Source organism: Solidesulfovibrio aerotolerans (assembly GCF_009856865.1).
GTDB classification, from domain to species: Bacteria; Desulfobacterota; Desulfovibrionia; order Desulfovibrionales; family Desulfovibrionaceae; genus Solidesulfovibrio; species Solidesulfovibrio aerotolerans.
The window spans coordinates 55,965-141,980 of record NZ_WVUD01000007.1 but is presented as its reverse complement, the minus strand read 5'-3'; the positions used below and the strand labels follow the sequence as shown (position 1 = coordinate 141,980).

Below are 86,016 nucleotides of genomic sequence, written 5' to 3'. Positions count from 1 at the left end.
TGCGGAAGCGAACCTCGGACTTGACCAAATCGGCCACCTGAAGCAGGAGAGAAATACCAGCGCGCTCAACTCATCCTGGGTGGCCGAATATTCCGAATTGGGTGGCCGATTTCACCGAAATCCGCACGTGTCCCCAGGTTGAAGCAAGCCTCCATGGCCCAGCGGATATGCGGCTCAGCATGATCCATAATCCGGCGGATGTCATCCACGGACACCTGGACATCCCGGGGCTGCTCCTTCGCCTTCTTTCGGCCCTTCATGGGGCTCTTGGAAATGAGTTCCATTTCCATCCCGAAGTTGAAGATCGCGTCGATGTAGTCGCAGTAGCGATTCACCGAGGCCTGGGACCGTGGCTTGCCGGTTTGCTCGCTGACCCCTTGCATCTGACGGATGAACGGGACAATGTCCTTCAGGTACGTCATCCCAGCCACAGGGGTATCTTTGCCGAGAATGTCGAAGAACATGCGTTTCAGCAAGTTTTCCAAACTGGCAATGTGCTTCTCGGTCCGCCCTGACACTCGTAAGTGGTCCAGATACATCATCGAAAGCTGGCCAAAGGTAATTCCAGCCACAGGGCTGGGCATGACCTGGGCCACTGCCGGAGCCGCCGCTGGTGCCGCCGCCACGGGGACGACAGAATCAATAGCTGGCGCGGCGTTGTGAGCATCGAGGACCGGGCCAGCCACCGTCTCGATGACCGGAGCCACCTGAACAGGCGCTATGCCATCAGCTTTCGCTTGCTGAATGACAAGATCAAACCCCTCAGCCCGAAGTCGAGCATCATCGCCCCGGCCAAATGACTTGTCGTGCCGTTTGCCGTTTTCTTGCCAATAGACCATATAACGTCCATCACGTTGATAAACGCCCATAGAGAACTCCTTTTCCAAGGTTAATGTCTTTGAAAATAGTCTTAGAAGAAATGTTAGCTGAGATGGATACAAATAAAGGGGATGTGACTCCCCTTGCTAAATTGTTAGATCGACTTCATTAAAATTTCTTCGACTTCTTCTTCCTTGACGCCAATATAACGCCGAGTAATGCTCGGGCTGCTGTGATTAAGCCTTTTAGCTATGACTTCCCATGAAGTGCCGTGGGTCTTCCTCTGGTGATAACACCAGGTTTTTCTTAGGGTATGTGCTCCCGCGTTAATGTGTAAATTTATTGCATTGCACCAATCCTGGACATACATTGTCACAGCGTAGGTTGTTAACGGCGCATTCGAGCCTTTTCTACTTTTAAATAGATAATGCTCGTCCTTAGCGTCGACAGTTTTCAAATAGTCTTCAAGAGCATCTTTAATGTCCTTGTTAACCATGAAAACATTCTCTTTGCCTGTCTTTTTCTCCTTGATTACAATTCGATCGCCAACATTGGCATATCGTATTTCACCAATTTTCAAGGCTAAGAGGTCCTGTACACGCAATCCACTATTGCATCCGAGAATGAACAACAGCCTGTTACGAGGGTGATCTGCCAAGAGCTTCTTTATACTCTTGATGTCCCTAGCGTTAACTATTGGTTCGACCTTCATAAAATCCTCCAATCGGGTTTTTACTTTTCTGAAGACCAGAAACGAACATTGAAAACTGCTGGTCCAATGGTTTGGGCTTGGGGCTTGCCTTTAACGCCTTGTGATTCTTTGGAATCTTCAACTTTTGAAGTCGAATGTACGTTAATAGGTAAAACCGTTCTTTGGCGATGTTAAATATCTCGCCATTCTAAATACTTATATCTGTTATTTTCTGTTCAAAAACGCAAATTCATCGCGAAGTGCAAGCAAGAAATGTCTATGCTATTCGAAGTGAAGTTCTCTTTTGCAAAGGCGAAGTATTTTCGGTGGCTTATAATAAGAAGTATATTTTTCGATCTAAGAATAAGAAATGTCACACAGACGAATCTGCATGACATTTCAGTTAGAGTGTTATGGGAGAATCTTGGTCAAGATGACCTTGCCTTCAATGACTTCGACGGAAAACTCGTCACCTTCGTTGGCTTCGAGTTCTCCGAGATCATGGGCCTTAAGATTTACCTTCAGGATGCCCTGTTGGTTCACCTTCGGCCGCTTTGAGTCTTTAAGATAAAGACCTTTGACCTCATAGAGGACACGATCAGTGCTTATCAGCTTTAAAATGTACTGCTTAAGAGTTTGACGATGCTTGATCTGCATTCGCTCCATTATCGTAGCAGCATCCAGACCTTCCTTGATAAGGCTGCGAAGAGTCTTCGGATCATACTTCGATTCGAGTTTCTTCTTCGCCGTCCCGTCTTGAACGTCAGTTGAATTACCATTCTTGGCTCCCATAACGCCTCCTTGTATAGAAATGTTACTTTACATAGTATATCTCTATGAATTGCAGAAAAAAGCATGAAAATGCGCATTTCTAGTGTAAAATTACACCAAATTTCTTGTGTTTGGGCCGGTGGAATACGTAAATTGGCAGGAGGAGCCCCACCTTGGGGTTTTCGCCCGGCGGGGAGCCCAAACCATAGGCCCAGCCCCGAAAACCCAGGAGAAGGGATTTTACAGGGGGTGTCAGAGGTACAGTCAACGTACCGAATCATGGGAAGGACGCCGGGTGGCCCAAGAGGCTCGCTGATCCGGCCGTTAGAACAAAAAAAAGGCCTTCACGAATGAAAGCCTTTGTAAAGAATCTACCTTGCAGCTTACGGAATCATGCGACCATCTAAATTTCTTCAGGTGGATGCATGGCTCCTAAGAGTAGAAAGGAGCTGTCCCCAGTCCTAGCCCTCTGTTGCACGATATAAAATTAATTATATCTACCGTACAAGCGGTTTTCTCGCATACGGCTACGTCAATTGGTATTCGATGTATCATAAATGTCTAATGTTTTTAAGTAGTTTTGAATTACGCTGTACTACTAAGAAACAGCGGCTTCGAGTTTATACCCAAAGCAATGGTTTTGTTGTTAAATTTAAGTGACATCTCAGGATACATCGAATACCGTTCGATAGTTTCTTACAAACTTCAGCCACCCTTATGAAAATCAAGCTTTTCATCTCCGTGAAAATCTTTTCACAAGGGCTTCCTTTGGTCTATTGCAATCCATTAAAACCATCCCGCGTCTAATCGCATCCATATGTCCAAACGTGATTTAACTTGAGCTATCACGCTTTTAGAAGATTCTTATGAATCAACGGATTTCAGTCTGCCATGAACTTCATCCGACATATGGGCCACCTTGACTTCTGTAGTATAATACATACGGGCTGGTTTTCGTCTCAACTTCTCCCCCGTCTGGAATTGCTCCATAAACGGGTAAGTCATTCTTAAGTAGATACGGTTCGAGGAGATTACGACCAATCTAGTATTTCTTAAGTAATGTTTTATTTTTCGACTTGATGTCTTTTCAAGAGTAGACATCTCCTGGTCAGGGCCAGGACAGGATTTGGAATATACAAAGCACCCATGGCGTTTATAAATTGCAAGGTAAAGTTCTAAACAAATTTCAAGTATTAATATCTATTTAAACTTTCTAATACTCATACTCGTCTTCTTCGACCCAACCGTCGAGACTGGCGAGAGAGTCACTTTCTTTTTCAGAAATATCGCTAAACTTATCTGGTTGAACTACTAGTAACTCTGGTAATGGTAATTTAAATTCTTTTAACTCGGACTGCTGAGTAAAAGTATCTGTCAATGTTGCATATGAAAATACTTCGACAGATAATCCATAAATATTAAGTACTTTATTGTAGTACATAAGTGACTCCTAAATGGTTTTAGTATAGTTTAGCAAAAAAGATGTTGAAAATGAAGCCGTTACAGTTACTGAAAAACTAAAAGAATTTTCCCCCCTGCCCCTCATATTACAGGGGGAATAATTCACCTGGAGAGAAAAAATCTCTTATTATTATATTATATAATAAAAATTTAGTATATTTAGTAAATAGATAATATTATATTAAAATCTTTGAAGATTTTGAAACTAAATCAGAGAAATCAGATTCGGTAAGTTTAGTATCTGGTTAAGTTGCTTATCCTTTAAGTTTGGCGATTTCATCAGTTGCATTACATTCAAGTTTATAGCCAAGTGCTTCTTCAAATGCAGTTCTTTTTATACAGTAAAGATTCACCTTCCTATCTCCAATCCAAACTTGCTTCTGATATCCTTCGCCACTTCCATTTAAATCGAACCAGTTATTTTTCCATGCAACATCTCTAAAGGTCAATTTGTAACTTCCAGTAATACTATTAAATACATTCTTCGAGTATCCTATAAATGACCAGTCCTGTTTGGTGTGCCAATGTCCTTCGTATCCACCTTGGGGTGCAGTTTGCACTTGACTAGTTTCTCCATGGTAGAACTGTGCAGTGTTCAAGACTGCATAAGTATAAAGGTTTTTCAAGATTTCAATGTTCTTGTCGGGCAAGTTTCTATTGCCTGTTATTTTACTCCAAATATGATCAACCATTTCTGACACCGAAAATACCTGAGTTAATTCAGGCAAAGCCGCATGTACTATTGGTATAATAGATACAACGGCAGCAATATCTTTTGACAAGCGCATCGCAAGCGATGATGATCCTGATTTGGATATCAGATAGTCACGCACTTCAGCATAAGATTCCCTCCATAATTCATGTTCTGCACTGTGTTCCATAATAAACTTTACAACTCTTGGCCCGGCGTGCCCGTAGTTGCTTTTAAATCCATCTTCAATATTCGAGACAAAGCGACTCATGTCCATATCATCCTTACCAAATGGATTGCCCAACAAGCTTACTGTTCTGCCTTTTGCACCTTCATTGTCTGTAAGCGATGTAGCTGGACCCTCTCCCGTTGAAAACAAGATCGTCTTAAAAGAACTCGTGTGATCGATGCCAACCAATTTACCTCTAGACTTACCTCTTCCAGAGGCGATAGCATAAAGTACATTACTTATTAAAGCCGATGCCGTTTGTTTATTGTCTTTGACATTACCAGCAAGCTTTGTGTCATCGAGAAATATCGGCATACTATTCATAATCTCTGCCGTTCTTTCTACACTCGTGACCGTAGTCGCCCAGGTGTTAACAATTGAGTCTGCTGTCGCGTCTGGATTCCCCCAAACAGAAGCAGCAAGTTTAAGCGTTGTCGTTTTCCCTTTAGAAGAGTTGCCAGCCAAATCAATGGTAAAGTTATTAATATTGAGAATTTCCAGAAATGGAGGCAGGAAACTTGTATACATTGCAAATCTAACATCATGATATTGAAAAATAGAGTTAGCGATTTCAATCCAGTCTGAGTACTGTCCTTTATTAGTGAGCCCACGGACAACTTCTTCATCGTAAACATCTCGTCCTTTAAAAATAATTTCTTGCGCAGAGTGATCTCCAGTATTAACGTCATCGGCATAAATTACTTTATCAAAGTCAGTGTGTTGTGTTATAACTTTATTGCCCCAGAGAAAACAGCTCTTGTTATTATGCCACCCCATTTTATGTGTAACAGGTATTTCTGGGATAACCGATGAATTTACAGTTTCAAACGCTGACAGATAGCCAACGAGAAGACTTGCGTTGATGCTGGTGACTGGGAAATCATACCCAGCGAGTTTACTAATATCTTGTGTCCGCGCAATAAGCTCTTTATTGACTGTAATATATTGCCAATTGCCGTTATGCTTCCAGCCTATTTTCAAGTGAACGCTCTTGTCATTGATATTTTTCATTTTGGATGCGATTACGATTGGACACTGAGATACAATATGCGGATTATTGCCCACAGTCAGCACTTGACCGTAAGAATCAACTTGATATGCTGTCGGCAACACGAACGAAGAAGGTATTGAATTGTCATTCAGCAAACTGGACAAGCAAATTAACTGTCTGCTATTAGAGTCTTTAGAAGTCTTTTTTCTTTTGCTAGCATCTTTTAAGAGCTTTTCAATTGACTTAATATCCTTAGCCGATACGCCGGCGTTCTTAAGTGCAATTTTAAATCTTTCGAATTCGAAACTATCTTTCTGGTAAATTTCCATTGCAGTTGTGTTAAAATCAATATTGTTTACAAATATACTGTAAAACAACGTATTATTTGCTACAGCAGTGTCAATGATTTCTTTAACGGCATCGCCAGTTGTGTCATTTGAGTCTACCTGTGCAATATTCTCAGAATAATTAGGTGTCATATTTTTACCTTTTTGATTAGAGGGAAGCCGCCTCACGACTTCCCTCTTTTTAAAATTAACGTTTAAGCCAAATCACAGACGAATCATCGATATCGAAACCGTCGCCATCCGAGTTAACAGCTATTTTAACTACATCTTGATAGTTGCAATCAAAAGCAGCAGCTTTAGTTCCAGATATAAGATTCTTAATGAAGTTATCATAAACCTTCTTCTCGCGTACCGCTGAAAGCTGTCTACTAATTTCTGTATGCCCATTTGTTGCCAACACCTCCGAACACTTTAAAATGTTATTCCATTTAAGACTCACCGGCTCGACCAGAATAAATTCAGGATTAAGTACTGACAGAGTTTCAAATATTAATTTCATATCGTCTTTGCCGTTAATGATACCAGGCATGCACGGCTTTACCATTCCAAATGTTTTGATGCCGTTATCACTAAGCCGTTTATAAACAAACAGCCTGTCATTAATATTGCAAGCTCCAGGTTCTAAGCACTTCACTATTTCAGACTTATAAACAGGCGACATGATAGAATATCCAATGGAAACTCTTTCTTTAAATTCGGATAACAAATCTAAATCATCTATTATTGCAGTGCTTTTAGTAAGTATTTTAACTTTAGCTTCTGTGTTTCTCAACACGGCTTCAATGCATCTACGGCCTATAGTCAATTTAGATGCAGTTTTGTCATAGGGATCGGTCTGAGCAGAAATCAAAACAATATCATCTTTTGTTAACTTATATGACTTCTTTGCAATACGAATCGGCGTCCAGGGATCAACAATAGGTATTCCTTGGTCGAAAAGATCAAAAGCTGTTACTCCAAGTTCTTTGAAAACCGAGTGCCGAAATATTCTTGAAGGAGAAGAACAGTATACGCATTGCTGGCCGCATAAAAGTCCAACATTTACAGTATGTGTGGCTATTCCTCTTTTCAGACATTCCGAACATTTCATTATTCCAACATCACGTTTAACAATATATCCGTCTTTCATCGAGCCTCCTTTGGCATGTGTTAGGGTTACGAGTAAAAATTATTGCATTGACGAAACATTTATATCTTTAGTTTTGTGTTCAAATGCAAAAGAATAATATAAAATTACTATTTATTTACACTATCTATTTAAACTATATTTTGAGATTTGAAATTTGATTTTCCCAATAGCAGCAACTTTGAAAACAAACATTTATTAGGCGCTAAATATGCTGCTTTTAACTTTTGCAAGTTAAGTTAGACAGTTTATAGATCCATTACCGTGCAAGTTTAAAATATACGTTTTGTATAGATAATATCTTTTACGAGATTAAGAAACTTTTCACTTCAGGATGGCGGCGACCGAGCTCTTTTGGAGAATAATAGCATTGCTTTGGCGGTGATTTTGTCTTAGCAGGCAGGAAATAATTGGCTAGTACTCGTTTGAAGTTTTATATTAATTGGTTATAAATTTTATAACCTCTCATGAGATGGCATATAATGGCTCTGTTAAGTATCACCAGAACCAATCTGGGGGCATATAATCCCCTCGACAGCGTCTTCATGATTCTATTTGTATTTATTTACGAGACAATTTATCGAGCTTTTCAGAGACAGATACAAATTATCCCTCGTTTCCCACTCCGGCCCTGATTTTCAAGATAGGGTGCTCCGAAACGCGGGTTTTGACTTTTCAATTTGCCACTTATTGGTTCAATTTTACGGATTTTTTGCTTAGGCTCACCACTTTTATTCAAAGCGCCTCGCGGCAAATTACATCGTGTTTACGTATGAAATAGCTTCGTTATAATCCTAATGACTATGGGTAGTTTCATAAATTAATCGTCTTCAGGCATCATAATTGTCAAAACCGGGGCCGGCGTGTCACCAGGGCCGATATGGGCGATGATGTCGACCGTCTCAGATTTTCCTGGAGCCATAAGAAAGTCGACCTTGAAGTAGACCCGCTCGGTTCCTTTGCTCGCTCTGGCGGCGAACAAAGCCAACGTGAGTACGTCATGAAGTCTGCCAGTGACGCTCTGTCCAAAGCTACCATCCAGGCCAGCAGGAGGGACGACATAGCCGTGGTAAAGAGTGCCGGTAACGACCGTATGGACCTTGAAACCGGTAGCTTTCGCCTGCTCGGTGACATTGATCAAAACCCCGTCGGCGATGGCTTGTGCCCTTGAATATTCAAACACGACGTTCCAATCTTCATCGCTGGCCATTTTTCTCTCCTTGTGGTTGGCAGTTTAATATTGCATCAACTTTAAGACGAAAATTTTGGCTCTATTCTCGTTAATCATTGACGAGCCGGTTTCGCGGCGGCTTGCAGCCAGGCGACCGGAGTCAGGACAGGTTTTGGCTTCTCAAGCATGCGTCGCCATCCAAGATAATTTGGGAGATATTTCGTGGCGACCCCGTTAAATGGCGACATCCAATTCTTAAGACGGCTATGATAGCCGTTCACATTCTGAATGTGAAAAATAGGATTGCGTTCATGGACATGCTTGCTCGCGGGAATAACTCTACACGGAATATTTCCTTCGCACGCGAATCCCCAAAGTGCATTTCCACCATCGATACAAAGAATATTTTCCTTGCTGATCTTTCCGCCGAGTACGACCTTGATCGACTTCTTGGACTGATCAGGAAGGACAGCATCCACGATGCCTCCAGTCCTATCTCGCGCAATCAAAACAGGAATTTGCTCACTGGACAGGCCGCGTTTTGTTGCTTTTCCGCCTCGCTTTCTTGATTTTCGAGGAATATTGCGAGAACCCTTATGCGATTCAAGAAAATAGGTCTCGTCGGCTTCAGTTATTCCTTCAAGATGCTCGGCAACATCCCCTTTCATGGCTTTGAGAAAACGATGCCGCCATCTAAACGCAGTCGAGATACTGGAATTGCACTTCTCCGCTGTGTCTTTCACCGTCAGGCCGTCCTTCAGGGCTGCGGCCATTTTAATCCACTCTTCCTTTTTGCGGAGGTGGGCAAGAGGTGTTCCAGTCAAAGCATTGAAGGATTTTCCGCAATCAAAACAACGCATTCGTTGAAGTCCGCTTTGTCTTCCCCATTTTTTCACATTGCTAGATTTGCAGTACAGACATTCTCTCTTCGCAAGAATCCGATTATCGAGGAGCGTGGCAACCTTATCGAAGTCTTTATTCTCATCGAGAACCTTTATGAACGTTGCTCGCTGTTCGTCTGTTAAGTCGTCAATCAGTGCAAGTAATGCCTCAAATGCTATGTTTTCCATACTGCCTCCGTACAGAAGCAGTATTATAAATAACTACTGTATTGTCAACTGCTAACGTGAATAGAGCCAAAATTTTGGCATAATGAAATGCCAACTTCGGCTGACGATCGTGTCAGATCGCCATAGATTTCGATTGAGCTTGCATCCATTATTTTAAAAAGTAGCTCGATTGGGCGAAACGCTAAAATTAACTCGTTATGGATGTAGTGCATATCTGGCTTTTTATCGTCCACAATGCCTCCTTTTGCTTTGGACAAAAAGGATACCCTGGACCAGGGGGGCGGTCACGGCTGAAAGGCTCAGGATAGTAGAGCCGACGGGTACGCAGTTTTGGCCGGGGCGGCGACAGGGCTCGAGTTAGGCCTATGCCGGCCCATATGGAGCTTGTGACCCACAACCGACCCGAGGCCGGCGGCGCAGGGGAAAGGATCCGGGAGAGGCTCTGGAGCGGGAATTCGGATGGTGGTGAGCAACGGCAGGTGACGGAGGGTGTGGATGGAGCCAGCCCGGTGCGCAGCTTTGGCCGGGCGCGGCGACAGGGCTCGAGTTAGGCCTATGCCGGCCCATATGGAGCTTGTGGGCCAGAACCGACCCGATACCGGCGGCGCAGGGGAAAGGATTCAGGAGAGGCTCTGTGGGGGGAATTTGGATGGTGGCGTCCAGGGACGGAGGAGGATGGCTGTCGCCACATACCACCGGTCAGTGAAAAAAAGGCTCCCCCAGCGATTTCTCACCAGGGGAGCCCCAAAAGAACCGCATGGCGGCTTTGATTAGCACTTCAACCAGATCACGGAGCTTGCATCCCCGCTGAATCGGCCCCCGTCATCGTAGACGAGGATTTTCAAAAGGGATTTGAGTCCGGCACCAGCCGCCGCCACGTTCAGATTTCCGATCAATCTGGCGGTATAATCACGGTGCTCCCTTTCTCCGCGAATGAACCGCACCTCATTCGCGATGCGGATAAAACCAGCCGAGACAAGAGCCTCCTGGCACAGGGCAAGACCGGGGCCGCGAGCGTTCACGGGCTCAGCCCATACTGCGACAGGCTCAAACGGTCTTATCATCGACATCATCTCGTCCAGGTCCTCCTGTCGATCCGCCACGCCCGGCAGACACGGGCAAAGCATTCCGAAGATAGGCACTTTGGCTTCGTGGGCGGCCTGGAGAGCGTCTAAACGCTCCTGGATGGTGGATGCTCTCGGTTCCAACACCTCGGCCACCTTCGCCTTGGACAGCGGGGTTGTGATGCTCAAGCCCAGTATGACACGGTCCCGATACTCGGCCAGCAGGTTCAACTCGTTTGCCACGGCGGCATTTTTCGTCAGGATACGCACCCGGGCCTTCGACTCGCGCAGGAGCTTCTCCAGGCACTTCCGGCCAAGGTTGAACTCCTGAGCCTCCGGGCTCCAGGCGTCGGTCAGCGTGCTCAACATAACGGTATCGGTCGGTTTCAAAGCGGCCAGTTCTCGACCAAGCCGATCCGGCGTCGTGGGATCAACGATAGCCTCACCGGCAGCGAAAGCTTTGAAAGCTGACCCCTCATACTCGGGGAACAGGCTCGTCTTCATACGCAGGGTTGCCGGGGTTGAGCAGTACAGACAGCCATGCCCGCACAGGACGCCGACATTGAGGGCGTGGGTCGCCAGCGTTTTTTTCTCGAACTCCGGCGACCTCGTGATCGTACATTTTCTTTCGACGATTTTGACCACGATATCCTCCTGGGGGTTGACGTTTATCAGGTACACCGGGTTGCCCCGGCGGCCGGGCCTAAGCCAAGCTACCGGGGAAGCCGATTTTGCGGATGTTCGCCCGTATCAGTGTGTCAAGCCCAACCCGGGAACGGTCATCTACAAACCAGCGATGGAACTCGTAGGTGATGGCCACGTTCCGCATGATCGAGTCGCAGATGTGCTTCGTGAACAGTGCCGGGTAGGCCTTCGAGAGCGTCCCAAGCACGCCGGCAAAATGCCCGTTGATCTTGGTCAGGCTCCATTCCTGGAAGAAAACCTCGGCAAGGCCGTGCGTAGCGACCAAGTATTCGAAGAAGTGGTTAACCTGCCGGTGGCTGTAGATGTTGAGCGGCCCAAGCGAGCTAGCCTGTTGGAGGCGTGCCCCAGAACGGCGACGTGCGATTTCTTCCTGGACCGAGCCGAAGAGGCCAGCATTCCCGTACACGTGATTCAGGGTGGCCGCCGGCGCGTCGATGAGGTTATCATAGACATACAGCCCGTCCCCGGTGAATTCGAACAGTGGGATATTCTTTCCCTCCCGAGTGGACTGGAGGGGGTTGATGGAGTCGTAGGTGGTCACGACTTGGGCTTCTCCTTCCAGGTACCGGGCAAAAAGCTCGTCCAGGATCGTCATTTCGAACCGGTCATATGGCAAGTACAGGCCCAGGAAATGGAGGGTGAAAGCTCGATCAAACCGCCGGGCATCCAGGTAGTCCAGCAGACAGCGGTAGGCCATGCCGATGAACGGACTAAACCGGATGCCGGTTATGCCACGAAGGGCGACCATGCCGCCGATGGCGCGGTGACGGATGATCCGGTTGAGGTCGTACTTCGCGTAGAGTTGCGCCCAGATTTCGTACTGGGCCTCCATTTTGAAATGCCAGACGAAGCTGAAACGCTCCAGCGCTGCGGGATCGTTGAGCAGGATGTCACGGGCCGTGGACAGAGCGTAGTCATTGAGCTCCATGATTTTCTGCTTGGTGTTCATCTCAGGAAACTCCATATTCCAAGGGATATCCAGCGAGAAAATCTTGTCGAAAGCCCCCGCCTTAAGGCGCAGCATCGCGTTATAGCATTGGATAAATCTTGGGACAGCAGTCGGATGCACAGCCCCCTGGATGATGGAGTACCCGCCCGAGTCCACGAACAACTCACCATCGACGGGCCGGACATAGCGTTCAGCGTAATCCTTTATCGACATTAACACGTCGTGGAGCGAGTGGGTGTTGAAGTTGTACTGTTGCATCCCACCGATGATCGAGTACAGGCAGAGGTTGTTCTGGGGCATTATTGCCCGGTCATAGTCGAAACCGCTATTTTTCTGCGGTTTGCTTGCTACGTGTACATATTTAGGCATGAACTTATCCTCACAAGGGGCCACGGCACACGCCGCAGCCCCGGTTTTAATTTCGATGGCCTAGCAGCCGGGCACGATTTCCAAGTGCTCGGTGACGACCAAGTCGACGCCCATATCGATGGGGTTGGTCACACGAAGAACATACTGGCCGTCCAGTTTCCCGAGACGAAGGCTCTGTTTGGAACCCATGCAACGGAACGCTACCTGGGACTTGAGCACCAGATTCGGTCGGCGGTCGACGAGACGCGCAGCCATGCCGGCCGTGAAGGTGTACGGTGCGTCCTGTCCCTCGACCCCGATCTGCTCCAACTGGTCGCCATAAACGGCCAGTTGAACGGAGCTATGGTTGCCGATGAACTCCTTCAGGTTCTTTGGATCGTAGCCGGCCACTTCAGACCCGATCCACGTGATAATCGGCTCGGTGAAATAGACAGCGTCGGCTACCGGCATTGCTTTTAAGCAACTGCCACTGTGATCGCCGTGGAGGTGGTATTGGCCACCCTTCAGGCTCACGTGTACATCGCCCCCGCCACGAATTGCCTTCGCCTTTTTGATGGCGGCTTTGTCTGGAGCGATGCCCAGGGTAATCTTCTGGCCGATGAGAGGGTTATAATCCGCCTGGATGACCGCCAGGATACGAGTATCAAGTTTGCTCGTGCCCGGGGCAGAGGCGAGCAGCACGGAATCTTTCATGACCAGCTGCAAAGGGTTGAATTTCAGAGCCATATCGAAACCGTGGATCAGTGCATGATAGGCGGCCTGGGACAGTGAGTATTCTTGCGCCAGCGCCGGGCTGGCCGTAGTGATATTCGTAGACATTCGATATCTCCTTGGATGCGGCGAGGGCCGAAGCCCCCGCCGGTGGTGTGTAGTTGGCCTGGTGGTTGGATTAGGAGCCGGCGACAGGCCCGAAGAGGCTGGGCAGCGTGGCCGTGGGTGACGCCTTCAGCGCGACACCTTTCCAGCGCCACGTCCCCGACTTGAACTTCTTGAAACCCTTTTGCCCCATGAGCGTGCCGAAGAGGTGCAGGTTGGCGGGTTCGACGAGCGAGCCTTTGGCCCAGTGGCGGTAGGCTTCGTAGAGCACGCCCACTGGTGTCGAAGCGGTCGGGTCTGTAGTGACGCAGCAGTCCTCAAGAAAGGACTGTACCGTGTCCATTTCGGCACGATAGGCCTTGCAGGCTTCGATCACGCAGTCGGGCTGCACAAGATGTCCGCGCTTATTCCAGCGCTTGAAGCCCTCAACGGCCCAGCTAAGGATGCCGTCCATCTCGGCCTTAAGCTTTTCCGGCAGTTCTTTATCAGGGGCAGCCGAAAAGTCTGCATCGAATGGAATCACGGTCAGGCGGCGGTACAAGCCGTTGTCCGCGCCAGAAACTTTGGGTAACGTGTTGACGGAGAAGAAAAACTTCGCAACGAGGTGGAAGTCAAAAAACTCTTTACCGATGAAACGGGCGGTCATAACGTCGCCGCCGGTCGCGCGTTTGACCATGGATTCATCCAGAGCTTTTCCCGTATTGATCTCCGCGCACGGAGCGAAACGGACACCAAGCAGGCGCGCGATGTCGTTCCGGATGGCCCGGGACTCTGATTTGATAAAAGCATGCGACGGCATGCCCATAGAGTAATCGCCCAACAGGTGAAAAAGCGTCTCAACGAGTGTCGACTTCCCGTTGGCACCAGTACCAAGCAGGATGTAAAACTTCTGCTCCTTGGTAAGCCCAGATAAAGCGATCCCAACAACCTCCTGGAGGAAGTCCACGAGGTCCGGGCGGTCCAAACATACCGCAGCGATAAATTTCAGGAACTCTTCGGCTTTGGCTTTCGGATCGCAGGCCGCTCGACAGTAACGGGTGATGAAGAGGCTGGGCGAGTTTTCAATCAATTTTCCCGTCCGCAGGTCCAAAACGCCGTTGGCTACTCCAAGCAAACAAGGCTCAGTATCCAGGTCGGCTTGCGAGACGCACACCCCTGGCATGTTCTTGATCAAGTCGAGAGTCGCCTGAATGCGGCCTTTCGCTGATGAAGCTTTGGCCCATTTGAGTGCGTCATCGTTAGAAATGGGTTCCTGGTTGATGGTATAGAGGGCCTGCTTGGATTTTGCCTCCGCGTAGCGTTCGTAGATGAAGCGCTTCACCAAGCGCCCAAGCTGCTTGCGTCCACCATGCTCTTCCCGAAGCCACCGCTTTGCGTTATTGGACCATATAATAAACTGGCCAATCTGCGGGACGTAGATGATCAGGTTGCGGTGAAGGTGCGCGAACATCTGGGCGTTACCGAAGTCCGTAAGCGGACGGACAAACTTACGGCCATGCTCCTGGTCTGGAATGCCACGGTCGTGGTTGAGGAAGTTGTCGAAAAGGTTCACCACCGCCGCGCCCTTGTGGGCACATGCCTTAGGAGTGGGGTTCCCCTTTTTCTTGCCTGTGCGTTTGGTCGCGTCTTGCGATTTGATGCCTGCGTTCTCGATCTTGCTGGTTTCCGCCGCATGGCCTGGAACTACCCCGGCAAGATCGGTGTCGGCTTGAGCCTCAGGGGCTTCAACGGGGCTGGCAGCATCGTCAGTGATGTTTACTGTTCCGCCGGTCAGACTGCTGGGCTTCGCTTCCGTACTGGTTGCTGCCTCCCCAATCGGGCAAGTGCGGCCGGGATCGGCCTGGGGCGCGGGTTCTTGTTGCGGCCAGGGGGGGAGAGTATCCGCCTCGCCTGGGCGGTAGAGAACCTTAGCTGAATCGAAATTTAACTTTTCCATGATGTTTTACCTCTGTAGGAGGTGCCCTTGGCGAACATCGCTTCTGGGGAGGGAAGCGCCCCTCACCTCCATAGGGCGACAACGCGAGTCGAAAAATCGACAAATGCTGTCGAAAGATAAGCAAAATACATATTTACATGAATAATTACGGATGGTTGGACGAAATCACCGAAATGATCGAAAAAGGGAGAGGGCACGTGACTCAACGTTTATTGAATCGCGGAAGACGCAGGCGGACTATTGTATAAAATTGCGGTGGAACAAGTGAAGGGATTCAGCGAGATGCAAGGCCATCCGGCGTGCACCCAAAGTGCTCATGGGTGGGTGACAGAGCATTCAGACAAAAAAACTATAAATTCGAATTGTCTAAATGTTCGCATTGGTAAAGCGGTTAACAAAAAAAATGCCGTTCTAGGCAGGCATTAGATGGGTAGAGGCGACATCTCCATGACAAAAAAGAGTCACCACAAGACTACAATAAAAAACTAGACAGGACATGCCCCAAATAAATTAAAATGGCGAAAACTTTACTGGGACAGTTTCCACTTTACGCCTTCTGCTATGCCCGTATAGCAATACTCGCTATCGCTAAATTTGCAATAACGTTTTAAATGATCAAACAATTCAGCATTATTTTTTTCAATAGATTTAAGGGCTCTCTGTATAGATTTTGTCACCTTATCATAATCCTTCTTTCTGTCCAAATCCGAAACACCCCTATTGGTGTTGTGCAAAATGCTTATCTGTTCATTTTTATCTTTCATTTTTTTATTATAATCATCAATTTCAATTCTCCCATCTTCTAGTTTTTCTTTAAGTTTCAACTTATCATCTTTAAGTTTTTCGAGCACTTTATCAAAGTCTTTCTTGCTTATTGATTTTATTCTTCTTTTGATATATGCTACATGTGGTTCTGATACATTTTGAGGCGAATCAAAATAATTATTGTCTTCTGAAACTAATTGGTTGTCATTTGCCGCTGCCAAATTATACACAGAAACCCCTTTTATTCCAGCGCAAATGATCTGGCAAATGTAATTTAGTCCAACACTATCATTGAGAAGACTTCTTTTGCCGTTAAAAATTATTTCCCATTGTTGACCACACTTATAAAAAGCATTATTAGTTTGATCGTTGGTCGAAATTATTTCAGCAACTATTGGTGTTGGTTTTTTAACGACTTCCTGCGTTGAGTAAGTTTTTGGCTCGCTTTCGACTTTACTATGTGAAAGTGCTTCGTTTCTATTGCGCGATTGTTCAGAATAGAATTGCTTAAAGTCGCTCCGCGCACCATTATCATCCCACTTGCTGATTTTATATTTTTTTCCGAACAAATCTGTATTAAAAGAAGAGCTTGGATACAGCGACACTGGCAGTGGGAGAAGATTTTCACTAAAATATTTAGATATAAAGTCGCTTGTTAAAACAAAGCTATTCAAAGCATCAATAAGACACCCGTTGAAGTCACAATTAATTAGCCCTTCAAGCTGGGTTGCGCCAAGCTTCTGAGTGTTGTCACCAATTACAAATTCAAGATTACATGACAAAATCGTTGTAACAAATTGAACCTGGAAGCTGTTGTTTCGAATTACGCGTTGTCTCATTTTGTCAAGTTCAAAAACGTAATCACCTTCGTCAGGAAATTTTTCTTCAAGAGATTCAATTTCAGATTTTAAATACTTATCGTACGGCCTAAAAACAGAAGGCTGTTTGTATTCGACTTTACTTACGGCTCCTTCTTCTATCGGCCGGGCGTAGGATATGTATTCTATAGTTGTGTGTAGTCTTTGGATAGGATTTTTTTTAGAACCGTAAAGATACCCACAAAAATAAAGTTGAATTGAGTTTTCAATAGCGAGCGAATTGATCAAGAATTTCAACATATCGCCATTGCAATAAAGCGGATCATTTGCTAGCAAGTCTGCGAATCTAAGTGCACCGATTGAATCCATTTATAACCTCATGCTTGCTGTTGGAGAATAAAGTCGAACGTATAGATTGGAAAACCGTCAGCCGGCAAGTCTTTGTTAACCATTTAACATAGTGGGTGAAGGTCTATTGCCAGGTGTCCCTCACCAGGAGTGGTCTTACATCCGAAGAATGCACTTGAAAGGTCTAATTGTCCAACCCTTGCAAAGAGTGACGGCGAGAAAGGCTGAAATCTGGGTGACAAGGGCTGTCGTCTGTGGCAGAAATTAATCGCACTTTATAACCACAGGGGCAGCTATGGTTACCACATCATATTATGCGCAAGAGAAAAAAATCAAAAATCCTGTAAGAATTTCGCAACAAAAGTACCGATGGGGTACAAACTCCAGAGAATACAAAAAACTTGCCCCGCCCATGTATCTCGTTGATTATTGGAAGAAAGGATCGATCACAGTCGAACAATATACCGAAGAATATTATCGTGTCGTCTTGTCAAAGCTTAACCCCCAAGAAGTTCTAGATGAAATTATAAGAATCTTCGGTGATGACGCGACACTGCTATGCTTTGAAAAGGCCGGCGAATTCTGCCATCGACGTCTCGTAGCAGAATGGATCGAAAAGGGTACTGGAGTCGAAGTTCCAGAGCTTCAATTCTGAGCGGTAGAGCCGTCCAGGTTACGCAGGGCGGCTGCTATGTTCGCTGACGACGATTTTTTTCTGGAGATGCATTTCAAATGTCCAAATGTCCAAACTGGCCGTGGCAAAGCCAAAGGACAGGACCAGGAAACCAGCGGGGCCGGGCAATTTCCCCTCGCCGTAGTGCTCACTCGGTCTGTTCCTATGGCAAAGCCTCCGCCACCGCTCAGTCTGGAGGTCCAGGGCAAGCGGCCCAAGGAGCATTTGGCCCTCGGACTCAGATTTTTTTTAGGATGCATTTCAAATGTCCAAATGTCCAAATGCCGGTTTTCACCTGGAATATCAGAAAGTTATATGAAGTCGATGTTTCTCGCCTCGCCAAGCAGCAAAAATCGCACTTAGCCAGCCATATCGATGCAAAAAAGAAAGGCCCCGACTGTAAAAGCCGGGGCCAGTAAAGTTGCGATGTAATAAATGACTAATGGGTTGTTGTGACGGCCTCGACTAAGAACGTAGAGCTAGTGTTTACCACACGTGGAGTTTGCCAGTTTATATTAATTGCTGGCCTTCAAGTGCTCTACTGCGAGGGAAACTCTCCGACAGTTAATTCACCCAATGGCATTACCTCCGTTAAGATTGCAAACAACCTTCACAAAGGACACGCCTAAGATATAGGGCCGGGCTGCAACTCTGTCTAGTGCTATTTTCGAGGGCGACTAGAAATAACTGCAGTTAATTCAGGTAGGCGGAAAAAAGCTCAGTAAGTTCGATGAGATTTATTTGTGCGCATTTCCTGACGATGGCCCAAGCCCAAAGGAAATCGGGCTTTCAGCCTAGGAGGGCCACCCTGGAGCGGGGAAGGCCCAGGGGGACAAAGGCCCCAGCACCAGGGGAACGGCCCAGGAAGGGGGCGTAGGGCGCGAATCCAGGGGGTGTCCGGGGCGGCGGCCGGGGACGAGGACGGGACTGGCCCAGGAAAACCAACCAGCCCCGGTAAAATCCCAGCCCCTATGCCTCATTCGGCCAGTATCCGCGCCAAACACTGCATCAGGGTCAGTCTTCGATGCCGCCGGTGAGGTGCTGGGCAATGGTTTTAACCGAGGATTTTTGCAGCGACCATATTTGAAATCTCACATTTGTCACCAGCAGATAAATTTCATTAATTCAGTGCATTAACGCGATCATTCCGGCGCATAGGGTGACATTTGGTCCAGTGGGCGACACGGGACAAGCCCAGGAAGACCAAGGGGGACGGGTAGAAATCGTGGCCCCTGTGCCTTATTCAGCCAGTTCCTACGACTTTTCCTGCATCAGGGTCAGCCTTCCGATGCCGACGGCGAGGTGCCGAACCAGAGTTTCTGCATCTGATTTTTGCAGCGGCCATATTTGAAATGTCACATTTGTCACCAGCAGATAAGGTTCATTAATTCAGAAACTTATCTGCAAATCGCCGGCGCATAGGGTGACATTTGGACCAGTGGGTGACACGGGACAGAACCAGGAAGGCCAACCGGCCCCGGTTATTTCCCACCCCCTGTGCCTTATTCAGCCAGTTCCTGGGGCTTTTCCTGGACCAGGCTCAGCCAAGATTTCCATCAGCAGGAAACGGAACCAAATTTTTTCAAGGGATGCACCCGAAATGTCCAAATGTCCAAAGTGGGGGGGATCGCTTGAAAATCCCACAAGCGACCGTGGTTTCTTTTCTTGTGCAACTATCAGTAAAATCAGGAAATTATTTTTGACAGGAGCGAAAGAGGCGGAGGGGGGGCGACCTCTTGAAAAAAATTCAAGCGACCGGGGAATAGTTTCTTGGTCTAACAGGTGGGCTGGCAAATGGTTATGCCCTGGTACATACCCGCCACACCCTAGTGTTGGCGCGCGTTGGCGGCCCCGTAAAGAAAAAGGGGTCACTTATTTCTAGGTAACCCCTTGGCATGCTTCGTGGTGGAGCTGGAGGGAATCGAACCCACGACCTCTTGAATGCCATTCAAGCGCTCTCCCAACTGAGCTACAGCCCCGCAGCGAGGTCCGTTTCTACGCTTGGCCCGGAAAAAGTCAATCGGAAATTTCGGCCCGCGCAACTTTTTTTAACGGCCCTTTCCTTCCAGCCCCAATTCCCGTACATAACGCCCCTGTGATCGCGCGCCCTGCGCCACCCTGCAAGGAGTGCCCAAACCGTGCTCGCCCTGGTCAAACGTGTGCTGCTCAAAACCCTCTGGGTCGCCGTCGTCTTTTTCGGCATCACCTGCGTGAGCTTTGCCGTCATCCATCTCGCGCCCGGCTCGCCCACCGACATGCAGACCACGCTCAATCCCCTGGCCACCGCCGAAACACGCGCCCGCCTCCAAGCCCTTTACGGCCTCGACCGACCCTTGCATGTCCAATACCTCGACTGGCTCGGCAAACTCGTGCGCTGCGATTTCGGCAACTCCCTTTCCGGCGACCATCGGCCGGTCTGGGACAAAATCACCGAACGCCTGCCCCTGACTTTTTCCATGAACGTCGTCTCGCTGCTGCTCACCCTGGCCATTGCCATACCCATTGGCGTGGCCTCGGCCAGACGCCAGGGCGGGCTTTTTGACCGCTGCGCCACAATCTTCGTCTTCGTCGGCTTTGCCATGCCCGGCTTCTGGCTGGCCCTGCTGCTCATGCTCTTTTTCGGCATATACCTCGGCTGGCTGCCCATCTCGGGCCTGACCTCCATGGATTTTGCCCGGCTTGACCTGTGGGGCAAAGCCGTTGATCTGGCCCGGCATCTGACGCTGCCCATTTTCATCTACACCTTCGGCTCCCTGGCCGGCATGTCGCGGTTTATGCGCTCGGCCATGCTGGAGGTGTTGCGCCAGGACTATATCCTGACGGCCCGTTCCAAGGGGCTGCCCGAATACGTGGTCATCTACAAGCACGCCCTGCGAAACGCCCTGCTCCCGGTCATCACCATCCTGGGGCTGTCCGTGCCGGGCCTCATTGGCGGTTCGGTCATCATCGAATCCATTTTCGCCCTGCCGGGCCTGGGGCAGCTCTTTTACCAGTCGGTCATGTCCCGGGATTATCCGCTGATTATGGGCAATCTGGTCCTTGGCGCGGTGCTGACCCTGGCCGGCAATCTGCTGGCCGATGCCGGCTACGCCCTGGCCGATCCCCGCATCCGTCTCGGGGGGCGCGATGATGCTTAATCCGGCCCGCTATCTGCGCCGCTTCCTGCCCGGGGGCGGCATGCTGGCCGCCGGGCTTTTTATCGTCGGCTCGGTGTCTGTGGCCGCCTTGCTGGCGCCTTTTCTTGCGCCCTTTGACCCCCTGGCCCTGGATGTCAACGCGATACTGACCCCGCCCGGAAGCGCCCATCTGCTCGGCACGGACGCCCTGGGCCGCGACGTGCTCGCGCGCCTGCTCTACGGCGGCCGGGTGTCGCTGTGGGTCGGGTTCGTGGCGGTGGGCATATCGGTGGCCATCGGTCTGTTCCTGGGGCTGTGCTCCGGCTATTTTGGCGGATTGATCGATGAGGCCATCATGCGCGGCGTGGATGTCATGCTGTGTTTTCCCTCGTTTTTCCTGATCCTGGCCGTCATTGCCTTTCTCACCCCGTCGCTGACCAACATCATGGCCGTTATCGGGCTGACCTCCTGGATGGGCGTGGCCCGGCTGGTGCGGGCCGAGACGCTGGCTCTTCGCTCGCGCGATTTCGTTCTGGCCGCCCGGGTGTCGGGCATGGGCGCGCCCGGGATTTTGCTGTACCATATCCTGCCCAACGCCGCCGCGCCGGTGCTGGTTTCCGCGACGTTGGGCGTGGCCGGGGCCATCCTCACCGAATCGTCGCTCAGTTTTCTGGGCCTGGGGGTGCAGCCCCCTACCCCAAGCTGGGGCAACATGCTCATGGAAGGCAAGGAAGTGCTGGAAGTGGCCCCGTGGCTGTCGATCTTTCCCGGGCTGGCCATCCTGTTCACCGTGCTCGGCTACAACCTCATCGGCGAAAGCCTGCGCGACATCCTGGACCCGAGGCTGCGGCAATAGGCGATACGACCATGATCGAAATGCTCCGCATCAAAAATCTGGCCCTCATTGACGACCTGGAGCTGGAATTCGGCCCCGGGCTCAACGTGCTCACCGGCGAGACCGGGGCTGGTAAAAGCTTCATTATTTCCGCAGTCAATTTCCTTACCGGCGAAAAGATGCACACCGATCTGGTGCGCACGGGGTGCGAGAAGGCCGTGGTCGAGGCGCTGTTCGTTCTGGACGGCCAAGACCTGATCCTGCGCCGGGAGCTGACTGCCGACACCGGCCGCAGCCGCATCTACGTGGGCGACGCTCTGGCCTCGCGCGAAACCCTGGCCGCATTGCGGCCCAGATTGCTCCTGCACGTCTCCCAGCACGGCCAGGGGCGACTGCTGCAACCTGCCTTTCAGGCCGCGCTCCTGGACGGATTTCTGCCCGATCCGGCCCTTTTGGCCGAGAAAAACCGGCTGGCCAAAGAGCTGGCCGACATTGCCGCCGCCATCCGCGCCCTGGATGCCAAGGCCGCCGGACTGGAAGAAAAACGCCAATTCCTGGAATTCCAGCACGCTGAAATCGCCAAGGTCAATCCGACACCGGGCGAGGAGGACGAACTCATCGGCCGCCGCGCGGCGCTTAACGAGTCGCGAAAGGCCGCCGAGTCCCTGGACCGATCCCTGGAGTGCCTGGAACGCCAGCCCAAAGTCCTCGACACCCTGGCCGATCTGCACCGGGAGCTGCTCCATGCCGGCGCGATTTTTCCCGATTTTTTAGCCGACGCCGAGGCTGTGGCCTCGTTTCGCCATCAGCTCAAAGATCTGAGCGTGCGCCTGCGCCGCAAACCGGCCCAGGCCACGGGCGACGACGGCGAAGGCATTGAAAAGCGGCTTTTTGAGCTGGCGACCCTTCGCCGCAAGCTCAAAAAGACCCTGGCCGAGATTGTGGACCTGGGCCGCGACATTAAGGAAAATCTCGATTTTCTGGACGATTGCGGTTTGCGTCGCAAGCAGTTGGCCCGGGAGGAAGCGGCCGGTGTTGCGGCCCTGGCCGAGAGCCTGGCCCGGCTCGGGGCGGCCCGGCGCATTGCAGCCGCCAGCCTGTCCGCCGCCCTGGAAGCGATCCTGCGCGGCCTGGGCTTTTCCGAGGACGTCCGGGTCATTTTTGAATTCGTCGCCACCACCGCCTACACCCCGGTGGCCTGCGATCTGACCCCGCTGGTGGAGGAAAAGGCCCGCATCCTGTGGCGGCCCAACCCCGGCCAGCCACCCCAGCCTCTGGACAAGATTGCGTCCGGCGGCGAACTGTCGCGTTTCCTGCTGGCGCTCATGTCGCTGTCGGCCGAGCCCGGCGGCCCCACGCTCATTTTTGACGAGATCGACGCCGGCATCGGCGGCCTGACCCTGGCCAGCGTGGGCAGCTACGTGAAAAAGCTGTCCGAGACCGCCCAGATTCTGCTGATCAGCCACTGGCCCCAACTGGCCAGTCTGGCCGACCGCCATTTCCAGGTCGTTAAAACCGTGGAAGACGGCCAGACCAGCACCCGCTGCCTGCGTCTGGCCGGCGACGCCATCGCTGCCGAACTGGCCCGCATGGCCGGCGGCGGCGAGGCCGGGACCGAGATGGCCAGACGGCTGCTCGTCGCCGGAGACTGACGGCCGCATTAAACCGCTCGCCGCCCGGACCGGGCGCGTCGGCCCCGACGGCTCCGCCGGCCCCCGCCGGACTGGCGGCAGGCCGGGCCAGCCTGTTCCCAACCGGCCCGTCCTGGTGTAGAAGGGTTGGGTGATGCGTATTTTCTGCCCTGGCGCGGCTGCGCCCCCGCCATGCTGCGCGTAGATGGCCTGTCCCACCGCTTCGGCAACCGTGCGGTGCTCTCCGATCTGTCCTTTGCCCTCGACAAGGGCGGTTTTGCCTTTCTGACCGGCCCGTCCGGCTCGGGCAAGACTACGCTTTTGCGCATCCTCCACGGCAGCCTGCCGCTGCAGACCGGCCGGGCCTTGGTGGCCGGGCATGATCTGGCCGCCCTGCGCCCGTCCAAGCTCTACCAGTTGCGCCGGGATGTTTCCGTGGTCTTTCAGGATTTTAAAATCCTGCCGGAACGCACCGTGGTCGAGAACGTGGCCCTGCCGCTGACCGTTCGCGGCACGCCCAAAGCCCGCATCGAGCGTCGGGTGGCTTCGATTTTGACCGCACTGCGCTTAACCGAGCTGGCCCACCGGCCGTGCGCCGAGCTGGCCGGCGGCGAACAGCAGCGCGTGGCCATTGCCCGGGCCGTGGTGGCCGGTCCCAGGCTCATGCTGGCCGACGAGCCCACCGGCAACCTGGACTGGGAACTATCCCTGCGCCTGCTCGACATCCTGCGGCAATTTAGCGCCCACGGCACCGCCATCCTCATGGCCACCCACAACCGCGCCCTGGTGGCCGCCGCCCCCGACGCCATGGTCATTACCCTTGGCGGCGGCGAGGCAGACCCGGGCGGGTTCGATGTGGGCCAAGCCGCCGCCCCGGACGCCGCAGCCGAGGCGACCCCGTGACCATGCGCCTGATTTTTTCCGGCATCGCGGCCGTATTGCTGCGGCCCTGGGCCCACCTGGGCACCATCCTGGGCGTGAGCGCCACGGTATTGCTGTGCGGCCTGCTCGCCCTGGCCGGCATCGGCCTGGACGGGGCCTTTGCCCGCAGCCAGGGCGTGGTGCGTTTTCAGGTCTACTGGCAAAAAGGGTCTGATCCGGCCCTGGTCGCCCGGCAGATGGACTGGATGCGCGCCCTGCCCGGGGTGGTCGAGGCCAAGGCGTTTAGCCCTGAAACGGCCCTGGCCGTCATGCGCGGCAGCCTCGGCGCCAACGCCGAACCCGCGCTGCCCGGCGGGGAAAACCCCCTGCCCTATACCATGCTGCTGGGCTTTGCCCTGCCCGGCGAGGACGAAGGGTTCGCCCGGGAAACGTATGCCCGTTTGGCCGGCGTCGACGGCGTGGCCGAGGTGCGCTACAATCCGGTAGCCATCGACGCCATGCGCACCCTTGGGCTGCTCGGTTCCCGGGCCGCCCTGCCGTTGGCCGCTTTGCTGGCCTTGCTTGTGGGGCTGGTGGTCGGCAACACCGTGCGCCTGACCTTGCTGCGCCGGCGTGAGGAACTTGAGATCCTGCGCCTGGTCGGGGCCACGCCATGGTTTATCGGCCTGCCGCTGGTCTGCGGCGCAGCCGTCATCGGCTTTCTCGGCTCGGGGCTGGCGGTGACGCTGCTCGCCTTTGTCTGGTCGGAAGTGGCCGGCAATTTGGGCGCTGCCCCGCTGTGGCTGGACATGGCCTCGCCGCCGCTCTGGCTGTGGCTGGCGCTCATTGGCGGCCCGACCCTGGTCGCCGCCCTGGCCGGGTTGGCCGCCGCCATGGAGTCCAACGCTTGAACCACGCCTGCGGCATCATCCTGGCTGCCCACGGTTCCCGCTATCCCGGGGCCATGAAGGCTTTGGCCGTTTTTCGCGACACGGTGGCCGCGCGCTATCCCGGGGCCGACGTGGCCATTGCCCGCACCGTGGGCCGCAAGCATGGCAGCGCCGCCGCCTATGGCGGCGCGCGGCAGGTGTCCGACGTTTTGGCGGCCTTTTTGGAGGCCGGAATCACCCGGGTGGCCGTACAGTCCTTGCATGTGGTGCCGGGTGAGGAATACCATGAGCTGTTGGCGGGGCTGGGCCGTTGGCTGCAAACCGGCGGCGGCGGAACGGCCTTGTCGGTGGGCGCGCCGCTATTGGCCGATCTGGCCGACGTGGACCAGGTGGCCGGGGCGGTCCTGGACAGCCTGCCGGCCGGGCGGACACCGGACGAGGCCGTGGTGCTCATGGGGCATGGCGCGCCCCCGCCCGGAGCCGGATTTTACGAGGCCCTGCGGGAACGGCTGCGGCGGCGCGACCCGCTGGTTGCCTTGGGGGCCATGCCCCGGGAGCGCGGTACCCCGTGCCTGGATATTGGCCATATCCGCGACCGGCTGACCGCGTGCGGCGTCGAAAAAGCCTGGCTCATGCCCTTTCTGACCGTGGCCGGAGCCCATGCCTGCTCCGATCTGGCCGGCGAGCGGCCCGACTCCTGGCGCGGGCAGTTGGAAGCGGCCGGTGTTGCCTGCCAAAGCCAACCGGCCGGGCTGATCGAAATGGAGCCTTTTGCCGCTGTCTGGGCAAAGCATCTGGACCGGGCCATGGCCCGCTTGGGCTAAGGCTGCACGCTGCCGTTGCGGCAGCCAAATTTCGAGACGCTCACTGGTCTCGCAACAATCAGGGGGCTGGGGAAACGCATCCCTCGTCTCGGCGCAATCGGACGATTGAGGCCAGAGAAACAGGGGAGGACACTGTGACTGCTACGATTATTAAAAACGGCGACTACGTAACCCATATAAAGCTCCCCCAGTGGGGCCTCGGGAAAGTGATAGAATTATTGGAAAGCGGCGCTGTGCGCGTTTTTTTCGAGTTTGAAGGCGAAAAAAAGATGCAGCGCCACTTTCTTACTCCGGCCCAAGCCCCGGAAAGCCATCCGGTGCTTGAAAAGATCGACCTGGACCGGGCCCTTGACGGGACGGTCTCCTTCCCCAACCTTGAAGCAGCTTTTTTAAAGATGTTCCCCGAAGGCTTCGACGACCAGCGCTACCTCGCCGAGGAACGCTCCTACCGGCTCGAAGCGTCACGAAGCCTGCATGCCGAGTTGGGCTGCGAAACCCTGGAAGCCCTGCTGCGGGCCGGCGACTATGAGGCCGTGTGCCTGTTGGCCAAAAAGCTGCTCGCCAAGACCACCCTTGTGTTCCCAAACGAGAAGACGGCTTTGACGGATGGGTTCAAAAAAGGGGATGACCAGAAAGAGCATTTTGCCAAGGCCCTGGACATCCTGCTCTACGGCGAAGGCGAGCTTGGCCCCCGCTTTACCGGGTTTGTGGAAGTGCTTGACGAGCTTGGCGTCTGCAAATGGACCATTGCCACCTATTTTCTGTATCTGCTCGACCCCAGCCGGCATATCTTTATCAAGCCGACCTACATCCAAAAAGCCGCCCAGGCCTATGGGTTTGATATCGGCTACACGACCCGTCCCAACTGGGCCTGCTACCAACGCATGCTGCGGCTTGTCGATTACGTCGCCAGCCAGCTGGCCAAACGGGAATTGCTCAACCCCCATGATCTGGTCGATGTCCAGGGGTTTATCTGGTGCTCGATCTTTGACGGAAAAGCTGCCCGCGCCCCCAAAAAGGCGGCCAAGGCCAAGGCCTGAGCGCCGCGACAGGACGAAGGCGAGTAAGGAAACGAGGTTGTGGCGGCACAACCTCGACCTGTCGCGTCTACGGGTCGCGGGGTCATGCGCCGCTCGCACCGAACGCCGGCCCCGTCGAACGTTGCGTCCGCAAGGGCGCGGGGGACGTGCGCTCCCCCAAAACCGTTGCCGCCCACGCAGCGGCGCGCCAGCCAGGGCGCGGGGGACGCAAAGAACCGGCCAGCCCTGCATTGACGCCGCCCGGAGGTTATGAAAATATCGTTCGGCTTACGCGCCTGGAAGCGCGGCAAAAACGCTCCTCCGAGGATGCCTCATGAACTGGCCCCACAAGGATCTTCTCGACGTGTCGCAGCTTTCCCGGGAAGACGTGGACGTGGTCATGCGTACCGCCGCCTCCTTCCGGGAAATCAACTCCCGGCCCGTCAAGAAGGTGCCGACCCTCAAAGGCAAAAGCGTCGTGCTGTTTTTCGCCGAACCCAGCACCCGCACCAAAACCTCCTTTGACATCGCCGGCAAGCGCCTGTCTGCCGATACCTTCGGTCTGGCCAAGACCGGCAGCTCCCTGCAAAAAGGCGAGACGCTCAAAGACACGGTGCTGACCCTTCAAGCCATGAACCCCGATGCCATCGTCATGCGCCACTCGGCTTCCGGTGCGGCCGATTTCGTAGCCCGGCGGGTGTCCTGCGCCGTTATAAACGCCGGCGACGGCTGGCACGCCCACCCCACCCAGGCCCTGCTCGATCTTTTCACCCTGCGCGGCGTCTGGGGCGACGACATTGTTGGCAAAACGGTCGTCATCCTTGGCGATGTGGCCCATTCCCGGGTGGCCCGCTCCAATGTCCGGCTGCTGACCATGCTCGGGGCCACGGTGCGCCTGTGCGCGCCCCGGACCCTTTTGCCCAAAGACGCCAAGGCCCTGGGTGCCCGGGTCTATCACGAACTGGAACCGGCCCTTGACGGGGCCGATGCCGTCATGTGCCTGCGCCTGCAACTCGAACGCCAGGAAGCGGGCCTTTTGCCGGAACTGCGCGAATACGCCCGGCGTTTTTGCCTGACCAAGGACCGGCTGGCCCTGGCCTCCCCCGACGTCAAGGTCATGCACCCCGGCCCCATCAACCGGGGCGTGGAAATCGCCTCGGATCTGGCCGATGCCGGCAATTCGCTCATTCTCGACCAGGTGGCCTCGGGCGTGGCCGTGCGCATGGCGCTGCTCTATCTCCACATTACCCGCAAGGAAGAAGGGGGGGCGGCATGACGTCACCGGATCTCGTCGTTGCCAACGTCGCCGTTCCCGGCCGCGACGGCCTGTGGACGCTTCTCTGCGCCGCTGGCTGCGTCCTGGAGCTTTTGCCCCACGACCCCGCCGCTGCCTTTCCCGACGCCCGGGTGATCGATGGCCGGGGCCAGCTCCTCATGCCGGCCATGACCGACGCCCATACCCATCTGCGCGAACCGGGCCAGGAATGGAAGGAAGACATCGCTTCGGGTCTGGCTGCTGCGGCCGGGGGCGGGTTTTCCAATATCATGTGCATGGCCAACACCGAGCCGGTCAATGACAACGCGGCCGTGACCCGGCTTATGCTGCGCCGGGCCGCCGAGGCCTGGCCCCATGGGCCGCGCCTTTTCCCGGTGGGCGCGCTGACCCTGGGACTGGCCGGCAAACAGCTCGCGCCCATGGAAGAGCTGCTCGCCGCCGGCTGCGTGGCCTTTTCCAACGACGGCGAACCGGTGGCCGACACCGACCTCTTTCGCCACGCCCTGGAATACGCCGCGGATCTGGCCCCGGTCATCGACCACTGCGAAGACCCGTACATGGGCAAGGGAACCGGTGCCAACGAAGGAGCCATGAGCGCGCGCCTGGGCCTTCGCGGCCAGCCCGACGTGGCCGAAGCCTTGCAAGTGGCCCGCGATATCCTTTTGGCCGAATATTTAAACGCCCCGGTGCATCTGGCCCACGTCAGCTGCCGCCGGGCCGTGGAACTCATTGCCGACGCCAAACGCCGGGGTGCGCCGGTCACGGCCGAGACCTGCCCGCATTATCTGCTCATGACCGATGCCGCCCTGTTCGGCTACGACACCATGGCCAAGGTCAACCCGCCGCTGCGCACCGACGACGACCGTCTGGCGCTGGCCCAGGCCCTGCGCGAAGGGGTCATCGACATCCTGGCCACAGACCATGCCCCCCATGCCGCCCACGAAAAGGAAACCCCCTTCGAGGAAGCCAAAAACGGCATCACCGGCCTGGATACCGCCCTGGCCAGCCTGTGGGAGCTGGTGCGTATGGGCCAACTCACGCCCCAAGACATTGCCCTGCGCTTTGCCTGGCGGCCGGCCGAAATTTTCAAGCTGCCCCATTGCCGCTTCGCCCCGGGCGACCCGGCCGATTTCTGTCTCTTCGACCCGGAGGAATCCTGGGTCGTTACCACCGAAACCCTGCGCTCCAAGGGCAAGAACACCCCGCTTTTGGGCCAGTCCCTGACCGGCCGGGTGCTGCTCACCGTCGTTGGCGGACACATCGTCCACGAACTGGCCCGGCCCGCAGCTTTCTAACCACACCCCCGACACCAAACGCCGCATCCGGAGGTTTCCCCCCATGGCGCAACCCTTCAAGGACGCCACTGCCATTTGCAAGACGATCATGCGCAACGGCTACGACGCCTACGTCATCAATGCCGTGCTCCAGGAAAAAGCCCTGGACCCGGCTGCGCCCGAACTCGATCTGGCCACCGACGCGCCGCTTCTGGAATTGCAAAAGCTGTTTCCCGAATCCGAGGTCAGTGCCGCCGATGGTGCCTTTGCGCGGCTTCGCCACGGCGATACCCTGCTCAATTTCTACCCGGCCGACACCGCCGATGCCTCGCATCCCGAGGAATCCGTCGCCCGGCTCACCACGCGGCTCATCCGCTGCCTGGACCGCAAGGGCCTGCTCCCGGCCCATCAGGCCAGCCCCTATCTGCCGCACCAGGCCGACGACCACGACGGTTTTGCCGATCTGTCCAGCGGTGAAGTGCGCCTGATCGGCATTCCCGACGAGGCCATCCGCCAAAACTATCTGCGGGCCGTGCGGGCGCTGCGGTTTTCCGCCAACTACAATATCCCCGTGGAAGCCAACACGCTCATGGCCATCCTGCGGGCTTCGCGGCGCATCCTCGACTACGTGTCGGTTAAGGACGTCATGGACGAATGGCGCAAGGTCGAAGCCGAAAACATGGCCGATTTCGTGGAGCGCCTCTACGACACCATGATCCTGCACTGGTTTCTGCCCGAAGTCGCCACCCTGGCCCGCATCAAGATCAAGACCGACGACGGCGTGGAATACACCCTCTTCGAGCAGACCCTGGCCGTCATGCGCCACTACCCCGAAGAACTGCCGTATGACTGGTACGGTACCCTGGCCTGCCTGTTCCACGACGTGGGCAAGCTCCACACCGCCCAGTACGCCGCCGGTGAACTCCATTTCTTCCAGCACCATCAGGTCGGCTCGAAAGTCACCCGCAAGATACTGGCCCGCCTGGGCTTCCCGCCCGACGAAGTCGATCTCATGTGCAACCTCGTGCGCGGCCACATGCGCTTCCATTTCATGCTCACCGACCGGGGCATCCGCCGCTTCAAGGCGCTGGATCAATACCCCCGCCTGATCGAAATGGCCCGGGCCGATATCAAATCGGTCAACGGCACCTACAAAGAATTCAACCACAACATGAAAATGCTCGAGCGCACCGATACGCCCGAAGAAATGCTCGAGCCACTTTTAAACGGTGCCCAGATCATGCAACTGCTGGTGCTCAAACCCGGCCCGGCCGTGGGACTTATCCGCGACGCACTGCTCAAGGCCCAAATCGCCGGCGACGTCACCAACCGCACCGACGCCGAACACTTCGTACGCCAATACTGGGCCAAGCAAGGGTTACATTAGGGCAAGAAGAATAAGAGGAATCGGGGCTTTGCCCCGAACCCCACCGGGGGGCTAAGCCCCCCGGACCCCTTTCCTGTTTGGTGGGCGATGGGGGCGGCTGCAAAGCCAGCCGCCCCCATCGCCCACCAAACAATAAAGTTTCCGGCCCCTTGGTTAACGATTTTTTGCACGGCTGTTTGGTTTTCAATGCGGCGCTTCGCCGCTGGCGCCCCTTGGGTCGGCAATTTGGCCCGGCGGTGGAAGCCGCGCAGCGGATTACGCCGCCGGGCCAAATTGCCGACCCAACGTCGGAACCCCGCCACCGCCGCAGCACTGCCGCCCGCCTCCCCCGTCGGGGGGTCCGGGGGGATCATCCCCCCGGTGGGGTTCGGGGCAAAGCCCCGATTCGTCTTCGCTCCTTCCCATACAGGTACGCACGACCATGACCAATCTGCTCGATCTGACCTTCCACGAACTTGAGTCGCTTATCGTTTCGCTGGGCGAGCCGCCCTACCGGGCCAGGCAGGTCTGGCAGTGGCTGTGGCAGAAGAGTTGCCGCGACGTAGCGACCATGACGGACGTATCCAAGGCGTTGCGCACGCGGCTGGCCGAGGTGGCGGTGATTGCCTGGCCTGCGGTTGCCGAGGTGCGGGAAAGCCGCGACGGCACGGTGAAATTTTTGCTGGAGCTGACTGACGGCGAACGGGTGGAGTGTGTGATCATTCCGGAGAAGGATCATTTCACCGCGTGCTTGTCGACCCAGGTGGGCTGCGCCATGGGGTGCGGCTTTTGCGCCACGGGCATGCTCGGGTTTCGCCGCAACATGACCTCCGGCGAGATGCTCGGGCAGGTGCTTGTGGCCCGGCAGTATCTGCTGGACAAGGGCGCTGTGCTGGCGTTGCGCAATCTGGTTTTCATGGGCATGGGCGAGCCGCTTTTAAATTACGACAATCTGGTCAAGACCTTGGAGGCGCTGCATCACCCGCAGGGGCTGGACATGTCCGGCCGGCGCATCACGGTGTCCACGGCCGGGGTGGCGCGCCATCTGCTGGATTTGGGGCGTATGGGGTTGTGCGCGCTGGCTATTTCCTTGCATGCGCCGACCCAGGCGTTGCGCGAGAAGATCATGCCGGGCGCGGCCAAGCTGGAGCTTTCCAAACTCATAGACATCTTGGCACAATATCCCTTGAAGCCTCGGGAAAAGCTGACGTTTGAGTATCTGCTGTTGGCCGGGGTCAATGATGCGGACGCTAACGCCCGGGAGTTGGTGCGGTTGCTGTCCCGGGTCAAGGCCAAGGTGAATCTGATTGTGTACAATGCCACGCCGGGCTTGCCGTACGGGCCGCCGGCCATGGAGCGGGTGCTGGCCTTCCAGGAGATTTTGAAAAGCAAAGGGCTGACGACGACGATCCGCAAGAGCAAGGGCGGCGACATCGCCGCGGCCTGCGGCCAGTTGCGGGCAGAATGCGCCGGCGGGGAATGATCACTCCTGACGGAAAATATATGTACGCCGCCGATACCGATGGTTTTTTTGATTGCAAGGTTGCCAACAAAGCTACACTTGAAATCGTTTACCGTCATGTGCAGGCAACAGACAGTGTTGTCGCTTTTTCGCTAGCCAAACGACAGAAGTAGTCCTCGTGGCATGATTTTCCGAGGTTTCCTGGCTGTGAAGGGGCTCCCCAGGCACTGGGCAGCCCCTTTTGTATGAACCAACCCGTCCTCCACCACCCTGGCCGCCCCCCGGACACCCCCTGGATGCGCCCCCAACACGCCCCGCTGCCTGGGCCGTTCCCCTGGCCCAGGGGCAAACGCACACGTGTTGCGACCTGCACAATCAGATCAAACGCCGTTCTCCTGGTCCTGGGGCAAGCGCCCTGACGCAGCGCCAGGGCGCTTGCCCGACCACGCCTGACCACGCCCCGCCCCAACCTCACCCTGCTCAGCCGATGCCGCCAGCCCGAAAAAGGGGATGCACTCCTCTTGAAAACGTGTTACGTATGTTGCGATTCTCGGACAATATGCCTGCGACTGGCGGCGGGCTTCCTTCTGGTGCAAACGGGGTAACATTTTGACCCAATTTTTGCCGGCAGCTAGCGCACTTTGTCTTTTCCGCTCCAACCCCTTTAAATACGGTCATTTTTCAACACCCCTACGATTTTTGACCCACTTCCGTCCTCCCGCCGTTCCCCAGCCCGTCCCACCGGACAGGCCTGATTCCGCTGCACTAAAAGACAACCACTTGCAATTACTCACTATCACTGACTGGCCCGGTTATTGCTCAAGAGGAGCCGACTGTGCGTAGGACCAGCTTGTCTCTGAGAAAAGAGCTGGCAATTAAATGATCGGCAGTAATCCCCTCGATTTTGTGAAATTAATCACAAACTTGAGGGATGGAAACTTCAGCGGGCCACGAGCCCTGGCCGTCGCAAGAGGCTGCGCCTGCTCACGGCGGCTGGGACAACACAGGCTCCAGGTATTGGACCCTCAAAACCCACAAGGAGAGGTGCTTCCGCATGCAAACTTCAACTTGTCAAATGGTCGGCGAATGCCGGATGCCGGAACACGCCGTGCTGCCGCAGCCGCTGTACCGGGAAGTCGTGCAGTTCATCGAGGCCCTGCCCCAGAAAGAAGGGCATCTGGTCACGGTGCTGCACAAAGCCCAAAGCGTTTTCGGCTATCTGCCCATCGAAGTGCAGCAGTTTGTTGCCGACCACATGGAAGTGCCGCTGGCGCAAGTCTACGGCGTGGTCAGCTTTTACACCTTTTTCACCATGGTGCCCAAGGGCAAGCATCCCATCTCCATCTGCATGGGAACGGCCTGCTTCGTCAAAGGCGCGGACAAGGTGGTCCACGCCTTTAAAGAGCAGCTCAAAATCGACATCGGTGATGTCACCCCGGACGGCAAGTTCTCCATCGACACTTTGCGTTGCGTCGGCGGCTGCGCCCTGGCCCCCATCGTCATGGTTGGCGACAAGGTCTACGGCAATGTCACCCCCGGCCAGGTCAAAAAGATCCTGGCCGACTTCTAGCACCGCACACCGTTTCGACAGCCAAGGAGCGCCCATGAGCACCATCGCCAGCCTCGACGCCCTGCGGGCCAAGCGTGAAGAAATTCTCGCCCGCCAAAAGGCGCGCGCCAACAAAGTCCTGATCAACGTGTCCCTGGCCACCTGCTCCATCGCCGCCGGCGGCAAGGTCGCCCTGGAGGCCATGCAGGACGAAGTGGCCGTAAACGGCCTGACCAACGTTGATTTCATGCAGTCCGGCTGCATGACCTTCTGCTTCGCCGAACCTACCGTGGAGATCACCCTGCCCGGCAAGGAACCCGTGGTCTTCGGCGGCGTGGACGAAGCCAAGGCCCGTGAGCTTGTGACCGAGTACGTCATGAATGGCGAACCGGTCGAAGGCATCATCCCCGTCACCTACCAACGCGTGATTCTGTAACGCCCATCGGGAGACGACACATGGCAGCGACGACGCAAATAAAGCAGCTTCGGATCGCCACCCGCAATTGCGGTTTCATCGATCCTGAAAGCCTCGACGACTATATCGCCCTGCGGGGCTACGAGGCCCTGGCCAAAGTCCTCACCATGACCCCGGCCGAGGTCGTGGAAGTCATCAAAACATCCGGCCTGCGCGGGCGGGGCGGCGGTGGCTTCCCCACCGGCGTCAAATGGGGCATCGCCCTGTCCAACAAGGCCGACCAGAAATACATGGTCTGCAACGCCGACGAAGGCGATCCGGGCGCATTCATGGACCGTGCCGTCCTTGAAGGCGACCCCCATTCCGTGGTCGAAGCCATGGCCATCGGCGGCTACGCCATCGGCGCAACCCTTGGCGCGGTCTATATCCGGGCCGAATATCCCCTGGCGATTAAGCGCCTGCGCCTGGCCATCGACGACGCCCGGGCCATGGGCCTTCTCGGCAAGAACATTTTCGGCTCGGGTTTTGATTTCGACATCGAGATCAAATACGGTGCCGGCGCGTTCGTGTGCGGCGAAGAAACCGCCCTTATCCGTTCCATGGAAGGCCACCGCGGCGAACCCGTCAGCAAGCCGCCCTTCCCGGCCCAGTCCGGCTATTGGAACAAGCCCACCATCGTTAATAACGTCGAAACCTTTGCCAACATCCCGGCCATCATTTTAAAGGGCGCGGACTGGTTTTCCTCCATCGGCACCGCCACTTCCAAGGGCACCAAGGTGTTCGCCCTGGCCGGCAAGATCGTTAACGTCGGTCTGGTTGAAGTGCCCATGGGCACGCCGCTGCGCGAAGTCATCTTCGACATCGGCGGCGGCTGCCCCGACGGCAAGGAATTCAAGGCCGTCCAGACCGGCGGTCCCTCCGGCGGCGCCCTGGCCCACAAAGACCTCGACGTGGCCATTGACTACGAGTCGCTCATTGCCCGCAAGTCCATGATGGGCTCCGGCGGCATGGTGGTCATGGACGAGGACGACTGCATGGTCTCGGTGGCCAAGTTCTTCCTCGACTTCACCATGGACGAGACCTGCGGCAAGTGCACCCCGTGCCGCATCGGTTCCAAGCGCCTTTACGAAATCCTCGACAAGATCACCAAGGGCCACGGCACCCACGCCGATCTGGCCCGGCTCAAGTCCCTGTGCGAGGCCATCAAGGACACGGCCCTGTGCGGCCTGGGCCAGACCATGCCCAACCCGATCCTCTCCACCATGGACACCTTCGCGGGCGAGTACGAAGCGCACGTCACCCAGAAAAAGTGCCCGGCCCATGTCTGCACGGCCATGTTGACCTACACCATCGATGCGGCCAAGTGCACCGGCTGTACGCTGTGCACCAAGGTCTGCCCGGTGGATTGCATCACCGGCACCAAGAAGCAACCGCATGTCATTGACGCCTCCAAGTGCATCAAGTGCGGCGCTTGCTACGACAAGTGCAAATTCGACTCCGTCATCAAGCTGTAAGGCCGAAGGAGGTCTGCAATGTCCATGCTGACAGTAACTATAGACGGCAAGATAACCACCGTCCCAGCCGGCAGCACCATCCTGGATGCCGCCAAAAAGCTGGATGTCGATATTCCGACGCTGTGCTACTTAAACCTCGAAGATCTGCGGATCAACAATAAGGGCGCGTCCTGCCGCATCTGTGTGGTCGAAGTCGAAGGCCGGCGGAATCTGGCCCCGGCCTGCGCCACGCCGGCTTCCGACAACATGGTGGTCAAGACCAACACCCTGCGCGTCTTAAACGCCCGCAAAACCGTCCTCGAACTGCTGCTGTCCGACCACCCCAAGGACTGCCTCGTGTGCGCCAAATCCGGCGAATGCGAGTTGCAGAATCTGGCCGAGAAGTTCGGCATCCGCGAGTCCCCCTATGACGGCGGCGAAATGTCCCACTACCGCAAGGACATCTCCACCTCCATCATCCGCGATATGGACAAGTGCATCATGTGCCGCCGCTGTGAGACCATGTGCAACGACGTCCAAACCTGCGGCGTGCTCTCCGGCGTCAACCGCGGCTTCAGCGCCGTGGTCGCCCCGGCCTTTGAGATGAATCTGGCCGACACCGTCTGCACCAACTGCGGCCAGTGCGTGGCCGTGTGCCCGGTCGGCGCGCTGGTGGAGCATGACCACACCTGGGAAGTCGTGGACGCCCTGGCCAACCCGGACAAGGTGGTCATCGTGCAGACCGCCCCGGCCGTGCGCTCCGCCCTGGGCGAAGACCTCGGCATCGCTCCCGGCACGTCGGTCACCGGCAAAATGGCCGCCGCCCTTCGCCGCCTCGGCTTTGACCACGTCTTTGACACCGACTTCGCCGCCGACCTGACCATCATGGAAGAAGGCTCGGAATTCCTTGACCGCCTGACCCGTCATTTGAACGGCGACCAGACAGCCAAGCTTCCCATCCTGACCTCCTGCTGCCCCGGCTGGGTCAAGTTCTTCGAGCACAACTTCCCCGACATGCTCGACGTGCCTTCGACCGCCAAATCGCCGCAGCAGATGTTCGGTGCCATCGCCAAGAGCTACTACGCCGAAATACTGGGCATTCCCCGCGAAAAACTGGTGGTCGTCTCGGTCATGCCGTGTCTGGCCAAGAAGTACGAATGCGCCCGGCCGGAATTCGCCGTGGACGGCAACCCCGATGTGGATATCGTTATCTCCACCCGGGAGCTGGCCCGCCTGATTAAACGCATGAACATCGACTTCGCCGGCCTGCCCGACGAAGACTTTGACAATCCCCTTGGCGAATCCACCGGCGCGGCCCCGATCTTCGGCGTCACCGGCGGCGTCATCGAGGCTGCCCTTCGCACCGCCTACGAACTGGCCACCGGCGAAACGTTGCAGAAGCTGGAATTCGAAGATCTGCGCGGCATGGACGGCGTCAAAGTCGCCACCGTCCAGGTCGGCCCCCATGCCCTGCGCATCGGCGTCGCCCATGGGCTGGGCAATGCCCGCAAACTGCTCGAGCGCGTGCGCGCCGGCGAAGCGTTCCACGCCATTGAAGTCATGGCCTGCCCCGGCGGCTGCATCGGCGGCGGCGGACAGCCCTACCACCACGGCGATATCGAACTGCTCAAACTGCGCACCAAGGTGCTCTACGACGAAGATGCCGGCAAGCCGCTGCGCAAGTCGCACCAGAACCCGTACATCATCGAACTGTACGAAAAGTTCCTGGGCAAGCCGCTGTCCGAAAAGTCGCACCACCTGCTGCATACCCACTACTTCAAGCGCCAGCGCCTGTAGGAGTAGAAAGAATTGGAGAGGCGCTGCCTCTCCAAACCTCTCCGCCGGGGGGGATGATCCCCCCCGGACCCCCCTCGATGGGGGGTGTAACGTACGAAGTGACATCTGATCTTTGACTACGGATCATCAACCAGGCGTCCTGCTGCCACGGGACGCTCCCGCCTCTCGCCTTCCGGCCGGGGTTGCTTGCCAAAGCTCCCCGGCCCGAAGGCCCTTTCGCGACAGAAGCTGCGTGCTCCCCTGCCCGCAGACCTTTCGCGCAGGGACCGGGTTGGACCAAGGGTGCGGCGTTGTCCCCCGCCGTCACCCTCCAGCCGGGGGCCGGGCATTCGCCCTCGGCAGACGCCAGCCTGACCCTTTTATGCCAGGCTGGACAAGAGCCACGGCAGCATGCCCCACCCCCACCTGCCAGCCAGGGGGTCCGGGGGGATTATCCCCCCGGCGGGTGCAGGGCTCTGCCCTGCCGGGTCCAGGGCAGAGCCCTGGCGGGGTCCGGGGCAGCGCCCCGGCGGGTGCAGGGTGGAACCCTGGTGATCTTTTTTATAGTTCGTGTTACCATAGCCGCCGCAGCGACAGTCGGGGACCGGATGGTCCGGGAGCCGATTGCCGCACTGGGTTGCCTATCGGGGAGCGTGCTCTGTGCGACAGGAATCAGATGCCCTGGGAGCAAGATCGCTCCCCGAGGGCACCCTTTACGGCATACATACCGCACGCGCTGCGGACAATTTTCCGGTTTCCGGGCAGCGGGTCATGCCCGAGCTCATTGCCGCCTATGCCTGGGTCAAGGCGGCCTGCGCCCTGGCCAATCAGGACACCGGCCATCTCGACGCCAAGCGGGCCTCGGCCATCGTGGCCGCCTGCCGCGAAGTGGCGCAAGGGCAGCATAGCGAGCAATTCGTTGTGGACGCCTACCAAGGCGGGGCCGGCACCTCCACCAACATGAACGTCAACGAGGTGGTGGCCAACCGCGCCTTGCAACTGCTCGGGCACACCCCGGGCGCGTATGACATCCTCTCGCCTCTGGCCCACGTCAATCTGCACCAGTCCACCAACGACACCTATCCAACGGCATTGCGCGTGGCCGCCTTGGGGCTTTTAAAAGAGCTGGAAGGGACGACTGCCCGGTTGCAGGAGGCGCTCCAAGCCAAGGAGGCCGCCTTCGCCCAGGTGGTCAAGGTCGGGCGCACCGAGCTGATGGACGCCGTGCCCATGACGCTCGGCATGACGTTTGGGGCCTATGCCGAGGCCGTCTCGCGCGACCGCTGGCGCATTTTCAAATGCCGCGAGCGCATCAAACAGGTGCCGCTGGGTGGCACGGCCGTGGGCACGGGCCTGGGCGCGCCACGGGCCTACATCTTCAAGGCCGCCGAGCATCTGCGCCATCTGACCGGGCTGCCGGTGTCCCGGGCGGAAAATCTCGTGGACGCCACGGCCAACGCCGACGCCTTTGTGGAAGTCTCGGGCATCCTGTCGGCCTACGCCGCCAATCTGCTCAAAATCGCTTCCGATCTGCGCCTTTTGGCCAGCGGCCCTTTTACCGGCCTTGGCGAGATTGTGCTGCCGGCCTTGCAGGCCGGGTCGTCCATCATGCCCGGCAAGGTCAATCCGGTCATCCCGGAGTGCGTGGGGCAGGCGGCGTTGCGGGTTATGGGCAACCACCAGACCGTGACGCTGACGGCCGGCCTGGGGCAGCTCGAAATCAATCAGTACATGCCGCTCTTAGCCCACAGTCTGCTCGAATCGCTGCGCCTTTTGCGCGACGCTTCGGCCGTTTTCGCCGATAAATGCATCATCGGCATCACCGCCGACGAGGAGCGCTGCCAAGAGCTGGTGGCCAAAAGCCAGGCCCTGGCCACGGTGCTGGTGCCGGCGCTGGGCTACGAGACCGTCGCCCGGCTGCTGGCCGCCTCGCGCAAAGCCGGCCGCACCCTGGCCGCCCACATGGCCGCCACCGGCGTCCTGGCCGAAGCCGACGCCGCCGGGCTGCTCGCCCCCAAACGCATGCGTAAGCTTGGGTTTGAAGAAGAGGACTATGAATGCCTCCGGCGACAGGGAGAGGCGCGGGAAGAGGAAGAGGCCTCCGGCGGCCGGGGGGATGATCCCCCCGGCCCCCCCGACGGGGAGAAGTTTTAAAGGGGTGTACGCGCTGATTGGTTGACTGGGGTTCTGGACAGGCGAAGCATACGCCTGACTGGAACCACAGCTTGGTCCGGCGGCCGATGGAAACCCCGGCCCCCGAAAGGGGTCTCTAGGTGCAGTGGATGGAAAGGAGAAGGCGTGATGGAAATGGAGCAGGAAAAACCCTGGGTGGCGGCGGGCTTGGAAGAAGTCGGATTGCCCGAGCGCGTGGCCCGGTCGGATCGGCTCTTTTTCCATGCCGCGCTCTATTCCAATTTCGCCCGGGACCGGGCCATGGCCGACGCTCTGGATGCGGCGCTGAGCCGGCCGGAATTCGAGCGCTTAGACGTCGTGTCCCTTGATCCCGTGGCCAGGCCGCCGTACTGGGACGAATTTCGCCAAGTGCTGCGCCCGGACATGACCGCCTCGGCCATGCAGCGGGAATTTTCCGTGTCCGCATCGTTTCTTGACGCCCTGGCCTCGCGCCATCCCCACAAGGTGCGGCTGTATGTCACTGTCGCCCTGCCGCTGGCTCCGGTACTGCTGACCGGCGATGCCGTCCTGGCCGGCCATTACGCCCATTCGACGATTGCGGCACCGCTGGGGTTGTGGCTGGTGATTCCGGCCGATGTCGCCGGCCTGCTCGATCTGGCCGAGGAAGGCGGCCGGCCCGATACCCTGGATGCGGTGGCGCTCGGGGCCTACCGCTACGTCAGCGACTGCCTGGCCGCCCGGGCCGTAGCCCGGCGGCTGGCCTGAGCCTGGAGCGGGAAGAGGAAAGAGGGAAGAATGCCTCCGGCGGCCGGGGGGATGATCCCCCCGGACCCCTGCAATGAAAGAAGTTTTTGAAGGGGTCGAGGCTCGTGACGCCCTGGCCCCATAACCCCTTGCCTTCCAAGAGGGATTCCAAAGGGGTCACCCCTTTGGCCGCCGGAGGCACTCTTAGAATGCAAGGGAGAAGTCATTTTATGGACGAATGCCATGCGTCAGGATGAAGTAGCGCAATTGCTGGCCGGGGCCGACGATCCCGGGTTATTTTCCGCGGCCGCCGCACTCACCCGGGAAAATTTCGGCACCGACGTCTATCTGCGCGGCGTGGTGGAATTTTCCAACCATTGCCGCAACAACTGCCGCTACTGCGGCCTGCGCGCGGCCAATGGCCATGTCCACCGCTACCGCATGTCCGTGGACGACGTTCTGGCCTGCGCGCATCTTGCCCGGGAACTGTCCATCGGCACCATCGTGGTCCAGTCCGGCGACGATTTCAGCTATTCCCGGGATGACATCGGCCGGATCGTGGCCGGGGCCAAGGCCGACTCGGACGTGGCTGTCACCCTGTCCCTGGGCGACCGGCCCGAAGACGAATTGGCCTACTGGCGCGACTGCGGCGCAGACCGCTATCTGCTTAAAATCGAGACCTTTGACGAAGCCCTTTACGCCCGCTGCCGCCCGGGGCTGACCGTGGCCGACCGCTTAAACCGCCTGGAGGCCCTGCGCCGGGCCGGCTATGAGGTGGGTTCGGGCGTCATCACCGATCTGCCCGGCATGACGCCGGAGATCCTGGCCAAGGATCTGCTGCGGCTGGCCGATCTGGATCTGGACATGCTCGCCGTCGGCCCCTTCGTGCCCCATCCCGACACACCTTTTGGCCATGAGGCCCCGGGCTCGATTCTCACTGCTTTTCGGGCCATGGCTATTCTGCGCCTGCTCGCGCCCCTGGCCAATATCCCGTCCACCTCGGCCCTAAACGCCCTGCGCGACGGGGCCAGGGAACAGGGCCTGACCGTCGGGGCCAATGTGCTCATGCCCTCGCTCACCCCGGAAAACGTCAGCGCGGACTATGCCATCTATCCCGGCAAAAACGCTTTTCGCGCCGATGCCCGGGCGCGCGTCGAAGCGGCCCGGGAAGCCGTGCGCCGCCTGGGACTGACACCGTCCACGGCTGTGGGCGGTTCCAAAAGGAGACACCATGTCGGATAACGACGCCGGCCAAAAGGCCCCGCGCGGCGTGCGCCTGGTCATCACCTTTGTCGGGCGGCGCAACGCCGGCAAATCCTCGCTCATTAATGCCGTCACCGGCCAGGAAGTGGCTATCGTGTCCGATTTCGCCGGCACCACCACCGATCCCGTGGCCAAGGCCTACGAGTTGCTGCCGCTGGGACCGGTGACGCTCTACGACACGGCCGGCCTGGACGATACCGGCGAACTGGGGGCCTTGCGCATGGCCGCCACCAAAAAGGTGCTCTGGCGCACGGACATCGCCGTGTTGGTGGTGGACGCGGCTTCGGGCCTGGGCGAGCCGGAACGGGGAATGATCGCCGACATCCGCCGGCTCGACATCCCGTTCCTGATCGTTTTCAACAAGACCGATCTGGCCGCCCCGGCCACGGCCGACTGCGACTGGTGCCGTGAGCAGGGCATCCCCACGGTTGCGGCCTGCGCCGCCAGCGGCGAGGGAGCGGCCCTGGTCAAGGAAGCGGTCATGGGGCTGGCCCCGGCCGAAAATCTGCGCGAACCGGTCCTTTGCGGCGATCTTTTCACCGAAGGCGACACGGTGGTGTGCGTCGTGCCCATCGATCTGGCCGCGCCCAAGGGCCGGCTGATCCTGCCGCAAGTCCAGGTGTTGCGCGAGATTCTCGACGGCGACGGCATTGCAGTGACGGTTAAGGACCGCGAACTGGAAGCGGCTTTGGGCAACATGAAGCGGCCGCCGGCCCTGGTGGTCACCGATTCCCAGGTGATCCTCAAAGTCTCGGGCGACGTGCCCGACGAAGTGCCGCTGACCACTTTTTCAACGCTCTTTGCCCGCTACAAGGGCGATCTGGCGACGCTGGCCGCCGGCGCTGCGGCCATCGACCGGCTGCGCGACGGCGATATCGTACTTATGGCCGAGGCCTGCTCCCACCATGCCCAGGCCGACGACATCGGGCGGATCAAGATTCCGCGCTGGATTTCCCAGTACACGGGCCGCGACGTGCAGTTTGAAATGTACACCGGCCATGATTTCCCGGACGATCTGGAGCGGTTTGCCCTGGTGGTGCACTGCGGTTCGTGCATGCTGGGACGCCTGGAGATGCTGCGACGCATCCGCGAATGCGTGCGCCGGGGCGTGCCGGTGACCAACTACGGCGTGGCCATCTCCAAGGTGCAGGGGGTGCTCGACCGGGTGCTGGCCCCGGTGCTGCGGTAGACGGCTCTCGAGGCGGCAACTCCCCTCACACCGGAAACGTCAACGTGAACACGGCTCCGCCCTGGTTTTCCGCCCGGATGCTGCCGCGCAACTGGCGGGTCAGGTTGGCAATCAGTTGCATGCCCAGGCTCTGGGTGCCCTCGATGGAAAAGTCGTCCGGCAGGCCCCGGCCCATATCGCGCACCGTGATGGTCATGGTCCCGTCCGTAAGGCCCACGCCCACATGCACTTCGCCGCCTTCACCAGGGGCGTAGGCGTGCTTGATGGCGTTGGTGATCAGCTCGTTAAGGGCCAACCCCAGCGGCGCGGCTTGTTCGATGGACAAATGCACCGGCGCAAGTCCCAGCCGGCAGCGCACCCCGCCGCGACGTCCCAGGGACGCCTCCAGTTGCGAGGCCAGCCGCGACACATAATCGGCCACGTCAATGCGGCCGAAATCACCGGTGCGGTACAACCCCTCGTGGACAAGCGCCATGGAGGCGACTCGCGCCCGGCTTTCCAGAAGCACGGTACGGGCCTCGGCGTTGTCGGTCACTTCGGCCTGGAGAAAAAACAGGCTGGAGATGACTTGCAGGTTGTTTTTCACCCGGTGGTGCACCTCCCGCAGCAGCAATTCCTTATCCTCCAGCGACTGGCGCAGCGCCTCCTCGGCCCGACGGCGTTCGGTGACGTCCTCGACCACAAAAACGAAATAGTCCGGCTCGCCCGTTTCGTCGCGCACCAGGGAGACCGTCAGATTGACCTGGATCGAAGCCCCATCCGGGCGCACGCAGCGTCCCTCCCGGGTAAATGTCTCCAGCCGGCCGGCCAGGGTTTCGTGAATGCGGGCCGTCACCGCTGCCAGATCAGCGGGAACAAGGACATCGATGAGGGAATGCCCGAGCAGTTCCCGGCGGGAACAGCCGGTCAGTTCGCACAAACGGTCATTGACCAGCAGCCATTCCCCCTGCGGCGAGACATGGGCCATGCCCACGGCGGCCTGCTCAAAGGAAACCCGGAAAAGCCGCTCGTTTTTGACCAGTTCCCGGGTCATCTCATCAAAAGCACCCTCAAAGACGGACAGTTCGGCAAAGGCCGACGACCCGCCGGCCTCATCGCGGCCGTGGGGCAGACTGGCTGCAAACCGGGCCAGCGGCTCTTCGACCCGCCGGCGCAGTTCCCGACGCAACTGCACCGACGCCAGGACAAAGGCACCGGCCATGAAAACAAAGAGCACCAAGGCCGCGTACAGGACCGGGGCCACCAGCACCGAGACGGGCACCGTCGGCAGCACCAGCCAGCCGCTTTCGCCCACCTGCCCGACGGTGCCAAGCCAGAATCGCCCCCCGGACCAATACACCACATGGTGTTTGCCGGCCTTGGCTGCGGCGAAAAGCGGCGTATCGCCAATATTGCCCTGCTCGGCCACCAGCCGGGCCTCGGGATGGACGATGAGATTGCCGTAGGCGTCGCAGGCCAGAAGCCGGCCTTCGGCCAGGGGGGCCACCTGGACCAGATGCCTGGCCAGCCCGGCCAGATCGAGTTCCCCGGCCAAAATAGCCCCGTTCCCGGCCGGCACACCGATGGTGACCGAGAGCCGGCCGTCGATGGGCGACGGGTGCGGACGCGATAACATGAGCCGGCTGCGGGTCGTGTGGCGGCTGTCGAACTCCAGGGGGAAGATGCTGCCCTGCAGTCCCGACGGCACGCACAGGGCTACCTTGCCGTCGGCTTCGATCCACACCAGCCGGCGCATGGCCGGCGACACGGCCAGCAGATCGGCCAGAGTCTCCGGCCGGACCGGCCGGCCGTCCGTCCCTGTTCGCTGGACAAAGGTTTCCAGGGATTGAAAGGCATTGTCGAGATAGGATGAAACATAGCCGGCCAGGGTGATGGCCAGCCGTGCGTTGTCCCGCTCCATGGTCAGCCACTGCATGGAAATCATGGCCGCTGCCATCAATGACAGCAACACAACGCCCGGAACCACCAGCCGCAACAAGAGACTGCGGCTGACGATGCGACTTAAAGGCGAGGGACGCATGCCGATCAATCCTTCACTGCGGCGAACCGGCCGTCAGCGATGGTCACCAGGAAGGTATCACGCAGCACATCGCCGTAGGCGTTCAGGGCAAACGGGCTGCTCAGGCCAGGTTGTTCGCCGACAGCGATAAGGGCCTCGGCCAGGCCCTCGGCCCGCCCGCCGGTGCGCAAAAGGGCGGCAGCCAGCACGGACACGGCCTCATAGGCATAGACAGCGGCGAAATTGGCCGGCGCGCCGAAGCGTTCCCGGTAACGCTGCAAAAATTCCTGGAACCGGGGCCGGTCGTTTGCCTCGGTATAGCTGGCGGCAAAAACGATGCCGTCCACGCTGCGCCCGCCAATGGACAGGATTTCCCGGGTGTAGGGCCAGGTGGGGCACAACAGCGGCAGGCGCTCGTTGCGCGCGGTCATGGTCTGGGCCAGGGCGGCCACATCCCGGGCGGCGGCCGTGGCCACAATCCCTTGCGCCCGGCTGGTCGCGGCCTGGTCAAGCAGCGCCCCCCAGTCAGGCCCCTGTTTCGAGGAGAAGGGGAAACGACAGACGATCTCGCCGCCGGCATGGCCAAAGGCCTGCTCGAAGGCGGCGTTGAAGCTGTCCACATAGGAGGCGTTGTCCAGGTCTGCGATGACGCAGACTCTGGTCAACCCCCGGCGGGCGACATAGGCCCCCAGAGTCAAACCCCAGGCTTCGTTGGAGGGGATCACCCGGAAAAAAAGATCTTTCTTGCCGGAAAGCGCCGGGGTGGCCGTGGTCGGCGAGATCATGACCCGGCCGGCGGCAGCCACGGTCGGCAGGGCGGCCAAGGTTTGGGAGCTGGTCATATGGCCGACGATGGCCACGACGCCGGCTTTGAGAAGAGCCGTGTCGGCGTCCACGGCGGTTTGCGGCGTATCGCCGTCGTCCCGGGAAAGCAGTTTGAGCGGTCGGCCGGCCACGCCGCCCCGGGCATTGCTATCTTCCACGGCCAGACTGGCTCCGTTGCGGCCCTGGACCCCGAGATCGGCGTGATCGCCGGTCAATTGCCCCGAGAACCCGAGCAGCACGGCGTCTTCGCCGACGCAGCCCTGGAGCAGCACAGCCCAACACAGCAGGAGCAACATCGTTTTCACGGGATTCCCGGGTTGCGGCCGCGAACACCACTGGCCGCCGCGCTTTCGCTTGACAAGTTTGTTATCATTATGACAGCCGGCGGCCGGCTGCAACGCCTTTCCCACCCGTTGTCTGCACAGCGGCTTGACGCCGGCACGATATCCCTTCTACACGGCCTTGACACACCCGGCAGCGCTTCGCACCCGGCTGGCGTTTTCCGCCCCGGACCGGGGCCAAGCCCCCTGCGTAGGCCGGGCAAACAGCGGCCAGCCCCGGACGGGACTGTCGCCAAAGGACTGTCGGATGAACAAAAAACTCCTCGCCGCAGCCGTCGCCGTGGTGGTCCTCGCCGGTGCCTATTTTGGGCTCACCCGCTACGCCTCCAATGCGGCGCGCAGCCATGTCGATGCCGTCATCGCCAAGGCCGGACCGGCCGCCAATGTGGTCTATAAAGACGTGTCCTACAATCTCTTCACCCGCCAGACCGTCATCGCCGACGTCTCCATCCTGCCGCCGGGGGGGCTGGCCCCCACCCGCATCAAAGAAGTGGTGGTGCGCAGCATCGACGAGACCTCGCCCACCCCCGCCTTTTTGGCCATGGATATCCGGGGCATCCAGCTCGATCCGGCCACCTTTGGCCCCGCCGACGCAGCCCGGTTCGCCGCCCTGGGCTACACCGGCCCGCTCACCTGTGACCTCGGCATCGACTACGCCTACGCCAGGGACAAGCGGGAATTGACGCTCAACGCCATCTCCCTGGCCATAAAAGACGTCGCCACCCTGCGCCTGAGTCTGGCTCTGGGCAACCTGGATTTCGACCCCAAACAGGCCGCGACCCTTCTTTTCACCTATCCCAGCCTCCTGCTCCTGCGCTCCGAGCTGGTCTACACCGACGCCTCGCTTATGGAGCGCGTGCTCAAACAGGAAGCAGCCAAAAAGGGCGTGGACGTGGCTACCCTGAAAAAGACCATGGCCGCCGACGCCGACGAAGCCCTGCAAAAGGAACAAAGTCCGCTCCTGGCCGGCGTTGTCACTGCGCTCAAACAATTTATTGAAAACCCGCGCCAGCTTTCCATTTCCCTGACTCCGGCCACACCCGTCCCCCTGGGGCAAATCGGCCGGGCCGGTTCGCCCGAGGCGGTGGCCGGGCTGCTCAATCTGCAAGTCAAATCCTGACCGGAACCGCTGCGGCGGCCCGGCCCCGGCAGACTCGACGCCGGGCCGCCTTGATGCTAGGGATTTTTCATGCTTTGCGGAATCGACGTTGGCGGCACCCATACGGACGCGGTCCTCATCGGGCCGGACGGCGTCGTGGCCTGCGCCAAGCTGCCCACCAACCACGACGACCTGCTTGCCTCCATCCGCGAGGCTTTGGCCAGTATTGCCGCCGTGGCCGGCCCGGCCGCCGTGACGCGCCTGACGCTCTCCACCACGCTGACCACCAACGCCATCATCGAAGGCACGGCCGATCCCGTCGGCGTCCTGGTTTCCGGCGGCCCCGGCATCGATCCGGCGGCCTATGCCATGGGGGCGTATTACCACGTCCTTGCCGGGGCCATCGACCACCGGGGACGCCAGACCGGAGCGCTTGACCTCGACGCCGCCCGCGCGGTCATTAACGCCTGGGAAGCGGCCGGAGTGCGCGCCTTTGCCGCTGTGACCAAATTTTCCACCCGCTGCCCGGACCAGGAACTGGCCCTTGAAGCCCTGCTTGCCGGCCGCTGCGATTGCGTGTCCCTGGGCCATGCCTTTTCCGGCCGCCTGGGCTTTGGCCGGCGCATCGCCACCGCCTGCCTCAACAGCGCCGTGTGGCGCGTCTACAACCGCTTTTGCGACGCCGTGGAACGTTCGGCCGCCGAACTGGGCATGGCCGGGGCCAGCATCAACGTGCTCAAGGCCGATGGCGGCACCATGCCGCTGTCCGTGTCGCGCACCCTGCCGGTCCAGTCCATCCTGTCCGGCCCGGCCGCCTCGGTCATGGGCATCATCGCCGTGTGCGACATTGCCGAGGATTCGATCATTTTAGACATTGGCGGCACCACCACCGACATCGCCGTCTTTGCCGCCGGCGCGCCGCTGATCGAAAACGAAGGCATCGCCATCGCCGGCCGCCCGACCCTCGTGCGCGCGCTGCGCACCCGCTCCATCGGCGTTGGCGGCGACTCAGCTATTACCGTTAGCCGGGAAGCCATCCAGGTCGGCCCCCGGCGCTTAGGGCCGCCCATGGCCCTGGGCGGCCCGGTCCCCACCCTGGTCGATGCCTTAAACATCCAAAACGTCATCGCCGTGGGCGATCCCCGGGCCTCCTACCAAGGCATTCTGGCCGTGGCCACGGCCAACGGCTTTGAACCCGAAGAGGTGGCGGAAGCGGCGATTCTAAACGCCGTCAACCAGATCCGCTCGGAAGTGGCGGCCTTTGTACGCGAAATAAACGACCGGCCGGTCTATACGATCTTTGAACTGCTGGAAGGCCGGCAGGTCCGTCCGACACGCGTCTACGTCATGGGCGGCCCGGCCCTGGCCCTGTCTGCGCTGCTCCAGGACGCCTTTACCCAGGAGGTGGTGGTGCCCGAGAGCTTTGCCGTGGCCAACGCCATCGGCGCGGCCCTGGCCCGGCCGACCTTTTCCGTGGAGCTTTTCGCCGATACCGCCAGCGGCCGGCTCACCATCCCGTCGCTTGGCATCACCCGCCAGGTGGCCGACAACTACAGCCAGGCCGCCGCCGAAGGCGAAGCCGCCACGAGCCTGCGCCACTATCTCGCCTCCATCGGGGCCGAGGCGGAGGACGCGCCCATCGAAACCGTGGAGCTGTCGTCGTTTCCCATGGTCGAGGGCCAAACGCTGGTCGGGCACAACATCCGGGTGGCCTGCCAGGTGCGTCCCGGCGTGTCGGCGGCCTACAAACAGGCGGTATCCAAGTCATGCTGAAAGCCCGCCATCCCCTGGCCATCGTCTTTTTCCCGGCCTACGACTGGGCCATCTCCCCCACCCATCCCGAGCGCCAGGAACGCCTGCTCTACACCCAGGACCAGTTGCGCGAGGAAGGCGTTTTCGACATTGCCGGCATCACCGAATTAAAGCCCGAGCTGGCCACGGCCACCGATGTGCTGCGCGCCCATTTTTGTTTTCCCGACGTGGCGGCGGTCACCACCACCTCCCATCTCATTTCCGCCGGCGGAGCCATCCGCGCCGCCCGAACGGTCCTGGACAAGGAAGCCAAACGGGCCTTTGCCCTGGTGCGCCCCCCCGGCCACCACGCCATGAAGGTGGTCCACGGGGCGCGGGGCTTTTGCAATATCAACATCGAAGCGGTGATGCTCGAATGGCTGCGCGACCAGTACGGTCCCTTGCGGGCAGCCATCGTCGATACCGACTGCCACCACGGCGACGGCACCCAGGACATCTACTGGAACGACCCGGACACGCTGTTTATTTCCCTGCACCAGGACGGGCGCACCCTCTATCCCGGCACCGGCTTTCCCCTCGAACTCGGCGGTCCCAAAGCCCTTGGCACCACGGTCAACGTGCCGCTGCCTCCGGGCACGTCCGATGAAGGGTTCCTGTTTGCCATGCGCGAAGTGGTCATGCCGCTCATTGAAGATTTCAAGCCCGACATCATCATCAATTCCGCCGGCCAGGATAACCATTTCTCAGATCCCATCACCGACATGGCCTTCTCGGCCCAGGGCTATGCCCGGCTCACTGAAATGCTCGGGGCCGACATCGCCGTGCTCGAAGGCGGCTATTCCATCCAGGGCGCCCTGCCCTACGTCAATCTGGGGCTGGTGCTGTCCATGGCGGGCCTGGACTACAGCCATGTGCGCGAACCGGACTTCGATGCAGCCAAGGTGCGCCAAAGCGCCAAGGTGACGGGTTATATCGAGGATGTCTGCCGGGATATTCTCAAGGAAGCGCGCCACCCCCGGGGACCGGGCAAGGGCGATGTGGTGGCCGGCTGGTTCACCCGGCGAAAGACGCTCTATTACGATACCGACGCCATCACCGAATACCAGACGGAAGCGGTGCGCCTGTGCGACCACTGCCGGGGCGTGGTCAAATACGAAACGGAATCCACGCGCACCCCGCTGTGCCTGGGGGTGGAAGCGCCCATCGGTGCCTGCGAAAAATGCGTCGAGGAAGCCTACCGCATCTACGAAGCCGGCCAGATCAAAGGCGAATACCGCCACCTCCAGCTCATCGACCGGGTGGGCAAAAACTACGCCACGTATACGGGCTAGATAAAAGAAAGGCGGAAGAGTGCCTCCGGCGGCCGGGGGGCTAAGCCCCCCGGACCCCTTGCCTGTCTGCGGCGCTCGGCCTTTCCTTCCCCGTATTCTTCCTGCTTGGGGAGCGCTTTTCCCTTCGGGCCTTGCCCGAAGGGAAAAGCGCTCCCCAGGAAGGGAGGGTCCGGGAGGGGGTAACCCCCTCCCGGCCGCCGGAGGCATTGCTTTTACTTAGCCGCCGAAAAAGCGCACGACGGCGTCGCGGGTGGGCTTGGAGATCAGGCGCAGGCGCAAAAACAGGTCGGGATGCTCCTGAAACACGCCGGCCAGGAACGTGAAGCGGGGATCGTCGAGTTTGTTGCCGCCCTTTTCGGCGTGCTCCACGGCATTTAAAATCGTGGTCTCGAAATCGTAGCCCGACTGCTTGAGTACGCTGGCGTACAGATGGCACTGCCGGTCGCGCAGTTCCTCGTAGGGCATATCTTCGGGCAGCTTGTTCTTGGCTTCGGCCACCTGTCGGAAATACATAAAGACGTTTTGCTTGTTAAAGGCCAGACTGCGTTTTTCTGCCGAGGCAGCACCCTTTTCGGCAAAGCCGCCCGGTTCAGCCGCAGCAGGGGCCTTGCCGGCCGCAGCAGCAGGGGCCTTCCTGCCGGCCGGGGCGCTGTCCTTCCCGGCCGCGTCAGCGGCCAGAGGGCACAGCAACAGGCCGCAGAGCACTACGGGCAGCGCTGCAAGGCCCGGCTTCACTGCGCGGCCTTGGGTGCGCCGCACGGGGCGTAGAGGGGCTGATAGAAATAGCTCAGCGTCCCGGTGTCCTTGTCCGGGACAAACACCATGCGGATGAGCACGTTGCCGACGGGCCAGCCAAAGTCCAGCCCGCGCTCTTCCAGGTCAACGGGCTTGGAATATTTTTCCATCAGAAATTTTTTGATGCTCTCATGGGCTTTTCTGCCCTTGTATTCCACCATCACCGCCGCGAACCGATCCTGGCAGAAGCCATAGACGACACCGGTCAAAAAGGCGTCGCCGATGCGGTAGACCACGCCTTCGGCCGTGGCATAGGCAGCCTGCCCGTCGCGTTCGACCACGGACATATCCGGTATGGCGGCCATGCCCGTGCCCCATTTGATGCCGTTAAAGGCATTGGGCTCCTTGATGACCCGGCCCGGTGTTTCGACCTTGTCGCCCTTTTCGCCCGTATCGACTTCGGGTTTCCTGGCGGGCTTTTTGGCGTCGGCCTGCTTCTTGTCGGTCTTTTTATCCGACTTCTTGTCGGACTTTTGGGCAGCCTCGGGCTTGGCCGGGGGATCGTTTTTGGCCATGGCCGGCAGGGTGCCAAGAACAAGACAGCAGAGCACAGGCAAGATGAGAAAATATTTCATGGATAGGTGGGGGGGGCGGCGCTAGGCCGTGGTACGGACAATCACGCCGCGCAGGGCCGTGATCATGATTTCACTCTGGGGGCTGCGGCCGCTTTCCAGGGAGTGGGCCATTTCGGCGCGGCGACGGTCGCCGGAAAGAGCCATGAGTTCAAGGATCATTTCATTTATGGCGGACCCGACCAGGGGGGTAAGCGTAATCCGAGGCGCGCTCATGGCGTTTCGCTCCATTTTGAAACTGCATAGCCCCCTGGCTGGGGAATGGCAAGGGGAGCGCCGACCGGGTTGCCGACGATGGTTATGGCGTAAACAGGGCGGCCATGGCTGCGAGTTCCGTATCGAGCAGGTCGGCAAACTCCTGGGGATCGGCTTTGCCCAGGTTAAACAGAGCCAGCGTGTCAGGATTTAAAAGGGGCAGCCCGGCGGCCGGCAACACCCGCACCCCCAGGGCATTGGCTATAAAATCGGCGGCATGCACGGCAGCGGCGATGGTGCTTCCCGCACACTGGGACAGGTCGTGGTGGCCGGCCACGCCCTCGAGAAGCGGGTCCGGCATCCGCCACTTGTCGCAGATGCGCCCGCCCAGGGCGGCATGGTCAAAGGCCAGTTCCAGGCGTTCGGCCGCGTCCATGGCAATGCGCCCGTCCCCGGCCCGGGCGATGACGGCGGCGACCAGATCGGGTTCGGCCACGGCCAGCACCAACCGGCCCATGTCGTGGAGCAGCCCGGCCACGAAAAAGCGTTCCCTGTTGGCTTCGTCGCGCCGCCGGGCCAGCGCCCGGGCCAGCAGGCCAACGGCCACGGCATGCCGCCAGAAATCGGGCAGGGACAGCAGATCGGGCCGGGGCGGGGCGGCAAACAGCTTGGCCAACACGGCTCCGGCCGCCAGATTGACGATTTCGGTCAGACCGATCAGACCCACGGCCCGGCTCACGGTTTCCACCGGCGTGGCCGAACTGTACAACGGACTGTTGGCCAGGCGCAGCACATAGGCCACCAGACTGGGGTCTTTGGAGACCGCCGCCGCCACGTCGCCCGTGCCGCTCATGGGATTTTCCGCGGTGCGGCGAAGGGCCAGATAGGCTTCGGGCAAGGGCGGCGGATTGATGTCGGCCAGCGAACGCCGGCCGGCCGAGGCCAGGGATGCAGCCGGTCGGGGCTGGGGCGCTGGGTTGACCAGTTGCTCGCGGCGGGGCTGGCCAAGCTCCAGCAGCCGGGCGACGAAGGCAGACGCCTGGGCCGATGAGGATTGGGCGCTGTCGGAATTCATGGCCGCACACTCCCGCAAAACAGTCGTTTTCCCTTGCCTACCGGATTGAGCGACCCCGGGCAAGCCGCAGCAGCCTGTTTTTTCCTCGGGATTTCTTGACTTTCCTGCCTATCCGACCGATGTTTGGGCATAATTGCACGCTGTCAGGAACTACCATGTTCAAACGCCGGGTTGGCGAATTGGCCAAAAGGCCCCACATCGTCCCTGCCGACGCCACAGTGACCCAGGCTGCCGATCTCATGATCAACGCCGATGTCAGCTGTCTGGCCGCCGTTGCCGGGGCCAAGGTCGTGGGCTTTGTCACCGAGCGCGAACTGGTGCGTCGTCTGGACGTCGATCTCGACCCGGCCACGCCTGTGCGCGAACTCGTCTCCCGAACCAGCGGCGGCATCCTCAAAGACCTGGGCCTGGACGAAGCCATCCGGCGCATGCTGGAACGCCACGAGCGCCATCTGCCGGTGGTGGATATCAGCGGCTCGCTGCTGGGGCTGGTCACGGACAAAGAGCTTGTGGACGCCCTGGCTGTGGATTTCATGGTGGAAAACGTCGATTGCCGGGCGCTCATGCGGACCGAACCCATCCGTCTGGCTCCGCATCGCTCCGTGCAGCTCGCCCTGGACCACATGCGCGAAAAAAGCGCCGGCAGCGTCCTGGTGGTGGTTGACGGCAAAGCCACGGGCATCTTCACCGAACGCGACGCCCTGCGGGCCATCATGGGCCACCCTGAGCGCTTGACCGATCCGCTCTCGGCCTACATGAGCGGGCCGGTAGTCTGCGTTCCCGTGGACGCCATGGTGTATAAAGTGATCTTGTTTATGCGGCAAAAGGGCGTGCGGCGTCTGGCCGTGGTCGAGCCCGACGGCCGGCTGGCCGGCCTGCTCTCCCAGCAGGACATCCTGCTCTACGCCAGACGACTCAGTTAGGTGCCGGTCCCCTGAATTCCCTGGCTCCAGATGGGATTCCAAAAGGCTGCCCCCTTTTGCCGCCAGAGGCATCTCCGTCTTCCTCTCCAGTCTCTTCCATTTTACATTTTCACATCCTTTACGGCATACTGGCCCAATGCTGACCATCGAAGGGCTGACCAAATCCTATAGCCAGAACGGCTCACCGGCCACCTGCGCCCTGGGCGGCGTGAGTTTTAGCGTGCCCAAGGGGGCTTTTGTCTCGCTGGTCGGCCCGTCGGGCTGCGGCAAATCCACCCTGCTGCAATGCGTGTGCGGCCTTATGCGCCCCACTGCCGGCCGGGTGACGCTGGCCGGGCGCGAAATTAGTGCGCCGCCGCCGGAGATGGCCCTTATTTTCCAGAACGCCGCCGCGTCGCTGTTTCCCTGGTTCACCATTCTCGGCAACATCCGCTTCGTGCTGCGCCGCGCCCCGGGGTCCAAAGCCCAAAAGCTGGAAACGGCCCGCAGCGCCCTGGCAGCGGTGGGGCTGGCCGATTTTGCCGAGCATTACCCCTGGCAGCTTTCCGGCGGCATGCAGCAGCGCGCCGCCCTGGCCCGGGGACTGGCCTACGGGGCCGAAATATTGCTCCTCGACGAACCCTTTGCCTCGGTGGACGCCCAGACCCGCGAAGATCTGGAAGATTTGCTGGCCGGCGTGGCCCGGCAGCAGGGTAAGACCGTCCTTTTTGTCACCCACGACATCGACGAGGCCGTCTATCTGGCCGACACGGTGGTGGCGCTCACCCCGCCGCCGGCCAAGGTGGCGGCCATCCTGCCCATCGATCTACCCCACCCCCGCGACCAGATCGCCAGCCGCGAAGACCGGCGTTTTCTCGACGCCCGAAAGGCCATCCATGCATTGCTACGGCGTGTGTAATGTATAAAGGGAAGGCGAAGAATCAGGAGGGGCTTTGCCCCTCCCGAACCCTCCCTACCGGGGGGATGATCCCCCCGGACCCCCCACCCTCCATCGAGGGGGTCCGGGGGGGATCATCCCCCCCGGCCGCCGGAGGCCTCTTCCTCCTCATCTTCCTCCTCATCCTCTGGGAAGCGCTCTCCCGTCTCGCCCTCCTCCCCCCTGACGCCGTGCCGCCGGTGTCGGTCATTGGCGAAGAGTTGTGGGGGCTTATTATTTCGGGCGAGCTTGTGGGGCAGGCGGGGTTGACCATCGGCCGGGCCTTGGCCGGGTTTGGCGTGGGCGGTGTGGGCGGTGTGGCCTTGGGCTTTGCCTGCGGCGTCTTTCCGGGCTTTGGCCGGGCCATGCGGATGACGGTGGAATTTTTGCGCCCCATGCCGTCGGTGGCCCTTATTCCCATCGGCATTTTGTTTTTGGGGCTGGGTTTTGGCTTGTGCGTGGCTGTGGCCGGGTTTGCCTGCGCCTGGCCGGCCTATGTGGCGGCCGTGGCTGGCGCGGCCACGGCCGGGCCGGAACTGCGCGACACGGCCCGGGTTTACGGCCTGCGTCGCTGGGAGAGCATTGTCTTTGTGTTGGCACCGGCGGCCTTGCCGCAGATCATGGCCGGGCTGCGCACCGGGCTGGCCGTGGCCGTGGCCGTGGTCGTGACCACGGAGATGGCTGCCGCCCCCAACGGGCTGGGTTCGTTTATATTGGAAGCGTCCATGGCCGGGCGGCCGGGGCGCATGTATGCCGGCATTGTGGCTGTGGGGCTGGTGGGGGCGGGGCTTAACGCCGTCTTTGTGGCCCTGCGGCGGCGGGCGCTGGCCTGGATGCCCGAGGCAGGCCAGCGATGAAACGCCTGTCGGGACTGCTCGTTTTTTGCGCTCTGGCCGCCGCCTGGGAGGGACTCTCGCGCTGGGGCGTGGTCTCAAGGCTCTATTTTCCGCCGGTTTCGACCATTGCCGCAACGTTTTGGGATTTGACCGTTTCGGGCCTTTTGCCGGGGCAGGCGCTGTCCACGGTGTCGCGGGCCGTGGCCGGGCTGCTTTTGGCCCTGGCCGTCATGGCACCGTTGGGGCTGGCCATGGGCGTTTCGCGCCGGCTGTCGGCGCTCTTAACGCCCACGGTGGAACTGTTGCGGCCGGTGCCGCCCCCGGCGATCATCCCGGCGGCCATGCTGCTTTTTGGCATCGGCACGGGCATGAAGCTGGTCGTGATCGTTTTTGCCTGCTCCTTCCCCATCCTGGTGGGGGCGGTGGACGGGGCGCGCAGTATCGATCCGGGTTTTCGCCTGACGGCCGCCGCCTATGGCCTGTCCCGGCGCGATCTGCTCTTCGGGGTCATCCTGCCGGCGGCCGGGCCGAGTGTGGCGGCCGGGTTTCGAACGGCCGTGCCCATGGCCCTTATTGTGGCCGTGCTGTCGGAAATGATCGGGGCGTCCAGCGGTATCGGCCATTACATTTTGCGGATGCAGCGCACCTTCGCCATTCCCGAGATGTACGCCGGCGTGGCCATGCTGGGTTTGTGGGGGCTGGCCCTTAATGCCGGGACGCAGCAGGTGCTCGCGCGGCTTTTGCGCTGGCACGCCGGCTGGAAGGGCGGTATATAGGGCAACGGTGCCGTCCTCACCTGTCGCGCAACCCTTTCCAGGAGAACGCCATGCCCATCGCTGCCCTTTTCGCCCTGCTGACGGCCTTGCTGCTGCCGGGGACCGCCCTGGCCGCCGACCCCGCCCCCCTCAAAATCGGCTACATCCCTGTGGGCGACTGCCTGCAATTCTATGTGGCCGAGGAGCAGGGCTATTTCGCCGCCCAGGGCCTGGCCGTGACCGGCCTGCCCATGAAGGGCGGGGCGGTCATCGCGCCGGCCGTGGAAGGCGGTGAGCTGGCCATCGGCTGGTCCAACACCGTCTCCATCATCTTAGCCCAAGCCAAGGGGTTTGATTTCGCCTTCCTGGCCCCGGGAGCCGAAGGCGTGGCCGCCACCAACGACGTCCATGCCCTGCTCGTCGCCGCGGATTCCAAAATCGCTTCGGTTAAGGATTTGGCCGGCAAGACCGTGGCCATCAATACGCTGGGCAACATCAACGAGGCGGCCATGCGCGCCCTGGCCGAACAGGCCGGCATTGCCCCGGATTCCATCCGGCTGGTGGAAGTCCCCTTCCCGGACATGGCTGCTGCGCTGAGCAAGGGGTCGGTCCAGGCGGCGCTGGTTCTGGAACCGTTTGTCACCGACGCCGTGTCGCGCGGTGCAGCCAAAATCCTCGTCCCCTCGCCCCATGCCGCCTTTGGCAACCCCTATCTGATCGGCGGCTGGTTCGCCAAAAAGGCCTGGATCAAAGCCCATCCGGCCGAGGCTGCGGCTTTTACGCGGGCCGTGACCCAGGCCTCGGCCTTTATTGCCGCCCACCCGGACAAGGCCCGCGCCATTTTGAGCCAGCGCACCAAGTTGGCCCCGGAACTGGCGGCCAAAATCGTCCTGCCGCGCTTTCCCGAGACGCTGGCCCCGGCCGCCTTGCAAGGGGTCGTCGACGTTTCGGCCCGGTTTGGCCTGCTGTCCAAGCCCTTTCCGGCCGCCGACCTCCTGGCGGTGCCGGGGAACTGACCCGACGCCCGCCCGGCCGGGACGACGATGCTGCGGCCCGTCGTCCCGGCCCTCTCCCCTCCACCGAAGATTATTCGGCAGCATGGGCTGGGCCAAAGACAGGGCTTGGCCGCTTGCCAACTTGGCCGCAAGACCTATTTAAGAAGTCCGGTGCGGCCAAACGAACGCAGCGCCCAAGGCGTGGCAATGGCCGACCGACGAAACGTCGCCCAAACCGAACGTCCGGCGCTCCCAGCCGCGTCCCCCCGTGGCCACCTTGCCAAAACCGGCGAAATCGCCCTGGAAAGCATCCGCCAACGGCCCACGCTACCCCGCGTATTTGCTCATTTTTGTCGCCGTAAACCACCGAATAAGATTTTGTGCTTTACGGTAGCCCATTTTGTAACTATGAAAAAACCCCCCTTAATGAGAATTCGATCATTCGGAGTTGACCATGTGCCGCTTATTCGCCCTCAGCAGCCGGGACCCAGTGTCCCCCATGCGCGCCATCGAGGCGCTTAACGTCATGAAGGAAGGGCACGACGGTTCAGGCGTTGGCCTTTTCCTCTCCGACCTCGGCGGCCCCTTCGGTGAAATGAAGGACGCGCCCATCCTCTCCGGAATCTTTACCGACGAAGGCCTCAACTGCCTCGACGCCTACATGGGCGAGCGCGGCTTCGTCACCCGCAAGACCCTGGTCCTGGAGCCGCGCACCAAGGCGCCGCTGGGCACACCGCTGCGCGGCACCTACATGGCCCGGGCCTATGAGATGCCGGCCGACCTCAAGGCCAAATCCAAGGCCGAGCAGGAACTGGCCTTTATGCTCATGCGCGTGGAACTGCGCCGCATGGGCGAAGCGGCCGAAAACATCCGCGTCTTCTCGTTTTGGCCCGACACCATCATGATCAAGGAAGTCGGCGATCCCATGGCCATCGGCGAATATCTCGGCCTGGACCGGCCCGAGCTTGACTGCCGCCGCATCCTGGCCCAGGGCCGCCAGAACACCAACTACGCCATCAATCTCTACGCCTGCCATCCGTTTTTCCTGCAAGGCGTATGCACCATGACCAACGGCGAAAACACGGCCTTCGTCCCCATCCGGGAATACCTGCTCTCGCGCGGGTTCCCCGGCTACATGGGCTACCAGTCCGACTCCGAAGTGTTCGCCCACATCATGCACTATACCATCAATCGATTGCAGTTTGGCATCGAGTACTACAAGCACATCATTACGCCGCTGTCCGACACCGAGATGGAAGCCCACGCCGACCGGGCGCTCCTCGCCCGCATCAAGCAGACCTGCCGCAAGCTCATTATCGATGGCCCCAACTGCGTCATCGGCTGCCTGCCGGATAAGACCATGTTCATGGTCCAGGACCGCAAGAAGCTGCGGCCCGGCGTTGTCGGCGGCAAGCCCGGCATCTTTGCCTTCTCCTCGGAAATCTGCGGCCTCGACGCGGCCATCCCCGACCGCGACCAGAATGCCGATTTTCAACCCATGCACCTGGATACGGCCATCGTGCGCCCGCAATGCCAAGAGGTCACCATATGCAATCAGCTGCAGTCATTACCCCGTCCACACTAAGCGTTAACGACCTGCCCTGGCAGATCGAGTGGGACAAAGACACCTGCACCCTGTGCGGGCGTTGCACAGCCGTGTGCCCGGTCAGCGCCATTGAACTCGGGGTGCATCGTAAACGCACCGTCGAGGCCACTCCGGCTTTGGCCAAAAAACCCACCAATTCCTATTCCATTTACCATGGCATCCGCCAGCGCACCGATCCGGCTTATCACTGCATCGGCTGCGCCATGTGCAACATGGTCTGTCCCAATAATGCCATAGCCCCCAGGCTTCGCCCCGAGGCCACGACGCTTAAATTCCACAACAACCGGGGTGGTGCGGCCCGCACACGCGGTGGCCGGCGCAACGACGGCGGCAGCCTGCTCGATCAGATCAAATTCATCCGCATCTCCATGCTCACCGACCCGGCCCTGGATGCCGGTCGCCACGAGTTCAATCTGCGCACGCTGCTTGGCCGCATCCAGCCGCCCGAAGAGGGCCTTGCCGCCCTGGCAGACAATGCCTGGGTGCCGGCGGTGCGCGAAATCTATCCGCTCATGATCGGCTCCATGTCCTTTGGCGCGCTCTCCCCCAATATGTGGGAAGGCCTCGTCATGGGCGTGACGTATCTGAACGAAGAGATGGGCATGCCGGTGCGCATGTGCACGGGCGAAGGCGGCTGCCCGCCGCGTCTTTTGCGGTCGCGCTTTCTCAAATACATGATCCTGCAAGTCGCCTCGGGTTACTTCGGCTGGGACGAAATCATCAAAGCCCTGCCCGACATGAAGGAAGACCCCTGCGCCATCGAGATCAAGTACGGCCAGGGAGCCAAGCCCGGCGATGGCGGGCTGCTCATGTGGTACAAGGTCAATAAGCTCATTGCCGCCATTCGCGGCGTGCCCATGGGCGTGTCCCTGCCCAGCCCCCCCACGCACCAGACCCAGTACTCCATTGAAGAGTCCGTGGCCAAGATGATCCAGTCCATGTCCATGGCCTGGGGCTTCCGCGTCCCGGTGTATCCGAAAATATCCGGCACCACGACCTCCACGGCGGTGCTCAATAACCTCGTGCGCAACCCCTACGCCGCGGGCCTGGCCATCGACGGCGAGGACGGCGGCACCGGCGCGGCCTACAACGTCTCCATGAACCACATGGGCCACCCCATCGCCACCAACCTGCGCGACTGCTACGAAAACCTGGTCATCTCCGGCAAGCAGAACGAAATTCCGCTCATTGCCGGCGGCGGCATCGGCAAAAACGGCAATCTGGCCGCCAACGCCGCCGCCCTGATCATGCTCGGAGCCAGCGCTGTGCAGTCCGGCAAATACATCATGCAGGCCGCAGCCGGATGCCTTGGCTCGGAACACGACCGCTGCAACGTCTGCAACATCGGCGTGTGCCCCAAGGGCATCACCTCCCAGGATCCGCGCCTCTACCGGCGTCTGGACCCCGAAAAGGTGGCCGAGCGTCTGGTTGACGTCTTCCTGTCCTTCGACACGGAACTGCGCAAGATTGTCGCCCCGCTGGGTCGCTCCACCTCCCTCCCCATCGGCATGTCCGATGGTCTGGGCATCAGCGACTACCACGTGGCCGAGCGGCTCAAGATCAAATACGTGGTCTAACCCGGGCGTCATTACCCCTACGCACCAAGGCAGCACGACATGGCACACCAGACCGTCACCATACACGGCATTGAAAACGGCCACCGGGTCGATTCCCGCATCCTGGAAGAGCACATCCAGCAGGCTGTGACCCAGGGCGCGCGCGACCTGACCGTAGAAGCCTACGGCCAGCACGGCATCGGCGGGCGTTTGTGGGTTTCGCGCAGCGAACCCGTCACCCTGCGCATCACCGGCTCGCCGGGCCAGCGCACCGGTTCCATGGGCTTTCCCGGCACCAAAATCCTTATCGAAGGCTCGGTCTCCGACGATATCGGCTGGCTCAATGCCGGGGCCGAGATCGTTGTGCGCGGCAACGCCGGCAACGGTGCCTGCAACGCCATGGCCCAGGGCAAGGTCATGATCGCCGGCAACATCGGTTCGCGCGGCATGACCATGACCAAGCAGAACCCGAAATACGACGCCCCCGAGCTGTTTATCCTCGGCAGCGCGGGCGACTATTTCGCCGAATTCATGGCCGGCGGCACGGCCGTGGTTTGCGGGCACAAACCGCAAAACCCGGATAACGTGCTCGGCTATCGGCCCTGCGTCGGCATGGTCGGCGGGCGCATCTTCTTTCGCGGGCCGCACAAGGGCTTTTCCCTGGCCGACGCCAAGCTGGTGCCCGTGGACGACGCGGCCTGGGCCTGGCTCACCGAAAATCTTAAAAACTTCCTGGCCGCCATCGGCCAGCCGGAGCTCTTTGACGGACTGACCATACGCGACGACTGGCAGCTCATCCTCGCCCGCAGCCCGTATGAAAAGACCGGCAAAGTGCGCCGGAACCTCAGCGATTTCCGGGCCAATGTCTGGGACGCCGAACTCGGTCGCGGCGGGCTTATTGGCGATCTCGACGATTCCGACCGCAGCCCGGTGGGGCTGATCGTTTCCGGCGAACTGCGCCGCTACGTGCCGGTCTGGGAAAACAAGAAGTACCTGTCCCCTTGCCAAGCCAGCTGCCCCACCGGCATCCCGGTGCAGGAGCGCTGGCAACTCGTGCGCGACGGCCTCATGGACGAAGCCATGGATCTGGCCCTGGCCTACACGCCCTTCCCGGCCACCATCTGCGGCTATCTGTGCCCCAACCTGTGTATGCAGGGCTGCACGCGCAGCGTGGGCCATTTAAAGCCCCTTGATACCGCCATGCTCGGCAAGGCCAATGTCAAAGCCGGCAAGATGCCCAAACTGCCGGAGCTTTCCGGCAAGCGCGTGGCTGTCATCGGCGGCGGTCCGGCCGGCATGTCCGTTGCCTGGCAACTGCGGCTGGCCGGCCACGAAGCCATTATCTACGACCCCTCGGAAAAACTCGGCGGCAAGATCAGCGCCGCCATCCCGTCGAGCCGCATCCCGGCCGACGTGCTGGATGCCGAGATTGCCCGCGCCCGGGAAATCCTGCCGCATATCCAACTGCAAAAGGCGCTCTCCGCTGACGAGTTCGGCCAGATCGTCACCGATTTTGACTACGTCGTCCTGGCTGTCGGGGCCAACAAGCCGCGTATCCTGCCTGTGCCGGGCAAGGAACTGGCCACCCCGGCTCTCACCTTCCTCAAGGCCGCCAAGAAGGGCACAGCCACCGTTGGCAAGCGCGTGGTCATCATCGGGGCTGGCAACGTCGGCTGCGACGTGGCCACCGAGGCCGCCCGCCTTGGGGCCGAGACCATTACCCTTATCGATATCCAAAAGCCCGCTGCCTTTGGCAAGGAAAAGCACGACGCCGAAGAAGTCGGCGCGACCTTCAAATGGCCCTGCTTCACCAAAGAGATCACGGCCGAGGGCGTGGCGCTTACGTCCGGTGAACTGATCCCCGCCGACACCGTGATCCTGTCCGTTGGCGATGTGCCGGATATCGAGTTTCTGGGCGAGACCATCGCCACCGAGCGCGGCCACGTCAAAGTGAGCGCCATCTATCAGACCACCAATCCCAAGGTGTTCGCCATCGGCGATCTCGTCAAACCGGGCTTGCTCACCCAGGCCATCGGCATGGGCCGCGACGCCGCCCGCGCCATTGACGAAATCCTCACCGGCAAGCGGCCGTGCGAGGACACCCGCAAGATGCTCGACTACAAGCGGGCCAAGCTGGAATACTTTGATCCGCGCGTGGTGGAGTACAACGACCTCAACAGTTGCGCCAGCCAGTGTTCGTCCTGCGGCGCCTGTCGCGACTGCGGCCTGTGCGAAACGATCTGCCCGGTCGGCGCTATTTCGCGCCAGCAGAAGGAAGGCAAGGAGTTCGCCATGGTGTCGGACCCGGACAAGTGCATCGGTTGCGGTTTCTGCGGCAACGCCTGCCCATGCGGCGTCTGGAGCATCGTGGAGAATACGCCGTTGGTGTAGTTGGGGACGAGAAGAAGACGCAGAAGGAAGATCAGAAAAATGCGACGGGCCGTCTCGGAAGAGGCGGCCCGTTTTAGCTAGAGATATGGTTCTATTACTTTTTATGAACTTGTGGCTCTGCAAATACAGGGTTACTTGGTTTAAAATAATCAATCAAATTTTGGGGGACGTGCTGAGACTGTAACAGGTGCTCTACCTCATGTGAGGCTAAACCTATTTCTTCTGAAAGATCATCCAAAAAAAATTCTCCTTGAACAATTTCCAGTGCTTTTGACAATAAAGAAGGGAGAGGCTTTTCAAATTCTCCTGGTTCATCATGCCGTTCATTCCGTGAGCTAAGATCCACCATTCCCCACCGAAAACTAGATTCTTTAACTATTTGAAGTTGCCTAGCTCGATATAACGCTGCTTGCATTGATATATGCCATCGTTTTTTTAGCGCCAAAAAAGCATCGTGGTCCCATTTTCTTGGGCATTCTAAACGAAAGGCATGGAGTGGAGCAAGAAATGCCCCTGAGAAATGATTCGCCGCTCGCTCACTATCTGGATCGCCAGCAGCCTCATCCATGTGCAATATTAAATGTAGCAATTCATGTCCGTGATCGAACTGCATATGACTTGCTGACACGGACTCTGTAACGACAACACAAGGTCGGTCTTCTGCCCAGAAACTAAAAGCATGCAGTTTGGCGCTTTCCTCTGGAAGCAATACAACAAAGACGCCTTTTGTTTCTAGCAAAGCCGCCATATTGAGTATCGGTCCATTACCCATACCCCAATCACGCCTGATTGTTTGAGACAAAGATTCTATCTCAGATGGCGAGTAACAATTCCACGCGTATGTTGGCACTTGTGGAGCTGGAAATACAACTCCGCGCTGCTCAAGCGATCTGAATATTTGAATAACATTGGTTGCATGTTGTATAGCTCGACGACGTTCTCCTTGTGGAACACTTTTATTTGCACGAAAATGGCAAGTTCCAAAATCTACTTGAATATCATTATGGCGAGCGACAAAATAACTCGGAGGTAATCCTAGGGCTATTGTTACGGCAGCAAAGGTCTCAATATCCAAACCAGAACGGCCAGCCTCGAACTGCGTGACCGCACTAGGTGTTTTGCCGATTTTATCGGCCAACGTTTTTTTAGTTAAGCCTCGAAGCTCACGTCCGGCCGTAATCCTACGAGGATCAAGCCGGGCTAGCGAAGAGCTTAATTCCCTGTACTTACTCATTTTTAAAGACTATTTTTGGTTTGTTTGCCGTAATATCTTTGGAGATATCGCGAGAGGGAGCAGCGTCGGCAATAATTTCAGGAGCGGGGGTTCCCTCAATATCCAGAACGTCAATAGGTTCGGCCTGATACAAGGTAGCAACGGGCAATGCAAGGACTTCGCGAAGAGAAACCCCGGACAACTTCACAACCTGTATCTTACCAAGTCCTCGGAAGGCATCAAAATCGTAGACAATAACAAGTTCATAGTTCTCAAACGCTAAATTTTCAACTTCAAAGGACAAGAAGCCTTGGCCACAGGCGACCTTTTTCGCTCGTTTCCCTCCCGTTGGAATACGAGTCAATTCGTCGCATCGGTGAACCCGAAGTGATCTTGGCCATGATGACTTTTTATAATAGAGTCGCAAATCATTTTCAGACCGTTTGACATCCCACGAAAATTTATCCAATTCACGACTTCTATTAAACAAATTTCGCCATGAGTATGTTCCGAGCGTGTAGTTGTCATTAAACTCTGGATCTAGGTCATAGGCATCCCTCGCAATCCGGCAACTGTCGACAATCAAAGGGACTACATCTTGCTTTAGAGCAGTAACAACTTCTTCAATAATTATCGGGGTAGATTCAAAAGAATGAAAATCACGCACTGATCGCCTCCTTAGATGTTCGGCAACCCATAAGTATTTTAAGTGCAACAAAAAATCAAGACCATAAGTTAAGTACGGGGAAAATATAATTTTATATATTTCAGTATGTTGACCGAATACACTGATAGTTTTTTCCAAATAATAGGAAATTTATTTCAAGCCCATCCTGTAATCCCCAAACCACAAAGGCGGCCCCGACGCCGCTAACGACTTCGAAACCGCCCTCATTGCCTCCACACACACCCTTTTCGGGGGGTCCGGGGGGATCATCTCCCCGGCCGCCGGAGGCACTCTTCCTTCTTCTCGCCTATTCCTCGCCCTCGTCCTTCTTCTCGCCGACGCTTCTTTTGTAGCGGCAACTCTTATTCGGGCAGGCGATCAGTTCGCCGTCGCGGGTCTTTTTGCGCACTAAAATCTTGGAATCGCACTGCGGGCACGGCTCGTTAATCGGCCAGTCCCAGACCGCGAAATCGCATTGCGGGTAGCTGTCGCAGGCGTAAAACACCTTGCCGCGTTTGGAGCTTTTTTCAACCAACGAGCCCGTGCACCCTTCGCGGGGGCAGGCCACGCCGGTGGAGATGGGTTTAGTGTATTTGCAGTCCGGCCAGCCGGTGCAGGCGATAAACCGGCTGCCGGTGCGCGACTTTTTGACCACCAGATCCTTGCCGCAGGTGGGGCAGGGGCCAACCGAGGCCACTTCCTCGGCTTTGCGCTCCCGGGCAATGACCGCGCCGTCAGCGGCCCGGTCGAACTCTTTGGTATTCTTGCAGTCGGGATAGCCCGAGCAGCCTAAAAACTCGCCGGCCTTGCCAAAGCGAATGACCATGGGCTTGCCGCACAGCTCGCATTTGACGTCGGTTTCCTTGCCCGCCTTGACCTTGGCCATGTCTTTGCCGGCCTTGATAAGGGTGGGGTAGAAATCCTCGGTGAAGTCTCTAAGCAGCGTGACCCAGTCGGCCCGCCCTTCGGCCACGGCGTCCAGCGACGCTTCCATGCCGGCGGTAAAGCCCACGTCCATGATCTTGACGAAATGCTCGGCGAGCAGATCGGATACCGTCTCGCCAAGCTCGGACGGCACGAAGTGCTTCTCTTCCAGCCGGGCATAATCGCGGTCAATGAGCGTGGAGATGATGGCGGCGTAGGTCGAAGGCCGGCCGATGCCTTTTTCTTCCAGTTCGCGCACCAGCGAGGCTTCGGAGTAGCGCGGCGGCGGCTGGGTGAACTTCTGCTCTTTTTTCAGCTCCAAAAGCGTCAATTCCTGGTCCTTGACGAGCTTGGGCAAGGATTTGGCCTCATCGCCCGCTTCCTGGCCAAAGACTTTCAAATAGCCCGGGAAAATGAGCCGCTGGCCCTTGGCTTTAAAGATGCCCGGTCCGGCCGCGATATCGACAGCGGTGTCCCAAAAGCGCGCCTCGCTCATCTGTGAAGCCACGAAGCGCTCCCAGATGAGTTTATAAAGCGTAAAAAGATCCTTGGGCAGCAGCAGCTTGACGTCGGCAGGCGTCAAGGAAACATCAATGGGCCGGATGGCTTCGTGGGCGTCCTGGGCACCGGCCTTGGACTTAAAGTGGCGGGCCTTTTCCGGGTAGTAGTCCGGGCCGAGCGTCTCGGTGATAAATTCCTTGGCCGCATCCCGGGCCTCGTCGGCAATACGCGTCGAATCGGTACGCATATAGGTAATGAGGGCCACCGTGCCCTTCTCGCCCAATTCAAGGCCCTCGTAGAGCTTCTGGGCCGCGCCCATGGTGCGCTTGGCGGAATAGCCCAACCGCTGGTTGGCGGCCTGCTGCAGGGTCGAGGTGATAAACGGCGGCGGCGGCGACTTCTTGCGTTCTTTTTCCGTCACGGCGGCAACGAGAAAGGGCTTCCCGGTGATGGCCGCCTCGGCCTCGGCGGCCTCCTCGGCGCTGCCGATCTCGACTTTTTTGCCCTTATATTTGGCCAGTTCGGCGTCGAACTCCGGCGGTCCGTCGCCGGCGAGTTTGGCCTTGAAATTCCAATATTCCACCGGCACAAAGGCCCGGCGTTCTTTTTCGCGGTCAACCACCAGCCGCAGGGCGACGGATTGGACGCGGCCGGCCGAAATGCCGCTTTTGACCTTCTGCCACAGAATCGGCGACACCTTGTAGCCCACAAGCCGGTCGAGGATGCGCCGGGCTTGCTGCGATAAAAAAAGTTTTTCGTTTATTTCGCGCGGATGGGCAATGGCCTCGCGCACGGCTTTGGCCGTGATTTCGTTAAACTGAATACGGCAGATGGGGACACCGGCGTCTTTGACGATCTCGGCCACGTGCCAGGCAATGGCTTCCCCTTCGCGGTCGGGGTCGGGCGCAAGATAGATCTTCGACGCCGAGGCAGCGGCTTCCTTAAGCTTGGCCACCACCTTCTGCTTGCCTGGAATGATTTGATATTGCGGCGCGAAATCGTCTTTTTCATCTACCCCAAGTTTTTTGGAGGGCAGATCGCGCACGTGACCAACCGAAGCTTCCACGGCATAGGCATTGCCGAGGAACTTCTTGATGGTCTTTACCTTGGCCGGCGACTCGACGATAATAAGATCCTTTCCCATGGCAGGCGTGCTATAGCCACCCCAAGGGTACAAGGCAAGGGTTGCCGTTTGGCCCGCGCCGGGATACTCCCCTACGAGGCTTTCCTGTATGACTTTTTAAAATGTTGAAATTGCGGCCTCCTCGCCGGCCGCCTCGGAGCTTTCTTTGGAAAACATGCAACGCTTCGGTCATGTGGTCATGCTCGGCCCCACCAACGCCGGCAAATCCACCTTGCTTAACCGCCTTATCGGCCAAAAAATTTCCATCGTCTCGCCCAAGCCGCAGACCACCCGCAACTCCATTAGCGGCATCATCACCCAGGGCGACGTCCAGGCCGTGTTTTTGGACACCCCGGGCCTGCACCGCCAGAAACGCGGCATCGCCCCGCTGCTCATGCGCTCGGCCTATGCCGCCCTGGCCCAGGCCGATGTGGTGATGCTCATGCTGGACGCGGCCCAGTACGCCCGGCGCATCGACGGGCTGGCCCCGGATTTGAAACCTGTCGTCAAAGCCGTGGGCGACGGCCGGCTGCCGGTCCTGGTGGCGCTCAATAAGGTCGATGTGGTGCGCGAAAAGGTCAAACTGCTGCCGGTGCTCGAAGCCATTGCCGAAGCCCTGCCCGCAGCCGAACTCTTTCCCATAAGCGCCCTTACCGGCGTTGGCGTGGACGAGCTCCTTAAAGCGCTCCTCTCCCGCCTGCCCGAAGCGCCGCACCAGTTCGACCCGGACGAGGTATCCACCGCACCCGTACGCTTTCTGGCCTCGGAAATCGTGCGCGAAAAACTCTTTTTGGCCCTTGGCGATGAGCTGCCCTATTCCATGGCCGTGACCATCGAAGACTGGGACGAAAAATCCAAGCCCGGTCTGACCAAAATCCGCGCCGCCATCCATGTCGGCCGGGAAAGCCACAAACCCATGGTCATCGGCAAAGGCGGCGAACGCTTAAAAGATGTGGGCCAGAAAGCCCGGGCCGACATCGAAGAGATGCTCGGCACGCAGGTGTTCCTGGAACTGTGGGTCAAAGTGCGCCGCGACTGGACCGACGACCCATCCTTTTTACGCGATTTGGGCCTTGGGCAGTAGTAGTAGAAGATAAAGACGAAGAATGCCTCCGGCGGCCGGGGGGGATAATCCCCCCCGGACCCCCTTGATGGGAGAAGTTTTTTAGGGGGGATGGATTCGTGGACGAGATGGTTTTGAAGCGACTGGCCCGGGTGCAAGAGCGCATTGCCGGGGCCTGCTTGGCCTGCGGACGTGACCCGGCCGAGGTGACGCTGGTGGCGGTCTCCAAGATGCAGGACGCGGCAGCGGTTGCTGCCCTGGCCGAGTGCGGCCAGACACTTTTCGGGGAATCCTACATTCAGGAAGCGCTGCCGAAAATGGATGCCACGCCGCCGGAACTCGTCTGGCATTTCATCGGCCATTTGCAGCGCAACAAGGCCAAACTGGCCGTGGGCCGGTTCGCCCTGATCCATACCGTGGACAACTTGGATTTGGCGCAAATATTGCAGAAAAGAGCTGCCGCCCTGGGCATCACCCAGGCGGTGTGCATCCAGGTCAACGTGGCCGGCGAAGCCCAGAAGTCCGGCATCGATCCGGACGGGCTGCCGGAGTTGGCCGATACCGTGGCCCAGGCCCCCAATCTGACACTGGAGGGGCTTATGGTCATACCGCCGGTGTTTGACGATCCGGTGGGAGCGCGACCGGCCTTTGCCCGGCTGCGCCAGTTGCGCGACGGCCTCAAAACGCGGCTCGCCCTGCCCCTGCCGGTCTTATCCATGGGCATGAGCGGCGACCTGGAAGCGGCCGTCATGGAGGGTGCCAGCCATCTGCGCGTGGGCACCGATCTGTTCGGCCAAAGACTTTGATTCCTGGAGGCAAGGATGGCGAAAGCGACTGAAGAAACCGAACCGGCCGAAGGCAAAAAGAAAAAATCCAGCCTTATAAAATACATCGTCCTGGTGGTGTTGCTGCTCGTCCTCGGCGGCGGCGGCTATTTCGCCTACATCACCTTTTTTGCCAAACCCCCGGTCACTGCCCCGGCAGCCGAGGGTGCAGCACCAGCAGAAGGCGCGGCCAAGCCGGAAGAAACGCATGCGGCCAAGCCGGAAGAGAAAAAGGCCGAAGGCGGCCACGGCGAGGCCAAAAGTGATGCCAAGGGCGGCCATGGCGGCGGCAAGGACAAGGCCCCGTCCAATAACGTGGCCCTGCCTGCCTTTGTGGTCAATCTGGCCGACGGCAATGCCCGGCGCTATTTGAAGGTGGTGCTCGAGGTGGAGATGACAGGCAACCCGGAACTGCTCGAAGGCAATCAGGCCAAGATCAGAGACGCCCTGCTCATGCTGCTCTCGTCCAAGACGTCCCAGGACATCGCCAGTCTGGAAGGCAAGATCCTGCTTCGCAAGGAGATCGTGGACCGCCTCAATCAGGCTATTGGCCAGCCCAAGGTTTCCCGGGTTTATTTCACGGATTTCGTCATCCAATAAGCAGCGCCCCGCGCGAGGTGGTGTCATGACTCCCGACGACATCGATCAGGACAAGCTTGCGGCCGAATGGGCCGCCGCCCTGGATGACCAGGACGACAGCCCGGCCTCCCAGACCGACATCGACGCCCTGTTTGACCAGCCCTCCGGCGGCGGGGGTGGCGGCGGCAAGGGCGGTGGCGGCGACGACGCCCTGGCCGCCGAATGGGCCGCTGCGCTGGCCAACGAAGAAGAGACGTCGATTAAGACCGAGCGCAATCAGGAAGCCCTGTCGCGTCAAAGCGCCAAGGCCAAGTTCAAGGATTTGACAGCGGACGCCAAGGCCGAGCGGCCGGACCCCATCCGCCGCGACCTGGATTTCATCCTGGATATCCCGCTGGACGTGTCGGCAGAACTGGGCCGTACCAAACTGCTCATCAACGAACTGCTCCAGCTCGGCCAGGGGTCGGTCATCGAACTGAACAAGCTGGCCGGCGAACCGCTGGAAATCTACGTCAACGGCAAGCTCGTGGCCCGGGGCGAGGCTGTTGTCATCAACGAAAAATTCGGGGTGCGCTTAACCGACATCATAAGCCCCATCGAACGGGTGAAACAACTTGCCTGATGCCACTGCCGCCCCCTTGGCGGCCAGCGAATACGGCCTCGTTGCCGTGGCGCTCAAGATGGGCCTGACCTTGCTTGTCCTTTTGGCGTTTATTTTCGCCGCCTTCTGGCTGCTTAAACGCTACGGGGGCAAATTCGGCATCGGTCCGGCCGGCCGGGGCGGCACGCTGCGGCTTATCGATCATCTGCCCGTGGGGCCGCGCAAGAGCGTTGTGGTGGTCCGTTTCCTGGATAAAGATCTGGTGCTCGGGATCACCGAACAATCCATCACGTTTCTGACCGAGGCCGAACATGTCCCTGCCGCCGATTTTGCCGACACCCTGGCGCACAACACCCAGCGTAGCGATGCGTCCTAGCCCGGCCGCCCTTATCGGGCCGGCCGTCTTTGCCGCGCTGTTGCTGCTGCCGGCCCTGGCCCTGGCCCAGGGCGGCGATATCCCGACCCTGTCCCTGACGCTGGCGGCCGGTCAGAACCAGCCCGAACGCGTTTCCACCCTGCTGGAAATCCTTTTTGCCCTGACAGTCCTGTCGCTGGCCCCGTCGTTCGTGCTGACCGTGACGTCGTTTACCCGCATCATCGTGGTGTTTTCGTTTCTGCGCCAGGCCATGGGCGTGCAGCAGGTGCCGCCGACCCAGATTCTGGCCAGTCTGGCCATGTTTATGACCGTGGTCATCATGTACCCCACCGGCAAACAGATCAACGATACCGCCCTGCAACCGTATATGGCCGAGCAGATCGGCTTTACCGAGGCGCTGAAAAAAGCCGAAATCCCGATGCGGGAATTTCTGTTCAAGCACACCCGGGAAAAGGATCTGTCGGTTTTTTACACCATCTCCAAGATGGAGCGGCCCAAGGACAAGGCCGAGGTGCCCACCATCATGCTGGCGGCCGGGTTTATGATCAGCGAGCTCAAAACCGCCTTTACCATCGGTTTTCTCATCTACATTCCGTTTCTCATTCTCGACATGGTCATATCGAGCATTCTGCTGGCCATGGGCATGATGATGCTGCCGCCAGCCACCATTGCCATGCCGTTTAAGCTGTTGTTGTTTGTGCTTGTGGATGGTTGGGGGCTGATTGTCGCCTCCCTGGTCAATTCGTTCGCAACTTGAGAAGGGGTGATCCCATGACGACCGACATGGTTGTGGCCTTATCCAGGCAGGCCATTGAGTTGTCGCTGTTTTTAGCCATGCCCATGCTGGCGGTGAGTCTGGTCGTTGGCGTGTTCGTTTCGGTGTTGCAGGCCGCAACCCAGATTCAGGAAATGACGTTGACCTTTGTGCCGAAAATTCTCGCGATGTTTATTGCCCTGCTCATCGCCTTCCCCTGGATGATGGACAAGATGCTCACCTTCACCCGGGAGTTGTTTATGAACATCCCGATGTATCTGCGCTAAGGCGAAAGCCGTCCGTCGGGACGTCGAAATACTCCGGCCGGGCCTGGGCAAAGGCCAGCGCAGCCGCAAAGGCTTCCGGGGTGTGCGGCTCGAAGGTGGCGGTAGGCGTCAGCTGCCGGGCGGCCAGACCGGCAAAGATCGCGGCAAAGGGAATCTCCCCCTGGCCCGGTCCCAGATGCTGGTCGAAGCTGCCGTCGTTGTCGTGCAGATGCAGATGGAGCAGGCTGGGGGTCAGAGCGTCCAGCCAAGTGTTCAGATTGCCGCGTATTTTGCCCTCGGCAAAGGCGTACCAGTGCCCCACGTCAAAGCAGGTGCCAACGCGCCCGGCGGCTTGCCTGGGCAGCCGGCGGCGCAGGGCATCCACGGCGCCGGAGACGGTGGCCGGGTCGGTCTCAAAGGTATTTTCCAGGCACAGGGGCGCATGCTCGGGCCAGACCGCTAACACCTTGACCCAGGTGTCGGCGGCGCGCTCGGCCCACTCCGTAAACGAACGGATGTAGAGGAAACGATTGTAGGCGGCGTGGCCCACCAGCCGCTCGGGCTGATAGAGGGCGGCGATCTCCAGGGCGCTGCGCAGCCGGTCGCAGCTGGCAGCCTGGATGCGGGCGTCGGCGCTGCCGGGCTGGAGATCGAAAAACGGCAGATGCACCGTGGCGGCCACCCCGGCCTCGGCAAAACGCCGGGCCACCTCGCGGTGCCAGTCGATACTGACGGCGTCGAGCAGCAGCGGATCAAGACCCACCTCCACGCCCAATCCTTGGCGCAGATGCCGCTCAAAAAGCTCTGGATGCGCCTTGGCCACCCGCAGATTCAAATTGACGAAGTAGCGCGGCATAGCGGTACCGCTAGTCCTTGGCCACAGGATAGACCTGGGCAAAGACGGCTTTGCCGGCCGGGTCCACGATAACCAGACGCAGGCCGTAGACATCGCGCTGCTCGACCTTGGCCGGCAGGGCCAGATTGGCGCTGATCTGCTTAAATCGCTGAATCTGAAAGGACAATTCGTCTTTTTCACTTTTCAGCGGCCAGAAACTGCCGTCGTTGCCCACCAACCCGACCTCGACCTTGCCCACCAGTCCGGTCTGGGGGGTGACGTTACTGAGATCGAATCCGAGGTTGAGCCGCTTATTCTCAAATTTGAATTTCAGATTGTCCACGCCGGCCTGATTGGCGTCCACCCGGGCCAGCAGTTTGGAGAGATCGGGCCGTTCCCGGGCTTCGACCGGGGGGGGTGCGGCAGCCGGTTCCTTGCGCTCTTCGCCGCGCGGCTTCCACCAGCCGGGGTTATCGGGATTGTACGAACCTAAAAGCGTCTCCAGTTCGGTCAAATCCTTGGATCGCAGCACTATTTCCAGATTTTCCAGGCGAAGGAGCCGTTCTCCGGCCGCGTCAAGCTCCAGGCGAAGGGCAGCTGCCTGCCCGGTCAGGGCCGTATTGCCCTGATGCTGGTGGTAGACCACGGCCAGGGCTGCGCCCAACAGGAGCAGCAGGGCAAGCGGCGACAGGACCAGCACCCGGGCCAGCCACACCGGCAGGCGATAGCGGCCAACGCCAGCTGCATCGCGAAGGATGAGGATGTCGATTCTGTCGTTGCCGGCCATTACTGACGGCTCCATTTCTCTTCGACAATGGCATAGCCGTTGCCCGAGGGTGCCAGGGAGAGCGTTTTTTTGCCTTTGTCCGCCAGGCCGTCACGGCTTTCATAGTCCTGGACAAAGGTGACCACATAGCCGTCGCGGCGGGGAGCTATCTTCACCTCGGAAAAAGCCACGCGCCGGGGGGCCTTGTCCTTCCACAGCGCGACTTTCTGGCTGCGGATGGCCTCGCGGCCGCGCCGGTCGCCCTGGATGGCCGTATCGGCGTAAAAGGCGGCGTATTCCGAGGGACGGCCGCGTTCCCAGGCTGTGCGCCAGGCTTCGAGCATGGCGGCAACGGCAGCGCTGCCATCGGCCTTGGCGGTGCGAGCTGTTTCGGCGGTCAGACGCGGCGCAGCCAGGGCCGGCTGGGGCGCAGGCGTTGCCTGGGTAGCCACAGCCGGTGGCGCGGCAGGCACGGGGAGAGCCGCTGGCACAGCAGCCGGGGTACCCGGGGCAGCGACTGCAGGCGCAGCCGGCAAAACCGGGGACGCCTCGGCCTTTTGGACCGGGGCCGGCACAGAAGCGGCTGCAACAGTGGCCCCAGGCGTTGCCTGGGTCATCTGGGCAGGTGACTGGGTTGCAACGGCCGGGGAAACTGCAGGCCCAGCCGAAGCGGCAGACACCGGCAGCGCCGCCGGCGTGGCCGAAGCAGCGGCCGCAAGCGAGGACGGGGCCAGTTCGGGCCGATTCTTGGACCAGCGTTCCTTGGCGATCAGCAACTTGCCGCCGGCCGGGACGAGGTGCAACGTCTTAAAGCCGTCGCTTTCCTTGGCCCCCTTGCCCTGGTAGCGCATGGCGCAGACAGCGGCATAACCGTCGCCGTCAGGGGCGACGGCCAGGACGTCCATGTGCACGCGCCCCGGCGCGTTGTTCTGCCAGAGGCCGGATTTCTGCCGCCGGATGGCGTCTTTTCCCTTGAGATTGCCCTGGACCGCTTCATCAGCATAATGCGCCAGATACGCGTCGAGCTGGCCGTGTTCCCAGGCTGTTCTCCAGCTTTCCACCACTGCCTTTATTTCGCCGGCGTGTTCGGCCGACACCGGCTGGGGCGCGGCTGTGACCATCTGGGGCGGCTGGGCCGCCTTGGCCGACTGGCCGGGCACCACAGCGGACGCAGCCGGCTGGGTCGGGAGAGCCGCGACCTGAAGCGGGGCCGCAACACTGGCAGCCGGGGCCGGGGCCCGGGTTGGGGCCGCCGCCGGGACAGCCGGGGCAGCGGCAACCTGGGGTCCGGGAACCGCCGGCAACTGCGGCGGGGCCGGGGCGGCCGGGGCAGCGTCGGTGGCAAAGGGCGACACACCGGGCTTGGCCGCACCGGTCTGGGCCACTTCGAGAATTGCCTGATCCTCGGGTGTGGGCTGGCGGGCCAGGGGCAGGGAATGGAAGGCCTTTTGGGCCACCTTTTCCATGGCCGCCTGATGGGCGTCCACAAGCTGGCGGGTCTGCGTTTCCTCTTCGCTGGGCTCATCGGGCCGGGCGGTGGCGGTCTCGGCCTCATTGGCCAGGGCGGCCGGCTTGGCCTTGCCCTTCTCGGCCAGCGTCACCGGCATTTCGTCGTATTCCATGCCGATGATGCGAAAACGCCCGTCCGGGCCGCGTTGCCAGTACAGGCGCTTGACACCCTGGGAAATAAGCGTGGGTGAACGGTAGACCTGCACGAAAAAAGTGACCCAGTAGTCAGGGCCGGGCAAGGCCCGCACATCGGAAAGGGTGACTTGAATCCAGGGCAGGGATTTAAACAGGCGTTCCTTCTGGCTGCGAAAGGCAGCAAAGGACTGGCCTTCGGAAATGGCGAATTTTTCGGCGTCGTGGAGGGCGAAAAAGGCATCGGAGCGGTCCTGCCAGGCCTTGGCCCAGGCCTGGGTGGCGTCCACCACTTCCCTGGCCTCGGCCTTTAAGCGAGGGGCATCGCCTTCCAGGCGCAGTTCGTCAGCGATAATGACCGGCGTACCCAAGGCCAGTTCGCTGTCCAGGCGGTGGAGATCCGGGGTATTAAGGGCCACACAGCCCTGGGTCTCGTTGGGGATGATGGCATGGCCCCGGCCGTGAATCCAGATGCCATGGCCGGTTTTGCGGCGCACCAGATCGGCAGGATTGGGAAAATTGAGCGGAAAGGCCAGATCGCCGTACAGCTCGAAATTAAGCCCCCCGGTCTTTCGCCGGGTGATGAAATAGACCCCTTCCGGCGTCTTTAAATCACCTTCCTTATTCTTATCACCCAGCAACTGCCCGGTGGCGCAGGGAATAAAATCAGCCACCCGCACCGGGCTTTGGCGGGTCAACAGAAAAAAGGACTGGGCCTTTTTGTCAACCGCCACCGAACGTTTGGGAAACCACTCGGTATCAACGACATCCGCCGTCCATTCCGCGGCCGCTTGATGGGCCGGGACAAGGAGCAGGCAGGCGAGAATCAAGGCGGAGCCGAGTCGTTTCATGCCATCTCGCGTCAGGCGACCGGTTGTTGGTTGGCAGCGGCTAAAAGAGCCTCGCGGCTAAAGACCGACAGCAGCGGAAAGCCGCGCTCGGCCAGCTTTTCAGAGCCACCCTCGTTGCGATCAAGCACCGTGACAACAGCGCCAATCTTCAAACCAGCGTCCTGGACCCGGTCGATAACCGTCAAAAGGGTGCCGCCGGTGGTCACCACGTCTTCCAGCAAAGCGACCGTATCGCCGGGCTGGAAATTGGACAGGCCTTCCAGAAACTGGTTGGTGCCGTGGCCTTTGGAGGCCTTGCGCACAATAAAGGCCGGCAAGGGACGGCTGCGCAGAAACGAAGCGATGGACACGGCCGTGACCAGCGGATCGGCCCCAAGGGTCATGCCACCCACGCCGACAATCTCCGCCGGCAGCAGGTCAAACAGCAGATTGCCAATGAGCCACGCCCCTTCGGGGTGCAGGGCTGTTTGCTTGCAGTCGAAATAATAGTCGCTTTTGCGGCCGGAAGTCAGCGTCACCTCGCCGGCGCGGTAGGATTTTTCCAGGAGCAGGCGGGCCAGACGGCTGCGCATGGCAGCGGCGTCCAGGTTTTGCGAAGGACACGACATGGAGATCCCCGTTTCACCCGTTTGGCTTTGGCATACAAAAGCCGGGCGTTTTTGAAAAGCAGTTCGTGATCGGATGCTGTTAAAGACACCGCCCCCTTTCAGGGGGTCCGGGGGGGATGATCCCCCCCGGCCGCCGGAGGCATCTTTATTCTTCTTCTCTTCTTCTATTTTTCTCTTCTTCGTCTCTACCCAAACACCCGCGAGAAAATGAGATCCTCGTGGGCCAGATAGTAGGACGGATCGAACAGGGCGTCGAGGCTGGCCGGGGCGAGTTTGGCCGTTATGGCCGCATCGGCGCGCACGGCGTCGGGAAAGGACGTGCGCCCTTCCCAGCAGGCCATGGCCACCCGCTGCACCAGCACATAGGCTTCCTGGCGGTCCATGCCGGCCTCGATAAGGGCCAGCAGCACCCGCTGGGAATAAAACAGGCCAAAGGAGGCCATGAGATTGCGGGCCATGTTGTCCGGGTTGACCTTTAAATTTGTCAGCAGCGTGGTCAGCCGGGACAGGGTGTAGTCGGCCAGAATGGTGGAATCGGGCATGATGACCCGCTCGACGGAAGAGTGGGAGATATCGCGCTCGTGCCACAGCGGCATATTTTCCAGGGAAGCCAGGGCGTTGGTGCGAATAAGGCGCGAGAGGCCGCACAGATTTTCGGCTGAAATGGGATTTTTCTTGTGCGGCATAGCCGAGGAGCCTTTCTGGCCCTTGGCAAAGCCTTCTTCGGCTTCCAGCACTTCGGTGCGCTGCAGATGGCGCAGTTCGGTGGACAGGCGCTCCACGCCCCCGGCAATAAGGGCCAGAGTGGTGAAAAAAGCGGCATGGCGGTCGCGCTGGATGATCTGGGTGGAGATGGGGTCCACCGCCAAGCCGAGCAGGCCCATGGCAATGGCCTCGACCTGGGGGTCGAGATGGGCATACCCGCCCACGGCCCCGGAAATCTTGCCCACTCTGATACCGGCCAGGGCGGCGACGAAGCGCTCGCGGTGGCGGGAAAACTCGGCGTAAAACGAGGCCATCTTCATGCCAAAGCTCAGCGGCTCGGCGTGGATGCCGTGGGTGCGCCCGATCATGAGCTGGCCCTTAAAGCGCATGGCCAGGTCTTTGATGGCCCGCAGCAGGCCGTCCAAGTCGGCCAGGATCAGGTCGCCGGCCCGGCCCAGCAGCAGGCCGTTGGCGGTATCGACGATGTCGGACGAGGTGCAGCCCAGGTGGATAAACCGGGCCGACGGGCCGACGCGTTCTTCCACGGCGGTTAAAAAGGCTATGACGTCGTGGCGGGTCACCTCTTCGATTTCGAGGATGCGGGCCACGTCGAAGCCGGCTTTTTCGCGGATAACGGCCATATCGGCGGCCGGGATGCGGCCCAGCTGCGTCCAGGCCTCGCACACGGCCACTTCGACCTCAAGCCAGGCGGCGAAACGGTTTTCCAGGGACCACAGATCGCCCATGGCCTTTCGGGTATAACGCTCGATCATGCGCCCTCCTTGGGCTCGTCGGCAATGGCGGCGTCTTCGTCGCCCTCCAGCTGCTCTTCGGCAGTCAGCGGCACGGACGGATCGCGGGCAAGCTGGGGCACGGCAACGGGCGTGCCCTTGGTGGTCTCGTTGCCGTCGCGTTTAAAGGTGCCGGGCCGACGCTTGACGTAGTCGGTGGCGTAAAAGCCCGAACCTTTGAGGGCAAAGGAAGAGAGGGAGACGATACGCGGGGCGGGGCGGCCGCAATCCGGGCAGGCTGCCTCGGCGTCGTCGCCGCTGCGGCGCAGTTCCTCAAAAACCCGACCGCAGGCGGGACACTCAAATTCATACAAGGGCATGTGGCCCTCCCCATAGAGCACGCGAAAAGCCGGGCAAGTGCTGGCCTTGCCCGGGTCGCATCCAAAGCTCGTACGTCTTTCGCATGAAAAAAAACCTTGCCGCCGTCCCTGCCCGGACTCCCGGGACGCTGGCGCGCTCCGGGGACCGGCTTTGGGACAAAGCGTTGTCAGCGAAATAGCGGGCTGCGATTTCGCGGGCCAGGTGCCAGAGACGAACGGCGACAGTCTCGGAAAGCGTCCTGCGTCAAACCGGCCGGTCACCCTGCCGGTTGTCGCGAACACCTTGAAATCAAAGGAAACGTCAGACCGTAACGCTAGGCCTTCTTGGTGGCCATGGCCTGGCGGACACGCTCTTTGAGGCGTTCCTTGCGGCGTTTGCGGCGACGATCCAATTCCTTGTGGCGCTCATGCTTCTTATGCTTGGACATGGGAAATCCTCCTATCGGATGAAAGAACCCGATGCCGTATCCCAAGGCAAGGTGTTTGTAAAGCCGAAAACCCGCCTATTCCGAGGGAATGGCCTCCACCGGTTCGGTGAGCAGGAACTTGCCCTGCTCGATTTGTTCCTTAAGCTTCTGCGCCACTTCCAGGGACATGGTCAGGCTGGTCAGCGGCACGGCCGGGGTCTTTTTGCCGTTGACCAGAATTTCGCCGCTGCGGCACTCGGCGTAGGTGACCAGCCCCAGGGACCGGCCGACGCCGTTGGGATAGTCGTGGCCGTAGTCTTTGACCGGCATCTGGATGTCGGCATCGGACACGCCGGTAAAAAAGGCCATGTCTTCATTGAGAATGGGAATGGGAATGCCTATGCCCATGGCCAGGGACACGCCGTACCCCAGGATGGACACGGCGCGCACGTAGCGCGCGTTCATGCCCTTGAGATCGCCCTTGAGCATCAGCGTGCCGGAAGCGGAAATGGGGATGCCGCGTTCGTTGCGCTTGGGTTTGGGATCGTGCTGGGTGCCGGCTCCCATGACGTAGCCGATGCCGCCGCCCATAAAAATCCGGGTGCCAAGGCCGATTGTTTTCAAATACGGATCGTTAAACAGCGGCGACAGCTCGCCGGCCGTGGCGTAATTGGCGTTTCGGGCGTTGGGCTTGAGCGGCCCCATGTAGGTATAGATGATGCGGCTGGTCAGATTCACGGCCACATTGTAGTTTTGATAGCAGTTGCGGGGATTAAAGAGCGCCGCATACTTCATATCCGCCAAGGTGATGTCTTTTTCCAGGGTCCGGCGCGGATAGCAGTCCGTGCCGTAGGATTCGCAGAAAAGACGCACCGCCTTGCCGCGCAAGAGATCTTCGATGACATGGGCCCCGCCGTACTTGAACCGGCCCGGGTGCACCTTATTGAGCGGATCGTCCTTGGGCAGCTCCGTGGCTCCGATATAGGCGTCCACAGCCGCCAGACCGGCATGGGCCGGCACGTTATTGAGCCGCACCTTCTGGGCTTTGAGCGTCGGCGGTTCCTGGCCGAAATTAAACAGCATGCCCGAGGAGCACATGGGCGAAAACGTGCCCGTGGTCACCACGTCCACTTCCTTGGCCGCCCGGACTTTGCCGAGCCGGCGGACCGTCTCGACCATCTCGGCGGCGGTTAGGACCACGGCCTTGCCCTTTTCAATACGCCTGTTGATTTCGGCGACAGTCTTTTTCACCTCATGGGTCATGCCATCCTCCCCTCTCCCGACGCATTGCGGCCGGCGGGGCCTTTTCTGGCCCATTTCAGGCCGCTTGGCAACCGGCTGTACCCCCCCTTGGCTTCCCGTGGGAAATAGGCTAGGATCGCAAAGTCTCGCGACCTGGGGGAGTGGTCCGAGTTTTCCTTTCTAACTCATGAATATAATTGAAATCACTACTGCGGCCCGATGACGCCCACGCCCCAATCTGCATCCGGTGACGGCGTGCTCAAAAACGATTTCCGCCAGCATCTTCTGCGCACCTGCCCTGAGCAGGATATCCGGCGCTGGTTCGACCCATTAGACATTTGCGTCAGTGAGGCCGACCAGTCCTATTGCGTCGTCTTTCCCCACGCCTATTTTGGGGCCTGGTTCGAGGGTTCGGTCAAGGAACTCTTCGAGCGCCAACTGGCCCAATACCTCGGACCCGGCCATATCCTGCGCTACCGCACCCGGGGAAGCTCTCCCGGCAACGGGACCGGCACGCCCCAGCACAGCGCCGTCGCCGTGGTCACGGATTTTCCCTACGGCCACCGCTTTACCTTCGAAACGTTTCTGGCCAACGAGAAAAATGCCTTCCCCCTGGCTTTGGCCCGGGAAGTGGGCCGGGGGGACGCCGTGCGCTACAACCCCTTTCTCGTGTGCGGCCCGTCCGGGTCAGGCAAAACCCATCTGCTGCGGGCCATGGCCAATGCCGTGACCAGGAGCCAGCCCGGGGCCAGTATTTATTTTGGCTCTGTGGCCGATGTGCAGGGCCTTTTTGCCGACCAAAAGCGTTGCGGTCCCGAGATCCGGGCTGAATTGGCCGGGCATGACTGGCTTTTTATCGATGAGTTGACGGATATCGCCCGCACCCCGGACCTGGAGCAGGAACTGATTGGCGTTTTTAACGCCTTCCACGACGCCGGCCGCCAGATGGTCTTTTCCAGCCGGGAGCGGGCCGCTTCCTGCGATTTTCTCGACCCCACCTTCCGCTCGCGGCTGGAATGGGGCCTTATGGTCCATTTAAAGGCCCCGGACCTGTCGGTGCGCAGCCAGTTTGTGGAGCAGATCAATAAAGACAAGCGCCTGGGGCTGTCCCGGGAGCAGATTCTCACCCTGGCCAGCCGGTTTGAAGGCTTTCGCCGTCTGGAAGGCGTGCTCCTGCGCCTGGAGGCCTTTCGCCAGCATGCCGGGGGGGAACTGTCGGAGGCGGAATTTACCCGCCATATCCGCCTGTCTGAAGATAAAAAGGCCCCGGAACTGACCCCGGAGCGGGTGCTGGCCGTGTGCGCCGAACATTTCGGCATCCCGGCCCGGGAGATCACCGGACCGGGGCGCAAAAAGGAACTGGTCTTTGCCAGGCAAGCGGCCATGGCCTTGTGCCGCACCCTGCTGGGCATTTCCTACCCGGCCCTGGGCAAGATTTTCGGCGGCAAGGACCACTCGACGGTGCTTTATTCGATCCGAAAATTCCAGCAAATACTGGATGATAACCAGGATACGAAACTTTTATTCCGTCAGCTTTCCAAAAAGTGTCGCCAAGGTGGTCCGGCATGAGCCCTGTCCTGTCCGCTGGTTCCAACCGCGCCTTGGCCGCCGCTTCTCAAATCGTTCTTTTTCGTTTAATATCAGACACTTGTCTGAAGTTGGAACAAAGTGACAGCCCCTACTACTCCTACAACTTTAAATCTCTTCTATCCTTGAAGCCGAAAGGCGTTCAAACCAAAACGCCAAGGAGACGCGCATGCAGCTGACGGTCTTTCGAAACGATATCATCGACGGACTGCAAAAATCCTCAGGCATCATTCCGGCCAAAACCGGGGCTGCCTTTTTGCGCACCATCTGGCTGGAAGCCGTCGCCGGCACGCTTCGCATCCTGTCCACGGACTCCAGCCTGGAATTTACCGGCCAGTACGCGGCCAAGGTCACGGCCGAAGGCCTGTGCGGTGTGCAGGGCAAGAGCTTTTTCGAACTGGTGCGAAAGCTCCCGCCCGGGGAGATCAGCCTGACCCTGGACGAAGCCTCGGGCAATCTGCTCATCAAGCAGGGTTCGCGCCGCTACAAGCTGCCTGTGTCGGATCGCAACTGGTTTCAGCCTTTTTCCACCTTCCCCGAGGAAGGCGGCGTGACCTGGTCCGGGGATTTTCTCCAGGAGATCATCGAGCGCGTGGCCTATTGCATCTCCGATGAAGACACCATGGAGGCCATGGCCTGCATGTACTTCCGGCCCGTGCCCGGCGAGGCCAAGATCGAGGTCTGCGGCTTAAACGGCCACCAGTTCTCCCTGGTCGGCTTTTTAAACGACGACCTGTGCGCCATGATGCCGCCGGAAGGCATGCTGATTCAGAAGAAATACGTTTCCGAACTCAAGCGCTGGCTGACCAGCGACGAAGTGGAACTGGCCATGGGGCAGAAACGGCTGTTTTTCCGCACGGTCAAGAGCGATGAAGCCGCACCCGAGGCCCCGCCGCGCACCGAGACCTTCAGCCTGCCGCTCAGCTTTTACCAGTACCCCGACTATAACGCCTTTGTCTCCAAGCTGACCACTGATGGCGTCTCCACCCTGACCATCGACCGGCTGGAGTGCATCGACGCCCTGGAACGGGTGGCCATTTTCAATACCGACAACAACCGCTGCGCCTATTTTCTCTTTGACGGGCCGGGCGAGTTGTCGCTCAAAAGCCAGGGCCAGGAAGCCGGCGAGGCGACCGAAACACTGGAATGCGCCTTTACCGGCAGCCTGGACAAGGTGGCCTTCCCGACCAAAGACTTAACCGACATCCTTGGACATTTTGCTTCCCCCCGGGTGACGATGACACTCACCGGAGCCGAAGGCCCCTGCGGCATTGTGGGCGAAAACGACGCCCAAAGCCTGGTCATCATCATGCCCATGAAAATCGTGGAAGAGACGTACTATAGCGAGGAAGATATCGCATGAGTCAGGAGAATATGCCCCAATCCCCCCAGTTATACGATGCCAGTTCCATTACGGTTCTGGAGGGGCTTTCGGCCGTGCGCAAACGCCCGGCCATGTATATCGGTTCCACAGACATTCGCGGCCTGCACCACCTCGTCTATGAAGTTGTGGACAACTCCATCGACGAATCCATGGCCGGCTACTGCGACCGTGTGAGCATCACCATCCATTTGGACAACTCGGTCACCGTCTCGGACAACGGCCGCGGCATCCCGGTGGACATGCACCCCAAGGAAGGCAAGCCCGCCGTCGAAGTGGTCATGACCGTGCTGCACGCCGGCGGCAAGTTCGACAACGACGCCTACAAGGTCTCCGGCGGCCTGCACGGTGTCGGTGTGTCGGTGGTCAATGCCCTGTCGGAATATCTTGAAGTCACGGTGCGCCGGGGCGGCAAGCGCCACCACATGCGCTTTGAGCGCGGTGCGCCGGTCACCAAGCTGACCGTTATCGGCGACGCCGAATCCACCGGCACCACCATCCGCTTCATGCCGGATGAACAGATTTTTGAGACCAACCAGTTCAATCACGAGACACTGGCCAAGCGGTTCGAGGAACTGGCCTATCTCAATCGCAAGCTCGAACTGGATTTTCGCGACGAGCGGACCAACGAACGGGCCACCTACCGGTTCGACGGCGGGTTGCATGAATTCGTGGCCGATCTCAACGCCGGCGAGCAGACCATCCACGACATCATCGGCGGCCTTGGCGAAGTGGACGGGCTGGTGGTGGATTTTGCCCTGCAGTACAACGCCAATTACAAAGAAGAAGTCCTGACCTTTGCCAACAACATCCGCACCCGTGAAGGCGGCACCCATCTGCAAGGGTTTAAGACCGCGCTGACCCGGGCGATTAATACCTATATCGAAAAAGCGGATATCCCCAAGAAATTCAAGCAGAAACTCACTGGTGATGATGTCCGCGAGGGCCTCACCGCCGTTATCTCGGTCAAGCTCCCCCAGCCCCAGTTTGAGGGCCAGACCAAGACCAAACTGGGCAACTCCGAAGTGGCCGGCCAGGTGGCCAAGATGGTCTTTGAGGCCATGAATACCCATTTTGAGGAAAATCCCAAGGACGCCAAGGCCATTGTTGAAAAGGCCGTGGACGCGGCCCGGGCCCGCGAGGCCGCCCGCAAGGCCAAGGAGCTGGTGCGGCGCAAGGGAGCCTTGTCCGATCACTCGCTGCCCGGCAAACTGGCCGACTGCCAGTCCAAAAAGCCCGAGGAATCGGAACTCTTTATTGTCGAGGGCGACTCGGCCGGCGGCTCGGCCAAGCAGGGACGCGATCCCCGCTTCCAGGCCATTTTGCCCCTGCGCGGCAAGATCTTAAATGTCGAGCGAACCCGCACGGATAAGATGCTTGGCAACAAGGAAATCCGCAATCTCATCACCGCCATCGGACCCACCCCGTATATGGGCGATGCCGAGAACGAGGAAAAAGAAGCCGAGAACATGGCCCGGCTTCGCTACCACAAAATCGTCATCATGACCGATGCCGACGTGGACGGTGCGCATATCCGCACCCTGCTGTTGACCTTTTTTTATCGCCGCTACGAAAAGCTCATCACCAGCGGCTATATCTACATCGCCCAGCCGCCGCTCTACCGGGTCTTTAAAGGCGATTTTGAGCGCTTTATAAAAGACGAGGAAGAGTTGTCGAGCTTCCTGTTGGGCCGCATTGGCGAGGACGTCGTGGTGGGTTCGGGCGAGGTTTCCTTTGCCGGCCAGACCCTGACCGCCCTGATCGAGCGCATCCGGTTTCTGGAAGCCCGGTTCCACGAGGCGGCCAGTTACGGCCTGCCTGAAGAACTGCTGTTGGCCCTGCTCAAACACCCGCGTCTGGCTGCTTCGGATTTCGCCGGCATCGACCTGCCCGAAGGACTGGCCGACCATCTGGCCGGGGCCGGCTACACCGTGACCACCGAAGCCGAGGAGATGGACGAGGAACGCCGGCTCTACGCCGTTTTTATCTCGCCCAATCTGGCCCGCCACCGCATCGCCGTGGAGTTTTTCAGTTCCCGTATCTATCGCCGGGCCCATGAGACGTACGGCGAACTGGTGGCCCAGTGCCCGACCCTGCCGTTAACCATCACGCGCAAGGAAGAAATCCGGGAAGTTGGCGGCTTTTTCGAGCTGTGCAAGACGCTCATGGACGATGCCTTAAAGGGTGTTAACATCCAACGCTACAAGGGTCTGGGCGAAATGAACCCGGAACAGTTGTGGGAAACCACCATGAATCCGGAAAAGCGCAGCTTCCTTCAGGTCGACATTGAAGACATCGACGACTGCGACACCATTTTTTCCCAGCTTATGGGCGAAAAGGTCGAGCATCGCAAAAACTTCATTGACCGAAACGCGTTGTCCATTAAGGAACTTGACATTTAAGCGCCAATGGAGTCGCTGCCAGCCGGCCGCCGGGCATCGGACCGGAGCCGGGGAACAATCCGCGGCCGGCCGGCAGCGGCAGCAACGCGAGAGCCGACCCATGAAGCCTCCCCATTGCACTGGAGCACATTGTGAGCGATCAAATCCATATTGAAGAAGAGCTTAAGAAGTCCTATCTGGAATACTCCTTAAGCGTCATCATCGGCCGGGCCATCCCGGACGTGCGCGACGGACTCAAACCCGTGCACCGGCGCATCCTCTACGCCATGCACGACCTGTCCAATACGTTTAACCGACCGTACAAAAAGTCCGCCCGCGTGGTCGGTGACGTCATTGGTAAATACCATCCCCACGGCGACCAGTCCGTTTACGATGCCTTGGTGCGCATGGCCCAGGATTTCTCCATGCGCGACGCCATCGTCGATGGCCAGGGCAACTTCGGCTCCATCGACGGCGACGCTGCTGCGGCCATGCGATACACCGAAGTGCGCATGTCCCGTCTGGCCGGCGAATTTCTGGCCGACATCGAAAAGGAAACCGTCGATTTTCGCCCCAACTACGACAACAGCCTGCAAGAGCCGGCCGTGTTGCCGACCAAGGTGCCCAACCTGCTCTTAAACGGCTCCTCGGGTATCGCCGTCGGCATGGCCACCAACATTCCGCCGCATAACCTGGGCGAACTGTGCGACGGCCTGCTCCAC

Annotated in this window: 73 protein-coding genes and 1 tRNA gene (1 of these 74 cut by a window edge); 43 read left to right on the top strand and 31 right to left on the bottom strand. The window is 59.2% G+C overall.

Annotated features, from left to right (window positions below; all coding sequences use genetic code 11):
• Positions 1 to 65: 65 nt before the first annotated feature.
• The 14 genes from GTA51_RS06570 to GTA51_RS06505 all read right to left on the bottom strand — a co-directional run bounded on the left by GTA51_RS06570 (position 66) and on the right by GTA51_RS06505 (position 17,158).
• Entirely contained in the window at positions 66 to 869 is an 804-nt protein-coding gene (locus GTA51_RS06570; protein WP_211922461.1) for an AP2 domain-containing protein, read from the bottom strand.
• 104 nt (positions 870 to 973) lie between these two features.
• Positions 974 to 1,531: a tyrosine-type recombinase/integrase gene (locus GTA51_RS06565; RefSeq protein ID WP_160959676.1), complete on the bottom strand. Its 558-nt coding sequence runs from the start codon at positions 1,529 to 1,531 to the stop codon at positions 974 to 976.
• A 390-nt stretch (positions 1,532 to 1,921) separates the two neighbouring features.
• On the bottom strand, positions 1,922 to 2,302 hold the full coding sequence (locus tag GTA51_RS06560) for a hypothetical protein (RefSeq protein WP_160959674.1): 381 nt from the start codon (positions 2,300 to 2,302) through the stop codon (positions 1,922 to 1,924).
• Positions 2,303 to 3,494: 1,192 nt separating this feature from the next.
• Positions 3,495 to 3,722: a hypothetical protein gene (locus tag GTA51_RS06555; protein ID WP_160959672.1), complete on the bottom strand. Its 228-nt coding sequence runs from the start codon at positions 3,720 to 3,722 to the stop codon at positions 3,495 to 3,497.
• Positions 3,723 to 3,996: 274 nt separating this feature from the next.
• Positions 3,997 to 6,168, bottom strand: coding sequence for a DUF927 domain-containing protein (locus GTA51_RS06550; RefSeq protein ID WP_160959670.1), 2,172 nt, complete (start codon positions 6,166 to 6,168; stop codon positions 3,997 to 3,999).
• A gap of 19 nt (positions 6,169 to 6,187) precedes the next feature.
• Positions 6,188 to 7,129: a radical SAM family protein gene (locus GTA51_RS06545; RefSeq protein ID WP_160959668.1), complete on the bottom strand. Its 942-nt coding sequence runs from the start codon at positions 7,127 to 7,129 to the stop codon at positions 6,188 to 6,190.
• Positions 7,130 to 7,946: 817 nt separating this feature from the next.
• Positions 7,947 to 8,336 (bottom strand): DUF6573 family protein, encoded by a 390-nt coding sequence (locus tag GTA51_RS06540; protein ID WP_160959667.1) that lies wholly within the window; start codon positions 8,334 to 8,336, stop codon positions 7,947 to 7,949.
• Positions 8,337 to 8,410: 74 nt separating this feature from the next.
• A complete protein-coding gene (locus GTA51_RS06535) occupies positions 8,411 to 9,367 on the bottom strand; it encodes an IS1595 family transposase (protein WP_160959665.1) in 957 nt (318 codons plus the stop codon).
• A gap of 44 nt (positions 9,368 to 9,411) precedes the next feature.
• Positions 9,412 to 9,600, bottom strand: coding sequence for a hypothetical protein (locus tag GTA51_RS06530; RefSeq protein WP_160959663.1), 189 nt, complete (start codon positions 9,598 to 9,600; stop codon positions 9,412 to 9,414).
• 537 nt (positions 9,601 to 10,137) lie between these two features.
• The gene (locus tag GTA51_RS06525) at positions 10,138 to 11,076 is read right to left on the bottom strand and encodes a radical SAM protein (RefSeq protein WP_160959662.1); all 939 of its coding nucleotides are present in this window, start codon (positions 11,074 to 11,076) and stop codon (positions 10,138 to 10,140) included.
• 58 nt (positions 11,077 to 11,134) lie between these two features.
• On the bottom strand, positions 11,135 to 12,454 hold the full coding sequence (locus tag GTA51_RS06520) for a hypothetical protein (protein ID WP_160959660.1): 1,320 nt from the start codon (positions 12,452 to 12,454) through the stop codon (positions 11,135 to 11,137).
• A 60-nt stretch (positions 12,455 to 12,514) separates the two neighbouring features.
• Entirely contained in the window at positions 12,515 to 13,273 is a 759-nt protein-coding gene (locus GTA51_RS06515) for a hypothetical protein (protein WP_160959658.1), read from the bottom strand.
• 70 nt (positions 13,274 to 13,343) lie between these two features.
• On the bottom strand, positions 13,344 to 15,206 hold the full coding sequence (locus GTA51_RS06510) for a DNA primase family protein (protein ID WP_246198015.1): 1,863 nt from the start codon (positions 15,204 to 15,206) through the stop codon (positions 13,344 to 13,346).
• A gap of 527 nt (positions 15,207 to 15,733) precedes the next feature.
• Complete coding sequence (locus tag GTA51_RS06505) at positions 15,734 to 17,158, bottom strand: hypothetical protein (protein ID WP_160959657.1); 1,425 nt, start codon at positions 17,156 to 17,158, stop codon at positions 15,734 to 15,736.
• Positions 17,159 to 17,432: 274 nt separating this feature from the next.
• Between GTA51_RS06505 and GTA51_RS06500 the strand changes: the two genes are divergently transcribed.
• A complete protein-coding gene (locus tag GTA51_RS06500) occupies positions 17,433 to 17,792 on the top strand; it encodes a DUF488 family protein, N3 subclade (protein ID WP_160959655.1) in 360 nt (119 codons plus the stop codon).
• Positions 17,793 to 19,713: 1,921 nt separating this feature from the next.
• Here the strand turns inward: GTA51_RS06500 and GTA51_RS06495 are convergent.
• Positions 19,714 to 19,789, bottom strand: a tRNA-Ala gene (locus tag GTA51_RS06495).
• A gap of 159 nt (positions 19,790 to 19,948) precedes the next feature.
• Here GTA51_RS06495 and GTA51_RS06490 point away from each other — a divergent pair.
• The 20 genes from GTA51_RS06490 to hydF all read left to right on the top strand — a co-directional run bounded on the left by GTA51_RS06490 (position 19,949) and on the right by hydF (position 42,926).
• Positions 19,949 to 20,947, top strand: coding sequence for an ABC transporter permease subunit (locus GTA51_RS06490; protein WP_160959653.1), 999 nt, complete (start codon positions 19,949 to 19,951; stop codon positions 20,945 to 20,947).
• A complete protein-coding gene (locus tag GTA51_RS06485; RefSeq protein ID WP_160959690.1) occupies positions 20,940 to 21,782 on the top strand; it encodes an ABC transporter permease in 843 nt (280 codons plus the stop codon). The genes GTA51_RS06490 and GTA51_RS06485 overlap by 8 nt, the downstream gene beginning before the upstream one ends.
• A gap of 11 nt (positions 21,783 to 21,793) precedes the next feature.
• The gene (locus GTA51_RS06480; RefSeq protein ID WP_160959651.1) at positions 21,794 to 23,413 is read left to right on the top strand and encodes a DNA repair protein RecN; all 1,620 of its coding nucleotides are present in this window, start codon (positions 21,794 to 21,796) and stop codon (positions 23,411 to 23,413) included.
• 171 nt (positions 23,414 to 23,584) lie between these two features.
• On the top strand, positions 23,585 to 24,295 hold the full coding sequence (locus tag GTA51_RS06475; RefSeq protein WP_160959650.1) for a cell division ATP-binding protein FtsE: 711 nt from the start codon (positions 23,585 to 23,587) through the stop codon (positions 24,293 to 24,295).
• A gap of 2 nt (positions 24,296 to 24,297) precedes the next feature.
• The gene (locus tag GTA51_RS20915) at positions 24,298 to 25,164 is read left to right on the top strand and encodes a cell division protein FtsX (RefSeq protein WP_246198021.1); all 867 of its coding nucleotides are present in this window, start codon (positions 24,298 to 24,300) and stop codon (positions 25,162 to 25,164) included.
• Positions 25,161 to 25,967, top strand: coding sequence for a sirohydrochlorin cobaltochelatase (locus GTA51_RS06470; RefSeq protein ID WP_246198014.1), 807 nt, complete (start codon positions 25,161 to 25,163; stop codon positions 25,965 to 25,967). Before GTA51_RS20915 ends, GTA51_RS06470 begins: the two co-directional genes overlap by 4 nt.
• Before the next feature lie 134 nt (positions 25,968 to 26,101).
• Positions 26,102 to 27,007: a DUF3553 domain-containing protein gene (locus tag GTA51_RS06465; protein WP_160959647.1), complete on the top strand. Its 906-nt coding sequence runs from the start codon at positions 26,102 to 26,104 to the stop codon at positions 27,005 to 27,007.
• A 313-nt stretch (positions 27,008 to 27,320) separates the two neighbouring features.
• Entirely contained in the window at positions 27,321 to 28,262 is a 942-nt protein-coding gene (locus GTA51_RS06460) for an aspartate carbamoyltransferase catalytic subunit (RefSeq protein ID WP_160959645.1), read from the top strand.
• Positions 28,259 to 29,557, top strand: a complete 1,299-nt coding sequence (locus GTA51_RS06455; protein WP_160959644.1) for a dihydroorotase — start codon at positions 28,259 to 28,261, stop codon at positions 29,555 to 29,557. The genes GTA51_RS06460 and GTA51_RS06455 overlap by 4 nt, the downstream gene beginning before the upstream one ends.
• A gap of 43 nt (positions 29,558 to 29,600) precedes the next feature.
• A complete protein-coding gene (locus GTA51_RS06450) occupies positions 29,601 to 30,923 on the top strand; it encodes an HD domain-containing protein (RefSeq protein WP_160959642.1) in 1,323 nt (440 codons plus the stop codon).
• A 421-nt stretch (positions 30,924 to 31,344) separates the two neighbouring features.
• Positions 31,345 to 32,385, top strand: coding sequence for a dual-specificity RNA methyltransferase RlmN (rlmN, locus tag GTA51_RS06445; protein ID WP_160959640.1), 1,041 nt, complete (start codon positions 31,345 to 31,347; stop codon positions 32,383 to 32,385).
• Positions 32,386 to 32,405: 20 nt separating this feature from the next.
• Complete coding sequence (locus GTA51_RS21220) at positions 32,406 to 32,537, top strand: hypothetical protein (RefSeq protein ID WP_281353950.1); 132 nt, start codon at positions 32,406 to 32,408, stop codon at positions 32,535 to 32,537.
• 881 nt (positions 32,538 to 33,418) lie between these two features.
• Positions 33,419 to 33,934, top strand: a complete 516-nt coding sequence (hndA, locus tag GTA51_RS06440; protein ID WP_160959639.1) for an NADP-reducing hydrogenase subunit HndA — start codon at positions 33,419 to 33,421, stop codon at positions 33,932 to 33,934.
• A 34-nt stretch (positions 33,935 to 33,968) separates the two neighbouring features.
• The gene (locus GTA51_RS06435) at positions 33,969 to 34,349 is read left to right on the top strand and encodes a (2Fe-2S) ferredoxin domain-containing protein (protein ID WP_160959637.1); all 381 of its coding nucleotides are present in this window, start codon (positions 33,969 to 33,971) and stop codon (positions 34,347 to 34,349) included.
• Between the two features lie 20 nt (positions 34,350 to 34,369).
• Positions 34,370 to 35,842 (top strand): NADH-ubiquinone oxidoreductase-F iron-sulfur binding region domain-containing protein, encoded by a 1,473-nt coding sequence (locus tag GTA51_RS06430; RefSeq protein ID WP_160959636.1) that lies wholly within the window; start codon positions 34,370 to 34,372, stop codon positions 35,840 to 35,842.
• Between the two features lie 18 nt (positions 35,843 to 35,860).
• Positions 35,861 to 37,618 (top strand): NADH-dependent [FeFe] hydrogenase, group A6, encoded by a 1,758-nt coding sequence (locus tag GTA51_RS06425; RefSeq protein ID WP_160959634.1) that lies wholly within the window; start codon positions 35,861 to 35,863, stop codon positions 37,616 to 37,618.
• A 639-nt stretch (positions 37,619 to 38,257) separates the two neighbouring features.
• Positions 38,258 to 39,751: an aspartate ammonia-lyase gene (locus GTA51_RS06420; protein ID WP_160959633.1), complete on the top strand. Its 1,494-nt coding sequence runs from the start codon at positions 38,258 to 38,260 to the stop codon at positions 39,749 to 39,751.
• A 147-nt stretch (positions 39,752 to 39,898) separates the two neighbouring features.
• A complete protein-coding gene (locus GTA51_RS06415) occupies positions 39,899 to 40,495 on the top strand; it encodes a hypothetical protein (RefSeq protein WP_160959689.1) in 597 nt (198 codons plus the stop codon).
• Between the two features lie 222 nt (positions 40,496 to 40,717).
• The gene (gene hydE, locus GTA51_RS06410) at positions 40,718 to 41,716 is read left to right on the top strand and encodes a [FeFe] hydrogenase H-cluster radical SAM maturase HydE (RefSeq protein WP_160959631.1); all 999 of its coding nucleotides are present in this window, start codon (positions 40,718 to 40,720) and stop codon (positions 41,714 to 41,716) included.
• Positions 41,706 to 42,926, top strand: a complete 1,221-nt coding sequence (gene hydF, locus GTA51_RS06405) for a [FeFe] hydrogenase H-cluster maturation GTPase HydF (protein WP_160959630.1) — start codon at positions 41,706 to 41,708, stop codon at positions 42,924 to 42,926. The genes hydE and hydF overlap by 11 nt, the downstream gene beginning before the upstream one ends.
• Before the next feature lie 25 nt (positions 42,927 to 42,951).
• On the opposite strand, the gene GTA51_RS06400 is transcribed toward hydF, so the two are convergent.
• Together GTA51_RS06400 and GTA51_RS06395 are read right to left on the bottom strand one after the other, a co-directional pair.
• The gene (locus GTA51_RS06400; RefSeq protein WP_160959628.1) at positions 42,952 to 44,946 is read right to left on the bottom strand and encodes a sensor histidine kinase; all 1,995 of its coding nucleotides are present in this window, start codon (positions 44,944 to 44,946) and stop codon (positions 42,952 to 42,954) included.
• Positions 44,947 to 44,951: 5 nt separating this feature from the next.
• A complete protein-coding gene (locus tag GTA51_RS06395) occupies positions 44,952 to 46,046 on the bottom strand; it encodes an ABC transporter substrate-binding protein (protein ID WP_211922466.1) in 1,095 nt (364 codons plus the stop codon).
• 292 nt (positions 46,047 to 46,338) lie between these two features.
• Here GTA51_RS06395 and GTA51_RS06390 point away from each other — a divergent pair, with 292 nt between their 5' ends.
• From GTA51_RS06390 to GTA51_RS06380, 3 genes are all read left to right on the top strand, one after another.
• Positions 46,339 to 47,211: an aq_1923 C-terminal domain gene (locus GTA51_RS06390; protein WP_160959625.1), complete on the top strand. Its 873-nt coding sequence runs from the start codon at positions 46,339 to 46,341 to the stop codon at positions 47,209 to 47,211.
• A 69-nt stretch (positions 47,212 to 47,280) separates the two neighbouring features.
• Positions 47,281 to 48,963, top strand: coding sequence for a hydantoinase/oxoprolinase family protein (locus GTA51_RS06385; RefSeq protein WP_160959624.1), 1,683 nt, complete (start codon positions 47,281 to 47,283; stop codon positions 48,961 to 48,963).
• Positions 48,957 to 50,273 (top strand): histone deacetylase family protein, encoded by a 1,317-nt coding sequence (locus tag GTA51_RS06380; RefSeq protein WP_160959622.1) that lies wholly within the window; start codon positions 48,957 to 48,959, stop codon positions 50,271 to 50,273. The genes GTA51_RS06385 and GTA51_RS06380 overlap by 7 nt, the downstream gene beginning before the upstream one ends.
• A gap of 216 nt (positions 50,274 to 50,489) precedes the next feature.
• On the opposite strand, the gene GTA51_RS06375 is transcribed toward GTA51_RS06380, so the two are convergent.
• From GTA51_RS06375 to GTA51_RS06360, 4 genes are all read right to left on the bottom strand, one after another.
• Positions 50,490 to 51,008: a hypothetical protein gene (locus tag GTA51_RS06375; protein ID WP_343039488.1), complete on the bottom strand. Its 519-nt coding sequence runs from the start codon at positions 51,006 to 51,008 to the stop codon at positions 50,490 to 50,492.
• Positions 51,005 to 51,643 (bottom strand): hypothetical protein, encoded by a 639-nt coding sequence (locus tag GTA51_RS06370; protein WP_160959621.1) that lies wholly within the window; start codon positions 51,641 to 51,643, stop codon positions 51,005 to 51,007. Before GTA51_RS06370 ends, GTA51_RS06375 begins: the two co-directional genes overlap by 4 nt.
• A 21-nt stretch (positions 51,644 to 51,664) precedes the next feature.
• Positions 51,665 to 51,856, bottom strand: coding sequence for a hypothetical protein (locus GTA51_RS06365; protein WP_160959619.1), 192 nt, complete (start codon positions 51,854 to 51,856; stop codon positions 51,665 to 51,667).
• An 82-nt stretch (positions 51,857 to 51,938) separates the two neighbouring features.
• Positions 51,939 to 52,910, bottom strand: coding sequence for an HDOD domain-containing protein (locus GTA51_RS06360; RefSeq protein WP_160959618.1), 972 nt, complete (start codon positions 52,908 to 52,910; stop codon positions 51,939 to 51,941).
• 155 nt (positions 52,911 to 53,065) lie between these two features.
• On the opposite strand from GTA51_RS06360, the gene GTA51_RS06355 reads away from it, so the two are divergent.
• The 8 genes from GTA51_RS06355 to GTA51_RS06320 all read left to right on the top strand — a co-directional run bounded on the left by GTA51_RS06355 (position 53,066) and on the right by GTA51_RS06320 (position 62,888).
• Positions 53,066 to 53,833, top strand: coding sequence for a CBS domain-containing protein (locus GTA51_RS06355; protein WP_160959616.1), 768 nt, complete (start codon positions 53,066 to 53,068; stop codon positions 53,831 to 53,833).
• Positions 53,834 to 53,969: 136 nt separating this feature from the next.
• Entirely contained in the window at positions 53,970 to 54,731 is a 762-nt protein-coding gene (locus GTA51_RS06350) for an ABC transporter ATP-binding protein (RefSeq protein ID WP_160959615.1), read from the top strand.
• 65 nt (positions 54,732 to 54,796) lie between these two features.
• The gene (locus tag GTA51_RS06345) at positions 54,797 to 55,606 is read left to right on the top strand and encodes an ABC transporter permease (protein ID WP_160959613.1); all 810 of its coding nucleotides are present in this window, start codon (positions 54,797 to 54,799) and stop codon (positions 55,604 to 55,606) included.
• A complete protein-coding gene (locus tag GTA51_RS06340; RefSeq protein ID WP_160959612.1) occupies positions 55,603 to 56,361 on the top strand; it encodes an ABC transporter permease in 759 nt (252 codons plus the stop codon). Before GTA51_RS06345 ends, GTA51_RS06340 begins: the two co-directional genes overlap by 4 nt.
• 50 nt (positions 56,362 to 56,411) lie before the next feature.
• Positions 56,412 to 57,356: an ABC transporter substrate-binding protein gene (locus GTA51_RS06335; RefSeq protein ID WP_160959610.1), complete on the top strand. Its 945-nt coding sequence runs from the start codon at positions 56,412 to 56,414 to the stop codon at positions 57,354 to 57,356.
• 433 nt (positions 57,357 to 57,789) lie between these two features.
• Complete coding sequence (locus tag GTA51_RS06330; RefSeq protein WP_160959608.1) at positions 57,790 to 58,920, top strand: class II glutamine amidotransferase domain-containing protein; 1,131 nt, start codon at positions 57,790 to 57,792, stop codon at positions 58,918 to 58,920.
• The gene (locus GTA51_RS06325) at positions 58,884 to 60,518 is read left to right on the top strand and encodes a glutamate synthase-related protein (RefSeq protein ID WP_160959606.1); all 1,635 of its coding nucleotides are present in this window, start codon (positions 58,884 to 58,886) and stop codon (positions 60,516 to 60,518) included. The genes GTA51_RS06330 and GTA51_RS06325 overlap by 37 nt, the downstream gene beginning before the upstream one ends.
• 39 nt (positions 60,519 to 60,557) lie before the next feature.
• Complete coding sequence (locus GTA51_RS06320) at positions 60,558 to 62,888, top strand: FAD-dependent oxidoreductase (protein WP_160959605.1); 2,331 nt, start codon at positions 60,558 to 60,560, stop codon at positions 62,886 to 62,888.
• A gap of 94 nt (positions 62,889 to 62,982) precedes the next feature.
• On the opposite strand, the gene GTA51_RS06315 is transcribed toward GTA51_RS06320, so the two are convergent.
• The 3 genes from GTA51_RS06315 to topA form a co-directional block, all read right to left on the bottom strand.
• A complete protein-coding gene (locus tag GTA51_RS06315; RefSeq protein ID WP_281353949.1) occupies positions 62,983 to 64,122 on the bottom strand; it encodes a helix-turn-helix domain-containing protein in 1,140 nt (379 codons plus the stop codon).
• Positions 64,115 to 64,768, bottom strand: coding sequence for a hypothetical protein (locus tag GTA51_RS06310; RefSeq protein ID WP_160959602.1), 654 nt, complete (start codon positions 64,766 to 64,768; stop codon positions 64,115 to 64,117). Before GTA51_RS06310 ends, GTA51_RS06315 begins: the two co-directional genes overlap by 8 nt.
• 307 nt (positions 64,769 to 65,075) lie before the next feature.
• Positions 65,076 to 67,337, bottom strand: coding sequence for a type I DNA topoisomerase (gene topA / locus GTA51_RS06305; RefSeq protein WP_160959600.1), 2,262 nt, complete (start codon positions 67,335 to 67,337; stop codon positions 65,076 to 65,078).
• A 145-nt stretch (positions 67,338 to 67,482) separates the two neighbouring features.
• On the opposite strand from topA, the gene era reads away from it, so the two are divergent.
• The 7 genes from era (at position 67,483) to fliQ (ending at position 71,800) form a co-directional block, all read left to right on the top strand.
• The gene (gene era / locus GTA51_RS06300; protein WP_160959599.1) at positions 67,483 to 68,400 is read left to right on the top strand and encodes a GTPase Era; all 918 of its coding nucleotides are present in this window, start codon (positions 67,483 to 67,485) and stop codon (positions 68,398 to 68,400) included.
• A 107-nt stretch (positions 68,401 to 68,507) separates the two neighbouring features.
• Entirely contained in the window at positions 68,508 to 69,185 is a 678-nt protein-coding gene (locus GTA51_RS06295) for a YggS family pyridoxal phosphate-dependent enzyme (protein ID WP_160959687.1), read from the top strand.
• Positions 69,186 to 69,200: 15 nt separating this feature from the next.
• Positions 69,201 to 69,803 carry a flagellar basal body-associated FliL family protein gene (locus GTA51_RS06290; protein WP_160959597.1) on the top strand — a complete coding sequence of 201 codons (603 nt, stop codon included), beginning with the start codon at positions 69,201 to 69,203 and terminating at the stop codon, positions 69,801 to 69,803.
• Between the two features lie 25 nt (positions 69,804 to 69,828).
• Positions 69,829 to 70,404 (top strand): flagellar motor switch protein FliN, encoded by a 576-nt coding sequence (gene fliN / locus GTA51_RS06285; protein WP_160959596.1) that lies wholly within the window; start codon positions 69,829 to 69,831, stop codon positions 70,402 to 70,404.
• Complete coding sequence (gene fliO / locus GTA51_RS06280) at positions 70,397 to 70,759, top strand: flagellar biosynthetic protein FliO (protein WP_160959594.1); 363 nt, start codon at positions 70,397 to 70,399, stop codon at positions 70,757 to 70,759. Before fliN ends, fliO begins: the two co-directional genes overlap by 8 nt.
• Positions 70,749 to 71,516 carry a flagellar type III secretion system pore protein FliP gene (fliP, locus tag GTA51_RS06275; RefSeq protein ID WP_211922459.1) on the top strand — a complete coding sequence of 256 codons (768 nt, stop codon included), beginning with the start codon at positions 70,749 to 70,751 and terminating at the stop codon, positions 71,514 to 71,516. Before fliO ends, fliP begins: the two co-directional genes overlap by 11 nt.
• Positions 71,517 to 71,530: 14 nt before the next feature.
• Entirely contained in the window at positions 71,531 to 71,800 is a 270-nt protein-coding gene (fliQ, locus tag GTA51_RS06270; protein ID WP_160959593.1) for a flagellar biosynthesis protein FliQ, read from the top strand.
• Here the strand turns inward: fliQ and GTA51_RS06265 are convergent.
• The 7 genes from GTA51_RS06265 to GTA51_RS06235 form a co-directional block, all read right to left on the bottom strand.
• Positions 71,772 to 72,635 (bottom strand): sugar phosphate isomerase/epimerase family protein, encoded by an 864-nt coding sequence (locus GTA51_RS06265; protein WP_160959591.1) that lies wholly within the window; start codon positions 72,633 to 72,635, stop codon positions 71,772 to 71,774. The genes fliQ and GTA51_RS06265 overlap by 29 nt on opposite strands.
• Positions 72,636 to 72,645: 10 nt before the next feature.
• Positions 72,646 to 73,401 carry a hypothetical protein gene (locus GTA51_RS06260; RefSeq protein ID WP_160959589.1) on the bottom strand — a complete coding sequence of 252 codons (756 nt, stop codon included), beginning with the start codon at positions 73,399 to 73,401 and terminating at the stop codon, positions 72,646 to 72,648.
• Complete coding sequence (locus GTA51_RS06255; RefSeq protein ID WP_160959588.1) at positions 73,401 to 75,872, bottom strand: L,D-transpeptidase family protein; 2,472 nt, start codon at positions 75,870 to 75,872, stop codon at positions 73,401 to 73,403. Before GTA51_RS06255 ends, GTA51_RS06260 begins: the two co-directional genes overlap by 1 nt.
• 11 nt (positions 75,873 to 75,883) lie before the next feature.
• Complete coding sequence (pyrE, locus tag GTA51_RS06250) at positions 75,884 to 76,480, bottom strand: orotate phosphoribosyltransferase (protein WP_160959586.1); 597 nt, start codon at positions 76,478 to 76,480, stop codon at positions 75,884 to 75,886.
• 185 nt (positions 76,481 to 76,665) lie between these two features.
• Positions 76,666 to 77,958, bottom strand: coding sequence for an adenylosuccinate lyase (purB, locus tag GTA51_RS06245; RefSeq protein WP_160959585.1), 1,293 nt, complete (start codon positions 77,956 to 77,958; stop codon positions 76,666 to 76,668).
• Positions 77,955 to 78,296 (bottom strand): FmdB family zinc ribbon protein, encoded by a 342-nt coding sequence (locus tag GTA51_RS06240; RefSeq protein WP_160959584.1) that lies wholly within the window; start codon positions 78,294 to 78,296, stop codon positions 77,955 to 77,957. Before GTA51_RS06240 ends, purB begins: the two co-directional genes overlap by 4 nt.
• Positions 78,297 to 78,799: 503 nt before the next feature.
• Positions 78,800 to 79,966, bottom strand: a complete 1,167-nt coding sequence (locus GTA51_RS06235) for a homocysteine biosynthesis protein (protein WP_160959582.1) — start codon at positions 79,964 to 79,966, stop codon at positions 78,800 to 78,802.
• Positions 79,967 to 80,200: 234 nt separating this feature from the next.
• Here GTA51_RS06235 and GTA51_RS06230 point away from each other — a divergent pair, with 234 nt between their 5' ends.
• The 4 genes from GTA51_RS06230 to gyrA form a co-directional block, all read left to right on the top strand.
• Entirely contained in the window at positions 80,201 to 81,514 is a 1,314-nt protein-coding gene (locus GTA51_RS06230) for a DnaA/Hda family protein (RefSeq protein ID WP_343039486.1), read from the top strand.
• A gap of 187 nt (positions 81,515 to 81,701) precedes the next feature.
• Positions 81,702 to 82,895, top strand: a complete 1,194-nt coding sequence (gene dnaN / locus GTA51_RS06225) for a DNA polymerase III subunit beta (RefSeq protein WP_160959579.1) — start codon at positions 81,702 to 81,704, stop codon at positions 82,893 to 82,895.
• On the top strand, positions 82,892 to 85,315 hold the full coding sequence (gyrB, locus tag GTA51_RS06220; protein ID WP_160959578.1) for a DNA topoisomerase (ATP-hydrolyzing) subunit B: 2,424 nt from the start codon (positions 82,892 to 82,894) through the stop codon (positions 85,313 to 85,315). Before dnaN ends, gyrB begins: the two co-directional genes overlap by 4 nt.
• Positions 85,316 to 85,446: 131 nt before the next feature.
• A protein-coding gene (gene gyrA / locus GTA51_RS06215; RefSeq protein WP_343039485.1) for a DNA gyrase subunit A crosses the window boundary here: on the top strand, positions 85,447 to 86,016 show its beginning. The gene runs 1,872 nt beyond the window's last position; only the first 570 of its 2,442 coding nucleotides appear in the window; its start codon is at positions 85,447 to 85,449; its stop codon lies off the right edge, out of view.

Excerpts from the sequence above, each read along its gene's own strand:
- GTA51_RS06485 (WP_160959690.1), top strand. The coding sequence starts at position 20,940 with ATGCTTAATCCGGCCCGCTATCTGCGCCGCTTCCTGCCCGGGGGCGGC.
- GTA51_RS06395 (WP_211922466.1), bottom strand. The coding sequence starts at position 46,046 with ATGTTGCTCCTGCTGTGTTGGGCTGTGCTGCTCCAGGGCTGCGTCGGC.
- GTA51_RS06460 (WP_160959645.1), top strand. The coding sequence starts at position 27,321 with ATGAACTGGCCCCACAAGGATCTTCTCGACGTGTCGCAGCTTTCCCGG.
- GTA51_RS06505 (WP_160959657.1), bottom strand. The coding sequence starts at position 17,158 with ATGGATTCAATCGGTGCACTTAGATTCGCAGACTTGCTAGCAAATGAT.
- pyrE (WP_160959586.1), bottom strand. The coding sequence starts at position 76,480 with ATGTCGTGTCCTTCGCAAAACCTGGACGCCGCTGCCATGCGCAGCCGT.
- GTA51_RS06475 (WP_160959650.1), top strand. The coding sequence starts at position 23,585 with ATGCTGCGCGTAGATGGCCTGTCCCACCGCTTCGGCAACCGTGCGGTG.
- GTA51_RS06350 (WP_160959615.1), top strand. The coding sequence starts at position 53,970 with ATGCTGACCATCGAAGGGCTGACCAAATCCTATAGCCAGAACGGCTCA.
- GTA51_RS06335 (WP_160959610.1), top strand. The coding sequence starts at position 56,412 with ATGCCCATCGCTGCCCTTTTCGCCCTGCTGACGGCCTTGCTGCTGCCG.
- GTA51_RS06260 (WP_160959589.1), bottom strand. The coding sequence starts at position 73,401 with ATGGCCGGCAACGACAGAATCGACATCCTCATCCTTCGCGATGCAGCT.
- GTA51_RS06435 (WP_160959637.1), top strand. The coding sequence starts at position 33,969 with ATGAGCACCATCGCCAGCCTCGACGCCCTGCGGGCCAAGCGTGAAGAA.
- GTA51_RS06520 (WP_160959660.1), bottom strand. The coding sequence starts at position 12,454 with ATGCCTAAATATGTACACGTAGCAAGCAAACCGCAGAAAAATAGCGGT.
- purB (WP_160959585.1), bottom strand. The coding sequence starts at position 77,958 with ATGATCGAGCGTTATACCCGAAAGGCCATGGGCGATCTGTGGTCCCTG.
- GTA51_RS06560 (WP_160959674.1), bottom strand. The coding sequence starts at position 2,302 with ATGGGAGCCAAGAATGGTAATTCAACTGACGTTCAAGACGGGACGGCG.
- GTA51_RS06365 (WP_160959619.1), bottom strand. The coding sequence starts at position 51,856 with ATGAGCGCGCCTCGGATTACGCTTACCCCCCTGGTCGGGTCCGCCATA.
- GTA51_RS06450 (WP_160959642.1), top strand. The coding sequence starts at position 29,601 with ATGGCGCAACCCTTCAAGGACGCCACTGCCATTTGCAAGACGATCATG.
- GTA51_RS06340 (WP_160959612.1), top strand. The coding sequence starts at position 55,603 with ATGAAACGCCTGTCGGGACTGCTCGTTTTTTGCGCTCTGGCCGCCGCC.
- GTA51_RS06565 (WP_160959676.1), bottom strand. The coding sequence starts at position 1,531 with ATGAAGGTCGAACCAATAGTTAACGCTAGGGACATCAAGAGTATAAAG.
- GTA51_RS06455 (WP_160959644.1), top strand. The coding sequence starts at position 28,259 with ATGACGTCACCGGATCTCGTCGTTGCCAACGTCGCCGTTCCCGGCCGC.
- GTA51_RS06390 (WP_160959625.1), top strand. The coding sequence starts at position 46,339 with ATGAACAAAAAACTCCTCGCCGCAGCCGTCGCCGTGGTGGTCCTCGCC.
- GTA51_RS06540 (WP_160959667.1), bottom strand. The coding sequence starts at position 8,336 with ATGGCCAGCGATGAAGATTGGAACGTCGTGTTTGAATATTCAAGGGCA.
- GTA51_RS06500 (WP_160959655.1), top strand. The coding sequence starts at position 17,433 with ATGGTTACCACATCATATTATGCGCAAGAGAAAAAAATCAAAAATCCT.
- GTA51_RS06360 (WP_160959618.1), bottom strand. The coding sequence starts at position 52,910 with ATGAATTCCGACAGCGCCCAATCCTCATCGGCCCAGGCGTCTGCCTTC.
- GTA51_RS06255 (WP_160959588.1), bottom strand. The coding sequence starts at position 75,872 with ATGAAACGACTCGGCTCCGCCTTGATTCTCGCCTGCCTGCTCCTTGTC.
- GTA51_RS06425 (WP_160959634.1), top strand. The coding sequence starts at position 35,861 with ATGTCCATGCTGACAGTAACTATAGACGGCAAGATAACCACCGTCCCA.
- GTA51_RS06295 (WP_160959687.1), top strand. The coding sequence starts at position 68,508 with ATGGTTTTGAAGCGACTGGCCCGGGTGCAAGAGCGCATTGCCGGGGCC.
- GTA51_RS06545 (WP_160959668.1), bottom strand. The coding sequence starts at position 7,129 with ATGAAAGACGGATATATTGTTAAACGTGATGTTGGAATAATGAAATGT.
- GTA51_RS06480 (WP_160959651.1), top strand. The coding sequence starts at position 21,794 with ATGATCGAAATGCTCCGCATCAAAAATCTGGCCCTCATTGACGACCTG.
- GTA51_RS06330 (WP_160959608.1), top strand. The coding sequence starts at position 57,790 with ATGTGCCGCTTATTCGCCCTCAGCAGCCGGGACCCAGTGTCCCCCATG.
- GTA51_RS06370 (WP_160959621.1), bottom strand. The coding sequence starts at position 51,643 with ATGAAATATTTTCTCATCTTGCCTGTGCTCTGCTGTCTTGTTCTTGGC.
- rlmN (WP_160959640.1), top strand. The coding sequence starts at position 31,345 with ATGACCAATCTGCTCGATCTGACCTTCCACGAACTTGAGTCGCTTATC.
- GTA51_RS06430 (WP_160959636.1), top strand. The coding sequence starts at position 34,370 with ATGGCAGCGACGACGCAAATAAAGCAGCTTCGGATCGCCACCCGCAAT.
- GTA51_RS06325 (WP_160959606.1), top strand. The coding sequence starts at position 58,884 with ATGCAATCAGCTGCAGTCATTACCCCGTCCACACTAAGCGTTAACGAC.
- GTA51_RS06385 (WP_160959624.1), top strand. The coding sequence starts at position 47,281 with ATGCTTTGCGGAATCGACGTTGGCGGCACCCATACGGACGCGGTCCTC.
- GTA51_RS06535 (WP_160959665.1), bottom strand. The coding sequence starts at position 9,367 with ATGGAAAACATAGCATTTGAGGCATTACTTGCACTGATTGACGACTTA.
- GTA51_RS06555 (WP_160959672.1), bottom strand. The coding sequence starts at position 3,722 with ATGTACTACAATAAAGTACTTAATATTTATGGATTATCTGTCGAAGTA.
- GTA51_RS06400 (WP_160959628.1), bottom strand. The coding sequence starts at position 44,946 with ATGCGTCCCTCGCCTTTAAGTCGCATCGTCAGCCGCAGTCTCTTGTTG.
- GTA51_RS06570 (WP_211922461.1), bottom strand. The coding sequence starts at position 869 with ATGGGCGTTTATCAACGTGATGGACGTTATATGGTCTATTGGCAAGAA.
- GTA51_RS06380 (WP_160959622.1), top strand. The coding sequence starts at position 48,957 with ATGCTGAAAGCCCGCCATCCCCTGGCCATCGTCTTTTTCCCGGCCTAC.
- GTA51_RS06290 (WP_160959597.1), top strand. The coding sequence starts at position 69,201 with ATGGCGAAAGCGACTGAAGAAACCGAACCGGCCGAAGGCAAAAAGAAA.
- fliP (WP_211922459.1), top strand. The coding sequence starts at position 70,749 with ATGCGTCCTAGCCCGGCCGCCCTTATCGGGCCGGCCGTCTTTGCCGCG.
- fliN (WP_160959596.1), top strand. The coding sequence starts at position 69,829 with ATGACTCCCGACGACATCGATCAGGACAAGCTTGCGGCCGAATGGGCC.
- fliQ (WP_160959593.1), top strand. The coding sequence starts at position 71,531 with ATGACGACCGACATGGTTGTGGCCTTATCCAGGCAGGCCATTGAGTTG.
- GTA51_RS06345 (WP_160959613.1), top strand. The coding sequence starts at position 54,797 with ATGATCCCCCCGGACCCCCCACCCTCCATCGAGGGGGTCCGGGGGGGA.
- hydF (WP_160959630.1), top strand. The coding sequence starts at position 41,706 with ATGTCGGATAACGACGCCGGCCAAAAGGCCCCGCGCGGCGTGCGCCTG.
- hydE (WP_160959631.1), top strand. The coding sequence starts at position 40,718 with ATGCGTCAGGATGAAGTAGCGCAATTGCTGGCCGGGGCCGACGATCCC.
- GTA51_RS21220 (WP_281353950.1), top strand. The coding sequence starts at position 32,406 with ATGTACGCCGCCGATACCGATGGTTTTTTTGATTGCAAGGTTGCCAAC.
- GTA51_RS06240 (WP_160959584.1), bottom strand. The coding sequence starts at position 78,296 with ATGCCCTTGTATGAATTTGAGTGTCCCGCCTGCGGTCGGGTTTTTGAG.
- GTA51_RS06415 (WP_160959689.1), top strand. The coding sequence starts at position 39,899 with ATGGAAATGGAGCAGGAAAAACCCTGGGTGGCGGCGGGCTTGGAAGAA.
- GTA51_RS06235 (WP_160959582.1), bottom strand. The coding sequence starts at position 79,966 with ATGACCCATGAGGTGAAAAAGACTGTCGCCGAAATCAACAGGCGTATT.
- GTA51_RS06320 (WP_160959605.1), top strand. The coding sequence starts at position 60,558 with ATGGCACACCAGACCGTCACCATACACGGCATTGAAAACGGCCACCGG.
- GTA51_RS20915 (WP_246198021.1), top strand. The coding sequence starts at position 24,298 with ATGCGCCTGATTTTTTCCGGCATCGCGGCCGTATTGCTGCGGCCCTGG.
- dnaN (WP_160959579.1), top strand. The coding sequence starts at position 81,702 with ATGCAGCTGACGGTCTTTCGAAACGATATCATCGACGGACTGCAAAAA.
- GTA51_RS06265 (WP_160959591.1), bottom strand. The coding sequence starts at position 72,635 with ATGCCGCGCTACTTCGTCAATTTGAATCTGCGGGTGGCCAAGGCGCAT.
- GTA51_RS06515 (WP_160959658.1), bottom strand. The coding sequence starts at position 13,273 with ATGTCTACGAATATCACTACGGCCAGCCCGGCGCTGGCGCAAGAATAC.
- gyrB (WP_160959578.1), top strand. The coding sequence starts at position 82,892 with ATGAGTCAGGAGAATATGCCCCAATCCCCCCAGTTATACGATGCCAGT.
- GTA51_RS06510 (WP_246198015.1), bottom strand. The coding sequence starts at position 15,206 with ATGGAAAAGTTAAATTTCGATTCAGCTAAGGTTCTCTACCGCCCAGGC.
- hndA (WP_160959639.1), top strand. The coding sequence starts at position 33,419 with ATGCAAACTTCAACTTGTCAAATGGTCGGCGAATGCCGGATGCCGGAA.
- GTA51_RS06355 (WP_160959616.1), top strand. The coding sequence starts at position 53,066 with ATGTTCAAACGCCGGGTTGGCGAATTGGCCAAAAGGCCCCACATCGTC.
- GTA51_RS06315 (WP_281353949.1), bottom strand. The coding sequence starts at position 64,122 with ATGAGTAAGTACAGGGAATTAAGCTCTTCGCTAGCCCGGCTTGATCCT.
- topA (WP_160959600.1), bottom strand. The coding sequence starts at position 67,337 with ATGGGAAAGGATCTTATTATCGTCGAGTCGCCGGCCAAGGTAAAGACC.